The organism is Salinicola lusitanus (assembly GCF_038648475.1).
GTDB lineage: Bacteria > Pseudomonadota > Gammaproteobacteria > Pseudomonadales > Halomonadaceae > Salinicola > Salinicola lusitanus.
The window spans coordinates 2,505,058-2,619,107 of the sequence record NZ_CP151919.1; the positions used below are offsets into that span (position 1 = coordinate 2,505,058).

Here is a 114,050-nt window from a genome sequence, read left to right on the forward strand (position 1 = left end):
TGAACCATCCCCGAGCCGAGGATTCCCGTCGATGTTCACCCGAGAGATGCAGATTGCCGGATTCGATGATGCCCTTTGGGACGCGATGCAGCAGGAAGTCGCGCGCCAGGAAGCCCATATCGAGCTGATCGCTTCCGAAAACTATGCCAGCCCGCGCGTGATGCAGGCGCAGGGCACGCAACTGACCAACAAGTACGCGGAAGGTTATCCCGGCAAGCGCTACTACGGCGGTTGCGAGCATGTCGACGTGGTCGAGCAGATGGCCATCGACTACGCCAAGGAGCTGTTCGGCGCGAGCTACGCCAATGTCCAGCCGCACTCCGGCTCGCAAGCCAACGGTGCGGTTTTCCAGGCGCTGGTCAAGCCGGGCGACACCGTGCTGGGCATGAGCCTGGATGCCGGTGGCCACCTGACCCACGGCGCCAAGCCGAGCTTTTCGGGCAAGCACTACAACGCGGTCCAGTACGGCATCGACGCCAGCGGTCGGATCGATTACGAGGAAGTCGCCAAGCTGGCCAAGGAACATCAGCCCAAGATGATCATCGCTGGCTTCTCGGCCTACTCCCAGATCATCGACTGGGCCAAGTTCCGCGAGATCGCCGACAGCGTGGGTGCCTTCCTGCTGGTCGACATGGCCCATGTCGCCGGCCTGGTCGCGGCAGGCGTCTATCCTAGCCCGCTGCCTCATGCCCACGTGGTCACCACCACCACGCACAAGACGCTGCGGGGCCCGCGCGGGGGCCTGATCCTGTCGGCCGAGAACGACGCCGAGATCGAGAAGAAGCTGCAGTCCGCCGTCTTCCCCGGCGGGCAGGGCGGGCCGCTGATGCACGTGATCGCGGCCAAGGCGATCTGCTTCAAGGAGGCGATGGACCCCGAGTTCAAGACCTACCAGCAGCAGGTGGTCAAGAACGCCCAGGCGATGGCCGGCGTCTTCATTGAGCGTGGCTACGAAGTGGTGTCCGGTGGTACCGAGGATCATCTCTTCCTGCTGTCGCTGGTCAAGCAGGGGCTGACCGGGAAGGATGCCGATGCGGCGCTGGGTCGTGCTCATATCACCGTCAACAAGAATGCGGTGCCGGACGACCCGCAGAGCCCGTTCGTGACGTCCGGCCTGCGTATCGGCACCCCCGCGGTGACCACACGCGGTTTCGGTGAGGCCGAGTGCCGCGATCTGGCCGGCTGGATCTGCGATATTCTCGATGCCATGCAGCAGGGCGACTCCAGCCAGGTCGAAGGCGAGGTCAAGACCAGGGTCGAGGCCGTCTGCTCCCGGCTCCCGGTCTATCGCTGATCGGCCCCGGCTTGCGGTTTACGATGCCCCTCCTCGGAGGGGCATTTTCGTTATGGCCATGGCCGCCCGACGGCGCGCGAAGACCCCAGATCTTGACCGCAGCGGTGGCGGGCCCGGGCAAAAGATGAGAAAAGGAGGGGTGAATGCGCTGCCGCAAAACGGGGGAGTGAGAGGGGAGTTCTTACAACTTTAGTCTTGTCTGTGACCATGGTCTAACAGCCACGCACATCCACTTGCTTGAAGCTATGTCGGACATAAGCGGCTGTGAGTTGAACATCGCAATGGCAGCAGACCCTCCAGCAACCTGCCCTTCCAGCGGGCCGAAGCCCGATATCGCCGAAGCGCTGGCCGAGGCCGTGTTTGGCGGGCGCTACGCGATCGGCGCCATGATCCCGCGGGAAGTCGATCTCTGCGAGCGCTTCGGTGTCAGCCGCAGCACCGTTCGCAGTGCGCTGCAGAAACTGGTCAACGCCGGCTTGCTGGTGCGTATTTCCGGACAGGGGACGCGGGTCTGCGAGCTGGCCTCCTGGCATCTTCTCGATCCCCAGGTCAGCGCCTGGATGGCACGCTACGCCCGGCCCAACCCACATCTCCAGCGGGAAGTCTTCGCCTTTCGCGTGGCGGTGGAGCCGTTCGTTGCCGGCCTGGCTGCCACCCATGCCACCGCCTCGGATCTGCTGGCCATCGAAACCGCCTACGAAGGCATGGCCCGCACGCTCGAGCGCGAGGACCTGCACTGGCAGGGAGAGAGCTACAACGCTTACGACGTGGCATTCCACGAGGCGATCTTCGCCGCTTCCCACAACCTGATCTGGGCGCAGATCAGTCATGTGCTCAAACCGGCCATCGCGCTGATCGTCGAGCGCTCCAACCAGAGCGCCACGCTGCACAGTGCCAAGGATCTCGCTGACAGCATGACGCGCCACCGGCGGGTGATGGAGGCGATCCGCCTGCGTCAGCCCCAGCAGGCAGCCGAAGCGGCGCTGTCGGTGCTCAAGCGTACCGGCCGTGACCTCGGCATGGAGGATCTGGTCGAGAATCCGCCGGCGATCGTGATGCCGTCATCGACCGGAGAGCGGTGACGGCGGTGCTCGAGCTACCGACCGCCCTGGCTGCGTCGCCCCGGCTGGCGTCGGCGGGGGCTGAATTGAACGAATCGCATTGCAGAAAAAGGTGAACCATGAAGATTACCCGCTTGAAGACCTGGCAGGTGCCGCCGCGCTGGTTGTTTCTCAAGATCGAGACCGACGAAGGCTGCTACGGCTGGGGCGAACCGGTGGTGGAGGGGCGCGCCGCCACGGTGGAGGCCGCCGTACACGAGCTCTCCGACTATCTGATCGGCCAGGACCCGCGCCGTATCGAGCACTTGTGGAACATCCTCTATCGCGCGGGGTTCTATCGTGGCGGGCCGATCCTGATGAGTGCCATCGCCGGTATCGACCAGGCGCTATGGGATCTCAAGGGCCGCGATCTCGGCGTGCCGGTGCACCAACTGCTGGGCGGAGCCTGTCGCGACAGGATGCGGATGTACGCCTGGACCGGGGGCGACAGGCCCAGCGATGTGGGCGCGGGCGCCAAGGCGCTGGTCGATAAAGGCTTTACCGCGTTCAAGATGAACGGCACCGCCGAGATGGCGATCGTCGACTCTCATGCCAAGGTGGACGAGGCGGTCGCCCGTGTCGCCGAGGCCCGCGACGCCGTGGGGCCGGATGTCGGTATCGGCATCGACTTCCACGGTCGCGTCCATCGCCCCATGGCCAAGGCGCTGCTGCGGGAGCTGGAACCGTATCATCCGATGTTCGTCGAGGAGCCGGTGCTGCCGGAACACCTGCCCAGCCTCAAGCATATCGCCGGCGGCCTCGGCTACCCCATCGCCACCGGGGAGCGGTTGCACACCCGCTACCAGTTTCGCGATCTGCTGGTCGAAGGCATGGTCGACATCGTCCAGCCCGATCTGTCCCACTGCGGCGGTATCAGCGAGGGCATGAAGATCGCCACGCTGGCCTCCTGCTTCGATGTGGCGCTGGCCCCTCACTGCCCGCTGGGACCGTTGACGTTGGCGGCTTCTCTACACGTCGATGCCGTCAGCCACAACGCCTTCATCCAGGAGCAGAGCATGGGCATCCACTACAATCGGGACAACGACGTGCTCGATTACCTGGTGGACAAGAACGCCCTGGCCATCGAGGACGGCTACTGTGCGATCCCTCAGGGCCCGGGGTTGGGGGTCGAGATCGACGAAGCGTTCGTCGAGGAGCGTTCCAAGGTCGGTCACCGCTGGCGTAACCCCGTCTGGACCCATGAAGATGGTTCCGTCGCGGAATGGTAACGGCACACTCGATAGCCGCCTGCGCGAGTGAATCGCCGTGTTGCCCGGTGCGCGAACTCCTCACATATACCCCATATGCTCCGGGTTCTGTGCGCCGGGCGCCTTGCGCTTCAGCTCGCTCGGCTGGCTCTCGAGCGCACCGTACTGGGCGCTCAGCCGTCTTTGTTCGCCGACGCAGAGCCTCCAGGAAAATGTGGTCCGGCTGGCTCTCGAGCGCTACATGCTGATGCTCTGCTGGCTGCGCTCCAACGCGCGGCCCTAGACTGGCCGAAACGAGGAGAGAGAAATGAACGAGACACGCAAATTCGCCCTGGAGGCGGCGCTGCGCGAACGGCCGTTGGTGGCGATCCTGCGCGGGATCACGCCGGAAGAGATCGACGCCGTGTTCGACGCGCTGGTGGCGGCGGGGTTCAAGCTGATCGAGATCCCGCTCAACTCCCCGCGGGCGTGGGACAGCATCGCCGCGATCGCCAGGCGCTGTCCGGACGATGTCGTGATCGGGGCGGGCACGGTGCTGGACCCGATGCACGCCGAGCGGCTGGCCGATCTCGATGCGCCGCTGTTGATCACACCCAATACCGACCCGGAGGTGATTCGGGCCGGTGTCGAGCACGGCCTGGCACCGATGATCGGCTGCATGACGCCAAGCGAGGCGCTGGCCGCGGCCAAGGCCGGGGCGACGGCGCTCAAGCTGTTCCCGGCGGCACGCCTGGGCACGGGCTACTTCAAGGATATCAGTGCGATCCTGCCCAAGGGCCTGCCGGTGCTGGCGGTCGGCGGCATCGACAAGAGCAACATGAGCGAGTGGCACGCCTTCGGGGTGGCCGGCTTCGGCTTCGGCAGCAACCTCTACAAGCCGGGACGCAAGGCGGCGGAAGTCGGCGAGATCGCGGCCGAGCTGGTCGCGGAGTGGCGTCGGCTGCTCGAAGTCGCGCACCACGCGGAGCAGATGGAACGCGAGGCGGACGCATGAGTGGCGAGGCACCGGCGCGCCTGATCGTCATCGACTGGGGAACCAGCAACTTCCGCGCCTTTCTGGTCGACACCGCCAGCGGCGAGGTGCTGGACAGCCGGCGGTCGGCCTCCGGCCTGCGCGCGCTGACTCAAAGCGAATTCCCCCACTACTGCGCGTCGCAGACCGACGACTGGCGGGAGGGCGGCGGCGCGGCTTCAGGCGCTAAGGGCGCGGCTTCGGGCGTTGAAGGCGCGGCTTTGGGTGCTGAAGGCGCGGCTTCGGGCGCTAAAAAAATCCCGGTCTACCTGGCCGGCATGGTCGGTTCCGCGCGGGGCTGGCACGAGGCGCCGCAGCTGGAACTCCCGGTCTCCGCCGCCGATCTGGCCCAGAACGTGGTCGCCGCGCCGGGCCTCGACAACGTCTGGATCGTGCCGGGGGTCAAGCAGGTGACCCCGGCCCACGTCGACGTGATGCGGGGGGAGGAGGTTCAGGCCTTTGGCGCCCTGGCGCTTGCTGGCGCGGACGGTGGCGACTGCTGCCTGCCGGGCACCCACAGCAAGTGGGCGCGCCTCGATGCCGGCCGCATGACGGCGTTTACCACCATGATGACCGGCGAGCTCTACCACGCGGTGCGTTTCCACACCCTGCCGGGAGAGCCGGCCCGTGAAGACGCGCCGTTCGACGAGGGCGCGTTTCGCCTCGGCGTTTCCCGCGCCGGCTGCCCCGGGGGCGTGATGCATGCTCTGTTCGAAGCCCGCAGCCGCCATCTCTACGCCGGGCTCGAATCGCCGCAGATCGGCAGCTTTCTTTCCGGCGTCTTGATCGGCGAGGAGGTAAGGGCCATGCAAGCGGCTCGTCGCGAACTCGACAAGGTGTATCTCGTCGGTGCCGACTCGCTGCGGCAGAGTTATACCCTGGCGCTGGAGGCCGCCGGGATCGCGGTCGAGGCGATCGATAGCGACCGTGCGACCCTGGCCGGCGTCATCGCGATCGCGGCAAGACACGCCCGCTACTGACACCCCCGTGTCGCGAGCCGCCAGTGCGCCAAAATGGTGCGCTGGCCCCCGCGCCCGTGGGCCGGCAGCACCGCCGAGGAGCCGTATCCGGCTCCCATGGCGCGAGCCGTCGTGTTTGGCATGATACGTGCTACCTTCACCTATACGACTGCCGACAAGCAGCCGATCGCGTACGACATGACGAGGTGATGCGATGCGGGTGAAGCCATGACACAGCCGACCTTGAACAAGCCACCGTTGCTGGTGTTCACCGATCTCGACGGGTCGTTGCTGGACCACGATACCTACGACTGGCAGCCTGCCGCTTCGTGGCTGCAGCGTCTCGAGCAGCGGGCGATCCCGGTCATCCCCACCACCAGCAAGACCCGTGCCGAACTGCTGGCACTCCGCCAGGAGCTGGGGCTGGAGCAGACACCCTTCATCGCCGAGAACGGCGCCGTAATCGGCCTGCCGCCAGCCTGGCAGCATGCGCGACTGGATCGTGACCCGGCCTCGCCGGACGGCCTGGTGGTCAAGACCCCGAGCATGGATGTCGACTTCATCCGACGCCGTCTGGATGTGGTGCGCGAGCGCCATGGCCTGCGCTTCCGCCGAATGGGGGAGATGGAGCTGGCCGAGGTTCGGGAGCTCACGGGGCTCAGTGCTGTCGCTGCCGAGCAGGCGATGAGTCGGGAAGGGAGCGAACCGCTGGTGTGGGAGGACGACGACACTAAACTGCAAGCTTTGCATGAGACCCTGCGCGTCGATGGCCTGCGCCTGACCCGAGGCGGCCGGTTCTGGCATGTCATGGGCGCGGTCGACAAGGGGCAGGCCGCCGAATGGCTGCTGGCCCGGTTCGAGTCGTTACGTGGCTATCGGCCGAGGACGCTGGGTCTCGGTGATGGGCCCAACGATCTGGCGCTGCTGTCGACGACGGACATGGCCGTCATCATTGCCGCCCATCATGGCCAGCCGATGACCCTGGAGAGTGCCCGGGTCTATCGAACGCAAGCGCGAGGACCGGCCGGTTGGTCGGAGGGTGTCGCGCATTGGCTGGCCCAGGAGCCGGGATGGGAGAGTGGCGAGCCGCAGTAGTCGAAGATATCGACCTGATGACAGGCGTCACGGATCGACGCCAAAACGACAATACGAAGAGGGTACTTCATGAGTGATTTTTATCAGAACGGTATCATTACCAATTTCCACAACCTGACGCGGCGCTCGGTGGAAGCCCTGGAGAACGATCTCAAACGGTTCTCCCGCACTCGGCCGATGGGGCTGATTCTGCCATCGCTCTACTCCGAGCTGGAGGGTCCGGCGCTCTCGCACATCGTCGACGAACTGTGCAAGGTGCCTTATCTCAGCGAAATCGTCATCGGTCTCGATCGCGCCGATCGCGAGCAGTTTCTCAAGGCACGGGAGTTTTTCTCGCGCCTGCCTCAGCACCACCGCATCCTGTGGAACGACGGCCCACGACTCCAGGCCCTCCAGCAGGAGCTGGCGCAGGAGAATCTGGCGCCCCTGGAGCCGGGCAAGGGCTGCAACGTCTGGTACTGCTCCGGTTACGTCCGCGCATCCGGCAAGGCCGAGGCGGTCGCGCTCCACGACTGCGATATCGTCACCTACGACCGCGGCCTCCTGGCGCGGTTGATCTACCCGGTGGCCAACCCGCGCTTCCACTACGAGTTCTGCAAGGGCTACTACTCCCGAATCGCCTCCGGCAAGCTCAACGGCCGGGTGGCGCGGTTGATGGTCACGCCGCTGATCCGGGCCTTCAAGATGATCTACGGGCCGCTGCCTTATCTCGACTATCTCGACAGCTACCGCTACCCGCTATCCGGCGAATTCTCCATGCGCGCCGACGTGCTCGACGGCATTCGCATTCCCAGCGACTGGGGCCTGGAGATCGGCGTGCTCTCCGAGGTTCACCGGAACTTCTCGACCAAGCGCCTGTGCCAGGTGGATATCGCCGACGCCTACGACCACAAGCATCAGCCGGTCTCCGAGGAGGACCCCAGCGGCGGGCTCAACCGGATGAGCATGGACATCGCCAAGGCGATGTATCGCAAACTGGCGACGCTCGGTGTGGAGATGAGCGTCGAGAGCTTCCGTACGGTCAAGGCCACCTACTATCGCGTGGCGCTGGACCTGATCGAGGCCTACGACCACGATGCCGCCATGAACGGGCTCAAACTGGACCGCCACAGTGAAGAGGCCGCCGTGGAGCTGTTCGCCGACAATATCATGCAGGCTGGCGCCGCCTTCTTCGAATCCCCGCGGGACAAGCCTTTCATTCCCAGCTGGAACCGGGTCCAGGCGGCGATTCCCGACCTCCAGGACCGGCTGTTCGAAGCGGTGGAGCTGGATAACGCAGGAGAGGTGTAGGCGGGATGCGTGCGCTTGCCGGGAGTTGGGCCACGGCCGGCGAGAGTCGAACCGACTCTCACCGGCCATCGCGGGAACCGCTCAGGGCTGGACCAGCCACAGGCTGCGGTAGGGCCGCAGGATGTCGCGCTCGTCGGGATGCGGGCTCCAGCGCTTGCCATCCTTGAGCACGTCGTACCACTCGCCACCGTTCAGCTCGTCGATCTCCAGCGGCTGGCGCGTGTCACTGATATTGTAGATCGCCAGCAGGCGGCGCCCGTTGGCGAGCGGTCCGCGTTCGATGGCGAAGATGCCGGGCGGCGTGTCGAGCACTCGCTGACCGGCTTCGGGATGAAAGCAGGGCTCGTTGGCGCGAATGTTGAGTCGTCGCTTCAGCGAGGTGAACGCCTCGCGGGTCGGCGTGCTGCGGCTGTCGATGAGTTCGTCGAGCTCCTCCTTGGGCCAGCGTCGACGGTTGATCGAGCGCAGTTTGCCACTGCGTTCCACGCCGCCGTGGTCGTTGAGGGTCGCGGTCAGGCTATGAAAATAGACGCCGGGTATCCCCTGCAGTGCCAGCATCAGGTTCTGGCTGCAGAGGAAGCGCTCGACCTGCCACGCATCGGCGCCGCGACGCGTCCCCTTCATTGCGTCGTAGTAGGTGATGTTGATCTCGTAGGGCGAGTCGCTACCGTCGGCGTTGGTCTTCATGCTGACGTAGCCGCCGAAGCGGTGCATCAGTTCGAGCATGATCTCCAGTTCGTGGGATGGCAGCAGACCCTCGAGGGCCCTGACGCCGATACCGTCGTGGCTGGCGGTGAAGTTGAAGTAGGTGCAGCCCGGTGGCAGCGTCGGCAGGCTGCGCGCCCAGTCGGCCAGCGTGGTGGCGTCTCCGCTGGTCAGCGTGTGTACCAGCAGAGGCGGCAGCGTGAACTGGTAGATCATGTGCGCTTCGTCGGGCATCGACGGCGATTCGTCGTCGTGGCCCTCGGCCTGAGGCTCCGGAGCCAGGCGTTCCAGACCGAAGTAGCTCATGTTCTCTTGATGTGGCACGTTGGTCTCGGTGATCAGCAGCGTTCCCGGTGCCATGAAGTCGAGAATCGCCCGCAGCAGGCGGACGATGGCGTGCGTCTGGGGCAGATGCACACAGGGGGTGCCAACCTCCTTCCACAGGTAGGTGATGGCGTCGAGGCGAATGATGCGCGCGCCCTGCTGGACGTAATAGAGCAGGATGCCGATGAATTCGAGCAGTACGTCCGGATTGGCGAAATTGAGGTCGATCTGGTCTTCGGAGAAGGTCGCCCACAGGTGGCGTGTTCCGCGACGTGTCGATACCGGCACCAGGAGAGGCGAATTGCGTGGCCGCGTGACCATGGAGAGATCCGTCTCCGGGTCCATCTCGATGAAGTAGTCGCGCCCCGGCTGCGTGCCCGAGAGGTAGTCGATGAACCAGAGTGAATCGCGCGAGACATGATTGATGACGAGATCGACCATCAAGTCCACTCGCGAGGCGAGCCGGCGGATATCCTGCCAGTCTCCGAGCTTGGGGTTCACCTCGCGATAATGGATCACCGAAAAGCCGTCGTCGCTGCTCCAGGGGAAGAACGGCAGGATATGCAGGCCACTGAACGTCCCGTTCAGACGAGTGGCGAGAAAGTCATCCATTACCTCGAGTGGCGGCCGTTCTCCATCGATGATGGTGTCGCCATAAGTGATCAGAATCTGATCGCGCTCACTCCAGGTGGGGCGTGGCAAGGTATCCAGTGCACTGCGTTGGTGCATCAGCAACGTCATCAGGCGTCGCATGATCTCGTCGCGGCGGGATCCATATACCTCTTCCAGGCGCGCGCTGGCGCGGGCCATGAAGGCTTCCTCGGAAAGGGCGGGATAATTCGCGGCACGACTGGGCATGGGCGATTCCTTGGTATCGGCGGTTGACGTACGCGGCCTGGGATTCAAGGCTTCGTTGTTAAGGATTGTCACAACATCCTTGCAGAAGATGGGCCAACATCAAAATCGCCAAGGTTTTTCCGCGTGTTTCCGCTATGTTGCCCAAACCGGTACACTCTGCTCTCTCATACGGCACCGTTACCGCATTCATCAACAAGAGGGGCGGTTACGCTCATCGCCCACGCTGACAGGTAGACCCCGACGATGCATTGCCCTTTCTGTGGTACGCACGATACCAAGGTGACCGACTCCCGGCTGGTGGCCGAGGGGGATCAGGTGCGGCGTCGTCGTCAGTGCGCGGAGTGTGGAGAGCGCTTCACGACCTATGAAACCGCCGAGCTGGTGATGCCGCGGGTGGTCAAGTCCGATGGCTCCCGCGAGAGCTTCGACGAGCAGAAGATGCGGGCGGGCATGGCGCGTGCGCTGGAGAAACGCCCCGTCAGCGTGGAGTCGTTCGAGGCAGCGGTGGAACGGATTCGCCAGCGGTTGCGCGCCAGAGGCGACCGGGAAGTGGAAGCGCGAGACGTGGGTGAAGAAGTCATGGAGACGCTGCAGCGTCTCGATCACGTGGCCTACATTCGTTTCGCTTCCGTCTACCGCCGTTTCCAGGATCTCGACGAATTTCGAGCCGAGATCGATCGGTTGTCCCAGGAGCCGAGTCTCTCGTCGGGTGACGAGGGCGGCCAGGGCTGAATCGGCGCCTGTTTTGTCGCTACCGTCCCCTCGCTTTCCCTCCTCCATCGAGCGAGCCCTCATGTCCTCATCTATTCTCGAACCCCTCTCCCAGGAATCCTGCATGGACCGGGCGATCCAGCTTGCCTGGCAGGGCCGCTACAGCTGTGATCCCAACCCACGGGTCGGCTGCGTGCTGGTCAAGGACGGCCGGATTGTCGGGGAGGGCTTTCACGTCCGGGCCGGCGAGCCTCACGCCGAGATCAACGCGCTGCGGACGGCCGGCGAGGCAGCTCGAGGAGCGACCGCCTTCGTCACCCTCGAGCCCTGTTCGCATACTGGCCGTACCGGACCTTGCAGCCTGGCCTTGATCGAGGCGGGCGTGACTCGGGTCGTCGCGGCAATGGAAGATCCCAACCCGCAGGTATCGGGTCGGGGCTTCGCGATGCTGCGCGATGCGGGCGTCGAAGTCGCCGTGGGGCTGCGGGAAGAGGCTGCCAGCCAGCTCAATCCCGGTTTCATCCGCCGCATGCGCGAAGGGTTGCCGAGGATCACGTTGAAGATGGCGATGAGTCTGGACGGCCGTACGGCGATGGCGGACGGGGAGTCCCAGTGGATCACCGGTCCGGCCGCGCGGCGCCAGGTTCAGCGACTGCGGGCCGAGTCCAGCGCGGTTCTGACCGGCGTCGAATCGATCATCTTCGACGACTCCCGGCTGACGGTGCGGGCCGAGCAACTCGGCCTGGACGACGCCGAATCCATCGCCCGTCGCCAGCCGTTGCGGGTGGTTTTGGACAGTCATCTGCGTATGCCGCTGGCCGCGGCATGCCTGAGCGAGCCCGGGCGAACGCTGGTGTTCACGGTTCAAACGGAGGCGAGCGAGCGGCGCCGCAGGCTCGAAGCCGCTGGCGCCGAGGTCGTGGTGATGCCCGCCAATGCCGAGGGGCGCGTGGAGTTCACCGCGCTGCTGCGTTATCTCGCCACCCAGGAAGCCTGCAACGAGGTGCTGGTCGAGACCGGTGCCACGCTGGCCGGCGCGCTGCTCGAGGCCGATTGTGTCGACCGGCTGGAACTGTTCATGGCGGCCACGCTGCTGGGCAGCGAGGCGCGGCCGCTATTCGCGCTGCCGGGGCTGGCGACGATGAGCCAGCAGCGGCGGCTGAAGATCGACGATATCCGGGCGCTGGGTGACGACTGGCGCATCTCGGCACACCCGCTCAGGGAGGGCTGAGTCTGGCGGAACGGGGGCGTCGGCAGTCGCGCGCTGTGTCACCAGCACCCGACAGTAGCGTCCGCGTCCCGCGACAGGTAGGCTGTGCCGCATCGACCCCTGGTGGTTTCAGTAGACGGCGGTTTCATTGGACGAATCATCAATGACGACAGCGCAATCGAATCAGTTGGCCGGCATCGATGTCCTGTTGGAAGAGATCCGGCAGGGCAGGATGGTCATCCTGATGGATGACGAGGATCGCGAGAACGAGGGCGACATCATCATGGCGGCCGAGTGTGTCGAGGCCAGCCACATCAATTTCATGGCCCGCCATGCTCGCGGCCTGATCTGCCAGCCGATGTCGAGATCACGCTGTCAGCAGTTGAAGCTGCCGCTGATGGTCAGCGACAACGGCTCCGGTTACGGCACCAAGTTCACCGTCTCCATCGAGGCCGCAAGGGGGGTCTCCACCGGCATCTCGGCGGCGGACCGCGCCCTGACGGTCCGGGCTGCGGCGGCCCGTGGCGCCAAGCCGGAAGACATCGTCCAGCCGGGGCATATCTTCCCGCTGATGGCGGAGCCGGGGGGCGTGCTTCGCCGTGCCGGCCACACCGAGGCGGCCTGCGATCTGGCCGCCATGGCCGGCTTCGAAGCGACGGGCGTGATCTGCGAGATCATGAACGACGACGGCACCATGGCTCGGCGGCCGGAACTGGAGCGGTTCGCGGCGGAGCACGACATCAAGATCGGTACCATTGCCGATCTGATCCACTATCGCATGCTCAACGAGCGCACCGTCGATGCCATCGAGCAGATGCCGGTGCAAACGGCCTTCGGCGACATGACCATGCATGTCTTCCACGACAACGTTCAGGACAGACACCACCTGGCGCTGGTCAAAGGGCAGCCCTCCCGGCACACGCCGACGACGGTGCGGGTGCATGGCGGCGATACCCTTCGCGATCTGCTGGCGCTGTGCCGGGCGGACAGCCACTGGACAGCCCACACGGCACTGGCCGAGATCGGCCGGGCGGAGTCGGGCGTGTTCGTGCTGCTGGATGATGCGCGCCCGCCAGGCGACTTCAAGCAGCAGCTCGACGACGTCCTGGGGCGGGGAGCGTCGCCGCGCAACAGTGCTACCGACGGGGCGGGGAATTTCCTCTCCATCGGCACCGGGGCGCAGATTCTGCGTCAGCTCGGTGTCGGCAAGATGCGACTGTTGAGTTCGCCGTGGCGCTTCTCGGCGCTCTCCGGCTTCGATCTGGAGGTGGTCGAGCTGGTCAGCGGCGACGCCTGACCGAGATTCGAGTCACCGTTAGTGTGAGCGTGGTATGACCGCGCGGCCATGGTAAGATGGCCGGCTTCGCGCGCCGAGCGCTAGGTTCTGGCGCCGGCCAATCAGTCTGTTTTTCGCGTTCAGGTTCAAGTGAATGACGAACCTGACGCAGTGTATCCGGAACCCGACAATGCAACCGATCGCGCAACTGGAAGGTCAGTTCACCGATGTCGATGGCCGTTACGCCATCGTCGTGGGCCGCTTCAATCACCATGTCGTCGACAGCCTCGTCGAGGGCGCCGTCGACAGCCTGACGCGGCACGGCATCAGTGAAGAGAACATCGAGCTGATCCACGTCCCCGGCGCCTGGGAGCTGCCGTTGGCGGTCAAGCGCGTGCTCCAGGTTTCCCGGCCCGACGCCGTCATCGCGCTGGGCGCGGTGATCCGTGGCGGCACGCCGCACTTCGAGTATGTCGCGGGCAACTGCAACTCATCGTTGAGCAGCCTGCAGCTCGAGTTCGCGACGCCCATCGCCAATGGCGTGCTGACGGTCAACTCGATCGACCAGGCCGTCGAGCGTGCTGGCACCAAGGCCGGCAACAAAGGCACCGAGGCGGCCATGGCAGCGATGGAAATGGTATCGCTGTTCAAGCGACTGGGAGGCGAGGCATGAGTTCACCGTCACGCCAGCCGACGCCGGCCCAGGAGTCCCGCCGCGCAGCCCGGGAGCTTGCCGTCCAGGGGCTCTATCAGTGGCAGATGACCGGCAAGTCGATCACGGCCGTCGAGGCCGAGTTCCGTTCCCAGATCGCCGACGAGGATCTCGAGGATCACGAGAACTGGCACAAGGTCATGGAAATTGCCGACAAGGCGCTGTTCCATGACCTGCTCCACAACACGGCCAACAACCGCGCGGAGCTCGACGCGGCGATCGCGCCGCTGCTCGATCGGCGTCTGGAGGATCTGGACCGCATCGAGCTGGCGATTCTGCGCCTCGGCACGTACGAGTTGTCCCGCCGTCCCGAGGTTCCCTACCGGGCCGTGATCAACGAAGGGGTGGAGCTGGCCAAGATATTCGGCGCCACCGACGGCCACAAATACGTCAACGGCATACTCGACAAGCTCGCCTCGCGGCTGCGGGGCGCCGAGGTCGCTGCACGCCGTCGTTGACATGAGTCGCACCTCCTTGAGCGAATTCGACCTGATCGCTCGCTACCTGTCGCGGCCCGCGGCAGCCGGGCGTAGCGATGTCGTCGTCGGCAACGGCGACGACTGCGCCGTGCTGGCGCTCTCCCCGGGGCAGCAGCTGGCGGTCAGCGTCGATACCTCGGTGGTCGATATCCATTTCCCCCATGACGCACCACCCGCCGCCATTGGCCATCGCGCCCTGGCCGTGGCCTTGAGCGATCTTGCCGCGATGGGCGCGAGAGCCCGCTGGTGCTGCCTGGCGCTGACGCTTCCCGCGGCCGATCCGGCGTGGCTCGAGGCCTTCGCCGACGGCTTCCGCGAACTGGCCGAACGCAGCGGCTGCGAACTGGTCGGCGGCGATGTCACTCGTGGTGCGCTGACGATCGGTGTGACGGTCCATGGCGAAGTCCCGGCCGGACAGGCGCTGCGGCGTCGCGGAGCCCGCGAGGGCGATCTGGTCGCGGTGACCGGCTATCCCGGGCGCGCGGCCGCAGGGCTTGCCCGCTGGCAGCAGGGTGAGCGCGACCCGAGGCATCCTCTGCTCGAGGCGTATCTGCGTCCCGAGCCTCGGCTGGCGGCGGGGGAGGCGATGAGAGGGCTGGCCACCAGCGCCATCGATATCTCCGACGGCTTGCTGGCGGATCTCCAGCATCTGCTCTCGGCCTCCGGGGTAGGCGCGCGGCTCGACCTCGAGGCGTTGCCGCTGGCGACGCCGCTACGCGCGACGCTGGAGCTGGACGACGTGCGGCAGCGGGTGCTCAATGGTGGCGATGACTACGAGCTGCTGGTGACGGTGGCTGCCGCTGATCTTGCCGAGGCGCAGCGCCGCCTGGCGCCGCTCCATCTGCCGTTGACGCCGATCGGGCGAATCGTCGATGCCGAGGGCATTCACGGCATCGATCCCTGCTATCTCGAGCGTCAGGGCTGGAATCACTTTCCGGAGGTTCTCTCATGAACCGGGCTCCCGCGAGTGTCTGGCGTCGACCGACCCATTTCCTGGCTTTCGGGCTGGGCAGTGGCGCCGTACCGTTCGCGCCCGGGACCTTCGGGACGCTGGCGGCGATACCATTCTACTGGTTGATGTCGGGCCTGCCGCTGGCGATCTACATGGGGCTGATGGGTGTGGCCACGCTGGTCGGGATCTGGCTCTGCGAGACGACCTCCCGCGATCTCGGGGTGCACGACCATTCGGGTATCGTCTGGGACGAGTTCGTGGGCTACTGGCTCACGATGGCGGCGGTACCGTTTTCCTGGGAGGCCGCGCTGTGGGGATTCGTGGTGTTCCGGGTCTTCGATATTCTCAAGCCCTGGCCGATTCGCTGGGTGGATCGCCGCGTCGCCGGGGGGATCGGCATCATGTTCGACGATATCCTGGCCGGCGTGTATGCCTGGAGCACGATGCATCTCTGGTTCTGGCTGCATTGAGCCACGAGCCACGAGCCACGAGCCACGAGCCACGAGCCACGAGCCACGAGCCACGAGCCACGGGCGAAACAAGGCGACGCCCCATGCGGGCCGAGTCAGTGTGGATCTAAGGAAACGCTGAATAAATTGCCGAAGGCGATGAAGCGCAAGGCGCACGGCACGCAGAGAACGGGACATGACATGGGGTTAGGCGAGTTCCGATCGGACCGGCGCACCGGTACCGCGCAACACAGCCATTCGCGCCTGTAGGCATTTAGGCAGTGGTTCCCTAACAGCGTTTCTCACGTCAACGTCTGGAGCAGTGCATGCGTAAATGGATGATCGCAGGAGCGGTCGTGATCGTGTTGGCTGGCGGCGGTTACCTGGGGGCTCAGGCCTATTCCAGCCAGCGCTTCGATAGCGAGATGGACAAGCTGGTCGCGCGGCTCGACGCCCGCCCCGACTGGAACGTCTCGCGCGAGGATGTCGACAGCGGCTGGTTTCACTCCTCGGGTCGCATCGAGGCCCGTTACGTGGCGGTAGCGCGGGACGCGGACGCCGTCTCCATCGAGGTTCCGTATCGGGCGAATCATGGCCTGCTCGAGACGACGCTGGATGGCGAAGCGCAGGTGACGGACGGCGGCGGTCAGACGCTGTTCGGCGACGTGCTCGAGAGCCAGGGGCCGATGACCTGGAGTGGGCGCTTCCTGACCCGCGAACAGAAGCTGGAGGGCCACTTCACCCTGCCGAGTTTCTCGCAGACGGTCACCGTGCCGGCGCGAGAGATCGCGGGGGAGGTGACCCCGGCCCGCGACATGCAGCTCGAGTCTGCCGAGGCGACGCTCGATATCGAGCAGGTCGACGATCATGTCACGTTGAAAGGCGCGTTACCGCGGCTGCGACTGACCGACGACCAGGCCGATGTCCTGATCGAGGGAGCGACGGTTTCCGGAACGTTCGAGGGCGATGACCAGGCTTTCCGTCAGCAGATGGCGCTGACGTTCCCGACCACGACGGTCACGCCCAGCGGCAGCCCCAGCGTGATCACCCGGGATATCGGCTACACGGTGAAGGCGGCGCTCGACGCCGATCAATTGACGATGCAGTTGAAGGCCGACCTGGGCGATACCCGGATTCAGGATCAATCGGTTTTCAGCGGCGGCTTCACGCTGGCGCTGGATCGGGTCGATGGTGACGCCTATCGGGCATTGACCAAGGCGCTGGAAGAGAATCTGACCGAGATACAGACTGCGGCCGACGCTGAGGACGACCGGGCCCTGGAGTCCGCGTTGGCGCCGCTGCAGCCGTCGATTCAGGCGCTGCTCGCGGGATCGCCACGCCTGTCGCTGGAGAGCCTGAACGCTGACAGCCCGATGCTGGGCATGAAGCTGCGCGGTGAAGGGGAGCTCAGTATCGATGGCGCCGGGATCGAGGAGTGGAATCCCGAGACCATGAGCGATGCGGCGCTCGAGCGCGAGTTCGTTCGCCGCCTGCAGGGCAGTCTGACCCTCGAGGGCGCACCGGCCGTGCTGCTGATGTCGCTTGGCCTGCCGCTGGGCAGCGATCCGCTGCAGGTCGAGCTGGCGGATGGCGTCCTCGATATCGATGGTCAGCGGATACCGCTGTTGCCGCTGGCGAACGATTCGAACTGACGTTTTTCGGACGCCTGGAGGGCCGCGCTTGCGGGCGCGGCCCGATGATTTCCACGCCGATCTCCCATCGCTGACTTGAACTCCCGCCCCGGTGCCCACATCCCTTGGTCATTCGGCCAGCTTTGGCCTCGAACTCAGGGTGAATGATGAGCGAACACAACCGCGACGCCACGGACTACTTCGAAGCCAGCCAGACCGCGCCTGAAGACGACCCCCAGTCGCAGCACGCCGCCGGTGCCGTCGTCCCCTCCGGTGATTATCTGCCGGAACGAATCTACCTCCTTCCCATCCACAACCGGCCTTTCTTCCCCGCCCAGGTGCAACCGCTGATCATCCAGCGCCAGCGCTGGGAGGAGACCATGAAGCGCGTCGCCAATACCCCCCATCACATGGTGGGGGTGGCGTTCGTGGGCGACGTGGGCATGGATGAGTTGAATCCCGGCAGCTTCCCGGAGATCGGTACCGCGGTGAAGGTGCATCGCAACCAGACCGAGGAGCAGCAGATCCAGTTCATCGCCCAGGGGATGAGGCGCTTTCGCATTCACCGCTGGCTGTCGAAGACGCCGCCCTACCTGGTGGAGGTCTCCTATCCTCGCGAGCCGGTCGATGCCGAAGCGGAGGAAGCGCGCGCCTACGCGATGTCGCTGATCAACGGGATCAAGGAACTGCTTCCCATCAATCCGCTCTATGGCGAGGAACTGAAGAGCTATCTCAACCGCTTCAGTCCCCACGAGCCGGGCCCGCTGACCGACTTCGCCGCAGCCATCACCTCCGCCAAGGGCAAGGAGCTGCAGAACGTACTCGAGACCCTGCCGATCATGGATCGGATGCAGAAGGTGCTGCCGCTGCTGCGCAAGGAGATCGAGGTCGCCCAGCTGCAGAACCAGATCAGCGAGCAGGTCAACTCGCAGATGCAGGAGCGCCAGCGCGAGTTCTTCCTGCGCGAGCAGCTCAAGGTGATCCAGAAAGAGCTCGGTATCTCCAAGGACGATCGCGAGAGCGATGTCGATACCTTTCGCGGCCGTCTCGAGGCGCTGCGGGTGCCGGAGCGGGTCCAGGAGCGCATCGACGACGAACTGAACAAACTGTCGGTGCTGGAGACCGGCTCGCCGGAATATGGCACCACCCGCAACTATCTCGACTGGCTGACGTCGCTTCCCTGGGGGATCACGTCGGAGGACCAGCTCGATCTCAAGCGGGCCCGCGGCGTACTCGATCGCGATCACGACGGCTTGAACGACGTCAAGGAACGCATCATCGAGTTCCTGGCGGAAGGTTCGTTCAAGGGTGACGTGGGCGGCTCCATCGTGCTGCTGGTCGGCCCCCCCGGGGTGGGCAAGACCTCCGTCGGCCGGTCGATCGCCGATGCCCTGGGACGCAAGTTCTATCGTTTCTCGGTTGGCGGCATGCGCGACGAGGCGGAGATCAAGGGCCATCGCCGGACCTATATCGGTGCCATGCCGGGCAAGCTGGTGCAGGCGCTCAAGGAGGTGGAGGTCGAGAACCCGGTGATCATGCTCGACGAGATCGACAAGATGGGGCAGTCGTTCCAGGGCGATCCGGCCTCGGCGCTGCTGGAGGTGCTCGACCCCGAGCAGAACGTCGACTTCCTCGATCACTACCTCGACGTGCGCCTGGATCTCTCCAAGGTGCTGTTTGTCTGTACCGCCAACCAGCTCGACACCATTCCGGGGCCGCTGCTCGACCGCATGGAGCAGATCCGGCTGTCGGGGTACATCGCCGAAGAGAAGGTGGCGATCGCCAAGCATCATCTTTGGCCGAAACTGTTGAAGCGGGACCGCATCCCCAAGAAGCGCATCAACCTGACCGATGCCGCGCTCAAGCAGGTGATCGAGGGCTACGCCCGCGAGGCCGGCGTTCGCCAGCTCGAGAAGCAGTTGCACCGGATCGTGCGCAAGGCGGCGGTCAAGATGCTCGAGCAGAACCAGGAGACGGTCAAGGTCTCGGTCAACAACCTGGAGGAGTTCCTGGGCGCGCCGCTGTTCCGCAAGGAGAAGGTGCTCAAGGGCGTCGGCGTGGTCACCGGACTGGCCTGGACCGCCATGGGTGGCGCCACATTGCCGATCGAGGCGACCAAGGTGCATGCGCTGACGCGTGGCTTCAAGCTCACCGGCAAGCTGGGCGAAGTGATGCAGGAGTCGGCCAATATCGCCTACAGCTATACCCTGGGTCACCTGGGCGAGTACGGCGCCGACGCCGACTTCTTCAACGACGCCTTCGTCCACCTCCATGTGCCCGAGGGTGCCACGCCCAAGGATGGTCCTTCGGCGGGCGTGACCATGACCACGGCGCTGATGTCGCTGGCCCGGAACCAGAGCATCGACCGGCCGCTGGCGATGACCGGCGAGCTGACGCTGACCGGCCAGGTGCTACCGGTCGGCGGCATCCGCGAGAAGGTGATCGCCGCCCGGCGCAGCGAAATCTTCGAGCTGATCCTGCCGGAGGCCAACAAGCGCGATTACGACGAGTTGCCGGACTATCTCAAGGCGGGAATGACCGTGCATTTCGCCAAGGTCTACCAGGATGTCGCCAAGGTCGTGTTCGGGCGTTGAGATTGGCCGCTGGCATGCCGCACAAGGGCGTCATGGTACGCTGAAGGCGACGCCGGCGTGACGATCGGCGAAGGAACGAGGAGCATGACGTGGTAAACGACAAGGCAATACAACGATCGCGCTGGTTGATCATGGCGACTTGGGCGGTGTTGGCGATGGTGATGCTGAGTGCCTGCAGTTACCATCCAGCACGCATCGAGTCCGAGCCCGCGGTAATCATTGGTGACGGTGATCATCGTCACGGCGACGGTGACTTCTGTCCGCCGGGGCAGGCGAAAAAAGGGAACTGCTGAGACATTCGCTGTCTCGACCGGTCACAAGCGGCGGCGCATCATGCGCCGCCGCTTGCGTTGACGGGTTGCGCCGCAGGGGCGTCAGACCGACAATCGCGCTTCATCGCCTCCATTGTGGGTCCACGCCATGTCTCTCGAAAGTGCCGTCACCTACCTGCTGGCCATTTTCCTGTTCGCCATCACGCCGGGTCCGGGTGTGTTCGCGCTGATCGCCACGGGCATGAACGCAGGCTTTCGTCGATGCCTGCCGATGGCGGCGGGCATGATACTCAGCGACGTGCTCTATCTGCTGCTCGCGACCTTCGGCTTGGCCACCATCGCCGAGCACTGGGGGGAAGTCTTCGGCGTGATCCGGATCCTGGGAGCGCTATATCTTTTCTATCTCGGTTGGAAGTTGTGGAAAGCGCCGGTGCAAAGCGCCGAGGTGGCGTCGCCCGGTCAGTCGGGGGGTAATCTGGCCGGGGTCGCGCAGGGATTTCTTATCTCTGCCTCGAATCCCAAGGTGATCCTGTTCTATATCGCTTTCCTGCCCACGTTCGTCGACCTCGAGCGGCTCGGCGGCTCCGCCCTGGCGCTGTTGGTCGTGCTGACGGTCGCTGGCTTGATGGCAGGGCTCTGCCTGATCGCTGCCAGTGCGGCCAGAGCGCGGCGAGCCTTGCGTTCGCCCCGCGCGCAGCGCCGATTGAACCGGGGCGCCGGATCGCTGATGATCGGCGCTGGCGCGCTGCTGATAGCGAAAAGTTGACGGCGAGGGCCACCTGGCCCTGTCACTCGTCGTCGCCGTAGTACTGTACGCCGAGCTTGATCAGGTCGCGGCCCTGGGCCTTGCGGTGGAGGTTGGAGTCGCGCAGCGAGTAGACGCAGCCGCAATACTCCTGCTGGTAGAAACGCTCGCGCTTGCTGATCTCGATCATGCGTTTCGAGCCGCCTTTCTTGCGCCAGTTGTAATCCCAGTACTCCATCCCCTCGTAAGGCGCGGCGGCGCGGTGACCGCAGTCGTTGATCTGGTTCATGTCCTTCCAGCGCGAGATGCCGAGCGAGCTGGAAATCAGCGTATAGCCGTGCTCCTTGGCGTAGAGCGCCGTGCGTTCGAAACGCATGTCGAAGCACATGGTGCAACGAATGCCGCGCTCCGGCTCGTACTCCATTCCTTTGGCGCGGGCGAACCAGTTGTCGGTATCGTAGTCGGCATCGATGAACTCGATGTCGTGCTGCTCGGCGAAGCGGATGTTCTCCTCCTTGCGCTGCAGGTACTCCTTCTCCGGATGGATATTCGGGTTGTAGAAGAAGATCGCGTAGTCGATACCGGAGGCGTGCAGCGCTTCCATGACCTCCCCCGAGCAGGGGGCGCAGCAGGAGTGAAGCAGCAGCTTGGCGTGCCCTTGGGGCAGGTGGAGCGCCTGGCGCTCGTCGGCGGTGGACATGGTGGGATTGGCCTGATCGTGAAGCGATTGCTGAATCCCGCTCATGTTGCGTCGCGAGCCTGGTGGCGTCAACGTCGAGTCCCTTCAGCGGTGTTGGCGCCGGCCACTGACCAGGGCCACCCCGGTGGCGGCGATGGCCATGCCCAGCCAGGCAATGGGGGGCATGGCTTCGTCGATCAGCCACCATGAAAACAGTGCCGCGCAGGGCGGTACCAGGTAGAACAGCGCAGATACCCGGGAGGCCTCGCCGCGGCGGATCATCGCCAGCAGCAGCGAGATGGCGATCAATGAGTTGCCGATGACCAGATAGGCCAGCGATCCGACCAGCGCACCGTTCAGCTCGAGCGTGAAGTGGCCGAAGAGCGCGATCAGCGGCAGGGTCGTGATCAAACCGGTCAGATACTGGATGAGATTGGCGCTGATCGGATGGAGCGGCTCGCCATAGCGCTTCTCGTAGAGTGTCGCACCGCTCATGCCCAGCAGGGCGGCCAAGGCCAGCAACAAGCCGCCGACCGTCGTGCCTTCCACGGTGGAGCGACCCACGATGACCACCACGGCGCCCACGAAGCCCAGCACAAAGCCGATCCAGCGCCGCCTGCCGATGGTTTCACCCACCATGGCCGGGGCCGCGAGGGCGACCAGTATCGGTTGCAACGACACGATCAGCGCCACTACGCCGGCGGAGCTGCCGAGGGCAAAGGCGCTGTAGCAGCAGCCGAAGTAGATGGTCTGGATCAGGAAGCCGACCATCGCCTGATGACCCCACGCGGCGAGCCTGGTAGGCATCGGTGGGCGCAGCCATAGCCAGATCGGCAACATGATCAGCAGCACCAGCGTGAAGCGAAGCCCCAGGAACAGCAGCGGGTCGACATGCTGCGTGCCGATCTTGGCGACCGGGAATCCCAGTGACCACAGCAGCAGGAAGAGCCCCGGCGCCGTCGCGAGCCAGAGCGGCTGATGCCCGCGAGCGGACGCCGCTGCCGTGGAGCGTTCAGTCATGTCGATCCCGTTTGGAAGTGTTGGTGGCGTCGCCCGCAGGCCCGCACTATCGGCCCTCCAAGGAAGAGGGCTGAAGGCCGTGCCGGGGTGTCTCAGTCTCGATCCACCGATAGACCGGCCCAGGACTGGCACACCGGCATCAGCTCGAGACGATTGATGTTGAGATGCGGTGGCAGCGTTGCGGCCAGGAACACCTGCTCGGCGACATCTTCCGGCTGGATCGGCTCGACGCCGCCATAGAGCTTGTCGTGAGCGCTCTGATCGCCCTTCATCCGGACCAGCGTGAATTCGGTTTCCGACATGCCGGGGGCAATATCGGTGACGCGAACGCCGGTGCCATTGAGATCGCAGCGCAGGTTGTAGGAGAACTGATTGACGAACGCCTTGGAGGCGCCGTAGACATGGCTGCCGGGGTAGGGCCATAGCGCCGCGGTGGAGCTGATATTGATGATGGCTGCGCCGCGGCCGACATCGATCAGCGTCGGCAGCAGCGTGCGCGTCACGTTGACCAGACCGGTGATGTTGGTGTCGATGACCGTCTGCCAGTCGTCCAGGTTGGCCTCCTGGGCCGGGCCGGCACCCAAGGCCAGTCCGGCGTTGTTGACCAGCACCTTCACCGCCTTGAAATCCGATGGCAGCTCTTCGACGACCCGGGCGACCGCATCCCGGTCGCGCACGTCCAGGGTGGCGACGTGAACCGGGACCTGGCTCTCCAACTCCTTCTTGACCGCTTCCAGGCGCTCCTGGCGGCGACCGCTGAGTACCAGTGCCCAGCCCGCTTTGGCAAAGCGGTGGGCACAGGCACGCCCGAACCCCGAGGTGGCACCGGTGATGAACGCGACGGGGGATTGCTGATCCATGGTGACTCCTGATCGAAATGAGTATGGGGCGTGGAAAGAGAACCCCGGGGCAAGACGCCGAAGCGTCAGGCATGGCGTGGGTGAGCCGACGACCCGTCAAGACGGTGGCCAAGCGTCGCTTCATGGCGACAGCATCAGGGCGTTTGTGTAAAAACGAGTGATTCCTGGGGCCGTGGCACGGTTTTCGTTGCGATGTTGTTACACTTTGACGACGATCATGACACGATCCGCGCTTACCGTCGCGGCGTGCCCCCACCCTTCGATAATAACCCTATAGCAACCCCGCGCAATCGCTTCGCTGAGCATGGGCCGTCTTTTACGGCGCCGTTTCGGGCATCGCGCTCACAGGCGTCAGATGCGTCTCGAAGCCTCGTTCGTCGATCACGTCGTCAGGTACTGTCCGGCGGTAAGAAAGGAGGTGGCAGGATGTCCACTAGCAAACGACAGCGATATTACGGCCTCGAATGGCTGCGCTTTCTGATGGCGTTGTGGATGGTCGCCTATCACTTCGGCGGCATCTACAGCGACATGCCGGCGATGCTGAGAAGCTTCATCGGCATGGGCTTCTTCGCGACCAGCACGTTTTTCATGCTGTCCGGATTCCTGCTCGCCCACGTGGCGCTGGATCATGCCGGAGAGATGAAGATGCACGGCCCGGCGTTCGTCGCCAAACGCTTGTGCAATCTCTATCCGATTCATGTAATGACAATGCTACTGTCGGTCGGATTGCTGTTGATTCAGTACCCCATCCGCCCCGAAGGGGTCCATGTCTACTTCAATACGCACCCCTATTACCCGCTGAGCGATGCCGTGAGAGCCGACTTCGCCGAGCGGCTGTCGTGGCCCAGCGCCATTGGCCATATCGCGCTGCAACTGACGCTCCTTCAGGCCTGGGAGCCGCGCTTCCTGTGGCTCAACGGGGCCTCGTGGTCGATCTCCGCGCTGCTCTTCTTCTACGCCTGCTTCCCGTGGCTGGCGCCGCGACTGATGCGGGTCCAGCGTTGGGGCCTGGTACTGCTGGGTCTCTGGGGGCTCTACGCGCTGGGACCGCTCGTCGCCACGCTGGCGGGGTCGTTCGATTACGTAACGGTTGGCGTGCTTCATCGCAACCCGTTGTTTCGCCTGCCAGAGTTCCTGACCGGTATCGTGCTCTATCGCGCCTGGCAGTCCCCACGCGTGGGCGATCTGGTACGCCGGTTTCGCTATCCACTGCTGGCGCTGGGCTTGTGCGGCGTGCCGGTCGGGGTCCTGCTACTGAAAATGGATGGACTGCACCTTTACTACCTGACTCACAATGGCCTGCTGCTGCCGTTCCAGGCGCTGGTGCTACTCAGCGTGTGTGCCTTCTCGGCGCCGCAAAGTGCAACGATCCGGGCCTGGGCTCAGCGACTGGGGGAGTCCGCGCTGTGCATTTTCGCTCTGCACACGCCGCTGATCGGGCCGACCGCGAGAGCGACCCGCTGGCTTCTGCAGCGATGGCACGAGAGCTGGGTCGTGGACAGCAGCAACGTGGCGCTCAAGTTCGCGATCCCGCTGTGGACCATGGCTTTCCATCTCGCGATGATCGTTGTCCTGGCGCTCCTGATGCAGCGCTTTGTGGTCGCACCGGTTCGTCGATGGCTGGAAGCGCGATTGCCGTCGGCTTGGCAGCGGCGATCGGCATCGAGAGCGGTCCGGGCGTGAGTTCGCCAGCGAAGCATGGGGTCGGAGACCACGCCCCGGTCTCGCAGGGCAGGGGGAGACCGTCGGTCATCGCGACGAGGACCATGCCGAAACGTGCGCCACGGCGAACCGTATCTCCCAGTCGTTCAGGGCTAATATTATCGACTCTCCCTCGCCATGGAACCTTGCCGTTCGAGATGCGATACCCTAATAAGTGAGGGTGCCTCGCCGGCTTGCCCGCGAAGCGAAGCGAATTCATCTCTAAGGGACGCAGCATGAAGGGATCCATCCGTGTGGGGCTGGTCGGCTACGGCATGGCCAGCAAACGGTTCCACGCGCCGCTGATCGACGCTCAGGACGGCCTCTCTCTGGTTGCCGTGGCAAGCCGGGACGCCGGCAAGGTGAACGCCGACTGGCCGAGCGTGCCGGTGGAGGCGACACCGCAGGCGCTGTTCCAGCGCGCCGATATCGATCTGGTCGTCATACCCACGCCCAACGCAACGCACTATTCGCTGGTCAGTGAGGCACTGGCAGCAGGCAAGCATGTCGTTGTCGACAAGCCCTTCACGGTGACGGCGGACGAAGCCCGCAAGCTGTGCGATCAGGCTGACAGGGCCGGACGCCTGCTGTCGGTCTTCCACAACCGACGCTGGGACTCGGATTTCCTGACGGTGCGCAATCTCATCGACAGCCAGTCGCTGGGCAGGATCGTCCATTTCGAGTCCCATTTCGATCGCTTCCGGCCCGAGGTCGCCCAGCGCTGGCGTGAGGATCCCGCTCCCGGTGCCGGTGCCTGGTTCGACCTCGGCTCACACCTGCTCGACCAGAGCCTGGTGCTGTTCGGTGTGCCGGAGTCGATCTCGCTCGATCTGGCCCGCCAGCGAGAGGGTGCCAAGGTCGACGACTATTTTCACGCCGTGCTGCACTATCGGGAGTGCCGCGTGATCCTCCACGGCGGTACCCTGGTTGCCGCGCCCGGCGCCCGCTTCACCGTTCACGGTACCCGCGCCAGCTATGTCAAGCATGGTCTCGATCCGCAGGAGGACATGCTCAAGCGCGGTGATCGGCAGCCGTCGCCCCACTGGGGGGAGGATTGGCGCCACGGCATGCTGACGATCGGCCAGGTACGCGAAGGCATTCAGCCGGAACTGCACGAGGTGCCGACCCTGCCCGGCGACTATCTCGCCTACTACGCGGGTGTTCGCGACGCCATTCGGGGTGACGCGCCGCTGCCCGTGACGGCCGAAGCCGCATTGGACGTGATGCGCTTGCTGGAAGCGGGAATTCGCAGCGCCGAGTCGGGGCAGGTCGTCACGCTGTCGTGAGATCGTGCTGATATCTCGACCTGGGGGCAATGACATCGAGCCAGCGAATTCGCTGGCTCGATGTGTCGTGATACCGGGGGCGGCCTCCGGCGTGGCTCATTTCGGGATAAGATCGCCCGCCAGATGGGCAGAAGACTTGTCATGGGCGCTCGCTGTGACAGGCATTTCCTCCGGCGATCGCAGTTCGCCATTGCGCTTGAGCAGCCACGAGGCGATCGCCGGCGCCATCAGCGCCGAGACCAGCACGCAGGCCGCGACCTGGGTCGTGGCGACACCGACATAGGCTTGCAGCGAAGGGTCGGCCGCGGCGGCGATTGCCGGTGTGGCGATGGAGTTGCCCGCGGTGGTGCCGGCGGCAAAGCCGATTCCGCTGCGTCTGCCGCGTTTCAGCAGATATCGATAGCCGAGATAGACCAGTCCACCGGTGAACGGAGCGACGAGCAGGCCCAGCGCCAGCCCGGTCAGTCCGCCGTGGAGCACGTCGGCCAGATTGATGCCGGTGCCGAGGCCGAACGAGAAGAAGGGAATCACCATCTCCGGCACCGGGCGCATGACCTCTGTCCATTTGGGGTCGAGATTGCCGGCCAGAATCCCCAGCAGCAGCGGGATGATCGCCGCCATGAACACTTCCAGCGGGATATCGGCCAGGCCCGACGCACCGATCAGAATCAGGGTGAAGAAGGGGCCGTCGTTGATGGCGCTGGCGATATAGGCGCCGCGATCGCGCTGGTCGCCGTAGCGGCCGGTGAAGGCGAGCCAGATACCGCCGTTGCTGTTGTCCATCGCGGCCAGCATGGCCAGGATCGAGATCCCGAACAGGCCCTGCATACCGGTAGTCAGACCCAGGATCGCGATCAGCACACCGGGGATCAGGCTCTTGGCCAGGAGTATGACACTGGCGGTGCCGACGATAGGACCGGCGTTGCGCGGCGTTATCTGCATGCCGGTGGCGAAGATCACCAGTGCCATGAACGCCATGGCGCCGTCCTTGAACAGCGCAGTGGTGAAACTGCCGATCTCCAGCGCGGCGGGCGCGAGCGTGCCGACGATCGATCCGAGAATCAGCGGAATGATCATCAGACCGCCGGGGATGCGGTTGAGCGTGTCGTAGATGGGAACGCGCGATACCGGAATCGACATGTGATTTTCTCCATGCCAGAGCGAAAGGGGGGTGCCGTCGGCGACGGCGCCGGTGGAGATGGCCTGCGGCTTGGGGCTATCTGGGAGCTCGAGGGCCTTGCGAACTCAGGTGATGACGCCGATCTGCCAGGGCACGAACTCCTGCTGGCCATAGCCGTGGCGTTCGCTGCGGCTGCGCTCCCCGGAAGCCAGGGTCAGGAAGCGCTGGAATATCTGCTCACCGAGCTGCTCCATGTCGATGTCGCCATCGATCAGGGCGCCACAGTTGATATCCATGTCGTCCGACTGGTGGCGCCACAGCGCGCTGTTGGTGGATAGCTTCATGGACGGCACCGGTGCGCAGCCGAAGGCACTGCCGCGACCGGTGGTGAACGCGATCAGGTTGCAGCCGCTGGCAACCTGGCCGGTGACCGAGACCGGGTCGAAGCCGGGAGAGTCCATGAACGCCAGACCGCGCTCGCGCATCGGTTCGGCGTACTCGAGCACTTCAACCAGCGGTGTGGTGCCGGCCTTGGCCACCGCGCCCAGCGATTTCTCGAGGATCGTGGTCAGGCCGCCCGCCTTGTTGCCGGCGGAGGGGTTGTTGTCGAGCGATGCGCCGCGAACCCGGCAGAACGCTTCCCACCAGTGGATGCGCTCGATCAATTTGTGGGCGACCGCCGGGCTCACCGCCCGTCGTGTCAGCAAGTGCTCGGCGCCGTAGACTTCCGGCGTCTCGGCGAGCACCGCACTGCCGCCATGGGCAATGAGGCGGTCGACGGCGGCACCCAGCGCCGGATTGGCGGTGATCCCGGAATAGCCGTCGGAGCCGCCACACTGTAGGGCGACCCGAAGATGCTCGGCGGAACACGGTGTGCGTTCGACCTGATTGGCTTCCGCCAGCAACTGCTTGATATGGCGTATTCCCTCGGCAATGGCCTTGGTGGTGCCGCCGACCTGCTGAATCGTGAACGGATGAAGCCTGGGTCCGGGCTTGAGGCCCTGGGATTCGATCAGGGTGTCGATCTGATTGGTCTCGCAGCCCAGGCCGATGACCAGTACGGCAGCGAAATTGACGTGACGCGCGTAGCCGGCGAGGGTGCGCTGGAGCATCTCCAGGGCCTCGCCATCCGCGGCCACCGCGCATCCCACGCCGTGGGTCAGTGCCACCACGCCATCCACGTTGGGGTAGGGGGCCATCGCTTCGGGATGGACGTCCCGGCGGAAATGATCGGCGATAGCGTGAGCGACCGTGGCCGAGCAGTTGACCGAGGTGAGAATGCCGATGTAGTTGCGCGTCGCGACCCGGCCATCCGCACGCTGGATACCCATGAACGTGGCGGCAGGGGAGACCCGCTCGACAGGCGTGACCTCGCTGCCGATGGCATACTCCTTGACGTAGCCCTTGGCGTCGCCCTGTTCGTGGCCGTCACCCTCGAGATCGCCGATGCCGAGATTGTGGACATGAACATGATCGCCGGGTGCGATGATGCGGGTGGCGCGGCCGATGATCTGCCCGTAGCGTCGGATCATGTCTCCCGGTTGGAGCGCTCGGATCGCGACCTTGTGCGCGGCCGGCACGGCGCTGGTCAGGACGATGCCTGGCAGGATCTCGCTACCCTTCGGCAACGGGACGCGGGCGATGACCACGTCATCGCGTTCGTGCAGCCGGATGATCGAGGCGGGGGCCTCGGTGGTGTGTTCGATCAATGCCATCAATCGGCTCCTCGGTCGGGTCGTGCCACTTTGGTCTATGAGACTTTATCTTTAAGTCTTTTTGAATCAGTCGGTTATTATGATTTTCGTGTGGATTACACCCTATCCGGTCAGCCTGTATCGCACTACTGAGAGTTGCTGATCGAATGATAACGGCCGCGCATTCGCCCAAAGTCTTAGGGTCCGTACGGAACGCCTGCGAGCGCGGGCAGAGCGAGGCAAGAATTGGCGAAGAACGGACCAGGCCGGCGCTCTTTACGGGGTGTCAATGAGCATGTGACTCGCGGCGCCCGCCGGGCCTTCCTGCGGACGTTCTGAATGTCGTTCAGTGCGCCGATCGATAACCCCGTCATGGCGAGCGTGGGCAGTTTTCATACCAGGCCCGATTCCGGTCACGTCGTAAGCGAAAGGAGTCGTCGATGCCACCGACGTTGGAGACACTGATGTCGAGGCTGCGCTTGCGCCAGTTGCGGTTGCTGATGGCGCTGGATGAGTGCGGCTCGATTCACAAGGCTGCCGAGCAGGTGTCGATCTCCCAACCGGGGGCGACGCGGGCGCTCAACGAGATCGAGTCGACGCTGGGCGCGCCGCTGTTCCTGCGTAGCGCGAGAGGGCTCGAGGCCAATGATCTGGGGCGCTGCGTGGTGCGCTACGCGAGGCTGATCCAGACCGACGTGGCGCATCTGCGCGAGGAGATGATCGGCATTCAGCAGGGGCATGGGGGGCACTTGGCCGTCGGCGGTACCATGGGCGCCATCGCTGCGATCGTCGAGGCGATCGTCAAGGTGCGTGCCGAGCAGCCCTCGTTGTCATTGCAGGTGATCGAGGATACCAGCGAAGGGCTGCTGCGCCTGCTCGACCAGGGGCGAATCGACGTCGCCTTGTGTCGCTCCAGCTTCGGCAGGCGTCCCGCCGACTACCACTGTCACGGACATTTCCCCGAGCCGCTCTGGGTCGTTGCCAATCCCGGACATCCGTTGGTCGACGTCGAGGCGCCCGATTTCACCACGTTGGCCAGACAGGCCTGGATCGTCTACCCCGTCAGCATGCCGCGAATGCTGGAGCAGGAGTTCGTTGCCGCGGGGCTTTCGCAGCCGGTGCAGTCGATCGAGATTTCATCGACCTACGCGATCCTGGCCATGCTGGAGCAGGATGCGGGCGTCCTGGCGCTGCTGCCGGAGCGCATTGCTCGGGAGCAGGTGAGGCGGGGGCAGGTGGCGCGGATCCGCTATCGGCTCAGAACGCAAAATCCCGCGTTCGAGTTGCTCTGGCGCCGGGACAGGGAGTTGTCTCCCGCCGCGAGGAGATTCCTCGAATGCTATGACGGTGGCGTCGAGGGTGATGCCGATATTTGCTAACCGACGATTTTTTGTCTAGGTTTTGTATAGATTGTTGAGGCAAGCCTGGTGACGCAAACGGAAAAGAGAGATTCCGTTGGATCGGCGTCACACGTAAAGATGAATTAAGGAGGATTCACATGAAGACATTGAATGCAGCCATTTTCGCCGCGCTCATCGCACTTCCCACTGCCGGCGCGTTCGCCCAGGACGGGGCACCCAGCGTGAGCCCCGAGACCGGCTCCGCCAATACCCAGTCCGGCGGTGCGTCGCCGACGATGGCCGAGGGGGCGACCGCATCGGACAGCGCCGATAAGAAACTGCCGACCGAGAACAACCTGCCCGATGAAAACAACGGGCAGACCGGTTCCGCCAACACCCAGCCTGGCAGCATGAAAGTCGAAGGCGCCACCGCTCAGGACACGTCGGCAGCGCAGGGGCCGATGGCCGATGACATGGAAGGCAACCACGGCGTCGATTCCGCCCAGGACGTCAATCCCAACTGATCGGGTCGCAGCTCGCGATAGACGTTTCGCAAGACCGGCCCCGCCGTTCGATCGCCCCGCCTCGCGGGGCGATCGTCGTTTGCCACTCGCGTTTCTCAGGTGCCCGCCGATGTGGTCCTCACCACCAGCTCCCGGAAGTTTGCTCGCTGCGCAGTTTTTCACGTGCGATGAACAGCGCGGCAATGGCGCGCCCTTCGTGAAAATCATCCCGCGCCAGCAGTCCAGAGATATCGTCGATGGCATAGGTCTCCACGATCAGCGGCTCGGGCTCATCGCCCTCCAGGCGTTTTTCGTAGAGATCGCTGGCCAGCATTACCTGAATACGGTGGTTCATGTAGTTGGGTGCCAGCGACAGCTCTACCAGAGGCTCGATGCGATTGGCGCCATAGCCGCACTCTTCCATGAGCTCTCGATTGGCCGCGGTGATGATGTCTTCGCCGGGATCGACCAGCCCCTTGGGTAGCGTCAACGTGTACTCATCGAAGCCCGCCGCGTATTCCCGAATCAGCAACACATGATCGGGGTCGGGCATGGCGACCAGCATCACCGCGCCGCGACCCTTGCCCTTCAAGCGTTCGAAAGTCCGTTCGGCGCCGTTGGCGAAGCGCAGGTCGAGCGATTCGATGGCAAACAGTTCGCTCTGGGCAACGTTGCGCCGCGCGAGAAGCGTCGGCCTGGTCAAGACGGGCGGGGGGGAATCAGTCGGCGCCATGCGGCCTCCGTGCATCGGGCGGGTTGCACTGGGTACAATAATCGACGCTCGTCTCCGTGGGAAATGCCCCGATACCTCCTTGCGCTGGGAGGGGCGTGACATGAGACGATTTCCTTTACTGACGGCCGGGGTTTTTTCGATGATCGACTGGAGCGCCATCGACACCGTTTTTCTGGACATGGACGGTACGCTGCTCGATCTCCATTTCGACAGCCACTTCTGGCTCGAGCATCTGCCGCGCCGCTATGTCGAGCTGCATCGGCTCGACGACACTCATCGCACGGCACTGGAGTCGCGTATCCGCGATGCCAGAGGAACGCTGGATTGGTACAGCCTGGCCTACTGGAGTCGCGAGCTGTCGCTGGATATCGTCGCGCTCAAGCGCGAGGTCGCACATCTGATCGGATGGCGGGCCGATGCCCTGGCCTTCATGGAGTGGCTGAAGGCGTCGCCGCTGGATGTGGTCCTGGCGACCAATGCCGACCGTGAGAGCCTCGGTCTCAAGTTGCCGTTGACCGGGCTGGATCGCTATGTCGATCGGATCGTGTCATCAGCGGATGTGGGGGTTCCCAAGGAGCAACTGGCGTTCTGGTCGGCCATGCAGACGCTGCACCCCTTCGAGCCGGCACGCAGCCTGTTCATCGACGACAACGCCGACGTGCTCGAGAGTGCCCGGCGATACGGCATTCGCCATCTGCTGGGTATCCATCAACCGGACAGTCGCAAGGTCGGTAGCGCCCATCCGTCGTTCACCGTCGTCGAGCAATTTGCATCGCTGATGCCCGCGCGGCCGGGTTGAAGCGGGCACTGCCCACCCCCATCTAGCTCGGTCGAGGTAATTGATCCATGAGTGAAACGGTACGTATCGACAAGTGGCTATGGGCGGCGCGCTTCTTCAAGACGCGTCAACTGGCCAAGAAAGCGATCGAGGGCGGCAAGGTCCGTTACAACGGCAGCCGCGTCAAGACCAGCAGGAACGTCGAGGTCGGCGCGCTGATCGAGCTGCCGCAAGGCTGGGACAACGTGACCGTCGAGGTCGTGGCGCTCTCGGCCCAACGCCGCGGCGCCCCGGAGGCTCGAGAGCTCTACGCCGAGACGGCCGAGAGCCTCGATCGGCGGGAGCGGGAAGCGCATCAGCGCAAACTCGCCAATCAAGTGATGCAACCGCCGATCAAGCGGCCCGACAAACGCCAGCGTCGCGATATCCATCGATTCCAGCGCCAGCACACCGATGACTGACGCCCCACGCTCTTGACGTCGCCCACTACCTGCCCTCACCGGGCGATCCTGTGATTCGTCCGGTGCCCGACGAGATCCGATCCATGAACGATGAAATCCAACGCTTCCTGTTTGACGACACCAATGTGCGCGGCGAGATCGTGCAACTGGAAACCGCCTACGGGGAGGTGCTCGCCCGCCAGGACTATCCCGCGCCGATTCGCCACCAACTGGGCGAACTGCTGAGCGCCGTCGCCTTGCTGACCGAAACCGTCAAGCTCGATGGCACCGTCAGCCTGGAGGTGCGCGGCAAGCAGGGAGTCGACGTGCTGATGGCCGAATCCAATCCCGGCGGTCAACTGCGGGCCATCGCGCGGTACGACGAGAACCAGATCTTCGCCGACGATGCCTCGCTGCGGCAGCTGGTGGGCGACGGGCAGATCGTGATCACCCTCGATCCCGCCGAAGGCAATCGCTACCAGGGGATCGTGGCGCTGGAGCATGACCAGCTCGCCGGCTGCCTGGAAGCCTATTTCGCCCAGTCGGAACAGCTGGCGACGCGACTGTGGCTGAGCGCCGACGGGCAGCGCAGCGCTGGACTACTGCTTCAGCAACTGCCGGACGATGCGTCCAACCAGGATCCCGATGCCTGGGATCGGGTGGTTCATCTGGCGGCGACGATCACTGCCGACGAAATGCTGACGCTACCGGCGCAGGACGTGCTGTATCGCCTCTTCCACGAAGAGACCACGCGCGTCTTCGACCCCAAGGCGCTGGCGTTCGGCTGCACCTGCTCGCGGGAGCGCATTGCCAACGCGCTGCACACCTTCGGTGCCGACGAGCTGCGAAGCATTCTGAACGAGCAGAAAGCGGTCGATACGCAGTGCCATTTTTGTCATACGCAGTACCATTTTAGTGCGGCAGACATCGAGGCGATCATCGACTCCCCCGAGGCGCCATCGCCGACGCTTCACTAGGGAAGCCGCCACGCGCCGAGTGGAGCGGGTTGCTGGGGGATAAGCAGAGCTTTGATCAAAGCCGCATTGACACCGAGCGTCCAGCGTTTGCGCGCTGGGCGCTTTTTGCCATAATGGCGATCCTTTTTCGCCTGCCATGGCGCCGAGGTCGCCGGTCCCATCGAGAACGGTGTCGTCGGGGCGGCGGGTTCCCAACGCTGTGAAACGACACGAAAACAGAGGCCTTCGAGCCCAGGATTGGATAATGACCACCTCTCAAGCCATCTCCCAGGCTGCTGGCGCGAAAGCGCACACTCATTTGACCGCGGCCGAGCTGGTCGAATATGCCCTGGCGAGGGGCGAGGGCGTGCTGGCCGACAATGGCGCGCTGGTGGTGGAAACGGGCGAGCGCACCGGCCGGTCCACGCTGGACCGTTTCATCGTCGAGGAGCCCTCGACCTCGGATCTGATCGACTGGGGCCAGGTCAACCGAGCGATCGGGCCGGACGTGTTCGATGCGCTGTGGGAGCGGGTCGAGGATTATCTGGCGGGGGGAGAGACCTTCGTTTCCGAACTCCACGTCGGTGCCGATCCTGAATACTATCTGCCGATTCGCGTCATCACCCAGAAGGCGTGGCACAACCTTTATGCGCGCAATCTGTTCGTGCGTCCCGAAAACTGGAACACCAAGGACAAGAGCGAGTGGACGGTGCTGAGCGCACCTGACTTCGTCTGCGAGCCACAGCGCGATGGCACTCGCTCCGAAAGCACGGTGATGATCAACTTCGCCCGTCGCCGGGTACTGCTGGCCGGCATGCGCTATGCGGGCGAAATGAAGAAAGCGATGTTCTCGGTTCAGAACTTTCTGCTGCCGGAGAAGGACGTATTGCCGATGCACTGCAGTGCCAACGTCGGAGAGGATGGCGAAACCACGCTGTTCTTCGGCCTGTCAGGCACCGGCAAGACCACCCTGTCGGCGGACCCCGAGCGCTATCTGATCGGCGATGACGAGCATGGTTGGGGGGAGGGCACCGTCTTCAACTTCGAAGGGGGGTGCTACGCCAAGACCATCGACCTGTCGCGCAAGAACGAGCCGATCATCTGGGATGCCATCCGGTTCGGCACCGTGCTGGAAAACGTGGTTCTGACGGAAGGCCGTGTTCCCGATTACACCGATGACAGCCTGACCCAGAACGGCCGGGCGGGGTATCCGCTCGAGTTCGTCGCCAAACGGGTGGAAGAGAATCGCGCCGGCGAACCCAGCGCGATCATCTTCCTGACCTGCGACATGAGCGGGGTACTGCCACCGGTCTCTCTGCTCTCCAAGGAAGCGGCTGCCTATCACTTCCTCTCCGGCTACACGGCCAAGGTCGGGTCGACGGAGATGGGGTCCACCAGCGGCCTGGAGGCGACTTTCTCGACCTGTTTCGGGGCGCCTTTCTTTCCACGCCCGGCCCACGAATATGCCGAGCTGCTGATCAAGCGTATCGAAGCGTTCGAATCCCGGGTCTATCTGGTCAACACGGGTTGGAGCGGCGGCGCCTACGGTCAGGGTGGCAGCCGCTTCAGCATTCCCACCACCCGGGCGATCATCCGCGCCATTCAGGAGGGTGACCTGAAGGATGTCGAGACGCGCCATATCGAAGGGCTGAATCTGGATGTGCCGGTGGCGGTGGAGGGCGTCGATGCCAAGCTGCTCGACCCGCGCGATGCGTGGGAGGACCGGGAAGCCTATCGAGAGCAGATGAACGCGCTGATCGCCAAGTTCACCGACAACTTCACCAAGTTCGACGATATCGATTCGGCGATTCTGGCCGCTGGCCCGCAGCGGCTCTGACCGGCCCGTCGAAAGACGGTTTCCAGCCGCCAGTGTGGTCCCGGCCCACTCGGCATCGCATCAGGGGGATGGCCATCGGCCATCCCCTCTTCGTGTCCGGCGCCGCAACGCCCCGGAGAGTGAGCCCTGCGCGTCGCTGTGCTAACGTGGCGCGATCTTGTCCATCGTGATGATTTTCATGTCCAACACCCAATCCGCAATCATTGCGCTGATCGCCGACGAGCTCGGTGTTCGGCCCCCTCAGGTCCATGCCGCCGTCGAACTGCTGGATGGCGGCGCCACCGTCCCGTTCATCGCCCGCTACCGCAAGGAAGTCACCGGCGGGCTCGACGATGGCCAGCTCCGCACGCTGGAAGAGCGCCTGCGCTACCTGCGTGAAATGGAAGAGCGCCGCGAAGCGATTCTGCAGGCGGTCGAGGAGCAGGGGCAGATGAGCGAGGCGCTCCGGGCCGAGCTGCTGGCGGCGACCACCAAGCAGCGGCTGGAAGATCTCTATCTGCCTTATCGGAAGAAACGCCGGACCAAGGCCCAGATCGCCCGGGAAGCCGGGCTGGAGCCCTTGGCCGATCGGCTGCTGGCCGAGCCGCATCTGGATCCGGAGCGCGAGGCGGCGGCGTTCGTCGATAGTGCGACCGGCGCCAGCCATGGTATCGAGGACACCAAGGGCGCGCTGGACGGTGCCAAGCAGATCCTGATGGAGCGCTTCAGCGAAGAGGCCGAGCTGGTCGGACGGTTACGCGAGCGGCTATGGGAGGATGGCCAGCTTCGCGCCCGTCTGGTCAAGGGCAAGGAGGCGGAAGGTAGCAAGTTCTCGGATTATTTCGAGCACGACGAGGCGCTGGCCAAGACGCCTTCGCATCGGGCGCTGGCGATGTTCCGGGGTCGCAAGGAAGGGGTGCTGGCCCTTTCGCTGGTCATGGCCGGCGAGGACGATGCGCCCATTCACCCTGCCGAAGTGGCGATCGCCCGGCACGTCGGTATCGACCTGGGGGCCGAGCAGGCCGCTTCCCGATGGCTGAAGGAGGTGGTGCGCTGGACCTGGAAGGTGAAACTCTACACCCATCTGGAAACCGAGCTGATGGGTCGTCTGCGCGAGCGGGCCGAGCAGGAGGCGATCGATGTCTTTGCCGCCAACCTCAAGGACCTGCTGCTGGCGGCGCCGGCCGGCCCCCGCACCACGCTGGGACTCGACCCCGGCCAGCGCACCGGCTGCAAGGTCGCCGTCGTCGATGCCACCGGGCGTTTCCTGGAGCAGGCCGTCATCTATCCGCACGCGCCGCAGAAGCGCTGGGACGAGGCGCTGGCGACGCTGGCCGGGCTGGTCGAACGCCATGACGTGTCGCTGGTGGCGATCGGCAACGGTACCGCCAGCCGTGAAACCGACAAGCTGGCTGCCGAACTGGTCAAGCGCGTGGCGCCACGCCAGCTGACCAAGGTGATGGTGAGTGAAGCCGGCGCCTCGGTCTACTCGGCTTCGGAACTGGCGGCCAGGGAGTTTCCCGATCTCGATGTCTCGATTCGCGGGGCGGTGTCGATCGCCCGGCGCCTGCAGGACCCGCAGGCCGAGCTGGTCAAGATCGATCCCAAGTCGATCGGCGTCGGCCAGTATCAGCACGACGTCTCCCAGGTGAACCTGTCCCGGAGCCTCGAGACGGTGATCGAGGACTGCGTCAACGCGGTGGGGGTGGATCTCAACACCGCCTCCAGCGCGCTGCTCTCCCGGGTATCCGGCCTCAGCACCATGCTCGCCGACAACATCGTCGCGCGGCGTGACCGTGAGGGGCCGTTCCGTACCCGCCAGGAACTCCTCGGCGTCGACAGGCTCGGCCCCAAGACGTTCGAACAGTGTGCGGGGTTCCTGCGCATCATGGGCGGTACCAATCCGCTCGATGCCAGCGCGGTGCACCCGGAGGCCTATCCGCTGGTGGCGCGTATCGCCGAACGCAACGGGCGTGAACTGGCCGGGCTGATCGGAGACAGCCGCTATCTCAAGACGCTCAAGCCCTCTGACTACGTCGACGAGGCGTTCGGGGTGCCGACGGTCATCGATATCCTGGCTGAGCTCGACAAGCCCGGCCGCGACCCGCGTCCCGAGTTCAAGGCAGCGACCTTTCGTGAGGGCGTGGAGAAGATCGGCGACCTCGAGCCGGGCATGCTGCTGGAGGGCGTGGTCACCAACGTGACCCATTTCGGCGCCTTCATCGATATCGGCGTGCATCAGGATGGGCTGGTGCATATCTCCGCACTGGCCGACAAGTTCGTCGACGACCCGCGGCAAGTGGTCAAGGCCGGCGATATCGTCAAGGTCAAGGTGCTGGAGGTCGACGTGACGCGAAAGCGGATCGGTTTGACGATGCGACTCGGTGACGCACCCGGCGAGAGAACGGCTCCCGGCCAGCGTCGGTCGAGCGGCGGCAAGCCTGATGGCGCGGCACGGGGCCGTCAACCGCGGCAGGGCAGCGGTGACCGCCAATCCGCGCAGCCGGGGGGCGCGATGGCCGAGGCCTTGCTCAAGGCACAGCGACGACGCTAGGGGCTATTGACGTTTCACGCACGAGCGCGGATCTCGGGCCACGAAGTCGTTAGCCTTGAAAGCGCTATCGTCGGCTCCATAATGAGGTTTGGCTCGCGGCGGCTCCGGCGACAGCAATGGCGTCCGGAGCCGTCGACGCACGGACAAACGGGGGAGCAGAGCTCTTCCCACGAAATAAGGTGTTGAGCGTGTCTGATCAACTCGCCACGAACGTCGGCCAACTGATGGCGCCGGCCCAGAAGGGATTGCTTGGTCGTCTACGGCGGGGCGTCGAAAAGGAGGGGCTGCGTGTCGACTCGAAGGCCGCCATTGCGCAGACCCTCCATCCGCACTCGCTCGGCTCGAAGTTGACCCACCCCCACATCACGACCGACTACTCGGAAGCGCTGCTCGAGTACATCACTCCGGTCTACTGCCGTCCCGCCGATGCTCTCTCCTTCCTGGGCGACCTGGTCCGCTTCACCTACCGCCAGCTCGACGACGAGTGGCTGTGGCCGGCCAGCATGCCGGCGCGGCTCTCCGGCAACGACAGCGTGCCGATCGCCGACTACGGCACGTCCAACGTCGGTACCATGAAGCATGTCTATCGCAAGGGTCTGGATGTGCGTTACGGCCGCATCATGCAGTCGATCGCCGGCATCCACTACAACGTCTCGCTGCCGGACGACATCTGGCCGCTGCTGCAGGCACAGGAAGGCCGGCAGGGCGAATCGCTGCAGGGGTATCGCTCGGCGCGCTACTTCGACCTGATCCGTAATTTCCGCCGCAACAGCTGGCTGCTGCTCTATCTCTTCGGTGCGTCACCGGCGCTGGACCGCAGTTTCCTCGGCGAGGAGGACGGCGATAATCGCTGCGACAAGCTCGAGGCGATGGGCCGTGAGACGCGCTACGCGCGCTACGCGACCAGCCTGCGGATGTCCGATCTCGGCTACCAGAACAAGGTCCAGGAGCAGTTGAAGATCTGCTTCAATTCGCTCTCCAACTATGTCGGCACGCTTCGCCACGCGATCTCTGCCGAGTGGCCGGATTACCGTCGCATCGGGGTGGAGGTCGACGGCGAGTGGCGACAGCTCAGCGCCAACATCCTGCAGATCGAGAACGAGTATTACAGCGACATCCGCCCGAAACGGGTGGCGCGACACGACGAGACGCCCACGCAGGCGCTGGAGGCCCGCGGTGTCGAATACATCGAGGTGCGCTGTCTGGATTTGAATCCGTTCCTGCCGCTGGGAATCGACGAGCCGCAGATGCGGTTCATGGATACGTTCCTGCTCTGGTGCCTGCTCTCGGAAAGCCCCTGGATTCCGGACGAGGAGTGCGATCGGCTGGACGACAACCGCCGGCTGGTGGTCGAACGGGGACGCGATCCGGATCTGAAACTGCGAATCGGCGATCGTCACGTGCCGTTGCGGACTCGGGGGCACGAAATCGTCGAGGGGCTGCGCGAGGTTGCCGGGCTGCTCGACGCCATCGAAGGTGACAATCTTCACGCGGCCGCCATCGAGACGATCGCCCGGCGGCTGGACGACCCGGAACTCACCCCCTCGGCACAGATGCTGCGGGCGCTGGAGGCGCATGGTGGGGAGTGGGCCGACTTCATCGCCGACCTGGCCAAGGAGCAGGGGCATCACTGGCGGTCGACACCAATGGACGAGTCGCGCGCCGAACTCTTTTCCCAACTGGTCGAGACCTCGCATCAGCAGCAGCACGATATCGAGGCCGAGGACCGGGTATCGTTCGCTCGGTTCATCACCGATTATTTCCAGCGGGCGAGGGAACCTCGTTCGGCGGCGTGAGTCAGTGAATCGTTAACGTTCGGCGAGAGTCCTGCGGTCGGCTGTCGTGAAATGGAAGCAAGGCCAGTGCTGGACCGAATTGGCCCTCAGTGGAAATGAGATATGCAAATCAAGCGTTGGGTGGCCACAACCAGTATGCGTCAATGGTGCCTGCTGGGACTATTGATGTCCTGTTTCATGATGGCGGTCGCGCTCTACCTGCAGTACGGCGTTGGCCTCGAACCCTGCCCCTTGTGCATCTTCCAGCGCGTTGCGGTGATCTCGGCGGGTGTCATCTTCCTGATCGGGGCGATTCACAATCCCGCGAAATCCGGAGGCCTTGTCTATGCCCTGCTCGCGCTGGTTGCCGTGCTGGCCGGCATCGGCGTGGCGGGGCGGCATGTCTGGCTGCAGACCCTGCCACCGGATAGCGTGCCCAGCTGTGGGCCGGGCCTGGACTACATGATGGACATGCTGCCCTTGTGGGATGTCATGGCTCGTGTGCTCCACGGCTCCGGCGAGTGCGCGGCCGTCGAGGGGGCGCTGTGGGGCGTCACGCTGCCGCAGTGGACGCTGCTGGGTTTCGTCGTCATGGGCACGATTCCGGTGATGATGTTGATATCCCGATTGCGCTACAGTGGCAGGACGGGTCGCGAACCGGCAGCGCAGACCTCTTGAGAGAGCACCTCCCGGTTCGCACGGCAATACCGCCTGACGACGCTGCGGGATCTGACGACGGCGCCGCCGGCGTCGGCATCCGGGGCCTTGTCCGGTAACAGGTGATGCAGTAGCGCGGGTCGTGCTGAAACGTCAGCAGCCCCAGGAGGAGAGTGATCATGCTGGAAGACTGCAAGACGGCTCGGGAGCGGTGGGGCGGTGTGCACACGCTGATCGATCGATGGCTGGAGCAGCGCTACGACATGCTCGTGACACTGGTCGATCTCCGTGAGTTCTGCGATGCCGATCTCTCGGCGGTGCCCAAGGCGAGAATCGATACTTTCAGTGAAGCACTGATGGACTACATCAGTGCCGGCCACTTCGAGATCTATCCGCAGTTGCGGGAAGAAGCCAAGGCCTTCGATGACCGGGAAGCCTTGACGGTGGCCGACAAGCTCCTGGCCCGCGTCGATGCCTCGACCCAGCTGGTGCTCGATTTCGACAACGAGTACGCGACTCCATCGCGCTGTCAGCACTATATCGATCGGCTTCCCGGCTGGCTGGAAAAACTGGGCGCAACCATGACCGAACGTTTCGATCTCGAGGATCAGTTGATCGGCCGGCTGCACGCGGTGCACGCCCCCTCGTCGGAAGTGGCAACGCCCCCCGATGGTCAATCGCTGCGAACGGAGTGAGTGCCCTCTTCCTGCGCCGCCATCCGCTCGTCTCGTTTCCCTGACGCCCTGGCTCTCGCCAGAGCGTCGCAATCTGCTCTGCCCTCGGACAGCTATGCCGATGGCGTTCGCAAGGAGAGCACGCGCCAGCCGCGCTCGCGAGCCAATTTCTCGAGTTCTTCGTCGGGGTCGACGGCCACCGGCGTGGCGACCTCCTCGAGCAGGTAGCGATCATTGATCGAATCGCTGTAGAACCAGGCATCGTCCAGCGTCAGGGTGGGGTTCTGCTCCAGCCATTGCCTGACTCGCGTGACCTTGCCCTCGCGATAGCTGGGGACACCTTCCACGCGCCCGGTGTAGCGCCCGTTCTCCCGCTCCGCCTCGATCGCGATGAGATCGTCGACACCGAGCCGTGAAGCGATGGGGCCGGTGATGAAGCGGTTGGTGGCGGTCACGATCAGCAGGAAATCGCCGCGCTGGCGGTGCCACGCCAGCAGCTCCTCGCCCCGGGGCAGAACGTGAGGCTCGATCTTGCAGGCCATGAACTGCTGGTGCCAGGCATTGAGCTGCTCTTCGCTGTGCTCGGCCAGCGGCTTCAGCGCCATCGAGAGGTAGGCCATGATGTCCAGCTCGCCCGCCCGATAGTCGCGGAGATACTGGTCGTTGGCACGCCGGTAGGCTTCGCCATCCACCGCGCCCTGTTCCACCAGGAATTCGCCCCAGGCGTGGTCGCTGTCACAGCTCAGCAGGGTGTTGTCGAGATCGAAGATGGCCAGACTCAAGGTTGGCTCCTGTCTTTGCGGGTGTCGTTGGGGCAACAGCGTTGCCGTTCGGATCGTGAGCGCGAGCGGTCGGCAGTATCGCAAACTCCCGCCGTTTTGCCCACGATGACGCCCTTGGCGGTTGCCGGGCAATGATTTCCTGTCGCCAAGGACGTGGCTGCAAGCGCTGGTGTCGTGGCACGCTGATGTCGAGGTTTTATCGCTGGTTGGCCTAAGGCGTATTGATGCCCTTTCTCGCTTTGTGGAAGAATGATCCCAACGACGATTGAGCTAAGGTGAACGCTGTGATAGACGCCGATGGCTTTCGGCCGAACGTTGGCATCATCATCGCCAACTGTGAGGGCCAACTGCTTTGGGCGCGTCGGGCGGGTCAGGAGGCGTGGCAGTTCCCGCAGGGAGGGATCAAGGCATGCGAGACGCCAGATCAGGCGCTCTTCCGGGAACTCGAGGAGGAAATCGGGCTGACGTCCAACGATGTCGATGTGGTCGCCTGTACGCGAGGCTGGCTGCGCTACCGTCTCCCCCGACGCATGGTCCGAACGCATTCGAAACCGCTCTGCATCGGCCAGAAGCAGAAGTGGTTTCTACTGAAAATTCGCTGTCACGACAGTCAGGTCTGCGTCGACAGCACGCCCAAGCCTGAATTCGATGGCTGGCGCTGGGTGAGTTACTGGTATCCTCTGGGACAGGTCGTCTCCTTCAAGCGCGAAGTCTACCGGCGCGCGCTGCGGGAGTTGGCGCCCGAATTCCATCGGTTGTCCCTGGAGGAAATGGCCAGGCTCTAAGGTAGGCAGCACGATTCATGACGGAATGACTCCATCGCTGATGGCGACGCTCGCTGCAAGCGCGTCCGGGGATGGCGTCATACCGGCCCACCGATGCCAAGACGAGGATCTCCTCGCCCACAAGAAAAGGCCCATGCTCGATACCCTTCGCCGCATCGTTCAGGAAGTCAATGGCGCTCGTAGCCTGGATGCCGCGCTGGCAACCATGGTGCGCCGAATCCGCAAGGCGATGCGCACCGACGTCTGCTCCATCTATCTGTTCGATCGCGAGCGCGATCGCCTGGTGCTGATGGATACGATCGGCCTGCGGACGCAGGCCGTGGGGGTCGTGACACTGCGTCTGGGGGAGGGGCTGGTCGGGCTCGTCGGGCAGCGTGAAGAGGCGCTGAATCTGGAAGACGCGCCATCCCATCCGCAATTCCGCTATTTTGCGGAGACGGGGGAGGAGCGCTTCTCGAGCTTTCTCGGCGTGCCGATCATTCACCAGCGTCGAATGCTTGGGGTTCTGGTCGTCCAGCAGCAGGAGAAGCGCCGTTTCGACGAGGGTGACGAGGCGTTTCTGGTCACGATGGCGGCGCAACTGGCGGGTGTTCTGGCCCATGCGCTGGTGTCGGGCACGCTCAGTCGTCCCACGGGCCCGGACGGGCAGGCGATGTTCTCGGGCGTGGCGGCTTCGCCGGGGATGGCGATCGGCGAGATCGTGGTGGTCGCCCCGCCTGCCGATCTGGATAGCGTGCCGGACCTGATCCCGACCGACCCGGATGCCGAAGTGGTCCGTCTCCATGCCGCGCTGGCCCATGTCCGCGAGGATATCCGTAAGGCGGGCGCCCGCCTGGCCAGCCGTATCTCCACCCAGGAACTCGCACTCTTCGACGTCTATCAGCAGATGCTGGGAGACGCGGCGCTGGGCAACGAGGTGGAGAAGCGGATCCGGGAGGGCCAGTGGGCGCCGGGTGCGCTGGCCGATGTGGTGCGTCGGCACACGCAGTATCTGGAACGAGTCGACGACGGTTATCTGCGCGAACGGGCAGCGGATATCCGGGACCTGGGCCGTCGGGTGCTGGCCCACCTGCAGGAGGGCAACGAGCGCACGCCCTCGACCTATCCCGACAACGCCATTCTGGTCGGCGACGAGATCAGCGCGGCAACGCTGGGCGAACTACCCAGGAAACGTCTGGCGGCGCTGGTCTCGATTCGGGGGTCCAGCAATTCCCATGTCGCCATCCTGGCCAGAGCCATGGGCATCCCCACGGTGCTGGGGATGGTCGACCTGCCGCTGCCCAGGATCAACGGAGCCAAGGCGATCCTCGATGGCCACCGGGGACGGCTCTTCGTGCGACCCGAGCCCCAGCTGGCCAAGCGCTACGAACGCCTGATCAAGGAAGAGCGAGCCTTGGCGGAGGTGCTCGAGCACGAGCAGCATCTGCCCAGCGAGACCTCCGACGGACACCCCATGCCGCTGCTGGTCAATACCGGGCTGGCGGTGGATGCCGTTGCCCAGCTCAAGCCACGTGTCAGCGGGGTGGGGCTCTATCGAACGGAAGTTCCGTTCATGATGAACGAGCGCTTCCCCAGCGAGCAGGAGCAGACCCGGCTCTATCACGAGCAACTGGCCAGCTTCGCCCCTCTGCCGGTGGTCATGCGCACGCTCGACATCGGCGGCGACAAGGATCTGCCCTATTTCCCGATCAACGAGGCCAATCCGTTTCTCGGCTGGCGCGGCATTCGCGTCACGTTGGATCATCCGGAAGTGCTGATGGTGCAGATGCGAGCGATGTTGATGGCGTCGCGAGAGCTGGACAATCTGCGCATCCTGCTGCCGATGATTACCAGCGTGGACGAGGTCGATACCGCGCTACGCCTGCTGGCGCGCGCGCGTGAAGAGCTTGCCGAGGAGGGGATCGAGGTCGCGTCGCCCAAGGTTGGCGTCATGATCGAGGTGCCCGCGACACTCTACCAACTGCCAGCCCTGGCGGAGCGGGTCGACTTCTTCTCGGTGGGAAGCAACGACCTGACCCAGTACCTGCTCGCGGTGGATCGCAACAACGCCCGCGTGTCCGGGCTCTACGATGCCTGCCATCCGGCGGTGCTCAACGCCCTCTCGCGCCTTGCCCAGGAGAGCCGGCAACTCGCCGTGCCCGCTTCCGTCTGCGGTGAGCTTGCCGGTGATCCCGCCGGTGCATTGCTGCTGATGGGCATGGGGTTCGATGCGTTGTCGATGAATGCGCCCAGCCTGCCACGGGTGCGAGCCGCGATCCGGCGGGTCGGCATCGGCGACGCTCGCGCGCTGGTGGCGGAAACGCTGTCGTTGCCGACCACGGCAGTGGTGAGGGCACACCTGCGTCAGCGGCTGACGGACTGGCAGATCGGCCATCTGCTGCCACCCCAGGACTAGCCCGTCGGCGGTGTCGTCAGCCGTGTCAGGTCGCCGGCCGGGATGCCGTTCGCCGCGAATCGCTGCTCCTCCAGCGTCGTTGCCGTCGCCGAGACCGCGACCAGGGTCGTGGCTCGTGTCCCGTAATCCTGCCCCACGATGAAAGCAGCCGAGAGCACGCGCTCCAGGTCCCGGCCAACCCCGGTGTGGGGGAGTTCGGCGGGCGGAGCCTGGCGCGTGTCGGCCATGGCCGAGCGCATGCCGACCCGCCAATCCGGCGTCGTCAGCGCCCGTCGCAGCGCGTCTCGTGCCTGAACGACCTTGGGCCAGGGCGTATCGAGGCTGGCATTGGACAAGCCGTGCAGGCCGGGGGGTACGAGCTGGAGACGAGTGTCCTGACGACTGTGATGCAGCGTCCACAGCTGCATCTCCGACATCACCAGCAGGTTGAACCCCGCGTAGGCCTTGGCGCCACCCGCTGCCAGCGTGTCCAGCCAGGTGGCCAGATCGTCGACCTCGAGAGCTCGACGCACGAGCTCGCCGCGACTGGGGCCGGCGGCTGGCGGGGAACTCCGCCCCTCCCTGACGTTGGTCAGGGCGGCTACCCTCGTGGGTGTCGCCGCCAGCCAGGTTCCCCCTCCCACCAGGTCACGACCGCCGGTCAGGTCGCTGTCGGGCCAGCGATGCAGCGCGTCGGCCGGGCGGGCGTGAAATTCGTCGCGATTGGCGGCGAGACGCAATCTCGTCGCGGCCTGGGGCTGCCAATCGAACACGATCAAGCACATGCGGCGACCTCCAGCGGGGGGTGGGCGTAGGAGTGAGCGGTCGGGGTCCGCCATGACACGGCCCCGTCGGCAGCGTACCATAAGCGCGCTAGCGACCCGGGCGAGCTTTCCGCCGTTGCCTCGCGCTCTACAGGACCGTCACATGCTCATTGTCCCACTCTCCACCACCGCCACACCGGCGGCAGGGCCTGCTTTCCTTCCCTTTCCTCCATTCGTCAGGTGGGGAGGCACCCGATGCTGACGGCTATTGCGATCTATCTGCTGGTTGGCGCCGCGGCGGGCTTGATGGCGGGCGTGTTCGGGATCGGCGGGGGTATCGTCATCGTTCCTGCGCTGGTATTCACCTTTCTCGCCCAGGGTTTCGATCCGGCGGTGGTCGCCCATCTCGCCGTCGGAACCTCGCTGGCGACCATCGTGGTCACCGGCGCCTCCTCGGCCTGGGGACACTGGCGCCGGGGTGGCGTGCGTCAGGACTGGCTGCGGTTGATGATGCCGGGGTTGCTGGTTGGCGGGATTCTCGGCGTACTGCTGGCCTCGGTACTGCCCGGTCATGCGCTGACGCGCCTGTTCGGGATCTTCGCGGTCGTGATGGCGCTGAAAATGCTGTTGACTCGCCCGCCCGCGACCCTGGGGCGGGAACCGCGGCGCTGGCCGATGGCCGTGGCCGGGGCCACGATCGGCGGCGTCTCGACGCTGTTCGGCGTTGGCGGCGGGGTAATGTCGGTGCCGTGGCTGTCGCGTTTCACCAGCCGCATGACGGAGGCGGTGGGTACCTCCTCGGCCATCGGCCTGCCAATCGCACTGATCGGTACCGCGACCAATGTCGTCGTGGGCTGGGGCGAGATGACCCTGCCGGCGGGGGCGACCGGCTATGTGATGTGGCCAGCGTTCCTTGGCTTGATGGTGACCAGCGTTCCGATGGCTCGAGTCGGCGTCAAGGTGGCCCATGCATTGCCTGCCAGGACGCTGCGACGTATCTTTGCCCTCCTGCTGATCGTGGTAGGGATTAAGCTGATGATCGGCTAAGGAAACACGGTACGACTGTCTGCCCGGGTGAAGTGGCTCATTGACGCGATGCTGGCGCGCGCCCGGTCAGAGACCCTGATATGTCGATCCTGCGCTCCGTGCGCCTTGCGACGGAGTGCCGCCCACTTCATCCTGCTCGTCAATGGATTCGGCGTTTCCCCTAACTCTTTCCTGGCCAAGGAGAATGCATGCTGGCTTATCCCGAGATCGACCCGATCGCCGTTTCGTTGGGCCCGCTCAAGGTACACTGGTACGGGCTGATGTATGTCGTCGGCTTCGTAGGGGCCTGGTGGCTGGGGCGTCTGCGTGCCGATCGCCTGGGGCTCAAGCGCGACGACATCGGTGACATGCTGTTCTACGGGGCGCTGGGAGTCGTGCTCGGCGGCCGTATCGGCTACGCGCTGTTCTATGGTCTCGACCGATTCGTGGATAACCCGTTGTGGATATTCCAGGTCTGGGACGGCGGCATGAGTTTCCATGGCGGGCTGCTGGGGGTGCTGCTGGCGGCATTGCTGTTCGCGCGCAAGCACGGTCTGGCGTTCTTCCAGCTCACGGACTTCATCGCACCGCTGGTGCCGATTGGCCTGGGGGCCGGTCGTATCGGGAATTTCATCAATCACGAATTGCCGGGGCGCGTGACGGATGTCCCCTGGGCACTGGTCTTCCCCGGCATGGGCGGCCAGGGACGCCATCCCTCGTCGCTCTACCAGTTCTTCCTCGAGGGTGTCGTCATGTTCGTCGTGCTGTGGATGGCCTCCCTGACCCCGCGACGGCGCGGCTTCATCTCGGGGCTATTTCTGGTCTGCTATGGCGCGTTTCGGTTTCTCTCGGAGTTCTTCCGTCGGCCCGATCCGCAATTGGGATTCATCGCCTTCGACTGGCTGACCATGGGGCAACTGCTGTCTCTGCCGATGGTCGTTGCGGGTATCGCGTTGATTGCCTGGTCGCGTCACAATGCGGTGGATGACGCTCGTCAGGGGCAGCCCGCGGCCTGAACGGGCGACGTCGAGTGACTGGCCGCTCGGACTCCGGCGGCCTCGAAATGGAAAGTGTTTCGACGGGTTCGTCGCACGCGATGAGCCCGTCACTGGAAAGGAGCGTGCCCATGCGGCCTTATCTCGACTTGATGCAGCGCGTGCTGGATAGCGGCGTCGAAAAAGCCGATCGGACCGGCGTCGGTACGCTTAGTGTCTTCGGTCATCAGATGCGCTTCGACCTGGCCGAGGGTTTTCCTCTGGTCACCACCAAGAAGCTGCATCTGCGTTCGATCATTCATGAGCTGCTGTGGTTTCTCCGTGGCGATACCAATGTTGCCTATCTCCACGAACACAACGTCTCGATCTGGGACGAGTGGGCGGATGCCAATGGCGATCTCGGTCCCGTCTACGGCTACCAGTGGCGAAGCTGGCCGACGCCCGACGGCGGTCATATCGACCAGATCGCCAGACTGGTCGAGCAGATACGCCGCAACCCGGACTCCCGCCGGCATATCGTCTCGGCATGGAACCCCGCCCTGGTCGACGAGATGGCGCTGCCGCCTTGCCATGCGCTGTTCCAGTTCTACGTCGCCAATGGCAAGTTGTCCTGCCAGCTCTATCAACGCAGTGCCGATATCTTTCTGGGTGTGCCGTTCAACATCGCCAGCTATGCGCTGCTGACTCATATGGTTGCTCAGGTCTGCGGGCTCGCGCCCGGCGAGTTCGTGCATACCCTGGGCGACGCCCACCTCTATCTCAATCATCTCGATCAGGCCCGGCTGCAGCTTTCGCGTGAACCGCTGGCGTTGCCGACCCTGAAGCTCAACCCGGCGATCGACGACCTGTTCGCTTTCCGCTTCGAGGATATCGCCATCGAGGGATACGAGTCCCACGCTTCCATCAAGGCGCCCATTGCCGTATGAGTGACGTGACATCGACCGTGAAGCCGGAAACGCCGATCACCCTGATTGCGGCACTGTCCCGCAATCGCGTCATCGGCGTGAACAATCGGTTGCCCTGGTACCTGCCGGAGGACCTCAAGCGATTCAAGGCGCTGACGCTGGGCAAGCCCCTGGTCATGGGGCGCAAGACGTTCGAGTCGATTGGTCGGCCGCTGCCCGGGCGTTTGAATATCGTGATCACGCGCGACCGCCATTATCGTCGGGAGGGGACAAGAGTGTGTCACTCTCTGGACGAGGCGCTGCAACTTGCCGATCATCAAGCGGTGATCGACGACGCGGCCGAAATCGTGGTGATGGGTGGCGGGGAGATCTACCGGCAGGCGCTGCCCTTCGCCGACAGCCTCCAGCTTACCGAGGTGGATGTCGAGATCGAGGGGGATGCATTCTTCCCCGACTTCCGGAGTGACGAGTGGCAGGAGGTCGAGCGTTCGGTGATGTCGCCGCAGCCAGGTCAGCCGGATTATGCTTTCGTCCAATACCACCGGGTGGCCAGTTCTGGCTGAGTCTCGGCAGGGCGTTGCAGCCAAGAGGGATCGCGTGCCAGTCGTCAGGATGAGCGACGGCATGTCCCGACGTTGATTGAGAGGACTTGAGAGGAGTTGTGCCGTGTTGACGGATCGAACACAGGCGCTCCTGGCTGCCATCGAGCACCAGGTCGAAGCGGGTCAGGCCGCTTTGGAAGCCGAGAAAGAGCGGTGCAAGGCCTTGGAGGCCGAGAATCGAGCCCTCAAGGAGCGTCTACTCGCATTGGCCGAACTGGACCCGATGGTGGTCAAGGGCCAGGATCACAGCGAGGACCCCGATGGCGGCACGCGTGCACGCGGCCTGGGCAATCTGGCATTTCGACGACCTCGGCCAAAACCGGATGGCGACGCCGGTACCGGAACGGCCCGTCACGGCCAGGTCTCTCCGCTGCAGCGCCTGACCTCTTCCCCCGCTCATGACAAGGGGGGCTCCGAGATCGCTCGGCCGCTGGCAGTCGAGCGCACCGAGCCGGAGCGCTCCGCGCCCCCGGAGGGGGAGGCCGACTCTTCATCCACTCGAACCCGTCCCGAGGTCCCTACCGACACCTCCACGCCCGTAGCGCCGTCCACCGCTGGCGAGTCGCCTCCCCAGAGTTCACTGGCGTTCGGCGCCGAGCATGAAGTGCCGTCGCCGCAGGCGTTGCTCGCCCAGTGGTACAAGCGCTATCCCAGGACCTTCTTCAAGGGGCATACGCGGCCGCTGAAGACTGGTATTCATCTCGATCTGTGCGAGCTAGAACCCTGGCCCGAGAAGCTGGTTCGTCGGGCGTTGGCCTGCTACGTGCATCTGCCGCGCTACCTGAAATCGGTTCGTGAAGGCGCGAAACGCGTGGATCTGGTGGGAGAGGATAGCGAGGTGGTGACCGCCGAGGAGGCCAAGCACGCCAAGCGTCAGTTGGAAGCGTTACAGAAGAAGCAGAAAGCTCGCGAGACACAGGAGCGATCGGCAAAGCTGGATCGCAAGATCGGGGCGTTGCTGGCCAAGCATGGCCAGTCCCCGCAGGATTGACGAGTCGGGGCGAGCCCAGTTCGTGCCGCCTTGAACTTTGGTATCGAAAGACAGGTAAGAGGGGCCGGGGGAAGAATATTCGTGCCCGATTCCTTGCCTGGAGGGGCGTGTCATGAGAGTGTCATGCCCCGTGGCTAGGCTGCCGGCAGCCGGTTTGTGCCGTCGACGCCATGAATCCCGGTTGCGACGAGAAGCGCAACCGGTGAGAAAAGCAGGGAACGAAAACAGTGTTTTTTTCTTGTTGCGTTCCTCCAACGTCCGGTATAAGGTTTCCGGGCGAGCATTGGACAATAACAAGGCTTCTAAGTTCCGCAGCCGTCATTCGTTCGCGTGACGAAGCTGGTTGAAGGTGCTGAAGCCGACTGCATCTGCAGACACGATCGAACAGTAAGCTAGTTAAGGAACCTATCGCGATGAAAAAGACGCTCTTAGCGACTGCTATTGCTGGTGCCCTGGGCGCCTCCGCCGCTGCCCAGGCAGCGACTGTCTACAACCAGGACGGCACGCAGCTCGACATCTACGGCAACATCCAGATCGCCTACAAGTCCATCGAGACTGGTAGCTATGAAGGTGGTCGCATCACTGGCGCCGACTCCGAAGACGAGCTGTTCGACAACGGCTCGACCGTCGGTTTCTCCGGTCAGCACATCATCAACCCGGGCCTGACCGGTTACTTCAAGGCCGAGTTCGAGCACAATGCCGACGAAGAGAAGATCGGCAACGGTCTTGGCAACGGCGACCAGGCCTACCTGGGTCTGAAAGGCAACTTCGGTGACGCACGCCTGGGTTCCTGGGATCCGCTGATCGACGACTGGGTCCAGGATCCGATCTCCAACAACGAATACTTCGACAACACCGACTCCACTCGTGATCTGGGCGGCCTCTACGGTTACAACACCGCAGAGAATGTCGATCGTGAAGGCGACAAGTTCCAGTACATGTCTCCGGTCTGGGCTGGCCTGCAGTTCGCCATCGGTACGCAGTACAAAGGCGATGCTGAAGATGACTTCGACGTTGCTGGTTACACCAACAACAACGGCTCGAACGCCTCCTTCTTCGGTGGTCTGAAGTACGCCGTTGGCGCGTTCTCCGTCGCGGCTGTCTACGATGACCTGAACAACTACAAGCTGCAGAACGACGCTACTGGCGAGTATTCCGAAGCCAAGGCGTACGGCTTGACTGCTCAGTACACCATCGACACCCTGCGTCTGGCAGCCAAGGTCGAAAACACCGACATGAAGGTCGACGGCGAAGACGGCGACATCATGCGTTACGCTATCGGCGCTCGCTACGGCTACGCGCTGTCCGACAACTTCGCTGGTGACCTCTACGGTTCTTACCAGTACGTCGATGCCGACAAAGAAGTTGCTCTGGCCACCAACCGCGGTGCGATCAACTCCAGCGGCGACTACGCTGGCGATGATCACTTCAACGAGTTCATCCTCGGCGCGACTTACAACATCTCTCCGGCGATGTACACCTTCGTCGAAGGCGCGATGTACGGTCGTAGCCACGATGTCGGCGACGGTGTTGCCGTCGGTGCTGTCTACAGCTTCTAAGCTGACCCCGATGTGTGCGGTGACCGTCTGACGTCGCTGCGCTATCGAACGAAGCCGGCCCCTCCTGGGGGCCGGCTTTTTTTATGCTCGATCGCGACGGGCCGCGAGCGCCGCCTATCCGGTCGGCGAGCGCCATTCACCGCTTTCCGCTACCGGTTCTCCTTCGTCTAGATGTCATTAGGATGACAGGCTGGTAATCTCTTGTTGAGTGGACGTTCAAAAACCATCGAGCGTCACGCCGTCGTAACAGGTCTGTCGTATAACAACGTTTTCCACGCCTCTTCATGACGAAGCCGGGAAGTGGATCGACAAACAACAGGAGACCTTCGATGACCCTTTCCCGTCGTCGTTTCTTGCAGGGTGCCGCGGCTGTCGGCGCCGCCGCTTCGGTACCGTTCTACATCAATCGTGCCGTGGCCCAGGATCAGGTTCTGCGCATCTACGCCTGGGCCGGTTACTTCACCGACGAGATGCTGTCGGATTTCACCGCCAAGACCGGTATCAAGGCGACCTTCACGCCTTATGGCACTAACGATGAACTGATGAACTCGCTGCGGGCCACCGACGGCTCTGGCTTCGACGTCATCATGCCGACGGTGGATCGGGTGCCCGGTTATCTGGATTATCAGTTGATCCAGCCGCTGGATACGTCGCGTATTCACTGGGACGGCTGCCTGGATACCGCCATGAAGGGGTCGGAAGTCGGTGGCGTGATCGATGACAAGCGCTACTTCGCGCCTTCCGACTGGGGCACCGAGGCGATCGCCTATAACACCCGCTATACCGACATCGACCGTTCCAAGCTCAGCTACGGAGATCTCTGGAATCCCGACATCGGCGAGGGGGTCACGGTCCGTGCGCACTCGGCGCTGATCGGCATCGGCCTGTGGCTCGAATCCCAGGGCAAGCTGCCGCGCCCGTTGCTGGATTCGTTCAAGACCGAAGAGGCGATGCGCGCCAACTTCGACGTCATCCTGGCCGAAGCCGTCAAGCACAAGGACATGGTGATCCAGTTCTGGTCCACCGAGAACGAGGCCCAGGGCGCGTTCCGCACCAATGGCGCCCTGATTGGCCAGACCTGGGACAGCACCGCGTTTCGACTCCAGGGCGAGGGCGAGCCCATCGCCTATGGGGCGCCCAAGGAAGGGGCGCTTGCCTGGATGGAAGGTTTCGTCATTCCCCAGAACGCGCAAAATGTCGACGCAGTCTACGAACTGATCAACTGGTATTACACTCCGGAAGCGGGGGCGATGTTCGTCAAGTCCACGGGCTACAACTCGACCGCCGTCGGCGCCGAGGAGCTGTTGCCGGAAGCGACGCGTCAATTCTTCAAGGATTCCTACACGCAACAGGATCTGGACAACCTGTGGTGGTGGCCGGTGCAGGACCCCTGGTACGTCGCGTTGCGTAACGAGTATCAGGATCGATACCTGTCGGCGTGAGCGTCGTTTTTGGCAAGCCCCGTGCTGGCGGGCACGGGGCTTGCCGCAATTCGGCGGTTTCCCGGCTCGGTTATTACGCCAAGCTCTGTCTGAAAAGTCGACGAGCAAAGGCCAGACAAGGCAAAAATCGATGAAAGAGCGCAGTTTACGCGGTGTAAATGAGCATCTTGAGCCGATTTTTAACGCCGTATGGGCGAGCGCAGGCAGTTTTCAGACAGTGCCTAGGCCCGTTCCCGACGTGCCAACGCACTACCCACATCCCTGTGGGTCGCACGGTAAAAATCGGCGAAAAACGGACCGCGCCGACGTCCCGGTCTACACGGGATGAATGGGCATTTTGACGGGATTGCCGAGCTCGGGCTTGCGCACCAGCCGATTTTCAACGCCGTGTGGTTGAGCGCAGGCATTTTTCAGGCAATGGGTAAGAGGACGTCATGGACGGTCGCGTAAACTTGAGCCAAGTCGCGATGCGATTCGGCGATTTCACGGCGATTCAGCCGACCTCCCTGGAGATAGCGTCGGGCGAATTCTTCAGTTTTCTTGGCCCTTCCGGCTGTGGCAAGACCACACTTCTGAACATGATCAGCGGATTCCTCACGCCCAGTGAAGGTTCGGTCGCCATTGGCGGTGTGGACATGACCCGAGTGCCGGTCAATCGCCGGCCCACCGCAATGATCTTTCAGAATCTGGCGCTTTTTCCGCTGATGAGCGTCTATCGGAACATCGAATTCGGGCTGGAAGTCCGTGGCGTCGATCGCAAGAAGCGCCGGGAAAAAGCTGACGAATTGCTGGATCTGGTAGCACTGGGCGGTAGTGGTGACAAGCCGGTCGCGGAGCTGTCCGGCGGCCAGAAGCAGCGGATCGCGATCGCCCGTGCGCTGGCCGTGGAGCCCCGAGTGCTGCTGCTGGACGAACCGCTCTCCGCCCTGGATCTCAAGTTGCGCCAGCATATGCGCACCGAGCTCAAGGCGATTCAGCGCAAGACGGGCATCACCTTCATCTATATTACCCACGATCAGGGCGAGGCACTGACCATGTCCGATCGGGTTGCGGTGATGTGTGATGGCCGTATCCAGCAGGTCGCCGATCCAATGACACTGTACCGACAACCCCGGACCGATTTCGTGGCCGGCTTCGTGGGCGAGAACAATCGTTTTCCGGGGCGTGTCACGGCCGTGGACGGCGGGATGGTGACGTTGGATGCGGGGCTGCCCGCTCCGTTGCGCGGAGCCGCCGCCTCGCCGCTCGAGCCCGGCGACGAGGCCACGCTCTATGTGCGGCCGGAGCAGTGGCGAGTCGGTAGCGCCAGCGATTCTTCGCTACCGTTCGGCGGCGTGATCCAGGCGGAGCACTTCGAAGGCGCCTGGTTGACGCTCGAGATCGCGCTGGAGCAGGGGAGGACGGTACGGGCGCACGTGCCGCAGGCGCTGGAGAGCGACGGCGTCGAATCTTCGTTCAAGGTGGGCAGCGCCTGCCGCCTGGATTACCCGCCGCGTGGGGCCCTGGTCCTGCCGGGCGTCGAGCGCGGGCAGTCGGATGAGGAGGGCGCCGATGTGGCGGCAACTGCATAACCGCTTCGGACTGCCATTGACCATGGCGATCGTCTCGCTGATGGGGATCTGGCTGATCGTGATGGTGCTGCTGCCCCAGTGGCAGATGATCGATTACTCGTTTCATCCGGCGCTGCTGCCGGCCGAACGCGGCGGGGCGAAGGATGTCTGGTCGCTGACCAACTACGCCACCTTCTTCCGCAACGAGATCCATCTCGCGATCTTCTTCAAGACGATATGGTCCAGCGTCCTGGTGACCACACTGACCCTGCTCGTCAGCTACCCGCTGGCCTACTATCTGGCCAAGGTGGCGACACCGGGTCAGGCGGCCCTCTGCCTGCTGCTGTTGATCATTCCGTTCTGGATCAACGAGATTCTGCGCACCTTTGCCTGGTACATCATCTTCGCGTTTCGGGGGCCGCTCAACGAACTGTTGCTGGCGGTGGGGCTGATCGATCGCCCGATCCGTTTTCTCAATGGCGACACTGGCGTCCTGGTCGGCATGGTCTATGCCTACATTCTGTTCATGGTCTTCCCGCTCTATAACGCCATCGAGAGCCTCGATACCAACCAGATTCGAGCCGCACGGGATCTCGGTGCCGGCTGGGGGCGCACTCACCGGCGTATCGTGATCCCTCACGCCAAGCCGGGGATCGCCACCGGATGCATCATGACGTTCATGCTGGCCGCGGGCAGTTACGCGGTACCGGCGCTGCTGGGGTCACCGGGGAGCCGCTGGTTCACGCAGATCATCTACAACTGGTTCTTCGAGGGTGGCGACTGGAACCAGGGGGCGGCCTATGCGTTCCTGCTGCTGGTGCTGTGCATCGTCTTCGTCACCGTCATCATGCGGATCTTCAAGGTCGGTCTCGGCGATATCGCCAAATAGGAACGGTACTGAATGAGCTCTTCGCGATTCTTCTCCTGGGCGCTCAAGGCCTATCTGGCGATCTTCTTCGCCTACCTCTTCCTGCCGCTGTTGATCATGGCGGCTGCGACGTTCAACGAGAGCCGCTTCCCCACCGTCACACCCTGGACCGGAACGACCCTGCGCTGGTTCTCGGCCCTGTGGGCCGACGGGGGCATGTGGGATTCGTTGGCCAACAGCCTGCTGGTCGCCGTGGGGGTGCTGTGTCTGGCCCTGCCCATCGGCGTGGCCAGCGCACTGTTCCTGACCACGGTGGAGGGTCGTGGCAAGTCCTTCATCTATGCGCTTATCCTGTCGCCACTGCTGACGCCGGGCGTGATCATCGGTATCTCGACGCTGATCTTCTGGCGTGACTGGGGGGTGAATGGGGGCATCGCATTGACCATCATTGCCCAGAGCGCCTTCATCGCGGCTTATGTCATGCTGATGGTGGCGGCCAGGCTGCAGCGCTTCGATCGCACGCTCGAGCGCGCGGCGATGGATCTCGGGGCCAGCCAGTGGCAGGTGTTCCGCCGCATCCTGCTGCCGTACCTCAGGCCGGCCATCCTGTCGGCGGCGGTCCTGGCATTTCTCCAGTCGCTGGAGAACTACAACACCACGCTCTTCGTGGCCGGCTACGACACCACGCTGACCGTCTACATCGCCTCCAAGGTGCGTACCGGCCTGACCCCGGCGGTCAATGCGCTGGCGCTGGTGATGATCCTGTTCACGGTGGGGCTGGCGGTAATCTACGAACTCAAGCGACGTCGCGAGGCCGCCAGGCGAATTGCCTGAGGCGGCTCGCGCGGTGCAAGCCGCTTACTGTCGGGTCAATCTGACCAGTCGATGGCGCAGCTCCGGGTCGAACAGGGCCCGACTGCGCATCTGCGTTAGTCGCAACGACTCGTCGTAGAACAGTCTTTCGTTCTCGACGCGCAGCCAACCCTGCTGTTCGAGCGTCTCCAGCATGCCGCTGAAAAGTCGCTTATCGAAGAACTCCGGTGCGTTGAGCCCCGACAGCAGTGTCAGGCGCTCGGCCAACTGACGGCTGTGCTCCTCGAGCGCCTGGCGGGTCAATTCGCCGCTGGGGTAGCGCAACAGCGACGCCAGCAACAGGTAGGCGCGCTCCAGGGTGGGTTGCACCGGCTGCCCCAGCAGCCTCAGGTGCTCGCTGGATTCGAGGTGACCGGGCTGTCGGCGCCAGCCGTTGTCGGTGACCTGCAACAGGCCCTCCTCGGTCAGTACGGCGAGCGTGGCCTTCAGACGCTCGCGGGGATCGACGGGGGGAGCGAAATAGAGCTCATTGGCCAGCAGCGGCCAGGCCGGCGACAGTAGCGCATCGAGATCGTCCAGCGTGAAGGCCGCGTTATTGCGAAAGGCGAACGCCACCAGCCCCAGGTGCATGAACAGGTGCAAGACGTTGTTGCGATACCAGGTCAAAAGCGTCGCTTGTTCCGGGCGGGCGGTGACCAGTTCGCCCAGGGCCTGTGGCTGTCGTGTCACGAAACCCAGACTCGCCACGTGCTCGATCCAGTCGGCCGGTTCGCCTGCCGGCAGTTGGCAGTGCCGGCTACCCGGCAGGCTGCGCTGCAGCCTGACCAGCAGGCCGATGTGATGGGCCAGAAGATCGGACTCGATGGTGTGATGGGGCGTCGCCAGCAGGGTCATGGCGACCAGCGAGACGGCATTCAGGCTGGCAGCGTCGTTGATTCGCCGGGCCAGCGTTTTCCCCAGTAGCGGTACCGCGCGATTCAACCAAGCCGGACGCGCCGAAACCGAATCGTCCTGCCAGTCCGGAACGGTCTCGTTCAGGAAGTCCGTCAGCGACAGCGGTTCGCCAACGCTGACGGTGACCCGGCCGTGGGGCTCGCGCAGATGCTTCAGCACGCGGAGCAGGTCGAGGGGCGACTCCTTCTTTTTCTGGCCGCCACGCAGCTCGCGGAGATAGCTGTTGCTCTCCAGGACCCGCTCGTAACCGACGTGGACCGGCACGAAGGCGACGTCCCGGATGGCGTCGCGAGCGAACGAGCGCAGCGTCATGGCCAGCATGCCGGGGCGGGGCGACAGCATTCTCCCGGTGCGCGAGCGGCCGCCTTCGATGAAGTACTCCACCGGGTGACCGCGTGCGATCAGGCGGTGCAGGTATTCGTTGAAGACCGCGGCGTAGAGCCGGTTGTCCTTGAAACTCCGGCGCAGAAAGAAGGCGCCGCCACGGCGCAGCAGCGCGCCGATCACCGGCATGTCCAGATTGCGACCGGCGGCGATATGGGGCGGCATCAGCCCTTCCCGATAGAGCACGTAGGAGAGCAGCAGGTAATCGATATGACTGCGGTGGCAGGGGACGTAGATCAGTGTCCGCTCGCCGGCTATCGCCTTGACCGCGTCCAGTCCGTACACGTCGACGCCCTCGTAGAGCCGGTTCCACAGTCGCTTGAGCAACTCGTAGAGGAAGCGCATGACCGGATAGGACATGTTGGAAGCGATCTCGCGGGCGTAGCGCTCGGCCCGCCGCCGCTCTCGGGCCGGGGTGCTGCCGTCGGCCGTGACGGCTTCCTGAATGGCCTCCCGCACCGGACGACTGTCGACCACCCCGCGCATCAGCGTCCGGTGGTGGGAGATATCCGGGCCCAGCACGCGTGCGCGAATGCGCCTGAAGTGGACCCGCAGCACGCGGGCCACCTTGCGTTGGGTCAAGCTGACCTCGGGGTCGTCGATCAGCGGTCGCAGTCGGATCGGCTCGCCGAAGTGCGCTTCCAGATGGCGGCCGTTGACGATCACCGACAGCAGGCGCCGAAGTCGCCCGCTCCAGGCCCAGTCGTCGGCGGCCAGCATCTTCCAGAAGCCGAAATCCTTGCCCGGTGCGCGACTCCAGAAGACGCTCACCGGCACCAGTTGCGCGTCCAGTGTGGTGTCGGCCTCGAGCGCATCCAGCAGATGCTGCAGGTGAGTCGAGTGCTGGCCCTGGATCGCGCCTCGGCTGCTTCGCAGACGGGGCAGCGCAAAGCAGCCGGGGAGCGAGACGTGGCCGAATTGATGCCTCTGGCTGGCATCGGGGAGATCGAGGTCGCGGCACAGCCGGTCGATGGCGATCTCGTCGGTCAAGGCGGGGCGGGCAATCACGTAGAGCGTGGGGCACGTGGCGTCGAGCCGGAATGACTCCGGCTCGACCAGGCGAAAGGCGAGCCAGCGATCGAGCAGACGGCTGGCCAGACGGTGCCACAGCCGTTGAAGTCCCATGGATGCCTGCATCGACGCCATTTCCCCCGCAAATCCCCGAGTATAGCGATATCGCCGCGGCGCAGCGACGACAGGATCGGCAGGCTTTCCCTGAAACGCCAAACGTGCGTCAATCGGCAGCGACCAGGGAGGCGCGGTTCATGCAAGCGACATGGAAGGATGGCAATCGATTCGAACTGCTGCCGGAAGGCAAGCGCTTCTGGCCGGCCATGCGGGAAGCCATCGAGGGCGCCCGCCACCGCTTGTGGGTCGAGCTCTACTTGATGGAATCGGGAACGCTGGCAGACCGCTTCATCGAGCTGCTGGTCGCGGCAGTGGCCCGCGGTGTCGAGGTCAAGCTGATGCTCGACGGCGTGGGAAGCATGGGGCTGTCGCGCAGCGATCGGCAGCGGTTGCGCGAAGGCGGCGTCGAGCTGCGGTTCTTCAACCCGCTGTCGGTGACGCGGCTGGGCGGCAATCTGATGCGCGATCATCGCAAGCTGGTGATCGTCGACGGCGGCACCGCCTTCACCGGCGGGTTCGGGATCGTCGACGAGTTCATCGACGCCTGGTACGAGGTCGCGATGCGCATCCAGGGGCCGGTCGTCGAAGACTGGATGCGGCTGTTCGTCCACGTCTGGGACTCGCCGTTGACCCGGGGGGAGGGGGCCAGAACGCGCCTGGCATCGTCTCTGCAGGCCCTGCCGCCGCCTGCGCCGTCGGCCGACGGCATGCGCGGCCGAGCCATCTGGGGCCGGGGGCATCGCTACCAGGCCATTCGTGTCTCGCTGCAGAGCCGGATCGGCACCTCCCGCCGCCGGCTATGGCTGTGCACCCCCTACTTCGTGCCGACGCTCAGTCTTCGCCGCGCGCTGGCACGCGCGGCGCGGCGCGGTATCGATGTGCGCCTGCTGCTGGCCGGTGGCCATCACGACCATCCCGGTGTTCGTTACGCCGGTCAGCGATTCTACGGCCGGCTGCTCAAGGCGGGGGTCAAGATTTACGAGTTTCAGCCCAATTTCATTCATGCCAAGTTCAGCGTGATCGACGATTGGGTTTCGCTGGGCTCGTGCAATTTCGACCACTGGAGCCTCCAGTGGAATCTCGAAGCCAATCAGGAGATCGACGACGCGGCGTTTGCCACCGAAGTGGCTCGGCTCTTCGAGCGCAACTTCGCTACCAGCCGGCGCATCGATGCCGCGAGCTGGGCGCAGCGCCCATGGTGGCAGCGGGCGAAAGAGTGGCTGTTCGGAACGCTCAACGCCTGGGTGACGCGTCTCAAGTAGGTCTCGACGAATTCAGCGCTTGCCGCCGCGCTTGCCGCTTCCGGCCCGCTTCTTCGTGGCACTGCCCTTGCCTTTCGGCGGCTCCGGCGGGACCCGGAAATGCAGGTAGAGATCGAGCGTCAGCTCGGCCAGTTGCCCGGCAAGGGCGGAAAACTGCGCTTCGTCGGCCACCAGCTCCGCCATTTCGGGCTCGTCGTCGAACAGCCCGGACAGCGCCATGAACGGCAGCAGCAGGGCGGCGACATGGGCTTCGTCCTGGGAGAACCATGCCGCCTCGTCCACGAACACGCCTTGCATGAAGCCCGCGCACCAGTCCTCGATGGCGGCGACCATCTCTCCGTCCTCGTCCAGTTCCGAATCGAAAGGCAGTTCGATCCGGTGGCCACGCTCCATGATGCTGCCGGCGTTGGTCTTGAGCGCTTCGAGCAGGCCCCGGATCTCGTCGCGCTCGGTGGCATCCGCGAATGGCGGTTCGCCCTCGAACAGCTCGGCGAGCCAGACGTCCGGGGGGATCTGGCCGGGAGAGACCGCCAGCGCGACCAGATAGCCGTGCGCGCCGATCAGGTCGGGCGCTTCCTCGCCGAGGTGTTCGGAGGCCAGGTAATCGTCGAGCCTGGCCAGGGCGTCATCGTCCAAGGGGGACTGGCTGTCGATGGCGTCATCCTGGGCTTCGGGCATGTCACTCTCCGGGACGTGATGGCGTTGGCGGGCTGGACGCCCGTGACTGTCGTCGGCATTCTATCACCCCATGACGAATCTGCGTTCCTCCTCTCCCGCCCCGGCACTCGGGGAAAGCGATGCCCAGGCGCTGGATGCGCTCGACCCGGCCGCGCTCGAAAGACGGCTCTTGTGCCAAGCGGATGCGGCCTGGCAACTGGCGCGGGAGGTACACCCGGCGCTGCCCCGGCCGCGGATCTGGTTCGATCTGCGCGGACGCAGCGCGGGGCAGGCCCACTACCAGCGTGGCGGGCTGCGCTTCAACCGGACACTGCTGCAGGAGAATCGGCAGGCTTTCATCGACGAGATCGTGCCTCATGAGATGGCCCACTGGCTGGTGTTCCATCTCGAGGAGGGGAGGCAGGCCCGCCCCCACGGACACGAGTGGAAGACGGTGATGCGAAACCTCTATGGTCTGGCGCCAGTCGTCACCCATCGCTTCGACGTGGCGCGTGCCAGTCCCGCGCCCTATCTCTATCGCTGCCGTTGCGAGACAGTGCACCGCTTTACCGGTCGTCGCCATTCTCAGGTACTGAAGGGCAGCCGCTATCGCTGCCGTCACTGCCGGGCGCCGCTGCGCTTTGCCCATCGGGAAACCCCCGAGTAGCGCGTCCGCTGTCCGGGCTGACGCGAACCCCTCCGCCAATCTCTCCTCCATCGCCGCGCCGACGGGATGGCGCGATAGTGCAAGTTGATCGAAACTCGGTGCTACGAAGGTCTAATAGGGGGTGGCCGGTGCCGCCGTTATATGCTGACTGACCGCGCAGGCGAGGGTCTATCACATTGAGTCGACTAGGCTTTCATCGTCGAATGGGTTCGAACGAAGGGGGATTGGAGCATGAGCGAACAGCAGCGCATATATCCTGTCGATGAGCGCTTGGCAGCCGATGCCTGGATCGATCGCGATCGTTACCAGAAGCTCTATCGCCAGTCGGTGGAAGACCCCGAGGGGTTCTGGCGGGAACAGGCCGACAGCCTGAGCTGGAGCAAGAAGCCTGCCACCATCAAGAATACGTCGTTCGCCTCCGATAACGTCGATATCCGCTGGTTCGAGGATGGCGAGCTCAATGTCGCCCATAACTGCCTCGATCGACATCTGGACTCCCGCGGCGATCAGCCGGCGATCATCTGGGAAGGCGACGACCCCGAAGATCACAAGACCATCTCCTATCGTGAGCTGCATCAGCGCGTGTCGCAGCTCGCCAATGGCCTCAAGTCCCTGGGCATCAACAAGGGCGACACGGTCACGCTGTACATGCCGATGGTACCGGAAGCGGCCATGGCGATGCTGGCGTGTGCCCGGATCGGTGCGGTGCATTCGGTGGTGTTCGGCGGGTTCTCCCCGGATGCCTTGGCGGGACGCATCGTCGACTCCCAGTCTCGCGTCGTGATCACCGCCGACGAGTCGGTACGCGGTGGCAAGCAGGTGCCGCTCAAGGACAACGTCGACGCGGCGTTGACCCGGGAAGGCACCGATGTGGTCGAGTCGGTGCTGGTCGTCCGGCGCACCGGCGGTGACATCCAGTGGCACGAGGGCCGCGACCGTTGGTTCGACGATGTCGTCGATCAGCAACCCACCGATTGCCCCGCCGAGACGATGAACGCCGAGGACCCGCTGTTCATCCTCTACACCTCGGGCTCGACGGGAACGCCAAAAGGGTTGAAGCACACCTCAGGCGGTTATCTTCTCTATGCCGCACTGACCCATCGCACGGTCTTCGATTACCACGAGGGCGAGGTCTACTGGTGCGCCGCCGATGTCGGCTGGATCACGGGGCACAGCTATATCGTCTATGGACCGCTGGCCAACGGTGCCACCACGCTGATGTTCGAGGGCGTGCCGACGTATCCGTCCCATGGGCGAATCGGCCAGATCGTGGACAAGCACAATGTCTCGATCCTCTACACGTCGCCGACGGCGATTCGTTCGCTGATGGCGCATGGCGAGCACATCATGGACGACAGTCGGCGCGACTCGCTGCGGATCCTCGGCTCGGTCGGGGAGCCGATCAATCCGGAGGCCTGGGACTGGTTCTATCGTGTCGTCGGCAACTCTCGTTGCCCGATCATGGACACCTGGTGGCAGACCGAGACCGGCGGCCACATGATCACGCCGATGCCGGGCGCGACCGACCTCAAGCCGGGGTGCGCGACCAAGCCGTTCTTCGGCGTTCAGCCGGCACTGGTCGACAACGATGGCAAGCGTCTGGAAGGCGCCACCGATGGCAACCTGGTGATTCTCGACTCCTGGCCCGGACAGGCCCGCTCGATCTGGAACAACCACGACCGCTTCGTGCAGACCTACTTCTCTACCTACGAAGGCGTCTACTTCACCGGTGATGGCTGCCGTCGCGACGAGGATGGCGACTACTGGATCACCGGGCGCATCGACGACGTCCTGAATGTGTCCGGCCACCGCATGGGTACGGCGGAGATCGAGTCTTCCCTGGTCGCGCACCAGGATGTGGCGGAGGCGGCCGTGGTCGGTTACCCGCACGACATCAAGGGCCAGGGCATCTACGTCTACGTCACGCTCAATGACGACGTCGAGCCCAGCGACGAATTGAAGCAGGAGCTCAAGCAGTGGGTGCGCAAGGATATTGGCCCCATTGCCACCCCTGACGTGATCCAGTGGGCACCGGGGCTACCGAAGACCCGTTCCGGCAAGATCATGCGTCGCATCCTGCGCAAGATCGCCGCGAACGAGTGCGACGGCCTGGGCGACACCTCGACACTGGCCGATCCGGGGGTCGTGGAAGATCTGATCGAACATCGTCATGTTCGCACCTGAAACGATCTGCCCGGGATTAGAGGCGCGTGGCTTTTTCGATCGGCAAGGTAACAACTATATGACTAGTTGATATGAGCCATGATAGCTTATTTTGACTGATGATTATCGTTCGGTCGTCTTGAAAGAGGCTTTCCTCACGGTGCTTTTGCTGCCACTCCTGAGGGAGGGAAGCGCGCCAGCTTTCCGAGACGACCGAACTTTTTTTAGCCGCTCGGCACGTTCCCACCTACGGATTATCGCGGGATTTTTTCCGCGTTGATTTGAGGCTTGGGATTCCACGATCGCATGGGGTAACATGCCGTTAATCGATAGTTGGATTATTTTGTCCAGATGGCGATAGTGAACCGGCTATCTCGCCACATATCTCGACAGCGCCGGAGGAGAATCAATGGCTTTTGCCCAGAAATTCATCGTTGCCGATGACCACCCACTCTTCCGGGCGGCGCTCAATCAGGCATTGCGTCAGGTGTCGCCGCAAGCGGAAATCGTCGAGGCGGATACCATGGAAGCGACGACGGAGGTCGTCACCCGCCACCCCGATGCCGATCTGATCCTGCTTGACCTGCACATGCCCGGCGCTCACGGGTTTTCAGGGCTGATCCAGCTTCGCGGGCAGATGCCGGATATTCCGGTGACCGTGGTATCGGGCAGTGAAGAGGTGGATGTCGTTCGTCGCGCCATCGACTACGGTGCCTCGGGTTTCATTCCCAAGTCCGCTTCGCTGGACACCATTGCCGAAGCCATTGGCGAAGTGCTCAAGGGGGAAGTCTGGTTGCCCCCGGAACTGGCCGATGCCATGGGGGAGGGGAGCGAGGAAGATGCCCGCTTCGCCGAGGCGATCGCCTCGCTGACGCCGCAGCAGTTCCGGGTGCTCAACATGTTGACGGAAGGTCTGCTCAACAAGCAGATCGCCTACGAGCTCAACGTGTCGGAGGCGACCATCAAGGCACACGTGACCGCGATATTGCGCAAGTTGGGGGTGCACTCTCGAACTCAGGCCGTCATCGCCGCTCAGAAGTTGGAGATCGAACCACCCAAGGTGACCGACAACTGAGACCCTTGTCTTCTGGGGTTTTTCGAGGCCGTCGCATCCCCCGGGATCGGCGGCTTTATTGTTTCAGAGCGAGTTCCCCGTGCCTGGGCTAGCGGGCGTGGGATGCATTGAATGGCAAGTCGCTATCGCCGCGAGTCCCGTGTCGCCATCTTCGATCGAGGCTCGTGATCGTTCGGCGGGGACCGCCCTGGCCCGATGGAGTGCCTGTCCCATCAGCAGCAGTTCGATGCTCGCGAACAGCAGCAGGCTGTAGCCGGTCAGCTCCGTTATCTCTTCCGCCGCATCCTTGACGATCCGTAGATAGTGCTCGCCCATCAAGGCGTGCCACAGTTCGCTACGCCCGTAGAGACGCGAAAATACGTAGGTGGTCAGGAAACCACCCGCGAACAGCCCAAAGCCCAGACTGTTGCTGACTTGCGCGAACTCCTCGAGAAAGTCGCGGCGAGCCCGGATCGTGGCGAAGATCGCCGGCAGCCCGACCAGTGCAACCAGACACTCCCATGCCCCATCGAAAACGTAGGTATCCAGCCACAGGTCGTTTTCGCGAATCAGCGACACCGTGAAGAAAGCCCCCATCAGCAGGCTGATCGAGCGCAGGACCCGGTAGCGATAACGTAGAAATCCCATCACGATGGCGCAGATCAGCAGCAGCAGCGCCTGGGTCAGTTCGGTCAGTGACGTCTCGCTGAAGTCGGGGGCTCCAGCATGCCTGGCATCGATCATCAGCACCGCTTGCATGAGCCCCGCGAGAAGGATGATGTAAGCGCCCGCTCTTGCAGAAACGGCGCCAAAGGAGAACTTGGTCATATTCCATGCCTGCCAGAAATTGATAGCCGGCTAAGAATATCAGGCTTAAGTTTCTTAAGGAACGGGCTGACCTTCTTTTTTTAAGCTTTTCTTAATCTTTTGGGGCGAGTCCCACCCCCAGATCGGCCGCTTCGATGCCTGTGATGGCGGCCTTCTCGTCATTCTCGGAGCTGTCCCCGCTGACGCCGACCGCGCCGATGACGCGCTCCTGCGGATCGAGAATCAGCACGCCCCCGGCAACGGGAATGAATTCCCCCTGGGAGGCCGCCGCAACGGCCGAGAGGAACGCCGGGCGCGACTCGTTGCGCTGGCCGATGGTTCCGCTGGAAACACCGTAGCCCAGCGCCGCCCTGGCTTTGCCATGCGCTACCGCCAGGCGCAGCGTGGCGCAGCCGTCGGCTCTGTCGCAGCTCAGCGGGTGTCCGCTGGTATCCATCACCGTTACGGTGATGGGGTTCATCGCCTCTGCCGCGGCATAGGCCAGAGCGGCGTCAATGATGCGACGAGCCTGGGCCAGCGAGAGGGTCTGGTGAGTCGGGTAGACGTTACGCATTCCATCGTTCTCCTTTTTCTGTTTTGTATTCATAATTCATTTCGGGTGGCGCTATCCATGCGCCATTGGGAGAATAGGGAAAACGAACCCGTCATGAGCGCCCCATGATCAAGATTCAGCAGAGTACGCTATACGGCGAGGCGGCAGCCCGCATCCGGGACATGATCAATGAAGGTCAACTGCTTCCCGGCACCCGCATTCCCGAGAAAAAATTGTGCGAGCAGTTCGGCATTTCCCGAACGCCACTCCGGGAAGCGCTGAAGGTCCTGGCGTCCGAGGGCATGGTCGAACTCCTGCCCAACCGTGGCGCGCGAGTGGTGCGGCTGACCCGGCAGATGCTGGAAGAGACCTACAGCGTGATGGGGGCCCTGGAGGGATTGTCCGGGGAGCTGGCCTGCCGTTACATCTCCGAAGCGGAGGTCGCCGATATTCAGGCGCTGCATTACCAGATGATGGCGCACTACAAGCGCAGGGAGATTCGTCCCTATTTCGAATTCAACCAGCGGATTCACGACGCGATCATGCTGGCATCTCGAAACGAGGTGCTGCGGGAGACTCACGCCAGCTTGAACTATCGAATTCAGCGTGTGCGATATGCCACCAACATGACCGATGAGTACTGGAAACAGGCCGTTGCCGACCACGAGGCCATGATCGACTGCTTGCTGGCCCGTGATGGCGAGCGCCTGGGCAGCATTCTCAGGGAACACCTGCGCCACAAGCTCGTGGTGGCGGCGGCTAGCGGCGTGATCGACGACGATCGCGTCGATTCCTACTGAGTAGCAGCTCCACCGGGGCGCGCGAAGGCTGCCGGTACCCGGCCGGGCGGCACTGAAAGCCGGCCTCATCCGTTCGCTCCGGCGGTTCGCCGAGATCGCGTGAACCGCCATCCACGCCGGCCCGCTCCCACCGTCGGTCGGCCTTCACCTCTCACTGTCGCCGCCGCCCATCGAGGTCTCACCCGAGCCTAGGGTGGGGTGCGTCAGATTCTGCTGCCGGTCTCCTTTTCTTTCTCTGTTGGCTCTCTCCCGACCCTGATTCCGATCCCGACCCCGGTCGCGGCTCGATGAGTCGAATGGGATCGCCGCGAGGTCGACGCCGTTCACGACGAGCACTCGAATTGAATTCATTGCCTCTTTGACTTCGCGTCAGGTCGGCGCCTCCCGGCGGCCAGGCCCATGGCGGTGGTGAGACTTTACGCCAATAGACAAATGTTGGATTGGTTACAATTGAATTATGAATTCATAATTCGATGGCGGGATCCCAAGGTGCTCGCGTTGCGGGGTATCGGCCGAGCGTTGCCAGGAGTCGGACGGCGCTTTCTCGGTCCATCGTTCAGGCGAGCCAATATAAAAAACAGAAGGACGCCAGTGATGAAAAGTCTCAAGGTTGGACTGGTAGCGCTCGCGCTGTTGGCCGGGGTCGGCCACGCCAGCGCTCAGGAAATCCAGGTCAAGTTTGCCCATGTCGGCGAGCCGGATTCGCTCTTCGCCGATGTCGCTCAGGAATATGCCAAGCGCGCCAACGAGAAGCTGGCGGGCGAGGCCAAGGTGGTCGTCTACGGTTCGAGCCAGCTCGGAGGCGACTCCGAACTGTTGAAGAAACTCAAGCTGGGCACCGTCGATCTGGCGCTTCCCTCGACCGTGATGAGCAGTGTGGCACCGCAGTTCGCGCTATTCGAGATGCCGTATCTCATCGCCGATCGCGACCATATGGCCAAGGTCCGCGACGAGGTGGTGAGACCTCAGCTTTACCCGGTCGCCGAGAGCCGTGGCTACCACATCATCGGCGTCTGGGAGAACGGCTTCCGCCAGATCACCAACAACGTCCGTCCGATCAACACGCCGGCCGATCTTTCCGGTATCAAACTGCGCGTGCCGCAGGGCGTGTGGCGGGTCGAGATGTTCAAGAGCTACGGTGCCAACCCGTCACCCATGGCGCTCTCCGAGGTGTTCGTCGCCCTGCAGACCGGGGCGATGGATGGCCAGGAAAACCCGCTGGTCCAGACCTACGCCTCGCGCCTGCAGGAAGTCCAGAAGTACCTCTCGCTGTCCGACCACATCTACACCCCTGCCTTCGTGACCGCCGGCATGAGCTGGAACCGGTTGCCCCAGCATGTCCGTGACGTACTCAAGGAGACGGCCGTGGAGATGGAACCCTATGCGCTGGAGCAGGGGGCGAAGCTCGACGAGGAGACGCTCGCCAAGATGCGTGATGCCGGCCTGCAGATCAACGAGGTCGATCGCCAGGCCTTCATCGACGCCTCCAAGCCGGTCTACGACAAGTTCGTCAAGGACGTCGACGGCGGTCAGGAGATGCTCGACAAGGTGCGTGAACTGCAACCCGCCAGTTAACTCGCGCGTCCGGTCGCGCCCGCCAAACCGGGCGTGGCCGGGCGGCGGACGAAGGAGCCGCCTGTGAAAACCCTGAATACGCTGCGCGATGGTTTCAGCCGCCTGCTCGAGGTCATCGTCGTCATCAACATGCTGATGCTGGCGGGCATCGTCATCGTCGGCTTCCTCTCGCGGCTGGTGGGGTCGCCCTTCACCTGGTACGACGAGGCCGCCTCGATCAGCCTGGCCTGGTTGACCTACTACGGGGCGGCGCTGGCTGCGGCCAAGGGTGCGCACATCGCCTGCCCCAGTATCGTCAATGCCTTTCCGCCGAAGGTGCGGCTACCGGTCGCGCTGATGGGAGAAGCGGTGACCATCGCCTTCTTCGTGCTGCTGGCGGTGACCGGCTGGCAGGTCGTCCACATTCTGGCGGGCTCCACCATGATCAGCCTGACCAGCGTCTCGTTGCAGTTCACCCAGTCGGCGCTGCCGATCGCCTCGGTCCTGTTCATCGTCGCCGAGCTGCTGCGGCTGCCGGAAGTCATCCGTCAGGCGCGTGGCGAAGGCTTCGTCGATCACGAGCTGGAGGAGGTGGGCCTGAGCCCGAACATGGCAAGTCAGTCCGATGCGGGGAGTGCGACACGATGATTCTGGCTCTGATGTTTGCAGGATTGCTGCTGTTGATCGTGCTCAACGTGCCGATCGCCATCGCGCTCGGGCTGGTGGGCGCCGTTGCGGTGTACTCCAGCTACGGCGTCTATGCGCTGCCCAACATCGGGCTGACCATGTTCGAGGGGGCGACCAACTTTCCGCTGATTGCCATTCCCCTGTTCATCCTGGCCGGGGCGATCATGAATGCGTCGAGCATCTCGCGTCGCCTGATCGATTTCGCCGCTTCGCTGGTCGGCTTCGTCAAGGGCGGCCTGGCCATGGTCACCATCGGCTCCTCGATCTTCTTCGCCGAGATCTCCGGCTCCGCAGTCGCTGGCGTTTCTGCCCTGGGCAGCCTGCTGATCCCGGCAATGAAGAACCGGGGATACTCCAAGGAGTTCGCCGCGGCGATCTCCTCGTCCGCCGCGAGTCTGGCGATCATCCTGCCGCCTTCGATCCCGATGATCCTCTACGCGGTGATGTCGGGAGAGTCGGTGGTCAAGATGTTCGTCGCCGGCATCTTCCCGGGGCTGCTGGGGGCGCTGGGCCTGGCTGTCGTCTGCTACTTCCTGGCACGCAAGCACAACTTCCCTTCCGAAGGGCGCTTCCAGGCCAGCCGGGTGTGGAAGTCGTTCAAGGAGGCGATCTGGGCGTTGCTGATCCCGGTGATCATCCTCGGCGGGATCTTCGGTGGCATCGTCACCGCCACCGAGGGTGCGGCGCTGGCGGTGGTGGTCGCCATCTTCATCAGCGCGGTGATCTATCGCGAGTTCTCGTTGAAGACGCTGTGGAAGTCCTGCCTGGATGCGGGCGTCCAGACCGCCGTGGTGATGCTGCTGGTCGCCAGCTCCGCGCTGGTGGGACTCTACCTCACCGAGTCCCAGCTGCCGCAACAGCTGGCTCACTCGATTGCCGGGCTGACCGACAACAAGTACGTGATCCTGGCGCTGCTCAACATCATCTTCCTGATCCTGGGGATCTTCCTGCACTCGGCAGCGGCGATCATCCTGGTGGTGCCGATCGTGCTGCCGTTGATCATCCAGGTGGGTATCGATCCGCTCCACTTCGGCCTGATCGTCACCCTCAACCTGGCCATCGGCCAGCAGACCCCGCCGGTGGCGAGCGTACTGATCGCGTCGTGCTCCATCGCCAAGGCCGACATCTGGCGCACCACGCGAACCAATCTCTGGTTCCTGGGTGTGCTGTTCATCGTGCTGATATTCAACACCTATGTCCCGGACTTCGCGCTGCTGCTGGTGCACCTGATCTACGGCAGCTGAGACCGGAACCCGACCAAGCTGGAGACCCGTCACCATGACCCGAGAGGATTCGATTCGCTGTCACAAGCGCGGCGCGATCGGCTGGATCCGCTTCAACCGGCCCGAGGCTCGCAACGCGATGACCTGGCACATGTACGAGACCATGCATCAAGCCTGCCGGCAGTTCGACGAGGATGAAGAGGTCAGGCTGATCGCCTTCCGCGGCGAGGGTGGCGAAGCCTTCGTGGCGGGTACCGATATCAAGCAGTTCGCCGACTTCAAGGGGCCCGAGGATGGCATCGACTACGAGCGCCGGATCGACCGCATGATCGGCGGCCTCGAGCAGCTCGCCACGCCGACGGTGGCGCTGCTCGATGGTTACTGTATCGGCGGCGGCGCGGCCATCGCCCTGGCCTGCGATTTCCGTTACGCCAACGACAATCTCAAGTTCGGGATTCCCATCGCCAGGACCCTGGGCAACTGCATGTCGATCACCAACGTGTCGAGGCTGGTCGACCTGATCGGGATCCCGCGCACCAAGCGGGTGCTGATGCTGGCGCAGACGATCGAGGCCGAGGAGGCATCGTCCATCGGCCTGATCGACGCCGTCGTCGGGAGTGAAGCCCTGGACGAGGCGGCGGAGAAACTCGCCGAGAAGCTCTCCGGCCATGCGCCGTTGACGATGCGAGCCGCCAAGACCTGCATCAACCGAATCCTGGAGGCGCGTCGACCCGCGCATGATGCCGCCGATGACCTGATCGCGCTCTGCTATACCAGCGACGACTTTCGCGGTGCCGTCAGGCGTTTCGTCGACAAGACACCGTACACCTGGCAGGGCCGCTAGGCGCCACAGCGACGCCACCCCGTTCCCACTCGCCGGAAAACGCGGACGCCGAACCCGCCCGCGGTGGGAACGTGCGCGCCCGACCTGCCACGCCACTCGCAGCCGTGCTGCTCGCCATTCGAAGGCCGTTAGGGGGAATCGCCATGTTACCGTTGGAAGGCATGAAAGTACTCGACATCTCGCAGATCATGGCCGGCCCGTACTGCACCATGGTGCTGGGGGACATGGGCGCGGACGTGATCAAGGTGGAGAAGACCAATGGCGGCGACGACAGCCGTCAGATGGGTCCTTACGTCAATGACGAATCCACCTGTTTCGCGCAGATCAATCGCAACAAGCGCAGTATCTCGCTCAATCTCAAGGAGCCCGACGGGCTGGCGCTGTTCTACCAGTTGGCGAAGGAAGTGGACGTCGTGGTCGAGAACTATCGGCCCGGAGTGACCCAGTCGCTGAAGATCGACTACGACACGCTCAAGGAGATCAATCCCGGCCTGGTCTACTGCTCGATATCCGGCTACGGCCAGACCGGGCCGTATCGGCGCAAGGGCGGCTTCGACCTGGTCGCCCAGGGGATGACGGGGCTGATGTCGATGACCGGCGAGCCGGGGCGACGGCCGTTGAAGACCGGGGTCGCGGTCTATGACATCGGGGCCGGGATCACCGCGATCTACTCGATACTGGCGGCCTACATCCACAAGCAGAAGACCGGCGAAGGGCAACTGGTCGATGTCGCGATCGCCGAGTGCGGCCTGCCGTGGTTCACCTGGGAAGCGGCCGCTTACTTCGCGGAGGGGCGGGTCCCGCAGCCGACCGGGTGGCGACACCGTGTTTCCGCGCCTTATCAGGCGGTCAAGGTCCAGGACGGCTACATGATGCTGGGGTGCGCCAACCAGCGTACCTGGGAGCGGTTCTGTCACGACGTGCTGGCACGTCCCGACTTGACCGAGGATCCTCGCTTCCTCACCAACAGCGATCGCGGTCGCAACGTCGACGTCCTGGAGTCGTTGCTGGAGGAGTTGATGTGCACGGCCGACACCCAGCACTGGCTGAGCCGGTGCGACGAAGCCGGGGTCCCGGCGGGGCCGATCAACGACTTCGCCCAGGCGATGGACGACCCGCACTACCGGGAGCGGGGAATGGTCCAGGAGCTCGATCATCCCGTGATCGGGCGCATGCAGACCATCGGCTTCGCCAGCAAGCTGTCGGCGACGCCTCCCCAGATCCGACGCCCGGCGCCGGTGTTCGCGCAGCATACCGAAGAGGTCCTGGCCACGCTGGGCGTGGGAGGGGAGCGTCTCGCCGCCCTGCGCGAGCGTGGCGTCGTCCGCTGACGCCGGGCTCGCGCCACGTTCAGTCGACAGCGCCGGAGAGTGAGGCGGTCTCCTGGGATCGCCTCGCTTCCTCCTCCAGCCAATCGTGAACCGCCTGCACCCGGCGGTCGTCCAGGGCGCCTTGCTGGTAGACCAGCCCGTAGCGCTTGCCGGTGGCGACCGAGCCGGCGAACGGCGCGATCAGGCGGCCGCTGGCCAGTTCATCGCCGATCAGCGTGCGCCGGGCGATCGCCACCCCCATGCCGGCGATCGCCGCTTCCACGGTCAACTGATTGCGGTTGAAGGTGTAACCCCGCCGGACATTGACCCGCTCGCCGCCGATCGCCCCCAGATAGTGCTCCCACTCGGCATAATCGTGGCTGCCGCGCCAGGCCGTCACGTCGTGCAGCAGGGGGTAGTAGCCCAGCGCCTCGGGATGCGTGAGCGGGGGCCTTCTCCTGAGCAGCTGCGGCGAGCAGACGGCAAAGATCTTCTCGTCGATCAAGGCGGTTGTCTGGAGGCCGGGGTAGTGGCCGTCGTTGAGATCGATGGCCAGATCGTAGCCGCCGTCGAGCAGCGAGAGGTTGCTGTCCTCGGCGGTGATGTGCAGATCGATATCGGGAAAGCGGGCCTGCAGGCGCGGTAGCCTCGGCATCAGCCACTTGGCCAGGAACGAGGGCAGACAGCGCAGCCGCAGCACGCCGCTCATGACCCCGCCGCGCAGGCGGTCGACCTCCAGGCCGACGGCTTCGTAGGCCTGCGACACGACCCCGGCCAGCCGCTCACCCTCCTCGGTGAGCGCCAACTGCCGTGGCAGGCGTCGAAACAGCCGGAACCCCAGGCGCTCCTCCAGCTGCTTGATCTGCTGGCTGACCGCGCCGGTGGTCACGTGCAGTTCCTCCGCCGCACGGGTGAAGGAGAGATGCCTGGCGCTGACGGCGAAGACCTTTAGCCAGGCGTGGGTCTGAGCGTTGAGAGACTGGGTCATGATTTAGCCTGGCTAAAACCCTGGGCAGATATATTCGATTGAGACCGGTGTAACTGGCGAGCACACTGAAGTCAAACTACACCAAGCATCGGTTCTCGTAACGACGCTTTCTGACTCCAGTGCGACGCCTCCAGGGGGGACGACCATGACCTTCAGCGTGTTTGACCTGTTCAAGATCGGCATCGGGCCCTCCAGCTCGCACACCGTGGGGCCGATGCAGGCCGCCCACACCTTCGTCACCACGCTGCGCGAGCAGGCGCTGCTGCAGCCGGTCAAGCGGGTCACGGTCACCCTCTATGGCTCGCTCAGTGCCACCGGCAAGGGCCACAACACCGACAGCGCGGTACTTGGCGGGTTGATGGGCGAGCAGCCGGTGAGCGTCGATCCCGACGAGCTGGCGCTCAAGCTCGCCGCCGTCGACCGCGATCACCAGCTATCGCTGGCCGGCTTGCACACTATCGACTTCGATCCCGCCCGCGACGTCGAGTGGTGCGACGAGATCCTCGAGTACCACACCAATGCGCTGCGGCTGGTGGCCAGCGATCGCCGCGGCGCGACGGTCTACGCCAACACCTACTACTCGGTCGGCGGCGGCTTCGTGGTCGACGAGGAGCAGGCCGAGCACGGCGAGAGCGCCACCCGCGGCGTGCGCCTGCCGTTTCCGTTCCGCAATGCGGTGGAGCTGCTGGAGATCTGTCGCCGCGAGGGGCTGTCGATCAGCGAGGTAATGCTCGCCAATGAGGGCGCCTGGCGTGGCGAGGCCGAGACCCGTGCCGGCCTGTGGCGCATCTGGGAGGCGATGAAGGCCTGCGTCGACAGCGGCCTGGATCAACAGGGCGTGCTGCCGGGCGGTCTCAACGTGCGTCGGCGGGCACCGAATCTGCACCGGCGACTGATGGCGCTCGACGACGACAAGGGGCTGATCGCCAGCACCTTCTCGGCGATGGATTGGGTCAACCTCTTCGCGCTGGCGGTCAACGAGGAGAACGCCGCCGGACGACGCATGGTCACCGCCCCCACCAACGGCGCCGCGGGGATCGTGCCGGCGGTGCTGCACTACTACATGAAGTTCCAGCCCGGAGCGTGCGAGAAGGATGTGGTGCGCTTTCTGCTGGCGGCCGCCGCGATCGGCATTCTGTGCAAGACCAACGCCTCGATCTCCGGCGCCGAGGTCGGCTGTCAGGGGGAGGTGGGGTCGGCCTGCGCGATGGCTGCGGCGGGGCTGGCCGAGCTGCTCGGGGGTAGCCCGGCGCAGGTCGAGAACGCCGCCGAGATCGGCCTCGAGCACAATCTGGGGCTGACCTGCGATCCGATCGCGGGGCTGGTCCAGGTGCCCTGTATCGAACGTAACGCCATCGCCTCGGTGAAGGCGATCAATGCCGCCCAGATGGCGCTGCGTGGCGACGGCGAGCATTTCGTCTCCCTCGACAAGGTGATTCGCACCATGCGGGATACCGGGCGTGACATGCAGGACAAGTACAAGGAAACGTCCCGTGGCGGTTTGGCTGTCAATACGATCGAGTGTTGAACGGCCGGGGTGAGACGGACCGATATCCCGGCCCTGTACCAGGCCGTTCACCCTAATGCGTGATAACGACAATCGCCTCTGGCTGTGCCAATATCGACGTCCTGAATCAGGGCCTGACACGGTGGCCCAGGAAGCACGTAACAAGGGCAAGGGTCATGAGCCAAGACAGTTGCATTATCTGTCATTTCAAGCACTACGGTGAGCTTTCCGATAATGACGAGGCCCTGCTGGCCGAACTCGAGCAGAGCCCAACGGAAATCAAGGGCGACCAGATACTGTGGCAGGAAGGTGATGTTGCCCGTGAGTTCTGTACCCTGAGCAAAGGCTGGGCCTACTCCTTCCGTCACATGGAAGATGGCTCCCGTCAGATTCTCGAGATCTACCTCCCCGGCGATATCATCGGGCTGAGGGAGTTCGCCTTCAAGGAGCGGCTGACCGGCGTCGCCATGCTCGAGGATGGTGTTGTCTGTCATTTCCCGCATCGCCGGTTGATCAATGTCTTCCGGGAATCGCTGACCCTGTCAGCCATCTTCTTCGCCATCTCCTCGCACCAGCAGGCGCTGCTGACCGAGCGGCTGGTCAACCTGGCCCGGCGCAGCGCGCGCCAGCGCCTGGCCCATCTGATCTACGAGATGTATGTGAGACTGGAGCGCACCAAGGCGCGGGACGGCAACAGCATTCGCCTGCCGCTCTCCCAGCAGCACCTCGGCGACGCCCTGGGATTGTCGTCGGTGCACGTCAGCCGCACGCTGACCGCATTCCGGGAAGAGGGGCTGCTGCTGCGCTCGCGCCAGCGTGTGGAGCTGCCCGATCCCGAGGCGCTGGCGCGGGAAGCGGAATTCGGCGATGCCTACCTCAACGACGGTATCGATCACTTCTTCCATCACTGAGTCGACGGTTCACGAGGTACCGGGTCGGGACGTTGCCGGCCCGGCTGGCAGTCACGGCGCGAACGGCTAGCCGGCGGCAATCGCCTCCGGCAGCCGTGCGGCCAGGAAATCGACCAGCAGACGTATCTTCGAGGAGAGCTGGCGGTGACGGGGATACACCGCCCACACCGCGGTGTCGGTGAACTGGTAGCGGTCCAGCACGGCCGTCAGCAGGCCCTGACGGATTGCCGTTTCCACATAGTAGTCCGGCAACTGGGCCAGGCCGATGCCCTTGCACGCGGCGTCCAGCAGCGCCGGCCCCGAATTGCCCCGCCAGTTCCCCTCCACGCGAACCTCCCGCTGTCGGCCATCGACGCTGAACAGCCAGCTGTCCCGCGATCCGACCAGGCAGTTGTGGTGCGGCAGCTCGGAAAGACTGTGCGGCGTCGGATAGCGCTGGAAATAGGCGGGGGCGCCGACGACGTATTCGCGACGCTGGCACAGCCGCCGCGACAACAGGCTCGAATCCTTGAGCACGCCCATGCGAATCGCCACGTCGAAACCCTCGTCGATCAGTTCGACCGTACGATTGGTGAAGTGAAGACGCACGTCGAGCTGCGGATAGCGAGAGTGGAAGTCGTTGACCAGTGGCGCGATGAAGCGCTCCCCGAACGTGGTGGCGCAACTGATGGCGAGCCGCCCCTGGGGCTGGGACTGAAGTTCGTTGAGTGCGGCCTCGGCTTCCTTGAAGCCGTCCAGCAGCGAGCGGCAGTGTTCGTAATACACGGCGCCGCCATCGGTCAGCCGAATCTGGCGCGTGGTCCGGTAAAGCAGCGGCGTTCCCAGCTCCTGCTCGAGTTGGCTCACCAGTCGGCTCACATGGGAGTTGGAGACCTTCAGCGACTGGGCGGCGCGCGAGAACGTGCCCAGCCGGACCACGGCAACGAATGCCTCGATACCATCCCAGCGTGACATGCCGACTCCTCCCTTCGCGCTGCAGACCCATTATTGTTGCATGGCAACAATCATCTGCGAAATGCCTGGTTTATTGCCTGGCGGCGTGCGCCTAGACTGAGACCATGAGAGTCGCCATGGCGCCGGCTGGCTGTCGAGCGACCCATCGAAGTTCCTCAAGCTCATAGTGGAGACCTGATATGAAATCGCGTGCCGCAGTCGCCTGGGAAGCAGGCAAGCCGCTCTCGCTGGAAGAGATCGATGTACAGGGCCCCAAGGCGGGCGAAGTGATGGTGCGCATGGTCGCCACCAGCGTCTGCCATACCGACGCTTATACGCTCTCCGGCAAGGACCCCGAGGGCCTGTTCCCGTCGGTGCTGGGCCATGAGGGCGCCGGGGTCGTCGAGGAAGTGGGCGAGGGGGTCACCAGCCTGAAGCCGGGCGATCATGTCATCCCGCTCTATACCGCCGAGTGCGGCAAGTGCAAGTTCTGCCTCTCGGGCAAGACCAACCTGTGTGGCGCGGTGCGTGCGACCCAGGGCAAGGGGCTGATGCCTGATGGCACGACCCGCTTCTCGAAGGATGGCACCTCGCTGCATCACTACATGGGCTGCTCGACCTTTTCCGAATACACCGTGCTGCCGGAGGTGTCGCTGGCCAAGGTTTCCAAGGAGGCCCCGCTGGACAAGATCTGCCTGCTCGGCTGCGGCGTCACCACCGGGATCGGCGCGGTGCTCAATACCGCCAAGGTCGAGCCGGGCTCCACCGTTGCCGTGTTCGGCCTGGGGGCGATCGGGCTGGCGGTGATCCAGGGCGCGCAGATGGCCAAGGCGTCGCGGATCATCGCGATCGATGTCAATCCTGACAAGTTCGAGCTGGCGCGGCAGTTCGGCGCCACCGAGTTCGTCAATCCCAAGGATTACAGCGATCCGATCCAGCAGGTGATCGTCGATCTGACCGATGGCGGCGTCGATTACTCCTTCGAGTGCATCGGTAATGTCAACGTGATGCGTTCGGCGCTGGAGTGCTGCCACAAGGGTTGGGGCGAATCGATCATCATCGGTGTCGCCGGTGCCGGCGAGGAGATATCGACCCGCCCGTTCCAGCTGGTCACCGGTCGGGTCTGGAAGGGCTCCGCCTTCGGTGGCGTCAAGGGCCGCAGCGAGCTGCCGGGCTACGTCCAGCGCTACATGGATGGCGAGATCAAGATCGACGAGTTCGTCACCCACGACATGCCTTTCGATCAGATCAACGAGGCGTTCGAACTGCTGCACGCGGGCAAGAGCATTCGCACCGTGCTGCACTTTTGATACGGGCCCGAAGCTGCCCGAAAAACAGTCAACACGCGCCCGAAGCCGCGCGAAAAACAGTCAACACGCCGCGCGAAGTGCATTCGACACGCGCTTGAGGCCGCGCGAACCGCGTCCGATACGCGTCCCATCCACCGGCGGTGATACCGCCGGTGCTGCAAGGAGAAAACCATGTCGATGAGCGAGCAGTTGGAGCTGGTCTCGGCCACCAAGAGTTTCGGTGGCTGGGTCAAGCGCTACAAGCATTACTCCCGGGCGCTGGATTGCGACATGATCTTCGCGATCTACCTGCCGCCGCAGGCCGAGGAAGGGCGCGTGCCGCTGATGTGGTGGCTCTCCGGCCTGACCTGCAACGACGAGAACTTCATGCAGAAGGCGGGGGCGCAGAAGACCGCCGCCGAGCTGGGCATCGCGATCGTCTGTCCGGACACCAGCCCCCGCGGGCTGGACCTGCCCGGCGAGCACGAGAGCTACGATTTCGGCTCCGGCGCGGGCTTCTACCTCAACGCCAAGCGCGAGCCGTGGTCGAAGCACTACCGGATGTACGACTACGTGACCGAGGAGCTGCCCTCGGTGGTGCGGCTGCACTTTCCGGTCAACGGGCGCGAGTCGATCAGCGGCCACTCCATGGGCGGCCATGGCGCGCTGGTGCTGGCCCTGCGCCAGCCTGGACGCTATTCGGCAGTGTCGGCGTTTGCGCCGATCGTCAACCCGACCCAGGTGCCGTGGGGGCAGAAGGCGTTCGAGAACTACCTGGGCGACGATGTCGGTCTGCGCACCCAGTACGACGCCTGCGAACTGGTCGCCAAGGGCTCGTCGCGCCAGCCGCTGTTCATCGACCAGGGTGAAGCGGACAACTTCCTCGAAGAGCAGCTCAAGCCCGAGCGGCTGGAAGCGGTGTGCGAGGAGCACGACCACCCGCTCACGCTGCGTCGCCACCCCGGTTACGATCACAGCTACTTCTTCATCGCCAGCTTCATCGACGAGCACCTGCGCTATCACGCCGAGAGGCTCTACGCCAAGCGCTGAGTGGGATCGCGGTTCCGTTGATTCGTCGGGACCGAGAGTCGATCGTTTCGCGGCACGCCCCAGGCGTGCCGCTTTTTCGTTGGCCGGCCTGGGACGGCGGCCCGACTGGAGGCGTCGCGGTGGACTCCCGTCAAGCGGGTGCCGGTATGTCGATCGGCTGCTGCGGGGTGGCGGCTCCATGAAACCAGTGAACGTGATGAATCCTGAGGCCGACTCGATGCCCTACGTCGAGTGCCAGCGCCTTGAAAGCCTGTCGCGTCAGTTCAATCGTGATCCTGCCACTCTCGGTCTCGGGGCCAGGTCCGCCACTGGCATCGGCGACGGGGACGGCTTCGAGATGATAGCGGCTGCCCATGGGTTGGACGTGACGAATGCTCACCTGCCAGTCAGCCGCCGGACCCCGGAGAATCTCGATATCGTGGGGCCGAATGTAGGCGTTCTGTTCGGCCAGATGGAGCGTATCCAGCGTCCGGGGTAGTGGCAGACGCCAGCTACCACTGTGGAAAGCGCCATTGCGAACGCAGCCCCTGAACACATTGACGTTGCCAATGAAGGTGGAGACGAACGGGGTGCGGGGGGTGTCGTAGATTTCCGCGGGCGTGCCCAGCTGTTCGATTCGGCCATGATTCATGACCACAATGCGACTCGCGACCTCCATGGCCTCCTCCTGGTCGTGGGTGACGAACAGGCTGGTCACGTGGAGCTCCTCGTGCAGGCGACGCAGCCAGCCTCGCAACTCCTTGCGAACGTTGGCGTCCAGCGCGCCGAAAGGCTCATCGAGGAGCAGGTATCGAGGTTCCACCGCCAGCGCTCTGGCCAGCGCGATGCGCTGACGCTGGCCGCCGGAGAGCTGGGGCGGAAAGCGCCTGGCCAGCCAGTCGAGCTGTACCAGGTCCAGCAGTTCGTGGACCCGACGACGAATCTCGGCTTCCGGCGGGCGTTGAGCGCGCGGCTTGACCCGCAGCCCATAGGCGACGTTCTCGAACACGCTCATGTGATTGAACAGGGCGTAGTGCTGGAAGACGAATCCGACCTGGCGGTGGCGGATGGGCTCGAATGTCATGTCCCGTCCCTCGAGCAGGATGCTGCCGCTGTCGGCGAACTCCATGCCGGCGATGCTGCGCAGCAGGGTGGTCTTGCCGCAGCCGGAGGGGCCGAGCAGCGCCACCAGCTCGCCATCGTCGATGGACAGCGAAATGTCGTCCAGTGCCGTGAAGTTGCCGTAGCGTTTGGTCAACTGGTTAACGTGGATGCTCATGACGATGCACTCTCCCATTGGCGCTGCTGGCGCCACTCGACGATCGACTTGGCGATCAGGGTCACGATGGCGAGGCCGGCCAACAGCGTGGCGACGGCGAAGGCCGCGCTGAACTGATACTCGTTGTAGAGAATCTCGACGTGCAGCGGCAGGGTGTTGGTCGACCCCCGGATATGACCGGAAACGACCGACACCGCGCCGAACTCGCCCATGGCGCGCGCGTTGCAGAGAATCACGCCATACAGCAGTCCCCACTTGATGCGTGGCAGCGTGATCGTCCACAACATCCGCCACGGGCTGGCCCCGAGCATGATCGCCGCCTCTTCCTGTTCCGCGCCCTGCTGCTGCATCAGCGGTATCAGCTCTCGGGCGACGAACGGCAAGGTGACGAACATCGTGGCCAGGACGATACCCGGCAGGGCGAAGAGGATGGGAAAACCGTTGGCGGCGAACCAACCGTCGAACCAGCCCTGCGCGCCGAAGATCAGAATGAAGACGAGGCCGGCGATGACTGGCGATACCGAAAAGGGCAGGTCGATCAGCGTGGTCAAAAGGCTTCTGCCCGGGAACTCGAACCGTGCGATACACCAGGCGGCGGCAACGCCGAAAAGCGTATTCAGCGGCACGCAGACGAGCGCCGCGAATAGTGTCAGCCCAATCGCGTGGCGCGTGTAGCGATCGGTGATGGCGGTCATGTAGGTCTGCCAGCCATCCCGGAAGGCTTCGACCAGCACGGCGACCAGGGGCAGGATCAGGAACAATCCGATGATCGCCATTGCCAGCGAGCTCAGCAGGTAGCGGACGAGAGGCGTTTCATCTGCCTGCGGTCGAGCCACGATTTGGCGGTGGGGGGTGCTATTCACGAGGCTCTCCTCAATCCTGTCCAGTGCGCTGGCGTGTCCAGTGCTGCAGGCCGTTGACGACCAGCAGCATGATGAAGGCCACGACCAGTGACGCCAGCGCAATGACGGTGGCGCCGGCGTAGTCGTACTGCTCCAGCTTGGTGACGATCAGCAGGGGCACGATCTCGGACTTCATCGGCATGTTGCCGGCGATGAAGATGACCGACCCGTACTCCCCCAGTCCTCGCGCGAAGGCGAGCGAGAACCCGGTCAGAATGGCCGGCACCAAGGGCGGTAGCAGTACGCGGTAGAAGGTCTGCCAGCGTGATGCGCCCAGACTGGTCGAGGCTTCCTCCTGCTGTCGGTCCAGCTCCTGAAGTACGGGTTCGACCGTGCGCACGACGAACGGCAGTCCGATGAAGATCAAGGCCACGACGATGCCCAGTGGCGTGAAAGCGATGCGAATCCCCCAGTCCGTGAAGAACTGCCCCAGCCAACCGTTGGGGGCGTACAGCGTCGTCAGCACGATCCCGGCGACAGCCGTGGGGAGTGCGAACGGCAGATCGATCAGGGCATCGAAGCTGCGCTTGAAAGGCAGCGGATAGCGCACCAGCACCCAGGCGACGACCAATCCCAGCAGCACATTGGTGAAGGCCGCGGCAAAGGCGGTCGAGAAGCTGACGCGAAATGCCGCCAGCACCCTGCGATCCGCCAGCGCGTGCCACATGCCGCCGAGACTGAGCTCGGCGGATTGGGTCACGAGAGCCGACAGCGGGATCAGCACCAGCAGCGAGAGCGTGAATACCGTGATGCCCAGGCTCAGCCCGAACCCCGGTAAGCGTGTCTTTCGATGGCTCATGAGCGGTCGGCTTCCACGCGGTCAGGGCTGATAGATCTTGTCGAAAACACCGCCATCGTCGAAGTAGGTCGCCTGCGCTTCGCGCCAGCTACCGAAGACTTCATCGACCGTGTGCAGCTCCAGCTCGGGGAAGCGCGCGAGATCCTCTTTCGAGGCAGCCTCTGGATCGATCGGACGATAGTAGTTGGCGGCGACCAGGGCCTGGGCTTCCGGAGAGTAGAGGTGTTCGAGATAGGCGCGAGCGGCTCTCTCGGCGGCCTCGCCCTTGTTCTCGACGTTGCCCTCGACGACCGCCACCGGCGGCTCGGCAACGACGCTGACCGAGGGCACCACGATATCGAACTGACCGTCGCCCAGCTCTTCGGTGGTCAGGAACGCTTCGTTCTCCCACGCCAGCAGCACGTCGCCGATACCCCGCTGGACGAAGGTGTTGGTGGCACCACGGGCGCCGGAGTCGAGTACCGGCACATGGCGGTAAAGATCGCCGACGAATTGCCGCGCTGCCGCTTGTGCGGCGCTGACCTCATTGGTGTACCGGGGATCGTCGAGCTTGCCCAGGTCGCCCAGCTGTTCCTTCAGGACGTAGATCCAGGCGGCCAGGAAGTTCCAGCGCGCGCCGCCGGAGGTCTTGGGGTTGGGCGTGATCACCTCGATGCCATCCTTCGTCAGGTCATCCCAATCCCGAATGTGCTTGGGGTTACCCTTGCGAACCAGAAACACGATCGTCGACGTGTAGGGAGCGCTGTTGTGCGGCAGCGCGCTCTGCCACGCCTCGGGTATCTTGCCGGTGCGATCGGCGATGGCATCGATGTCGTAACCCAGCGCCAGCGTCACCACATCCGCCGGTAGGCCGTCGATGACGGAACGCGCCTGCTTGCCGGATCCCCCATGGCTCTGCTCGATGGTGACGTTGTCGCCGGTCTGCTCGCGGTACCAGTGGCTGAACAGTGGGTTGTAGGCCTGGTACAGCTCTCGCGTCGGATCGTAGGAGGCGTTGAGCAGCTCGATCTCTTCCCCCTGGGCGAAGGTCGTCGCGGCCAGCGCGGAAAGTCCCAGCGCGCCGGCAAAGGCCCACGAAGTCAGTTGGCTCATTGGTCTCGTTCCCTGGAGTCGATCGGTAGGCGGTGTGGAGCGATGACTCTAGGTGAGGGACTGTTCGTTGAAAAAGTAATAAAAAACGAATTGGTTATCGCATTTTCAACTTAGTGGGTCAGCGCCCCGCGAGCGCCTGCTGCACGGTCTCCTCGTTCAACGCGGCGCTGCACAGCCGAAGAAATTCATAGGCGAAGGCGTGGAGAAAGTGGCCACGTCTGAGGGCGAGATAAGCGGTATTGCGAGGGAACAACGACTCGCCCGACAGCAGCGTCAATCCCCGGTCGCGATCGGGGTGATAGGCCAGTGACGCGATGATTCCGATCCCCAGGCCGAGCTCCACGTAGGTCTTGATCACGTCGGCATCCAGCGCGGTCAAGACGACATCGGCCGCCAGCGCGGCCTTCTCGAACGCCTGATCGATGCTGGCGCGGCCGGTGAAACCTTCGTGGTAGGTCACGACGGGATAGTCGGCTACGGCCTCCAGGGTCAGGGGGGCGATCCTGGTGAGCGGATGGTCGTCGGGCACGACGATGCTGTGGTGCCAGTGATGGAACGGGAAGCGTACGAACGATGCGCCATCCTCGTTGACGGCTTCGGTGGCGATGCCGATATCCACCGTCCCCGCTCTCAACAGGGAGACGATCTCCCCGGGGCTGCACTGGTGGAGCTCCAGATGGACCTTGGGAAAGCTCTCCTTGAATCGAGCGATGACCGGCGGCAGGGAGTAGCGCGCCTGGGTGTGCGTCGTGGCGATCGCCAGCCGGCCCTGGTCCCGGTTCGCCAACTGGTGCGCCGAGCGCTTGAGGTTTTCGGCGTCGAGCAGGATGCGCTCGATCGTCTCCAGCAGCGTGCCGCCGGCGGTCGTCAGCCCGAGCAGCCGCTTGCCGCGACGTTCGAACAGCTCGACGCCGAGCTCGTCCTCGAGGTCGCGAATATGTTTGCTGGCACCGGATTGGGAGGTGAAGAGCGCGTTCGACGCCTCGGTGAGGTTGAAGCGTTGGCGCACGGTCTCGCGGACGATGCGTAGCTGCTGGAAGTTCATGGCGGTACCGTTGAAGATCGTCATCGTGGAATATAAATCAGGTTTTTTATTCCCTTTAATACATATTGCTCATATCCATATCGACCATTCGCCGCCGCTATTGCCGCATCACGTCTAATTTGTGTCGCTTTATGTCAATCTCTGGTCCGCGGGAGGGGCACAGTAGAAGGGTTCATTCGATAACAACTCAAGGGAGAGGACTCATGACCAGAGCAACACGCTCGAGGGCGAAGCGTCGTCTGGTGGCCGCGGTGCTGCCGTTGGCACTGCTGACGGCAGGATCGGCGCAGGCCGATCTCGACCAGGTGCGTCTAGGTGTCTCGCCGTGGCCCGGAGTCACGGTCAAGACCGAGATTGCCGCTCAACTGCTCGACGCCATGGGCTACCGTACCGAACAGAAGGAGCTGGCGGTGGGGGTCATCCTCAACGGACTGGCCAACGGCCAGTTGGATGCCTATCTGGGCAACTGGTATCCGGTGCAGCAGGAGATGACCGAGCCGCTGCTCGACTCGGGGCGTCTGGCCCACGCCGCGGCCAACATCAGCAACGCCAATTCCGGGCTGGTGGTGCCGTCCTACGTCCATGAGGCGGGGGTCGACAGCGTGGCCGATCTCGATCGCTTCAAGGATCGATTCGACGGCAAGATCCAGGGCATCGAAGCGGGCACCGGCATCAACGACGCCATCCTGGAGGCGATCGCCGAGGACAAGGCCGGGCTCGGCGACTGGCAGCTGCAGGAGAGCTCCACCGCGGCGATGCTGGCCTTTGCCGGGCAGAAGATCGCCGATCACGAGTGGGTGACGTTCGTCGGCTGGGAGCCGCACTGGATGAACGTCAACTACGACCTCTACTACCTGAAGGATGCCGACGACAGTGGCGTCGCCGATATCGTCAGCACGGTATGGACTCTGGTGCCGGGCGATCTCGAGCAGCAGGATGCCAATCTCTACCGCTTCTTTTCCCAGTACCAGGTCGATATCGCCGACCAGAACGACTGGGTCTACCAGTACAGCCACGAAGAGCGCCCCGCCGACGAGGTGGCCAGCGAGTGGATTCGTGCTCACTACGATACCGTGAGCCAGTGGCTGGAGGGCGTGATGGCCAAGGATGGCGAACCCGCCATCGACGCCGTCAAGGCGCAGCTGGATAGCTGAATGCGGACCGTCGTTCGACGACCGGCCGTGCACTGAAGGCGAAGACAGCCAGGCGGAATGGCTACGCGTCTTCGAGCCGTCGCGCGATCGCCTGGCAGAAGTCCTGCCAGGCGATCTGCATTGGCGCCAACTCCGCGTGGCCATGCAGCGCCGAGTGGACCATGCCGGGCGCGCAGCGATAGCCCACCAAGGCGCCGGCGTGGCGCCACGCTTCGACCGCCGCCTCCAGCGGGCGAGTGAGCGGGTCGCGCTCGACTGCCAGCGCCTCGATCGCTGGCCTGGGTGGGTGCCCACCGGGGATCGCCGGCACGTGCGGCGCCGCCATCCGCCACAGCGACAGCACGTCGGCTCGCGACAGCAACGGGGCATCCTCGCCCAGCGTTTCCGCGGTGGGCGTTCCCACCACCGGATAGATCAGGCCGAGCAAGCCTTGCCATTCACCGCCATGGGCGACATCGATCGCCAGCCGGCCACCCGCGCTGTCGCCAATGACGGCGACAGGGGCGGTGGTCTCGACCACGGCCCGGCAATCCGCCAGCGCCTCCGCGTAGCTCGCTTCCGGTAGCAACCGATAGTCGACGCTGACGACCTCGCGCTGCAGGCGCTCGGCCAGATCGGCTGTGATGCCGTGATGACTGTCGACCGAGCCCAGGTACCAGCCGCCGCCGTGGAGGTAGACGACAACGCCGGAGCGGCAGCGAGCCGGCTGAAAGCGGCGGACCTTGACGGCGGCGAGACGCTCGTCGCTAACCCGCATCCCAGCCGGGTCGGCGGGGCGCCTGAGGGCGTGCAGGGCTTCATACTCCCGACGTTTCGTCGTCACCGGCGCCTCGGGATCGGCCTCGCTGAGGCTGAACTGGTGGATGAAATCCTCGATCCGCATCGGGTATCCTCTCTCGGTGGCTGCGGCCAACACGGTAGTCGGCCCACTGGCGTCACGCCAGCGGCTGCGTTGCGTCGAGACGATCGCGACCAACCCCTGCCAGCAAGCCCTTGTTATACTGGGTGTCCACTTCCTCGAACACGAGCTCCCGTTCATGCCGTCAGGTTGGCCGCGCACGCTTCTTCGCTATCTGGTGATCGCCATCGCGGCCTTCGTAGGTTTATCGGTGCTGTTCGTGCTGGTGTTTCGCTTCGTGCCGGTATTCGGCTCGATGGTGATGGTGGAGCGCAAGGTGAGTTCATGGTTCCACGGTGACAACCTGACCATCGAACAGCAGTGGGAGCCGTGGTCGCGACTCTCGGACAACGCCAAGCTGGCGGTGATGGCGGGGGAGGATCAGCGCTTCCCCGATCACTGGGGCTTCGATACCGACCAGATTCGCCGCGCGCTCACCTCGTGGTCGGACGGCGGCGATCTGCGCGGCGCCAGCACGCTGAGCCAGCAGACCGCCCGCAACCTGTTCCTGTGGACCGGCCGCAGCTGGATCCGCAAGGGCTTGGAAGCCTGGTTCACGCTGCTGCTGGAGGCGCTGTGGCCCAAGCAGCGCATCCTCGAGGTCTACCTCAACATTGCCGAGTGGGATACCGGCGTGTTCGGGCTGGAAGCCGCGGCGCAGCACTATTTCGGCACCTCCGCCGCCAATCTCAGCGTGTCGCAGGCGAGTCGGCTCGCCGCGATTCTGCCCAACCCGCGCGGCTGGAGCGCGTCTCGGCCCTCCGCGTACGTCCAGCAGCGGGCGGCCTGGATCCAGCGCCAGATGCGCAATCTCGGCGGCACCGCCTTCCTTCAGCGGCTCGACTGACGCCCTCCGGCCGGCTCAGCCGTCGGCCCAGTCGGCCAGCACCGCGTCGCGCTTCTCCAGCAGGTGGCGCTCCATCAAGGCGCCCAAGGCGGGCCCGTCACGCGCTTCCAGCGCACGCATCATGTCGCGGTGCTCCTCCACCGCCTTGCGCCACTTGGCTTCAGAGCGATTGGAAGAGAGCCGCAGCGGATGGAGGCGCCGGTTGAGCGACAGGTAGGTCTGGCGCAGGGCGTCGTTGCGGGCGGCCCGGTTGATCAGGTCGTGAATGCGCTGGTTGGCGTGGTAATAGGCGGGCAGGTCATGGCGCTGCCAGTGGCCCAGCATCGCCTCATGGGCCTCGCGCACGTCCGCCAGCTCTTCCGCGGTGATCCTGAGCGATGCCAGTTCGCCGGAGAAACGCTCCAGCGCGCTCATCAGCTCGAAGGTGTCGTGAATCTCCTGGCGGGTCATGCGGGTCACGAAAGTGCCGTAGTTGGGCGAGATCGTCACCAGCTTCTCGGCGGCCAGCACGCGCAGCGCCTCGCGTAGCGGGGTGCGCGACACCGCCAGCCGCTCGGCCAGTTCGCGTTCGTTGATCCGTTCGCCGGGTTCCAGGCCGCCTTCGGTGATCAGGTCGTGTAGCCGCTCCACGATCTTGTCGTGCAGCGCGGCGCGCTCGATGCGCAGTGGTCGGGCGGTGAGATCGAGCGCGGTATCGTCGGATGTCTGCATGCATTGAACCCTGTCGGTTTCCTTCTTTCTATCGCAAGCGCTCGATCGTGGCTACTGCCCATGGCGGGATGATCGGCTCCTTCTTCGAGCCCGTGAGCGGCTGCCACACGCCTTTTTTCGTACTTGATCGTGGCCTGCGACTTATGTCGTGGTTTGTCGGCGCACGATTATTCGGCATATTGCGTAATGAATGCAAAAAACAATGTGGAGCAGGTCCTCTGCTTCACTTCCCAGGCTCCACCCCTGGCCTCACCTCTGGAGATGCCGTCATGCTCGAGCTGGACCAACACCCCTCCGGTCGCCATTTTCTGCAGATTCCGGGACCGTCGCCCGTGCCGGATCGCATCCTGCGGGCGATGAGCCTGCCGACCATCGATCATCGAGGTCCGGAGTTCGGCGAACTGGGCCTGAAGGTACTGGGAGGCATTCGCAAGATATTCCAGACCCAGCACCCGGTGATCATCTACCCGGCATCGGGAACGGGGGCATGGGAGGCGGCACTCTCCAATACCCTCAGTCCCGGCGATTCGGTGCTGATGTTCGAGACCGGGCATTTCGCCACGCTGTGGAAGCAGATGGCTCTGCGACTCGGGCTCCAACCGGAGTTCCTCTCCCTGCCGGAATCGCAGAGCTGGCGTCATGGCGTACAGCCGAAGCTGATCGAGGCGCGCCTGCAGGAAGACCGCGAGCATCGAATCAAGGCGGTGTGCGTGGTGCACAACGAGACCTCCACCGGGGTGACCAGCGATATCGCCGCGGTGCGCCGGGCCATCGATGCCGCCGACCATCCGGCGCTGCTGCTGGTCGATACCATCTCGGGCCTGGCGAGCGCCGACTACCGTCACGACGAGTGGGGCGTCGACGTCAGCGTCTCCGGCTCCCAGAAGGGGTTGATGCTGCCACCCGGAGTCAGTTTCAACGCGCTGTCGCCCAAGGCGATCGAAGCCAGTCAGCGCTCGACCCTGCCCCGGGGCTTCTGGGCCTGGGACGAGATTCTCAGCGCCAACGCCAACGGCTACTGGCCCTACACGCCGAACACCAATCTGCTCTACGGCCTCGCCGAGGCGCTGGACATGCTGCTGGGGGAGGGGCTGGAGCAGGTCTTCGCCCGTCACGAGCGCTGGGGGGAGGGCGTCCGGCGCGCGGTCAACGCCTGGGGACTGGAGATCCAGTGCCAGGAGCCAGCGCTCTATTCGCCGGTGCTGACGGGCGTGGTGACGCCGGAGGGTATCGATGCCGACGAGGTTCGTCGGACCATCTACGACCGTTTCGATCTGTCGCTGGGGACGGGACTCGGCAAGGCCAAGGGGCGCATGTTCCGCATCGGCCATCTCGGCGACTGCAACGACCTGACCCTGATCGCCACCCTCGGTGGCTGCGAGGCCGGGCTCAAGCTCTGTGGGATCGAACTGTTCGGCAGCGGTATGCAGGCCGCGCTCGACTTCTTCGCCGACAACCCGGCGCCCGGCACGCCGGCGGCCCGCAAGCTGGCGGCTGATGCGCCGACGGGGCAGCCACAGGCGGATGCCGTCCGCGCCTGACAGGAGATCGCCATGAGCGTGATGCCGAAAAGCCCGGTGGCGCGGCAGCCAAGACGTGCCGCCATGAGCGAATTCGAACAGCGGCTGCGGCGCGAGCTGAAGGGGGAGGTGGCGTTCGACGCCGGGTCGCGGGGGCGTTACGCCACCGACGCCTCGATCTATCAGATCATGCCGCTGGGCGTGGTGGTGCCGAGGGATCCCCAGGACCTGTCGCTGGCACTGGAGGTCGCGCGCGACTTCGGGGCGCCGGTGCTGCCGCGCGGCGGCGGCACCAGCCAGTGCGGGCAGACCGTCAACGAGGCGCTGGTGATCGATACCAGTCGCTGGTTGACCGGCATCGGCGAGCTGGATGTCGAGGCGCGCACCGTCTCGGTGGAGCCGGGCGTGGTGCTCGATCATCTCAACGCCTGGCTCAAGCCCCACGGACTCTGGTTTCCAGTGGACGTCTCCACCTCGGCGCAGTGCACGCTGGGCGGCATGGCCGGCAACAACTCCTGCGGCTCACGCTCGATCCGCTACGGCAACATGGTTCACAACGTGCTGGGGCTCGAAGCGACGCTGGCGGATGGCCGCGAGGCGGTTTTCGGCCGGTTCAACGAGATCGCACCCGGCTCGGCCCTGGCGGGGCTGGCCGACTCGGTGGCGGCGATCATGCAGCGCGAGGCGGCGGCGATCCGCGAACACTATCCGCAGGTGTTGCGGCGGGTGGGGGGCTACAACCTGGACCTGCTCGACTGCCGCAATCCGATCCCCTACGACGCCGAAGGCCGGGCCAATTTCGCCCACCTGCTGATCGGTTCGGAGGGGACGCTGGCGTTCACGCGCCGGCTGACCCTGAAGCTGTCGCCGCTGCCGGTGCACAAGGTACTCGGCGTGGTCAATTTCCCGACCTTCTACCAGGCGATGGACATGACCCAGCATATCGTCGAGCTGGGTCCCGCCGCGGTGGAGCTGGTCGATCGCACCATGATCGAGCTGGCGCTGGAGAATCCAGCGTTCCGACCGACGGTGGAAAAGTCATTGATCGGGCGTCCGGACGCGCTGCTGCTGGTGGAGTTTGCTGGCGAGAGTCTCGACTCGCAGCTGCGCCAGCTGAAAGCGCTGGAGACGCTGATGGGCGACCTGGGACTGCCGGGCAGCGTCGTCGGGCTGGAGTCGGGAGCCGAGCAGGCGGCGCTGTGGAACGTGCGCAAGGCCGGGCTCAATATCATGATGAGCATGAAGGGCGACGGCAAGCCGGTCTCGTTCATCGAGGATTGCGCCGTGCCGCTCGAGCACCTTGCCGAATATACCGAGCAGTTGACCGACGTCTTCCATCGCCACGGTACCGAGGGCACCTGGTACGCCCACGCCAGCGTCGGCACGCTGCACGTGCGGCCGATTCTCGACATGCGCCGCGGCGGCGCCGCCAAGATGCGCGCGATTGCGGAGGAAGCCTCCGAACTGGTTCGCCGCTACAAGGGGGCCTACTCGGGAGAACACGGCGACGGCATCTGCCGCGGCGAATGGGTGGCGTGGCAGTTCGGCGCGGAGCTCGATGCCGCCTTCGGCGAGATCAAGCGGTTGTTCGATCCGGACAACCGGTTCAACCCCAACAAGATCGTCGACACGCCGAGAATGGACGACGCCCGGCTGTTCCGCTTCCCCGCCGATCACCAGATCCTTGCGGTGGCCACCGAACTCGACTGGTCGGCCTGGAACGTGACCCGCGATCCGCTGAGCGGCGAGCTGGGCGAACCCGGCAGTGGCGGCGATCCGGCGCACGGCCTCGCCAAGGCGGTGGAGATGTGCAACAACAATGGCCATTGCCGCAAGTTCGATGCGGGCACCATGTGCCCCAGCTATCGGATCAGTCGCGATGAACGCCACCTGACCCGGGGCCGCGCCAATACGCTGCGGCTGGTACTGTCGGGCAAGATCGGCGATCGCGGCCTGGCCAGCGACGAAGTCGCCGAGACCCTGGACCTGTGTGTCTCCTGCAAGGGGTGCAAGCGCGACTGCCCGACCGGCGTCGACATGGCCAAGTTCAAGATCGAGGCCCGCGCGGCACGGATCAGGGAGCGAGGCCTGGGGTGGCGCGACAGGCTGATCTCCGAGCTGCCGCGATACGCGCCCTGGATGCGTCATGTCGGTCCTGTCGCCGCGCGTGTCGAGAACGTCTCCTGGCTGGGGGGACGTGCCAAGCGCTGGCTCGGTTTCGCCGAGGCGAGATCGCTGCCGATCTTTGCCGGCGACTATCTCCGAACGACATGGCGAGCGGCGAGGGACGACGCGCCCCGCCTGGGGTCGTCTCCGGTCGCAGAAGTGGTGCTGTTCGTCGATACCTTCAACAACTATTTCGAGGGTGACAACGCGGCGGCGGCACGCCGCGTGCTGGAAGCCGCGGGCTATCGGGTCCATTTCAACGTTCTCGAGGGTGAACGGCCGCTGTGCTGCGGCAGGACCTATCTGGCGGCGGGGCGCGTGGATCGCGCCAGGCAGGAAGCGCGGCGCACGCTGGAGGCGTTGATGCCCTACGTCGAGCGGGGCGTGAAGATCGTCGGGCTCGAGCCCTCGTGCCTGCTCACGCTACGCGACGAGTTTCTGCACTTTGGTTTTGGTGAGGAGGGCTTGGGTGATGAGGCCACACGGCTGGCGGATGCCGCCATGCTGTTCGAAGAGTTTCTGGTGGCGGAGAAGCAGGCGGGACGGCTGAAGCTGGAGCTCGCGCCGCTGGCGGTCGGCCGGGCCAAGGTCCACGGCCACTGCCATCAGAAGGCCTTCGACGCCTTCACCCCAGTGATGACGGTGCTGGGCTGGATCCCGGAACTCGAGATCGAGGCGATCGTCTCTTCGTGCTGCGGCATGGCGGGCAGTTTCGGCTACGAGGCGGAACACCTCGATGCCTCGCGTCAGATGGCGGAGCTCTCGTTGCTGCCGGCGGTACGCGAGGCGGGAGACGACACCTGGATCGTGGCCGACGGCACCAGCTGCCGGCACCAGATTCTCGACGGCGCCGGGCGCGAGGCGCTGCACGTTGCCCGGGTGCTGGCGGCGGCATTGCCGGCTTAGCCCGATTAGACATTGGTCGTATTTGGCTGCCGGGCGCGCCTGGCCTGGCAGGCTCTGCCATCGGCGATATCAAGGCGCTCGTCGGGTTCCGGCGGGCGCCCTGTGCGTCTTTGCAGGGTGCAACTCGCTGTCATGAAATGGAATTCTGCCGAGTCGCTGACTACTCTGAAGCCTTGGCGGGCCGCTCGTGCCCGCCAACGGCGCGGAGCGCCCACGCTCGCCGCCGCCGTTATCGCTTATGACAATAGCCAGTGACAAAAAGCGAACGCTCTCATGGAAGATCTTCAATTCTGGGATTTCGCGGTCATCGTCGCCTACTTCGTGATCGTCACCTTCATCGGCTACAAGACGGCCCGGGGCAAGACGACGCCGGAAGAGCTGTTTCTGGCCGGGAGAAGCCTCGGCCCCCTGGCAATCGGCTTTTCGCTGTTCGCCTCCAATATCTCCTCGGACACGCTGATCGGCCTGCCCGGGGCCGCCTACCAGCACGGTATCTCCGCCGCCAATTACGAATGGATGGCGGGCGTGGTGCTGATGTTCACCGCGATCTTCGTGCTGCCGGTACTGATGCGGGCCCGTGTCACCACCATGCCGGAATTGATGGAGCGGCGCTTCGATTCCAGGCTGCGCAAGTATCTCTCGGTCATCACGCTGTTTCTGTCGATCATTCTCGATACCGCCGGCACCCTCTATGCCGGCGGCCTGATCGTGACCACCTTCATCCCCGGCACCAACCTGTGGGAGGTGTGTGCGCTGCTGGCGCTGTTTACCAGCATCTACACCGCCTTTGGCGGGCTGCGCGCGGTGGTCTATACCGACGTGATGCAGGCCTGCGTGCTGATCGGCGGGTCGGCGGCGATGACCTGGATCATCTTCGGCCACTTCGACTACAGCTGGTCGACGGTCAAGGAGGCGGTGAGTCCGGAGAAACTGTCGCTGATTCGGCCGCTGGACGACCCCAGCGTGCCATGGCTCGGCCTGATCACCGGGGTGCCGATCGTCGGCTTCTACTACTGGAGCATGAACCAGTATGTCGTGCAGCGCTTGCTGGGCGCGCGGGACATCCAGGCGGCGGGGCGGGCTTCGATCTTCGCCGCGGCGCTGAAACTGTTGCCGATCTTCATCATGACCATCCCCGGTGCCATGGTGATCCCGCTGCTGCCGGGGCTCGAACACCCCGATCAGGTCTATCCGAAGATGGTCCAGGAGTTCACGCCGACCGGCCTTACCGGGCTGATCCTGGCCGGCCTGATCGCGGCGCTGATGTCGACGCTCTCCTCGACGCTCAACTCCTCGGCGACCCTGTTGACACTGGATTTCATCAAGCCGGCCAGGCCCAACCTCAGTGATGCCCAACTGGCCAGATGGGGGCGCATCTGTACCTTTATCCTGGCCGCCATCGCCGCCCTCTGGGGGCCGATGATCCAGTACTTTTCGGGGCTGTGGGCGTATCTGCAGCAGGTGTTCGCCTTCGTCGCGTCGCCGCTGGTGGCGACCTTCCTGATGGGGTTGTGGATCAAGTCGCTGGGGTCGTCGGCGGCACTGCGCGGGCTGGCCAGTGGTCACGCGCTCAGTGCGGTGCTGTTCGTGCTGGTGGAGACCGGCGTGCTGCCGATTCACTTCACCATCATCGGCGGCATTCTGTTCGCGGCCACGGCGCTGTTCACCTGGTTCTGGATGAGACGACTCGGTGCCAGCGATCGGCCAGGCAGCGACGATGCGCATATCGCGGTCATCGCCAAAGAGGGATTGGAGCGGGTACCTCGCGATGTCATGATCGGCATCGCCATCGTCTCGGTGCTCACCGCCACCATCGTCTATCTGCTGCGCTGAGGGCGCCGCCGGGGCCGCTTCTCTTTCCAGGGTCGCTCGGCATGCCAATGCCGAGCGGCTTTTGATTTCCAGGCTGCTATTCACAAGGACCTGTCATGGACATCCTTCGCCTCGCGATCGTGGGCTACGGCAAGATCGCCCGCGACCAGCACCATCCGGCCATCGCCAATGACCCCCGCCATCGACTGACGGCCGTTGCCAGTCGCAACGCCTCCGTACCCGAGGTGGCGAATTTCGAAAGCCTCGAGGCGCTGCTGGAGCAGGGCCCCGAGATCGACGCGGTCGCGCTGTGCACGCCGGCCGGGGTTCGTACCCAGCAGGCGCGACTGGCGATGGCCCACGGCAAGCACGTGATGCTGGAGAAACCGCCCGGCGCCACGCTGGCCGAGATCGAGACGCTGCGTGAGGAGGCCGAGCGCCACGGCGTCACGCTGTTCGCTTCCTGGCACTCCCGGCATGCCCACGGGGTGGCGGGAGCGAAGCGCTGGTTGGTGGAGCGCCAGATTCGCGGTGTCGAGATCGAATGGAAGGAAGACGTGCGGGTCTGGCATCCGGGCCAGGCCTGGATCTGGCAGCCGGGCGGCATGGGCGTGTTCGATCCAGGCATCAACGCCCTGTCGATCGCCACCGAGATCCTGCCGCGTCCGTTCCACCTGGTCGACGCCCAGTTGCAGGTGCCCGGCAACTGCCAGACGCCGATCGCGGCGTCGCTGGATTTCATCGACGGCGACGACGTGCCGATCCACGCCGAGTTCGACTTCCGCCAGCAGGGCACCCCGCCGATCTGGGAGATTCATGTCGAGACCGACGCCGGGCGGCTGACGCTGGAAGCGGGCGGCAGGCGGCTGCTGATCGACGGCGAACTGCAGGAGGAAGGGCCCGATGCGGAGTACGCCGGACTCTATGCGCGTTTCGCCGAACTGATTGCCGAGGGCCGTTCCGATGTCGACGTCAGCCCGTTCCGGCATGTCGCCGACTCGCTGATGCTGGGATACCGCCACACGGTAGAGGATTTCGTCGAATAGGCTGCGGGCCACGAGCTACGAGCTACGAGCTACGAGCTACGAGCTACGAGCTTCGGGCTATGGGCTACGGGCTACGAGCTACGGGCTACGGGCTACGAGCGACGGGCTACGAGCGACGGGCTACGAGCGACGGGCTACGAGCGACGGGCTACGAGCGACGGGCTGCGGGCTACGAAAAGGGCCAGCGACTGATGTCGCTGGCCCTTTTCTTCTCTATGAGCACATGCTGATTTTCGCGGCTCGCGGCTCGCGGCTCGCGGCTCGCGGCTCGCGGCGTCAGCGGTTCATCGCCTGCGGCAGGTAGAGCACGATCTCCGGGAAGGCCCGCATCAGCACGATGGCGAACAGCATCAGCAGGAAGAACGGCAGGGTCGCTTTGGCGATGGTGAAGATGTTCTTGCCGGTGAGCCCCTGAATCACGAACAGGTTGAAGCCGACCGGTGGGGTGATCTGCGAGATTTCCACCACGATCACCAGATAGATGCCGAACCAGATCGGGTCGATGCCGGCGGCATTGATCAACGGCATGATGATCGAGGTCACCAGCAGGATCAGCGAGATGCCGTCGAGGAAGCAGCCCAGCACCAGCAGGAACAGTGTCAGCATCACCAGCAGCACGTTGGGCGACAGTCCCATCGCGGCGATGGCGCTGGCCAGCTGCGTGGGCAACTGGGTGAAGCTCATGGCCGACGACAAGAACGAGGCACCGGCGATGATGAACGCGATCATGCAGGAGGTGCGCAGTCCGGCGAACATCGACTCCAGGAAGATCGACTTGTCGAAGTGGCCGTTGAAGCGCGCGATGATCATCGACAGTACCACGCCCACCGCGGCCGCCTCGGTGGGGGAGGCGACGCCACCGTAGATGCTGCCGAGGATGCCGCCGATCAATACCAGCAGCGGGATCAGCCGCCAGCTGTTCCTGACCTTGTCGAGAAACGGCATCGGCGCTTCGGCGTGCCCCGCACCGCCGCGCCTGCCGACGGTCAGCGACCAGATGACCAGGTAGACCATGAACAGTGCCAGCAGCAGCAGACCGGGCCCGACTCCCGCCATGAACAGGCGCGAGATCGACTGCTCGGTGACCACGCCATAGACGATCATCATGATCGACGGCGGGATCAGCAGGCCCAGGGTGGAGGCGCTGGCCAGGGTGCCGATCGCCAGTGTCTCGCTGTAGCCGCGACGCTCGAGTTCGGGCAGCGTCATCTTGCCGACGGTGGCACAGGTCGCGGCGGAGGAGCCGCAGACTGCCGCGAACAGCCCGCTGCCGATGATATTGGAGTGCAGCAGCCGGCCCGGGAGGCGATTGAGCCAGGGTGACAGCGCGCGGAACATGTTGTCGGCAAGCCCGGATCGGAACAGGATCTCGCCCATCCACACGAACATCGGCAGGGCGGTCAGGTCCCAGCCGTAGCTGGCGCCCCAGAAGTCGGAGGCGAGGATGGGACCGACCTCGAAGCTCGAGAAGCCGGTCAGCGCGATCCAGCCGGTGCCGAGCAGGGCGAATGCGATCCATACGCCGCCACCGAGCAGGATCGCGAGGGTAAAGAGCGTTGCAAGACTGAGCGTGAGCACGAGTCGATACCTCGGTTCGGATTCTTGTTGGAGGCGTCATCAGCCGGCGACGGCGTCACTCGCCGCCGAAGTCGTCGTTGTCGCCGGGGGCCACATAGCGCGAGGGCGCGGTCACGGCTTGCTGCAGCGTCGTCAGCAGCGCTTCCAGCAGGGCCAGGCAGAGCAGCGCCAGGCCGACGACGAGGACGGTCTGGGGGATCCACAGCGGAATCGCCATCAGCCCCGCGGAGACGTCGCCGTAGTCGAGGCTCTCCCGGATCAGGCCGATCACTTCCCAGCTGAGCAGGGCGCTGAGTGCCAGCGCGATCGCCAGGCACGCCACTTCGCACCAGACCCGGGTCGCTGCCGGCAGACGGGCGATGACCAGCGTGACGCGGATATGGGCGTGATGGGTGAAGGTGTAGGCGAGGCTCAGGAAGGTGGCGCCGACCAGCAGGTAGGAGGCGATCTCCGAGACGCCGCTGATCTCGTAGCCGAGGCGGCTGGCACCGACCAGCACCAGCACGGCGTCGAGACAGCGCAGCAGTACCTGTAGCGTGACCATGGCGCAGATCGCCAGCATGCAGGCCGCGGCGCCCCAGGCGCCAAGCCGGTATAGCGGATTCAGTCTGAAGGTCATGACGGAGACTCACCGGGTGTGAGTGGAAACAGCCCAAGCAATCGGGAGGCCCGCGCCAAGGCGGGCCTCGTGATGGACGTTACTGGCTCTGCTTGGCCTGGCGTTCACGGTAGCGATCGACCAGCTGCTGGGCCTGATCGCCGGCGCGAGCCTGCCAGTCTTCGAACAGCTTCTGGCCGGCGGCCTTCAACTGCTGCTGGAGCGTCTCGTTGGGCTCGCTCACGGTGACGCCATGGGACTCGAGGGTCTTGGCGCTCTCGGCGCTGTCTTCCTTGCTCATCTGCCAGCCGCGCTGCTCGGCCTTGGCGGCGGCGTCGAGAACGGCCTTCTGGGCGGCGTCGTCGAGACGATCGAAGGCGCGCTTGTTGACGAAGACGATGTTCTTCGGCAGCCACAGGTTGGCATCGCTGTAGTTCGACACGTAATCCCACGCCGACATGGACTTGCCGGTGGAGACCGAGGTGATCATGGCGTCGACGCGGCCGGTGCTGAAGGCGGTGGGAATATCCGCTTCCTCGGTCTGGGTCGGGATGCCGCCCAGATTCTCGACGAAGCGCTGGGTGTTGATGTTCGGCGCGCGGACCCGCAGGCCCTCGAACTGGGAGGCATCGGTCAGCTCGAAATCGGTGTAGATGCCCTGGGCCGGCCACGGCACCGCGTACAGCGGCATCAGCCCCTCCTTGGCGAAGAGCTCGGTGATGATCGGCTTGGAGGCCTGCCACAGGTCGTAGGCATCGGCGTAGCTGCCGGCCAGGCCGGGCAACGTGTCGACTTCGTAGATCGGCGATTCGTTGGAGAGTGTGGAGAGGAATATCTCGCCGGCCTGGACCGTGCCGCGGCGCACGGAAGGCTTGATCTCGGCGTGGCTGATCAGCGAGCCGCCGCTGTGCACGTTGATCGTCAATTCGCCATCCGTCGCGTCGGCGACATCCTCGGCGAACTGCTTGGTGTTCTGGGTATGGAAGCTGGCGTCGCCGTAGGGGGTGGCGAGGTTCCACTGGTCGGCGAGGGCCGGTGTCGCGACGGCGAGCGATCCCGCCACGGCGATCGTCAATAGCTGGACATTGGGTATGCGCATCGTTGGATTCCGTTTGTTATTGAAAGGTCTTCCTGCACGCCGCTTGTTATTGAAAGGGGTCGTGCCCGGGACATGGGACCTCTGCATTCTTCAAGTCGGCCGGCGATGGCGTCAAATCGTTAATTCTTATCCAAACTATCGGGCCAGACTTTCACCTCCTCCCACTGCCCGTCGCCGACGTGATCCGGGGAATGCTCCGCGGCGTAGCGGGCGGCGCACTCCTGGGCGAGTCGGGTGACCCCCCGGCAGAAGCTGGGGTAGCTGCTGGTGCGCCAGATCGCGTCGTAGAACATCGCCGGCAGCGGCGTGGGCAGCGCCAGACGCAACAGCTCGCCGCGCTCGCAGGCGTCCGACACCGTGGAGACCGGGAGCGATCCGATGCCGACGCCGTCGATGCTCATGCGGACGATGGTCATCAGCGTGGTGGCGCAGTGGATCTTGGGCTCGTCGATGCCGAGTTCGGCCAGATAGGCCACGAGCTCGCCATAGGGGCGTGCCAGCTTGCTGAACGAGACGAACGGCAGGCGGGACAGCGCCGACACGCCGCCTTGGCGCAGGCGCTCGGCATGCTGTGGTGCCACGAACAGGCCCATCTCGTAGGTGGCCAGTGGCAGTTGGGTCACCGATAGCCCGGGGGCGACACCATCCATGGCGAAGATCATGTCGAGATCGTTGTCTGCCAGGCGCTGCTGCAGCACCGGCGAGATATCCACGGTGAGTTCGATGGTGAGCTGGGGATGGCGTTCGGCCAGTTGGGTCAGGAAGGTGCTGAACCAGCTGTGGGCGATGGTCTCGATGACCCCGAGCCGCAGCGTGCCGGAAAAGTCCTCCTGATTCTGGAACAGTTGCAGCGCCTCCTCGCGGCTGTCCAGCAGGCGTTCTGCGTGGGCGTAGAACTCCCGACCGCGCAGCGTCGGCTGCACCGGTCGGGCGCTGCGATCGAGCAGCGACTCTCCGACTGCCGCCTCCAGCCGGGTGATGCGGTCGGAGATCGACGGCTGGGTCAGGTGCAGACGCGCTGCCACCTTGCGAAACGAGCCCAGCCTGACGATCCAGACGAAGGCTTCGAGCTCCTTGAAGTCGAACATGAGGGGTCTCGTACTCGAAAGCGGGATGGTCGATTCTTCGGCGCGGCGCCGTGAACGTCAACTCTCCCCCCGCGTATGGGCCGGCATCGCGTGATGGGGATGAAAGATTGCGCCGATACTGCGCATCGCGAAAAACGATTGGACCCTGCGGCTGGCGTTTTCCTAAAGTGCAGAGATGCCACTTCGGGGTGCCCATCGCCCACGGCTCTCTTTTGAAAGTCCTGCCCGGCAGGCTTTTCTGAAGCGGGTCGTGGCGATGGATTCCGAGGCTGGACTTCCTACAACAACGATACGAGGTAATGCGATGCGCGCGCCCCTGCTCAACTGCGACATGGGTGAAAGTTTCGGCAACTGGGCGTTAGGGCTCGATGAACAGGCGATGCCGTTCGTCGATTGTGCCAATATCGCCTGCGGTTTTCATGCCTCCGACCCCGACGTCATGCGCAAGACCGTGGCGCTGGCCGTGGCCCACGGGGCGAAAATCGGTGCGCATCCAGGCTATCCCGATCTGATGGGGTTCGGTCGCCGCTCGATGGCCTGTTCGCCACAGGAGGTCGAGAACCTGATGCTCTACCAGATCGGTGCCCTGGAGGCGTTCTGTCGCGCCGAGGGTACCCGTATCCAGTACGTCAAGCCGCACGGCGCGCTCTACAACGACATGGCCGGCGACTTCGATCTGCTGCGGGCGGCAATGCAGGCGGTGGTTCGTTACGATCGGGACCTGCCGCTGCTGGTGATGTCCACCGCCAACCCCGGACCGGTGCGCGAACTGGCCGCGGAGATGGGCGTGACGCTGTGGTTCGAAACCTTCGCCGACCGCGCCTACGACGCCAGGGGGCACCTGGTCTCGCGGCGTCTCCCGGGGGCGGTGCACCACGATCGCGACGCCATCGTCGAGCAGGCCGTGGCCCTGGCCAAGGGCGAGCCGCTGATCGCGGATGACGGCAGCGAGCTGCGACTGCCCGCCGATACGCTGTGTGTCCACGGCGACAATGCCGAGTCCGTGGCGGCGGTGAAAGCCATTCGAGAAGCCTTCCAGCGGTTGGCGGACGCATGAGTCGGTCACCTTCCCCCGTCCTCTCGCTCTCTTTCGGTATGGAAACGGTCGGCATGGACGCTCTGATCGTCAGGCTGTTCGATGCCATCGACGAGGCGCACATGCCCTGGATCCTGGCCGCCGACAATGCCCTGCGGGAACGCTTCGGCGAGGTGCTGATCGACCTGGTGCCGTCCTATACCACGCTACTGGTGCACTACGATGTGACCCGACTCTCCCTGGGCGAGGCCAGGCAGTGGGTCGGCGAGGCTCTGCAAGGGCTGGAACCGGCCTCCACTGCAGCGGGGCGAGAGCACCGCATTCCGGTGTGGTACGACGACAGTGTCGGCCCCGAACTCACCCGGATCGCCGAGCGTCTCGGCGTCGATATCGACGAGGTCGTGCGTCGTCACACCGGTCGTGATTATTGCGCCTTCGCCCTCGGATTCTCCCCCGGCTACGCCTTCATGGGCATGATCGAGGAGAGCCTGGCCACCCCGCGACTGAAGACGCCGAGGCAGAAGGTGGCGGCGGGCAGCGTGGGGATCGCCGAACGCCAGACCGCCATCTATTCGATGCGTTCGCCGGGTGGCTGGAACATCCTGGGCCGCACCGCCGTCGAGCTGTTCGATCGCGACCGGGATGAGATCAGCCTGTTCCGCCCGGGCGATCGGGTGCGATTCGAATCGATCAGCCGCGAGGCTTTCATCGAACAGGGCGGCGACACCACGCCGCTGGAGGAGCGCTGATGGCAATGCCGGAAATTTCCCGGGCGACGAGTGCCGCTCTCGTCGTCGAGGCCACCGGGCCGCTGGCGCTGGTAGAGGACGCCGGCCGCTTCGGCGCCCGCCATCTCGGGGTGACCCAGGGCGGGGCGCTGGACTGGATCTCGCTGGGCTGGGCCAACTGGTTGCTCGGCAACGCGCCGGATGCCGCCGGCATCGAGATCGCCATGGGCGGGTTGAAGCTGCAGGCCGCGAGCCGGATGACGGTGGCCATCGCAGGCGCCGATCTCGGCGCCACGCGGGATGGCGAGGCGCTGCCCGCCAACGGCAGCTTCGTTCTCGAACCGGGGCAGGTGCTGGCGTTCGACCAGCCCAGGGCGGGGCTGCGCGCCTACCTGGCGTTGCCGGGTGGAATCGATGCCGAACCTTTCATGGGAAGCCTCTCGACCGTCGCCCGCGAGCAACTGGGCGGCCTCGACGGCCGGGGGAGTGCACTTCGGGTCGGCGATCGGTTGATCGCGGCCTCGGACTCCGCCGAAACCCGCGAGATGCCGTTCGCGCCGGCCATGCCGCAGGGGGAGGCCACGCTCGAGCTGGTCACCGGCGCACAGATCGCGCACTTCGATGGTGCCAGCCTGTTCGCGGCCTTCAATCAGGCCTGGCAGGTGGACAGCCGGGCCGACCGCATGGGCGTTCGCCTGACGGGGCCGGCGTTACGCTGTCAGTTGGGGGGCATGATTTCGGAGGGCATCCCGCTGGGCGCGGTCCAGGTCCCGCCGGATGGCCAGCCGATCATCCTGCTCAACGATCGCCAGACCATTGGCGGCTACCCGCGTCTGGGGGCGCTGTCCCCCATTGCCTGTGCGCGTCTCGGGCAGTGCGCGCCAGGCACCTCGATACGGCTCTCTCCGGTCTCTCCCCAGCAGGCGCGGCGAGCCTACCTGCATCAACTCGCGCTATGGCGCTGATCGCGGGCGGGGTCGCTGGCGGACGCTGGCTGGTACGCAAGCGCGTCAGTCGGCGCGCCGTGTTGGCCCCTCAGTCTTCGCCCGACTGGCGCATCGGCATCCTGTCGATGGTGGCGTAGATCTCCTGGAGGTCGACCTCTCCCTGGAGCTGCACTTTCTTGCCGCCATCCTTGCCGACCAGGATCGTCGTCACGCCCTGTGTGGGGCTGACGCCCACGGCATCCAGCAGCGCCCGGGTCTCGTAAGCGGTCATCGGGCGACCATGGCGGGTGCCGCTATCTCCCTCGACCGTATAGAGCACCATGTCCCGATCGTCGAACTGCTCCTGGGTGCGGTCGAGCTGCTGGCGCAGATGCCGGTAAGCGGGTTGTCCCGCATCCGGCGTCACCACGATGAGCGGGCGGAAGTTCCACTTGTCGGTAATCAGCGGGTTGGCCGGATCGTTGCCGTTCGCCTGAGCCGAAGCCCCCGTCGCGAACGAGACTCCGGCCATCAGTACTCCGGTCATCAACCAGTTTTTCATGGGGTCTCCTCCGAGTGTCGTTTACGAGTTCAGTGGCATTGTGACTTCACAGGATGCAGGGGGTTCAAGCGGGCCGGACTTTCAATAAGCCTATCTTAAGAAAAAATATTTCTAATAAGGCAAAAATATTTGCGGGCAGTGGGATGTCAGGATAATCTCTCAAAACGAAAAAGAGGATGAGCCATGGCCGATTGCGATGGTTTCGCTACGCCGCCAACATCGATAGCCGCCTTGCAGGCACTCTCGATCGCCGCGCGTCGAGGAGAGCCCCAGGCGCCGAAGCTGACGCCGGGAGCGCTCAAGTTGCTCGAGCAGCTGCTTGCCGCCCCGGAGCTGGCGGCCACGCTCAGCATCTCGGCACTGGCGCAGCAGCATGGCGTCAATGCTTCCAGTCTGACCCGGCTTTCGCACGCGTTGGATCTACCGGGGTTCAAGGCCTTTCAGGCCCTGTTTCGCGCCGATGCGACCACCGGCGCCTTCTACTCCACCCGTGCGGAACGCCTGCTCGATCTCGGCCAGATTCCGAGGGACGGCGACTATCCCGTCCAGCGCCAGACACTGTGGCAGGAGGAGATGGGCAACCTCTCCCGAACGGCCAAGGAGCTCGATGAGGCGATGCTGGGGCGCGCCGTCAGGGCGCTGATCGATGCCCGCCGGGTCCACGTCGTCGGCCAGCGCGCCTGCTTCGCGGGGGCACACTACCTGGCCTACTACCTGGCCTACCTGCGCAGCGACGTCCGGCTGGTCGACTCTCTCGGTGGTGTCAACCTCGAGATGGGGCGCGAGTTGGGGGAGGGCGATCTGGTGGTGGGCATCAGCTATCGCCCGGAGACCCGGGTCAGTGTCGATTACTGTCGCCAGGCGCTGGACCAGGGGGCGCGATTGCTCGCGCTGACCAACCAGGCGACCGCGCGTTTGGCCACGATGACCGACATGACGCTACTGGCAGCCGCCGAAGGTCCGTTCTTCTTCAATCCCATGAGCAGCCTGTTCGTGACCATCGAGATGCTGCTCTCGCACATGGCCCATGAGATGGGGGGCGACGCCGTGGCGTCGATCCGCCGACGTGAAGCCTTGATCGCCCGTTGGCAGATCGAATGACTCTCCCATCTCCGACGACCCCACCCGAACCAGGAGATCCGTTGTCATGACCGCCCGCCCGGGGCTTGCCTCCGCCCTGTTGAATCATGCCTATGCCGATGACGCCGATGCCACGCCGGCATCCGATACTCTGTTGATCAACGAGCAGTCGCGATGGCTGGAGTCTCGCGGCGAGCGCGTCATCAAGTTCGGCTTTGGCCAGTCGCCGTTTCCGGTCTACGGGCCGGCGGTGGAGGCGCTGGCCCGATACGCGGATCAGAAGGCGTATCTTCCCGTTCAGGGACTGCCGACGCTGCGGGATAGGGTCGCCAGTTTTCACAGCGAGCTCGATGGCACGCCCTGGCAGTCATCGCGAGTTCTCGTGGGGCCGGGCAGTAAACTGTTGCTGTTCGCCTTGATCAAGGCGTTACCCGAGGCGGAAATCCTGATCCCGGCGCCAGCCTGGGTCTCCTATGCGCCGCAGGCGCGTCTGGCCGGACAGACGGCGACCAAGCTGGCGGCCAGCTTCGACACGCGCTGGCAGATCACGCCGGAGCAGCTCGAGGCGCATTGCCGAGAGGGCGGGAGCCGCACGCGACTGCTGATTCTCAATGCCCCCGGCAACCCGACCGGGCTGTCGCCCGATAGCGAGACGCAGCGCGCGCTGGCCGAGGTGGCCCGACGCCATGGCGTAATCGTGCTGGCGGACGAGATCTACGGCCCGCTCGACCATCACGGATCGCACCGCGCCTTCGCCCGCGACTACCCCGAGGGCACGGTGACCACCAGCGGGCTCTCGAAGTGGTGCGGCGCAGGCGGCTGGCGGCTGGGTGTCATGCACGTTCCCGACGCGCTGGGCGGCGAGCTGTTCGCGCGCCTGCTCGGCATCGCCTCGGAGACGTGGTCGAGTGTCGCCAGTCCCATTCAGGAGGCAGCCTGCGTCGCGTATCGGATGAGTCCCGAACTGACGAACTACCTCGAGCGTCAGCGGGCCTGGCTGGGCCTGATAGGCCACTGGTGCGCTGGCCGACTGCAGGCGGCCGGCGTGCGCACGCCGCTCCCGGATGGCGGCTTCTACCTGTTTCCCGATTTCGACGCTCACCGGGCGGCGCTGGCCGGAATCGGCATCACCACCAGCGCCGAGCTGACCGCCCGACTGCTGAAGGAGACCGGCGTGGCCCTGCTACCGGGGAGCGCATTCGGCTGCGACCCCTCTCAGCTCACGGTGCGCCTGGCCTATGTCGACTTCGATGGCGAGGCGCTGCTGGAGCACTGCCCGCAACGCTACGACGATCCCATGGGACTGCCCGCCCTGGACAAGGTCCGGGGCGGTATCCAGGCCATCGAGGAATGGTTACCATGACCGGCGGTGAGTGGCGGTGGGATGCTCGTCGGCAGTGAAGCGTGCCGATGTTTCCTGGCGATACATTAAATTGCCGGCAGAAACATTTCCGGGGGAACTCTCCCTCCGAAGCGGCATCCCACTATGGCACACGCTTAAAATCGATATCTGGAGGTATTCATGCAAAGGATCACTGCATTTCTCGCGGCGGCAATGATGACGACCGGTCTCGCCAGCGCGCCTGTGATGGCTCAGGAGTCCGCCGACAGCGGTGCCCAGGCGCAGGCTCCTGCGCAAAACTTCTCCGATGACCAGCTCCAGCAGTTCGCTGATGCATCGCAGGACATCGCGATGATCTCTCAGGATTACACCGAGCAGCTGCAGAACGCCTCAGACGAGGGAGAGCAGCAGAAGATTCGTCAGCAAGCCAACGACGAGATGGTTCAGGCGGTCCAGGATAGCGGCATGAGCGTCGAGCAGTTCAACTCGATCGGCCAGGCCATCCAGCAGGACCCGCAACTGATGCAGCGTGTGAAGGGGATGGTGCAGCAGCCCCAGCAGTAAGCACCGAGTGGGCGATCCCAGGGATCGCCGCCCCAACGAAAAACCGCCGACCCAGGGTCGGCGGTTTTTTTGCGACTGTCGATCCGAGTCGGGATCAGTTGTTGTCGATCGCGTTGCTGGCGTCGTTCAGCAGGTTCGACGTGGCGGCCTTGGTGTCTTTCCAGGCGCTGGAGGCGCCTTGCTTGGTGTTTTCCCATGCCTCAGCCGCCTGGGACTTGGCATTCTGCCACCAATCGTTGGTGTACTCCGGCTGCTGTTTCAGCGCATTCTCGTCCATGTCGAGAACGACACGATATTCGATGTTGTCGAGATTTTCGTCGTGATCGGTTTCGACGGTGAAGTTACCTTTCTCGACCACGAAATTCTTGTCGCCCATATCCAGCACGCCGCCGGCTTCCACGACCAGCGCCTGAACACTCATGTCGTCGCCCAGCAGGATGTCCTCGACATCGCCGATGTCGTCGTTCGGCTTGCTGGACAGAAAGACATCGGCGTCCATCAACTCGTCGGCAGAGTAGAGACCCTGCGCGCCCTGCGTTTCCTGGGCCGTCGCGGCCTGGGTCATCATCATGCTGCCGGCTGCCAGTGTGGCCACGCCGAGTGTCTGCTTCCATGACAGAGTTTGCATCTACGTCTCCTTGCCTTGCGGCTTCGTTGGCATGCAACTACCTGTAATCCATTAACTTTTGAAGATTACACTTTGTAATGTAGCTGTTCGTTGCGCATTTGCAAGCGAGCGGCCGACGCCGCTACAGCATGAAGGCCAGTTCCAGCGGCAGGTAGACGAAGGCCAGTAGCGTCGAGCAGAACACCAGGCTGGCGACATACTCGGGTTCACGGCGTGAACGTTGGGCAAACAGGTAATTGTAGACAGCGACCGGCATGCTCATCTGCAGCGCCACGGCGCTGGCGGCGATCGGTGGCAGGCCGAGCCAGGCGGCGATGGCGAAGGAGAGCGCCAGCGCAATGGGCACACGGCAGAGCGTGAACAGGAAGCCGGAGGAGAGGCTGCGGGCCTGGATGCTGGCCAACGAGACGCCGAGCGTGATCAGCATCAACGGGATCGTCAATCCGGAGAGCAGGTGCACGGTGTTGCCGAGCCACGCCGGCAGAGACATGCCGGTCAGCATCAGCGTCAGAGAGATCGCGATGCTGTAGAGCGTGGGGTTGCGCAGCAGCGTCTTCCAGGGGTTGCCACGGGTCGCCATCATCATGCCGACGGTGAACTGGATCAGCGCATTGGCGACCCAGGCCGTCATGGCGAACGTGAAGCCCTCCTTGCCGAAGGCGTAGAGCGCGACGGGCAGGCCCATGTTGCCGGCGTTCGGGTACATCATCGGCGAGATGATGACCTGCCAGGGTTTGCGCAACAGCCTGGCGACCCCCAGACTCGCCAGCGCCATGCCGGCGAGCACCAGGAAGGTGGTCGCGAGCGTACGCCAGAAGGTATCCGGATCGACCTCGGCATTGGCCAGGGAGGCCAGGACCAGCGCTGGCGTGCCGATGTTGAAGACCAGCTTGGTGACGAACTCGGTGGGATAGCCGTAGCCCAACCGGATCCAGCCGAACCCGATGCTCGCGCCAACCAGGACGGGGGCCATGACGGCGAACAGTTGAGCGAGCATCGAAGGTCCTTGAGCGTGATTGCGACGAAAGTGGAAGCGGTATTGTCGTCAATCCGTCACGGGGCTGGCAATGCACGATTGCCAGCCGATCGCGTGCCTGGCCGGGCGATCACTCCATCTCGACCACGATCCGGCCATGGTGATTGGCACAGGTTTCCAGGTAGCGATGCGCTTCGGCGATCTCCGCGAGCGGGAAACGGTGGTCGATCTGCGGCTTGAGCTCACCCGTGCGGGTCATGCGGTCGACATCGGCGATGGCTCGCTCCAGCGCTTCGCGATTCTGGGGAATCCCCAATTCGGGCTTGCCGCTGAAATTGGAGAGGCAGTGCACGTGGAACTGGATGTTCTTGCGGAACGCCGCCTGGGCCGGGAACGTGGTCTGGTTGCCGCCCAGCATGCCGTAGAGGAGCAGCCGGCCGCGAGGTGCCAGGACATCGCCCAGCAGGTTCATCTGGGGGCCGCCCAGCGCATCCAGCACGATGTCGACGCCGTGGTGATCGGTCAGCTTGTCGATCCGGGTGGCGAGATCCTGCGTCTCCGTATGCACCACCGCCGAGGCGCCGAGGGATTTCAGGTAATCGACAGCCGCCTCGTGGGGGGTGGCGGCGATCACCCGGGCGCCCAGCGCCCGCGCGACCTGCACCGCGTAAGGACCGCCGATATGGCAGGCGCCAGTGATCAGTACCGTCTCGCCGGGCTCGAGATTGGCGACCTCGCGAAATCCCAGCCAGGCGACCAGCGACGGCACGTAATGGACGCTGGCCTCGCTCGGCGACAAGCAGTCGGGGTAGGCGATGAGCGCCTCCGCCGGTAGCAGCGCGCGCTCGGCGTGTGCCGTATACTGGTTGGGGTCGAATGCGGGGATCGAGGCGACACGATCGCCTGGCGAGAAAGCGCTGACGCCTGGGCCGACGGCGATGACCTTGCCGGCCATCTCGGTGCCCGAGCCGGCCGGCAGATGGGCCAGTGTCGGTGCCATGTTGCGCCGCCACATGACATCCTGCCAATTGATGCCGAGCGCTTCCGTCTCGATCAGGACCTCCCCGTTGGCGGGGTGCGGATCGTCGCGTTCAATGATTTCCAGAACGTCGGCGTCGCCGAAGCGTTGAAACTGTATTGCACGTGACATTGTGCACCTCAATGTATCCAGGGCTTGTCCTCGACTCTATCGACGATGGAGGACAAACACTATGCTCAAGGATCGATAGTGGCTATAACGCCTATCGATACGGCATCCGCGACGAGGGTCGATGCCGCCCGCAGAGGGGAGACATGAATGAATCGTAGTGACCTGCGTGGGGTGGACTTCAAGCTGCTGGTGGTATTCGAGACCCTGATGCAGGAGCGCAGTGTGTCGCGCGCCGCCGAGCGGCTGTTTCTGGGGCAGCCTGCCACCAGCGCCGCGCTCTCCCGGCTGCGGGACGTTTTCGGTGATCCGCTGCTGGTGCGCACCGGGCGCCAGATGGTGCCGACCGCTCGCGCGGAGCAGATCTACGAACAGCTGCAGCCGGCTCTCGACGCAATCTCCAACGTCCTCAGCAGCACCAGCGAATTCGATCCGGCGACCAGCGAAGCGGTGTTTCGGGTCGGGTTCAGCGATGACATCGAGTTCGCCCTGCTTCCTGCGCTGCTCAAACGGCTGCGGACCGAGGCGCCGGGGATCGTGCTGGTGGTGAGGCGCGCCGACTTCCACCTGATGCCGCAACTGCTCAATACCGGCGAGGTGACGGTGGCTGCCGGCTATGCGCGAGATCTGCCGGCCAACGCCAAGCAGAAGATCCTGCGCCACAGCCGCGCCAGGGTACTGCGGGCGGACAGTCGCCCCGGTGCGTTGACCCTCGACGCCTATTGCGAGCGGCCCCACGCCCTGGTTTCGTTCGATGGCGATCTCAACGGCTATGTCGATGACCTGCTCGCCGAGCAAGGGCGCAAGCGTCGCATCGTGCTGGCGGTGCCGCAGTTCAACAGTCTGGCCTCGCTACTGCGGGATACCGACATGGTTGCCACCGTGCCCGACTACGCCGCCGAGGTACTGGCGGCACAGGGCGGGCTGCGTGTGGACGAGCTGCCGCTAGAGCGCCCGCCATCGCCGTTGAGCATGGTGTGGCAGAGCGTCTACGACAACGATCCCGCGGAACGCTGGTTGCGCTCACGCATTCAGATGATGTTCTCCGACGAAGAGGCGTGAGCACCGCCCGCGCCCGGGGCGGGGCCGACATGGCTTGACTTCGTTAGTGAAGATCAGAATCATTCGCGCCTGCGGTCAGCCGATCATCTCGGCGCCGAATGCCACGCTCGATGCCCTGGCCGGCGCACCGACCACGCCTCTCGCCGACCCACGGCGATCGGGACGTCGTGCCAGGCAGTCCACTCGAGCCCCATTGCCGGCCAGGGAGCCCGAATGGAACTACTGCGCGTCGTCTTTCGTCACTATCGCTGGCCGTTCATCGGCGTCATGCTGCTCAGTCTGCTGAGCGCGGCGCTGGGGATCGGCGTCATCGCCTTCATCAACCACTACCTGATCGTCACCGAACCGGGGGGCGGTGACATCAGCGCGGTCACGGCCCTGCTGCCGTTCATCGGGCTGGTGGCACTGCTGCTGGCGGTGACGCTGGGGTCGCAGCTGGCGTTGACGACGCTGGGGCACCACTTCGTCTATCGCCTGCGCGGTCGCCTGATCAAGCGCATTCTCGATACCGATATCGAACGGCTCGAGCAGCTCGGCAGCGCCCATCTGCTGTCGTGCCTCTCCAGCGACATCCGCAACGTGACCATCGCCTTCGTTCGCCTGCCGGAGCTCGTCCAGGGGATCGTCATCACGCTGGCCTCCGTCGGCTATCTGTTCTGGCTCTCGCCGCCGCTGCTGCTGGTCACCGCCATCTGGATCGCCGTGACCATGCTGGTGGGATGGTGGCTGGTATCGAAGGTCTATCACCATATTCGGATCACCCGCGCCACCGACAGCCGGCTCTATCAGGACTACGAGACGATCATCCATGGCCGCAAGGAGCTGGCGCTCAATCGCGATCGCGCGCGTCATCTGCTGGAGGAGGTCTACGGCGCCGACGCCCGGACCTATCGCGATCACATCATCCGCGCCGATACCTATCACCTGAGCGCCGGCAACTGGACCAACATCATGATGCTGGGTGCCATCGGCGTGGTGTTCTTCCTCGCCAATGGCCTGGGCTGGTCCAACACGGCCGTCGCCGCGACGTTCTCGCTGACGCTGCTGTTCCTGCGCTCGCCGCTGATCCAGGCCGTCGGTGCCACGCCGACGCTGATCACCGCGCAGGTATCGTTCGACAAGCTGCGCGAACTGGCGCTGGCGGAGTACCGCGAGGCGTTCGACCTGGTGGAGACGCACAGCGAGTGGCAGGTGCTCGAGATGCGCGACATCCGCTATCGCTACCCGGCCAGGGCGGGGCGGGACGGCTTTGCCGTCGGGCCGATCAACCTGCGCCTGGAACGGGGCGAACAGGTCTACCTGATCGGTGGCAACGGCAGCGGCAAGTCGACGCTGGCCAAGCTGCTGACCGGACTCTATCGACCTCACTCCGGAGAGATCCGTATCGACGACGAGATCATCGGCGAATCGGACTGGCACCGTTACCGCCAGCGTTTCTCGGCGGTCTACACCGACTTCCACCAGTTCGACCGGCTGATGGGGCCGCGTGGCGGCAGTGCCGATCCCGCGCTACTGGAGAACTGGCTGCAGACCCTGCAACTGGCGAAGAAGCTGCAGCTCGACGACGGCAAGGTGCTCGACACCGAACTCTCCCAGGGGCAGCGCAAGCGCCTGGCGCTGCTGATGGCGCTGGTCGAACAGCGACAGATCCTGCTGCTCGACGAGTGGGCCGCGGATCAGGATCCGCAGTTCCGGCGCGCCTTCTATCGTGAACTGATGCCGCGCTTCCGTGAACTGGGCATCACCGTCTTCGCCATCAGCCACGATGATCACTATTTCGCCCACGCCGACCGGCTGCTGGAGATGCGCGAGGGTCATCTGCGCGAATTGACGGGCGACGAGCGCGAACTGGCCAGCCGGGATGCGGTGGCGCGGATCGGTACATCCTGACAGCCCGGACGGCGTCGCTCGTCGTCTAGTCGTCGTCGCCCGAGGGTGAGCGGGGAAGGGTGGGCCTGCCGCCCGGGAGCGCCTTGCCCTTGCGCCGGCCCACGCTGCTCTCCTGGGCCAGGCGCTGCCCGCCATGGCGGGCCTTGGCCTCCATCACCGGAATCAGATCGCCCTCGCTGAGGTGACGCCAGAACCGCTGCGGCATGTGCTGGGTCATGACCCTGTGGTTGAGGCGCGCGGGGTTGAAGGTGCTGACGAAGTAGGTCCGCCACAGGGCGTGCTCCTCGTCGGCGTTGGCGCGTTCGGCGGCCGTTCTGGCTTCGTCGGTCCACTCCCTCGGGCAGGGCGTGCGATAGTCCAGCGCCGAGCCGTCCCAGCCTACGCCGCCACGGGGAGTGGCGATGATCCAGCGTGAACCGCCCATGCGGTCGGCGAAGTGCTCCGCGCCCAGGTCGAGCACGTCATGGGCGGGCTCGAACCAGGCGAGATAGCGCTCACCTCGTCCATCGTCGCAGCGGTGGAAGCGCAGGAAGGCATGCATGTGATGCGCTTCCCGCTTGACCGCGTGCCAGCGCTGATGCAGCACGCGGCCATCGACGTCGGCGGGATGCATGGCCGCGGCGTCGCCCCGGGCCCATCGCCACAACACCCGGTAGAGCAGTGGCCAGCGCGGTTGGTCGTGGCCCTCCGCACGATAGCGCGCAGCGTTGCGCAGCAGCGTCAACTGATCGCGACCGATCCGGATCGGCGCCGGCGGCGGGCCTGGCGGCATGGACGGCGGCTCCTGCCAGGAGAACAGGTCGTCATGACTGGCGTTGCCATCGTGCCAGGTCACGCTGGCCGGTGGCACGCCGAGGTGAAGCAGCCGACGCGCCTGGGTGCGCCACTCGTCGAAGTCGTTGGCCCAGGCAGCGGACGAGGTCGGGCTCATCGAGGCGTTGGCCATGGCGGGATCTCCTGCGGAACGCGGCGCTACCACAACGCCATCTGCGCCGGCTGGGGCTGGGTCAGGCTCTGGCGCAGGCGAGCGCTGTCACCCTGGGCATCGGTGGGGCGGTAGTCCTGGGTCACCACGAAGGGCCGCAGGGTCTCCAGGCGACACCGCAGCGCCACCAGGTCCTGATAGCGGATGCGCCGCAGTCGCCGCAGATCGACCAGTCGTTGCACGCTGCGCAGTCCGATGCCCGGAATGCGGGCGATCATCGCCGGCTCGGCGCGGTTGAGGTCGACCGGGAAGTCGTCGCGGTGGGCCAGCGCCCAGGCCAGCTTGGGATCGATCTCCAGGTCCAGGTTGCCCGGTGCGTTCAGCAACTCCTCGGCCTGGAAGCCGTAGCCGCGAATCAGGAAGTCGGCCTGGTAGAGCCGATGCTCGCGCAGTAGCGGCGGTGCGGCCTGGGGTAGCCCGGCGGGGCGCTCCGGGATCGGGCTGAACGCCGAGTAGTAGACCCGCTTGAGGCGGAAGTCGCGATAGAGATGCTGGGCGGACTGGAGGATGGTGCGGTCATCGGTGGCATCGGCACCGACGATCATCTGCGTGCTCTGGCCGCCGGGTGCGTAGATTGGCGCCATGCGCTTGGGGTTGGCGCTGCGCGGCAGGCGTTTCGAGTCCCGCTGAGCGTCGTCGTTGGCGGCATCGATACGCTGGCGCATGTGCCCCATGGCCGAGTGGATGGTGCCGAGCTCCTTTTCCGGGGCCAGGGTCTTGAGGCTGGTCAGGGTCGGCAGTTCGATGTTCGCGCTCAACCGGTCGGCGTAGCGGCCGGCTTCCTCCAGCAGCCTGGGGTCCGCTTCGGGGATCGCCTTGAGATGGATATAGCCGCGAAACTGATGGGTCTCGCGTAGCAGCTTCGCCACCTGGATCAGCTGCTCCATGGTGTAGTCGCTGGAGCGGATGATCCCGGAGCTCAGGAATAGCCCGCTGATGGTGTTGCGACGGTAGAACGACAG

The 114,050-nt window shown here is 64.4% G+C and carries 102 protein-coding genes (1 of these 102 running past the window's edge); 70 read left to right on the forward strand and 32 right to left on the reverse strand.

Features of this window, described 5'->3' with window-relative positions; all coding sequences use genetic code 11:
* Positions 1-31: 31 nt before the first annotated feature.
* The 7 genes from glyA to AAGT95_RS11385 all read left to right on the forward strand — a co-directional run bounded on the left by glyA (position 32) and on the right by AAGT95_RS11385 (position 7,958).
* Entirely contained in the window at positions 32-1,294 is a 1,263-nt protein-coding gene (gene glyA / locus AAGT95_RS11355; RefSeq protein ID WP_110602980.1) for a serine hydroxymethyltransferase, read from the forward strand.
* A 281-nt stretch (positions 1,295-1,575) separates the two neighbouring features.
* On the forward strand, positions 1,576-2,376 hold the full coding sequence (locus AAGT95_RS11360; RefSeq protein ID WP_110602982.1) for a FadR/GntR family transcriptional regulator: 801 nt from the start codon (positions 1,576-1,578) through the stop codon (positions 2,374-2,376).
* Positions 2,377-2,474: 98 nt separating this feature from the next.
* On the forward strand, positions 2,475-3,623 hold the full coding sequence (gene dgoD, locus AAGT95_RS11365; RefSeq protein WP_110602984.1) for a galactonate dehydratase: 1,149 nt from the start codon (positions 2,475-2,477) through the stop codon (positions 3,621-3,623).
* A 286-nt stretch (positions 3,624-3,909) separates the two neighbouring features.
* Entirely contained in the window at positions 3,910-4,596 is a 687-nt protein-coding gene (locus AAGT95_RS11370; protein ID WP_110602985.1) for a 2-dehydro-3-deoxy-6-phosphogalactonate aldolase, read from the forward strand.
* A complete protein-coding gene (locus AAGT95_RS11375; RefSeq protein WP_342593848.1) occupies positions 4,593-5,594 on the forward strand; it encodes a 2-dehydro-3-deoxygalactonokinase in 1,002 nt (333 codons plus the stop codon). Before AAGT95_RS11370 ends, AAGT95_RS11375 begins: the two co-directional genes overlap by 4 nt.
* A 207-nt stretch (positions 5,595-5,801) precedes the next feature.
* Positions 5,802-6,668: an HAD-IIB family hydrolase gene (locus tag AAGT95_RS11380; protein ID WP_342593849.1), complete on the forward strand. Its 867-nt coding sequence runs from the start codon at positions 5,802-5,804 to the stop codon at positions 6,666-6,668.
* A 69-nt stretch (positions 6,669-6,737) separates the two neighbouring features.
* A complete protein-coding gene (locus AAGT95_RS11385) occupies positions 6,738-7,958 on the forward strand; it encodes a glycosyl transferase (protein ID WP_342593850.1) in 1,221 nt (406 codons plus the stop codon).
* A gap of 81 nt (positions 7,959-8,039) precedes the next feature.
* Here AAGT95_RS11385 and AAGT95_RS11390 read toward each other — a convergent pair whose 3' ends face one another.
* Positions 8,040-9,845 (reverse strand): sugar phosphorylase, encoded by a 1,806-nt coding sequence (locus AAGT95_RS11390; RefSeq protein ID WP_342593851.1) that lies wholly within the window; start codon positions 9,843-9,845, stop codon positions 8,040-8,042.
* Between the two features lie 243 nt (positions 9,846-10,088).
* Here AAGT95_RS11390 and nrdR point away from each other — a divergent pair, with 243 nt between their 5' ends.
* The 11 genes from nrdR to AAGT95_RS11445 all read left to right on the forward strand — a co-directional run bounded on the left by nrdR (position 10,089) and on the right by AAGT95_RS11445 (position 20,897).
* Entirely contained in the window at positions 10,089-10,577 is a 489-nt protein-coding gene (gene nrdR, locus AAGT95_RS11395; protein ID WP_110602993.1) for a transcriptional regulator NrdR, read from the forward strand.
* Between the two features lie 61 nt (positions 10,578-10,638).
* Positions 10,639-11,787 carry a bifunctional diaminohydroxyphosphoribosylaminopyrimidine deaminase/5-amino-6-(5-phosphoribosylamino)uracil reductase RibD gene (gene ribD, locus AAGT95_RS11400; protein WP_342593852.1) on the forward strand — a complete coding sequence of 383 codons (1,149 nt, stop codon included), beginning with the start codon at positions 10,639-10,641 and terminating at the stop codon, positions 11,785-11,787.
* A gap of 142 nt (positions 11,788-11,929) precedes the next feature.
* Positions 11,930-13,063, forward strand: a complete 1,134-nt coding sequence (gene ribBA, locus AAGT95_RS11405) for a bifunctional 3,4-dihydroxy-2-butanone-4-phosphate synthase/GTP cyclohydrolase II (protein ID WP_342593853.1) — start codon at positions 11,930-11,932, stop codon at positions 13,061-13,063.
* Between the two features lie 169 nt (positions 13,064-13,232).
* A complete protein-coding gene (gene ribH, locus AAGT95_RS11410) occupies positions 13,233-13,715 on the forward strand; it encodes a 6,7-dimethyl-8-ribityllumazine synthase (RefSeq protein ID WP_110602999.1) in 483 nt (160 codons plus the stop codon).
* Positions 13,712-14,212: a transcription antitermination factor NusB gene (gene nusB, locus AAGT95_RS11415; RefSeq protein ID WP_110603001.1), complete on the forward strand. Its 501-nt coding sequence runs from the start codon at positions 13,712-13,714 to the stop codon at positions 14,210-14,212. Before ribH ends, nusB begins: the two co-directional genes overlap by 4 nt.
* A gap of 1 nt (position 14,213) precedes the next feature.
* Complete coding sequence (gene thiL, locus AAGT95_RS11420) at positions 14,214-15,185, forward strand: thiamine-phosphate kinase (RefSeq protein ID WP_425356017.1); 972 nt, start codon at positions 14,214-14,216, stop codon at positions 15,183-15,185.
* Entirely contained in the window at positions 15,182-15,655 is a 474-nt protein-coding gene (locus tag AAGT95_RS11425) for a phosphatidylglycerophosphatase A family protein (protein WP_110603005.1), read from the forward strand. The genes thiL and AAGT95_RS11425 overlap by 4 nt, the downstream gene beginning before the upstream one ends.
* 305 nt (positions 15,656-15,960) lie before the next feature.
* Positions 15,961-17,286, forward strand: coding sequence for a DUF945 family protein (locus AAGT95_RS11430; protein WP_342593855.1), 1,326 nt, complete (start codon positions 15,961-15,963; stop codon positions 17,284-17,286).
* A 146-nt stretch (positions 17,287-17,432) separates the two neighbouring features.
* Positions 17,433-19,859: an endopeptidase La gene (gene lon / locus AAGT95_RS11435; protein WP_342593856.1), complete on the forward strand. Its 2,427-nt coding sequence runs from the start codon at positions 17,433-17,435 to the stop codon at positions 19,857-19,859.
* Positions 19,860-19,948: 89 nt separating this feature from the next.
* Positions 19,949-20,152 carry a hypothetical protein gene (locus tag AAGT95_RS11440; RefSeq protein WP_110603008.1) on the forward strand — a complete coding sequence of 68 codons (204 nt, stop codon included), beginning with the start codon at positions 19,949-19,951 and terminating at the stop codon, positions 20,150-20,152.
* A gap of 127 nt (positions 20,153-20,279) precedes the next feature.
* Entirely contained in the window at positions 20,280-20,897 is a 618-nt protein-coding gene (locus AAGT95_RS11445) for a LysE family translocator (protein ID WP_110603009.1), read from the forward strand.
* A gap of 22 nt (positions 20,898-20,919) precedes the next feature.
* Here the strand turns inward: AAGT95_RS11445 and AAGT95_RS11450 are convergent, their stop codons facing one another.
* From AAGT95_RS11450 to AAGT95_RS11460, 3 genes are all read right to left on the reverse strand, one after another.
* On the reverse strand, positions 20,920-21,621 hold the full coding sequence (locus AAGT95_RS11450; RefSeq protein WP_425356018.1) for an epoxyqueuosine reductase QueH: 702 nt from the start codon (positions 21,619-21,621) through the stop codon (positions 20,920-20,922).
* A 39-nt stretch (positions 21,622-21,660) separates the two neighbouring features.
* Positions 21,661-22,575 carry a DMT family transporter gene (locus AAGT95_RS11455; protein ID WP_342593857.1) on the reverse strand — a complete coding sequence of 305 codons (915 nt, stop codon included), beginning with the start codon at positions 22,573-22,575 and terminating at the stop codon, positions 21,661-21,663.
* Positions 22,576-22,667: 92 nt separating this feature from the next.
* Positions 22,668-23,435 carry an SDR family NAD(P)-dependent oxidoreductase gene (locus tag AAGT95_RS11460; RefSeq protein WP_342593858.1) on the reverse strand — a complete coding sequence of 256 codons (768 nt, stop codon included), beginning with the start codon at positions 23,433-23,435 and terminating at the stop codon, positions 22,668-22,670.
* A 426-nt stretch (positions 23,436-23,861) separates the two neighbouring features.
* On the opposite strand from AAGT95_RS11460, the gene AAGT95_RS11465 reads away from it, so the two are divergent.
* Positions 23,862-25,118 (forward strand): acyltransferase family protein, encoded by a 1,257-nt coding sequence (locus AAGT95_RS11465; protein WP_110603013.1) that lies wholly within the window; start codon positions 23,862-23,864, stop codon positions 25,116-25,118.
* 254 nt (positions 25,119-25,372) lie between these two features.
* Positions 25,373-26,422, forward strand: a complete 1,050-nt coding sequence (locus AAGT95_RS11470; protein ID WP_342593859.1) for an oxidoreductase — start codon at positions 25,373-25,375, stop codon at positions 26,420-26,422.
* Between the two features lie 96 nt (positions 26,423-26,518).
* Here the strand turns inward: AAGT95_RS11470 and AAGT95_RS11475 are convergent, their stop codons facing one another.
* Both AAGT95_RS11475 and AAGT95_RS11480 read right to left on the reverse strand, forming a co-directional pair.
* Positions 26,519-27,562, reverse strand: coding sequence for a 2-keto-3-deoxygluconate permease (locus tag AAGT95_RS11475; protein WP_342593860.1), 1,044 nt, complete (start codon positions 27,560-27,562; stop codon positions 26,519-26,521).
* 105 nt (positions 27,563-27,667) lie between these two features.
* Positions 27,668-29,257, reverse strand: coding sequence for an altronate dehydratase family protein (locus tag AAGT95_RS11480; RefSeq protein WP_342593861.1), 1,590 nt, complete (start codon positions 29,255-29,257; stop codon positions 27,668-27,670).
* 419 nt (positions 29,258-29,676) lie between these two features.
* Between AAGT95_RS11480 and AAGT95_RS11485 the strand changes: the two genes are divergently transcribed.
* Positions 29,677-30,615, forward strand: coding sequence for a LysR family transcriptional regulator (locus AAGT95_RS11485; protein WP_110603019.1), 939 nt, complete (start codon positions 29,677-29,679; stop codon positions 30,613-30,615).
* 119 nt (positions 30,616-30,734) lie between these two features.
* Positions 30,735-31,100, forward strand: coding sequence for a hypothetical protein (locus AAGT95_RS11490; RefSeq protein WP_110603020.1), 366 nt, complete (start codon positions 30,735-30,737; stop codon positions 31,098-31,100).
* A gap of 118 nt (positions 31,101-31,218) precedes the next feature.
* Here the strand turns inward: AAGT95_RS11490 and nudE are convergent, their stop codons facing one another.
* Positions 31,219-31,812: an ADP compounds hydrolase NudE gene (nudE, locus tag AAGT95_RS11495; RefSeq protein ID WP_110603021.1), complete on the reverse strand. Its 594-nt coding sequence runs from the start codon at positions 31,810-31,812 to the stop codon at positions 31,219-31,221.
* Between the two features lie 139 nt (positions 31,813-31,951).
* On the opposite strand from nudE, the gene AAGT95_RS11500 reads away from it, so the two are divergent.
* The 8 genes from AAGT95_RS11500 (at position 31,952) to rsd (ending at position 41,483) form a co-directional block, all read left to right on the forward strand.
* Entirely contained in the window at positions 31,952-32,611 is a 660-nt protein-coding gene (locus AAGT95_RS11500; protein ID WP_342596529.1) for an HAD-IA family hydrolase, read from the forward strand.
* A gap of 47 nt (positions 32,612-32,658) precedes the next feature.
* Complete coding sequence (locus tag AAGT95_RS11505) at positions 32,659-33,051, forward strand: RNA-binding S4 domain-containing protein (protein WP_342593862.1); 393 nt, start codon at positions 32,659-32,661, stop codon at positions 33,049-33,051.
* A gap of 83 nt (positions 33,052-33,134) precedes the next feature.
* Positions 33,135-34,007: an Hsp33 family molecular chaperone HslO gene (gene hslO / locus AAGT95_RS11510; RefSeq protein ID WP_110709564.1), complete on the forward strand. Its 873-nt coding sequence runs from the start codon at positions 33,135-33,137 to the stop codon at positions 34,005-34,007.
* Positions 34,008-34,251: 244 nt separating this feature from the next.
* Positions 34,252-35,823, forward strand: coding sequence for a phosphoenolpyruvate carboxykinase (locus tag AAGT95_RS11515; protein WP_110603027.1), 1,572 nt, complete (start codon positions 34,252-34,254; stop codon positions 35,821-35,823).
* Positions 35,824-36,001: 178 nt separating this feature from the next.
* Complete coding sequence (locus tag AAGT95_RS11520; protein WP_342593863.1) at positions 36,002-38,356, forward strand: Tex family protein; 2,355 nt, start codon at positions 36,002-36,004, stop codon at positions 38,354-38,356.
* 224 nt (positions 38,357-38,580) lie between these two features.
* Positions 38,581-40,152 (forward strand): glutamate--cysteine ligase, encoded by a 1,572-nt coding sequence (gene gshA / locus AAGT95_RS11525; protein ID WP_240612472.1) that lies wholly within the window; start codon positions 38,581-38,583, stop codon positions 40,150-40,152.
* Between the two features lie 102 nt (positions 40,153-40,254).
* Positions 40,255-40,809, forward strand: coding sequence for a disulfide bond formation protein B (locus AAGT95_RS11530; protein WP_110603029.1), 555 nt, complete (start codon positions 40,255-40,257; stop codon positions 40,807-40,809).
* A 158-nt stretch (positions 40,810-40,967) separates the two neighbouring features.
* Entirely contained in the window at positions 40,968-41,483 is a 516-nt protein-coding gene (rsd, locus tag AAGT95_RS11535) for a sigma D regulator (RefSeq protein WP_342593864.1), read from the forward strand.
* A gap of 92 nt (positions 41,484-41,575) precedes the next feature.
* Here rsd and AAGT95_RS11540 read toward each other — a convergent pair whose 3' ends face one another.
* Entirely contained in the window at positions 41,576-42,244 is a 669-nt protein-coding gene (locus tag AAGT95_RS11540) for an HAD family hydrolase (protein ID WP_110603033.1), read from the reverse strand.
* A gap of 284 nt (positions 42,245-42,528) precedes the next feature.
* Between AAGT95_RS11540 and AAGT95_RS11545 the strand changes: the two genes are divergently transcribed.
* Both AAGT95_RS11545 and ptsP read left to right on the forward strand, forming a co-directional pair.
* Complete coding sequence (locus AAGT95_RS11545; RefSeq protein ID WP_110603111.1) at positions 42,529-43,029, forward strand: RNA pyrophosphohydrolase; 501 nt, start codon at positions 42,529-42,531, stop codon at positions 43,027-43,029.
* A gap of 133 nt (positions 43,030-43,162) precedes the next feature.
* A complete protein-coding gene (gene ptsP, locus AAGT95_RS11550; protein ID WP_110603034.1) occupies positions 43,163-45,424 on the forward strand; it encodes a phosphoenolpyruvate--protein phosphotransferase in 2,262 nt (753 codons plus the stop codon).
* Here ptsP and AAGT95_RS11555 read toward each other — a convergent pair.
* Complete coding sequence (locus AAGT95_RS11555; RefSeq protein ID WP_342593865.1) at positions 45,421-46,188, reverse strand: NRDE family protein; 768 nt, start codon at positions 46,186-46,188, stop codon at positions 45,421-45,423. The two genes, ptsP and AAGT95_RS11555, sit on opposite strands and share 4 nt — an antisense overlap.
* 234 nt (positions 46,189-46,422) lie before the next feature.
* Between AAGT95_RS11555 and AAGT95_RS11560 the strand changes: the two genes are divergently transcribed.
* From AAGT95_RS11560 to AAGT95_RS11605, 10 genes are all read left to right on the forward strand, one after another.
* On the forward strand, positions 46,423-47,214 hold the full coding sequence (locus AAGT95_RS11560) for a sulfite exporter TauE/SafE family protein (RefSeq protein WP_342588733.1): 792 nt from the start codon (positions 46,423-46,425) through the stop codon (positions 47,212-47,214).
* A 188-nt stretch (positions 47,215-47,402) separates the two neighbouring features.
* Positions 47,403-48,209, forward strand: coding sequence for a prolipoprotein diacylglyceryl transferase (lgt, locus tag AAGT95_RS11565; protein ID WP_110603038.1), 807 nt, complete (start codon positions 47,403-47,405; stop codon positions 48,207-48,209).
* A gap of 110 nt (positions 48,210-48,319) precedes the next feature.
* Positions 48,320-49,114, forward strand: a complete 795-nt coding sequence (locus tag AAGT95_RS11570) for a thymidylate synthase (protein WP_110603039.1) — start codon at positions 48,320-48,322, stop codon at positions 49,112-49,114.
* Positions 49,111-49,656: a dihydrofolate reductase gene (locus AAGT95_RS11575; RefSeq protein WP_342593866.1), complete on the forward strand. Its 546-nt coding sequence runs from the start codon at positions 49,111-49,113 to the stop codon at positions 49,654-49,656. The genes AAGT95_RS11570 and AAGT95_RS11575 overlap by 4 nt, the downstream gene beginning before the upstream one ends.
* A gap of 103 nt (positions 49,657-49,759) precedes the next feature.
* Positions 49,760-50,686, forward strand: coding sequence for a ProQ/FINO family protein (locus AAGT95_RS11580; RefSeq protein ID WP_342593867.1), 927 nt, complete (start codon positions 49,760-49,762; stop codon positions 50,684-50,686).
* A gap of 413 nt (positions 50,687-51,099) precedes the next feature.
* Complete coding sequence (locus AAGT95_RS11585; RefSeq protein ID WP_110603043.1) at positions 51,100-52,245, forward strand: porin; 1,146 nt, start codon at positions 51,100-51,102, stop codon at positions 52,243-52,245.
* Positions 52,246-52,574: 329 nt separating this feature from the next.
* A complete protein-coding gene (locus AAGT95_RS11590) occupies positions 52,575-53,687 on the forward strand; it encodes an extracellular solute-binding protein (protein ID WP_110603045.1) in 1,113 nt (370 codons plus the stop codon).
* 434 nt (positions 53,688-54,121) lie between these two features.
* Entirely contained in the window at positions 54,122-55,258 is a 1,137-nt protein-coding gene (locus AAGT95_RS11595) for an ABC transporter ATP-binding protein (protein WP_342593868.1), read from the forward strand.
* The gene (locus tag AAGT95_RS11600; protein ID WP_342593869.1) at positions 55,239-56,126 is read left to right on the forward strand and encodes an ABC transporter permease; all 888 of its coding nucleotides are present in this window, start codon (positions 55,239-55,241) and stop codon (positions 56,124-56,126) included. Before AAGT95_RS11595 ends, AAGT95_RS11600 begins: the two co-directional genes overlap by 20 nt.
* 12 nt (positions 56,127-56,138) lie before the next feature.
* Positions 56,139-56,939 (forward strand): ABC transporter permease, encoded by an 801-nt coding sequence (locus tag AAGT95_RS11605; RefSeq protein WP_110603050.1) that lies wholly within the window; start codon positions 56,139-56,141, stop codon positions 56,937-56,939.
* Positions 56,940-56,963: 24 nt separating this feature from the next.
* Here the strand turns inward: AAGT95_RS11605 and plsB are convergent, their stop codons facing one another.
* Positions 56,964-59,393: a glycerol-3-phosphate 1-O-acyltransferase PlsB gene (plsB, locus tag AAGT95_RS11610; protein ID WP_342593870.1), complete on the reverse strand. Its 2,430-nt coding sequence runs from the start codon at positions 59,391-59,393 to the stop codon at positions 56,964-56,966.
* Between the two features lie 128 nt (positions 59,394-59,521).
* On the opposite strand from plsB, the gene AAGT95_RS11615 reads away from it, so the two are divergent.
* On the forward strand, positions 59,522-60,646 hold the full coding sequence (locus AAGT95_RS11615; protein WP_342593871.1) for a phosphatidylserine/phosphatidylglycerophosphate/cardiolipin synthase family protein: 1,125 nt from the start codon (positions 59,522-59,524) through the stop codon (positions 60,644-60,646).
* Positions 60,647-60,658: 12 nt separating this feature from the next.
* Here the strand turns inward: AAGT95_RS11615 and AAGT95_RS11620 are convergent, their stop codons facing one another.
* On the reverse strand, positions 60,659-61,324 hold the full coding sequence (locus AAGT95_RS11620; RefSeq protein WP_342593872.1) for a YecA family protein: 666 nt from the start codon (positions 61,322-61,324) through the stop codon (positions 60,659-60,661).
* Positions 61,325-61,394: 70 nt separating this feature from the next.
* Between AAGT95_RS11620 and AAGT95_RS11625 the strand changes: the two genes are divergently transcribed.
* From AAGT95_RS11625 to AAGT95_RS11635, 3 genes are all read left to right on the forward strand, one after another.
* Entirely contained in the window at positions 61,395-61,970 is a 576-nt protein-coding gene (locus AAGT95_RS11625; protein ID WP_342593873.1) for a SprT-like domain-containing protein, read from the forward strand.
* 231 nt (positions 61,971-62,201) lie between these two features.
* Positions 62,202-64,154: an acetate--CoA ligase gene (gene acs / locus AAGT95_RS11630; RefSeq protein WP_342593874.1), complete on the forward strand. Its 1,953-nt coding sequence runs from the start codon at positions 62,202-62,204 to the stop codon at positions 64,152-64,154.
* A 388-nt stretch (positions 64,155-64,542) separates the two neighbouring features.
* Entirely contained in the window at positions 64,543-65,208 is a 666-nt protein-coding gene (locus AAGT95_RS11635) for a response regulator (protein WP_110603058.1), read from the forward strand.
* A gap of 63 nt (positions 65,209-65,271) precedes the next feature.
* Here the strand turns inward: AAGT95_RS11635 and AAGT95_RS11640 are convergent, their stop codons facing one another.
* Positions 65,272-66,015 (reverse strand): hypothetical protein, encoded by a 744-nt coding sequence (locus tag AAGT95_RS11640; RefSeq protein ID WP_342593875.1) that lies wholly within the window; start codon positions 66,013-66,015, stop codon positions 65,272-65,274.
* Positions 66,016-66,106: 91 nt separating this feature from the next.
* Complete coding sequence (locus AAGT95_RS11645; RefSeq protein ID WP_342593876.1) at positions 66,107-66,568, reverse strand: GlcG/HbpS family heme-binding protein; 462 nt, start codon at positions 66,566-66,568, stop codon at positions 66,107-66,109.
* Positions 66,569-66,672: 104 nt separating this feature from the next.
* On the opposite strand from AAGT95_RS11645, the gene AAGT95_RS11650 reads away from it, so the two are divergent.
* The 6 genes from AAGT95_RS11650 to AAGT95_RS11675 all read left to right on the forward strand — a co-directional run bounded on the left by AAGT95_RS11650 (position 66,673) and on the right by AAGT95_RS11675 (position 72,986).
* Complete coding sequence (locus AAGT95_RS11650; protein ID WP_110603061.1) at positions 66,673-67,347, forward strand: GntR family transcriptional regulator; 675 nt, start codon at positions 66,673-66,675, stop codon at positions 67,345-67,347.
* Positions 67,348-67,941: 594 nt separating this feature from the next.
* Positions 67,942-68,922: a TRAP transporter substrate-binding protein gene (locus AAGT95_RS11655; RefSeq protein ID WP_342593877.1), complete on the forward strand. Its 981-nt coding sequence runs from the start codon at positions 67,942-67,944 to the stop codon at positions 68,920-68,922.
* A 63-nt stretch (positions 68,923-68,985) separates the two neighbouring features.
* Positions 68,986-69,549 (forward strand): TRAP transporter small permease, encoded by a 564-nt coding sequence (locus tag AAGT95_RS11660; protein WP_232822295.1) that lies wholly within the window; start codon positions 68,986-68,988, stop codon positions 69,547-69,549.
* Complete coding sequence (locus AAGT95_RS11665) at positions 69,546-70,832, forward strand: TRAP transporter large permease (RefSeq protein ID WP_205909511.1); 1,287 nt, start codon at positions 69,546-69,548, stop codon at positions 70,830-70,832. Before AAGT95_RS11660 ends, AAGT95_RS11665 begins: the two co-directional genes overlap by 4 nt.
* 34 nt (positions 70,833-70,866) lie before the next feature.
* The gene (locus AAGT95_RS11670) at positions 70,867-71,655 is read left to right on the forward strand and encodes an enoyl-CoA hydratase/isomerase family protein (RefSeq protein ID WP_110603065.1); all 789 of its coding nucleotides are present in this window, start codon (positions 70,867-70,869) and stop codon (positions 71,653-71,655) included.
* A gap of 161 nt (positions 71,656-71,816) precedes the next feature.
* Complete coding sequence (locus AAGT95_RS11675) at positions 71,817-72,986, forward strand: CaiB/BaiF CoA transferase family protein (protein ID WP_240612471.1); 1,170 nt, start codon at positions 71,817-71,819, stop codon at positions 72,984-72,986.
* Between the two features lie 19 nt (positions 72,987-73,005).
* Here the strand turns inward: AAGT95_RS11675 and AAGT95_RS11680 are convergent, their stop codons facing one another.
* The gene (locus tag AAGT95_RS11680) at positions 73,006-73,953 is read right to left on the reverse strand and encodes a LysR substrate-binding domain-containing protein (protein WP_110603067.1); all 948 of its coding nucleotides are present in this window, start codon (positions 73,951-73,953) and stop codon (positions 73,006-73,008) included.
* Between the two features lie 145 nt (positions 73,954-74,098).
* Between AAGT95_RS11680 and AAGT95_RS11685 the strand changes: the two genes are divergently transcribed.
* Positions 74,099-75,481 (forward strand): L-serine ammonia-lyase, encoded by a 1,383-nt coding sequence (locus AAGT95_RS11685; protein ID WP_110603069.1) that lies wholly within the window; start codon positions 74,099-74,101, stop codon positions 75,479-75,481.
* 155 nt (positions 75,482-75,636) lie between these two features.
* The gene (locus AAGT95_RS11690; protein WP_110603070.1) at positions 75,637-76,371 is read left to right on the forward strand and encodes a Crp/Fnr family transcriptional regulator; all 735 of its coding nucleotides are present in this window, start codon (positions 75,637-75,639) and stop codon (positions 76,369-76,371) included.
* A gap of 66 nt (positions 76,372-76,437) precedes the next feature.
* Here the strand turns inward: AAGT95_RS11690 and AAGT95_RS11695 are convergent, their stop codons facing one another.
* Positions 76,438-77,325: a LysR family transcriptional regulator gene (locus AAGT95_RS11695; protein WP_342593878.1), complete on the reverse strand. Its 888-nt coding sequence runs from the start codon at positions 77,323-77,325 to the stop codon at positions 76,438-76,440.
* A 179-nt stretch (positions 77,326-77,504) separates the two neighbouring features.
* Between AAGT95_RS11695 and AAGT95_RS11700 the strand changes: the two genes are divergently transcribed.
* The gene (locus AAGT95_RS11700; protein ID WP_342593879.1) at positions 77,505-78,614 is read left to right on the forward strand and encodes an S-(hydroxymethyl)glutathione dehydrogenase/class III alcohol dehydrogenase; all 1,110 of its coding nucleotides are present in this window, start codon (positions 77,505-77,507) and stop codon (positions 78,612-78,614) included.
* Positions 78,615-78,785: 171 nt separating this feature from the next.
* Positions 78,786-79,643 carry an S-formylglutathione hydrolase gene (fghA, locus tag AAGT95_RS11705; protein ID WP_110603074.1) on the forward strand — a complete coding sequence of 286 codons (858 nt, stop codon included), beginning with the start codon at positions 78,786-78,788 and terminating at the stop codon, positions 79,641-79,643.
* 130 nt (positions 79,644-79,773) lie between these two features.
* Here fghA and AAGT95_RS11710 read toward each other — a convergent pair whose 3' ends face one another.
* The 5 genes from AAGT95_RS11710 to AAGT95_RS11730 all read right to left on the reverse strand — a co-directional run bounded on the left by AAGT95_RS11710 (position 79,774) and on the right by AAGT95_RS11730 (position 84,763).
* Positions 79,774-80,901 carry a sulfate/molybdate ABC transporter ATP-binding protein gene (locus tag AAGT95_RS11710; RefSeq protein ID WP_342593880.1) on the reverse strand — a complete coding sequence of 376 codons (1,128 nt, stop codon included), beginning with the start codon at positions 80,899-80,901 and terminating at the stop codon, positions 79,774-79,776.
* Positions 80,898-81,764: a sulfate ABC transporter permease subunit CysW gene (gene cysW, locus AAGT95_RS11715; protein WP_425356019.1), complete on the reverse strand. Its 867-nt coding sequence runs from the start codon at positions 81,762-81,764 to the stop codon at positions 80,898-80,900. Before cysW ends, AAGT95_RS11710 begins: the two co-directional genes overlap by 4 nt.
* Before the next feature lie 10 nt (positions 81,765-81,774).
* On the reverse strand, positions 81,775-82,602 hold the full coding sequence (gene cysT, locus AAGT95_RS11720) for a sulfate ABC transporter permease subunit CysT (RefSeq protein WP_342593881.1): 828 nt from the start codon (positions 82,600-82,602) through the stop codon (positions 81,775-81,777).
* Between the two features lie 21 nt (positions 82,603-82,623).
* Positions 82,624-83,694, reverse strand: a complete 1,071-nt coding sequence (locus AAGT95_RS11725) for a sulfate ABC transporter substrate-binding protein (protein WP_342593882.1) — start codon at positions 83,692-83,694, stop codon at positions 82,624-82,626.
* A 118-nt stretch (positions 83,695-83,812) separates the two neighbouring features.
* Positions 83,813-84,763 carry a CysB family HTH-type transcriptional regulator gene (locus AAGT95_RS11730; protein ID WP_342593883.1) on the reverse strand — a complete coding sequence of 317 codons (951 nt, stop codon included), beginning with the start codon at positions 84,761-84,763 and terminating at the stop codon, positions 83,813-83,815.
* A 179-nt stretch (positions 84,764-84,942) separates the two neighbouring features.
* On the opposite strand from AAGT95_RS11730, the gene AAGT95_RS11735 reads away from it, so the two are divergent.
* Positions 84,943-85,893, forward strand: a complete 951-nt coding sequence (locus AAGT95_RS11735; protein WP_342593884.1) for an ABC transporter substrate-binding protein — start codon at positions 84,943-84,945, stop codon at positions 85,891-85,893.
* Between the two features lie 61 nt (positions 85,894-85,954).
* On the opposite strand, the gene AAGT95_RS11740 is transcribed toward AAGT95_RS11735, so the two are convergent.
* On the reverse strand, positions 85,955-86,776 hold the full coding sequence (locus tag AAGT95_RS11740) for an alpha/beta hydrolase fold domain-containing protein (protein WP_342593885.1): 822 nt from the start codon (positions 86,774-86,776) through the stop codon (positions 85,955-85,957).
* 154 nt (positions 86,777-86,930) lie between these two features.
* On the opposite strand from AAGT95_RS11740, the gene mtgA reads away from it, so the two are divergent.
* Positions 86,931-87,638, forward strand: a complete 708-nt coding sequence (gene mtgA / locus AAGT95_RS11745) for a monofunctional biosynthetic peptidoglycan transglycosylase (protein ID WP_342596530.1) — start codon at positions 86,931-86,933, stop codon at positions 87,636-87,638.
* A gap of 15 nt (positions 87,639-87,653) precedes the next feature.
* Here the strand turns inward: mtgA and AAGT95_RS11750 are convergent, their stop codons facing one another.
* A complete protein-coding gene (locus AAGT95_RS11750; RefSeq protein ID WP_342593886.1) occupies positions 87,654-88,349 on the reverse strand; it encodes a GntR family transcriptional regulator in 696 nt (231 codons plus the stop codon).
* Positions 88,350-88,618: 269 nt separating this feature from the next.
* Here AAGT95_RS11750 and AAGT95_RS11755 point away from each other — a divergent pair, with 269 nt between their 5' ends.
* The 4 genes from AAGT95_RS11755 (at position 88,619) to AAGT95_RS11770 (ending at position 95,799) form a co-directional block, all read left to right on the forward strand.
* Positions 88,619-89,890, forward strand: a complete 1,272-nt coding sequence (locus AAGT95_RS11755; protein ID WP_342593887.1) for a pyridoxal-phosphate-dependent aminotransferase family protein — start codon at positions 88,619-88,621, stop codon at positions 89,888-89,890.
* 12 nt (positions 89,891-89,902) lie between these two features.
* The gene (locus tag AAGT95_RS11760) at positions 89,903-92,941 is read left to right on the forward strand and encodes an FAD-binding and (Fe-S)-binding domain-containing protein (RefSeq protein WP_342593888.1); all 3,039 of its coding nucleotides are present in this window, start codon (positions 89,903-89,905) and stop codon (positions 92,939-92,941) included.
* Positions 92,942-93,214: 273 nt separating this feature from the next.
* Positions 93,215-94,774 carry a sodium:solute symporter family transporter gene (locus AAGT95_RS11765; RefSeq protein WP_342593889.1) on the forward strand — a complete coding sequence of 520 codons (1,560 nt, stop codon included), beginning with the start codon at positions 93,215-93,217 and terminating at the stop codon, positions 94,772-94,774.
* Between the two features lie 95 nt (positions 94,775-94,869).
* Entirely contained in the window at positions 94,870-95,799 is a 930-nt protein-coding gene (locus AAGT95_RS11770; RefSeq protein ID WP_342593890.1) for a Gfo/Idh/MocA family oxidoreductase, read from the forward strand.
* Between the two features lie 276 nt (positions 95,800-96,075).
* Here the strand turns inward: AAGT95_RS11770 and AAGT95_RS11775 are convergent, their stop codons facing one another.
* From AAGT95_RS11775 to AAGT95_RS11790, 4 genes are all read right to left on the reverse strand, one after another.
* Positions 96,076-97,377 (reverse strand): TRAP transporter large permease subunit, encoded by a 1,302-nt coding sequence (locus AAGT95_RS11775; RefSeq protein ID WP_342593891.1) that lies wholly within the window; start codon positions 97,375-97,377, stop codon positions 96,076-96,078.
* Positions 97,378-97,432: 55 nt separating this feature from the next.
* Positions 97,433-97,996, reverse strand: a complete 564-nt coding sequence (locus tag AAGT95_RS11780; RefSeq protein WP_110603127.1) for a TRAP transporter small permease — start codon at positions 97,994-97,996, stop codon at positions 97,433-97,435.
* 79 nt (positions 97,997-98,075) lie between these two features.
* Positions 98,076-99,074, reverse strand: a complete 999-nt coding sequence (locus tag AAGT95_RS11785; protein WP_342593892.1) for a TRAP transporter substrate-binding protein — start codon at positions 99,072-99,074, stop codon at positions 98,076-98,078.
* Between the two features lie 119 nt (positions 99,075-99,193).
* Positions 99,194-100,162: a LysR family transcriptional regulator gene (locus AAGT95_RS11790; RefSeq protein WP_110603131.1), complete on the reverse strand. Its 969-nt coding sequence runs from the start codon at positions 100,160-100,162 to the stop codon at positions 99,194-99,196.
* A 304-nt stretch (positions 100,163-100,466) separates the two neighbouring features.
* Here AAGT95_RS11790 and AAGT95_RS11795 point away from each other — a divergent pair, with 304 nt between their 5' ends.
* The 3 genes from AAGT95_RS11795 to AAGT95_RS11805 are packed head-to-tail and all read left to right on the forward strand — an operon-like array spanning position 100,467 to position 102,891.
* Complete coding sequence (locus AAGT95_RS11795; RefSeq protein ID WP_110709655.1) at positions 100,467-101,219, forward strand: 5-oxoprolinase subunit PxpA; 753 nt, start codon at positions 100,467-100,469, stop codon at positions 101,217-101,219.
* Positions 101,220-101,272: 53 nt separating this feature from the next.
* On the forward strand, positions 101,273-101,947 hold the full coding sequence (locus AAGT95_RS11800) for an allophanate hydrolase subunit 1 (protein ID WP_342593893.1): 675 nt from the start codon (positions 101,273-101,275) through the stop codon (positions 101,945-101,947).
* Positions 101,947-102,891: a biotin-dependent carboxyltransferase family protein gene (locus tag AAGT95_RS11805; RefSeq protein ID WP_342593894.1), complete on the forward strand. Its 945-nt coding sequence runs from the start codon at positions 101,947-101,949 to the stop codon at positions 102,889-102,891. Before AAGT95_RS11800 ends, AAGT95_RS11805 begins: the two co-directional genes overlap by 1 nt.
* Positions 102,892-102,961: 70 nt before the next feature.
* On the opposite strand, the gene AAGT95_RS11810 is transcribed toward AAGT95_RS11805, so the two are convergent.
* Positions 102,962-103,414, reverse strand: coding sequence for a DUF4174 domain-containing protein (locus AAGT95_RS11810; protein WP_342593895.1), 453 nt, complete (start codon positions 103,412-103,414; stop codon positions 102,962-102,964).
* A gap of 183 nt (positions 103,415-103,597) precedes the next feature.
* Here AAGT95_RS11810 and AAGT95_RS11815 point away from each other — a divergent pair, with 183 nt between their 5' ends.
* The 3 genes from AAGT95_RS11815 to AAGT95_RS11825 all read left to right on the forward strand — a co-directional run bounded on the left by AAGT95_RS11815 (position 103,598) and on the right by AAGT95_RS11825 (position 106,400).
* Positions 103,598-104,515 (forward strand): MurR/RpiR family transcriptional regulator, encoded by a 918-nt coding sequence (locus AAGT95_RS11815; protein WP_110603137.1) that lies wholly within the window; start codon positions 103,598-103,600, stop codon positions 104,513-104,515.
* 46 nt (positions 104,516-104,561) lie between these two features.
* Complete coding sequence (locus tag AAGT95_RS11820) at positions 104,562-105,857, forward strand: pyridoxal phosphate-dependent aminotransferase (protein ID WP_342593896.1); 1,296 nt, start codon at positions 104,562-104,564, stop codon at positions 105,855-105,857.
* A 159-nt stretch (positions 105,858-106,016) separates the two neighbouring features.
* Positions 106,017-106,400 carry a DUF4168 domain-containing protein gene (locus AAGT95_RS11825; protein WP_110603142.1) on the forward strand — a complete coding sequence of 128 codons (384 nt, stop codon included), beginning with the start codon at positions 106,017-106,019 and terminating at the stop codon, positions 106,398-106,400.
* A 94-nt stretch (positions 106,401-106,494) separates the two neighbouring features.
* Here the strand turns inward: AAGT95_RS11825 and AAGT95_RS11830 are convergent, their stop codons facing one another.
* The 3 genes from AAGT95_RS11830 to AAGT95_RS11840 all read right to left on the reverse strand — a co-directional run bounded on the left by AAGT95_RS11830 (position 106,495) and on the right by AAGT95_RS11840 (position 109,154).
* The gene (locus tag AAGT95_RS11830; protein ID WP_110603144.1) at positions 106,495-107,028 is read right to left on the reverse strand and encodes a PRC-barrel domain containing protein; all 534 of its coding nucleotides are present in this window, start codon (positions 107,026-107,028) and stop codon (positions 106,495-106,497) included.
* Positions 107,029-107,149: 121 nt separating this feature from the next.
* Complete coding sequence (locus AAGT95_RS11835) at positions 107,150-108,025, reverse strand: AEC family transporter (RefSeq protein WP_110603146.1); 876 nt, start codon at positions 108,023-108,025, stop codon at positions 107,150-107,152.
* Between the two features lie 109 nt (positions 108,026-108,134).
* Entirely contained in the window at positions 108,135-109,154 is a 1,020-nt protein-coding gene (locus AAGT95_RS11840; protein ID WP_110603148.1) for a zinc-dependent alcohol dehydrogenase family protein, read from the reverse strand.
* Between the two features lie 147 nt (positions 109,155-109,301).
* Here AAGT95_RS11840 and AAGT95_RS11845 point away from each other — a divergent pair, with 147 nt between their 5' ends.
* A complete protein-coding gene (locus AAGT95_RS11845) occupies positions 109,302-110,213 on the forward strand; it encodes a LysR family transcriptional regulator (protein WP_110709665.1) in 912 nt (303 codons plus the stop codon).
* 213 nt (positions 110,214-110,426) lie between these two features.
* On the forward strand, positions 110,427-112,103 hold the full coding sequence (locus tag AAGT95_RS11850; RefSeq protein WP_342593897.1) for a multidrug ABC transporter permease/ATP-binding protein: 1,677 nt from the start codon (positions 110,427-110,429) through the stop codon (positions 112,101-112,103).
* A gap of 25 nt (positions 112,104-112,128) precedes the next feature.
* Here the strand turns inward: AAGT95_RS11850 and AAGT95_RS11855 are convergent, their stop codons facing one another.
* Both AAGT95_RS11855 and AAGT95_RS11860 read right to left on the reverse strand, forming a co-directional pair.
* A complete protein-coding gene (locus tag AAGT95_RS11855; RefSeq protein WP_110709669.1) occupies positions 112,129-113,049 on the reverse strand; it encodes a TIGR03915 family putative DNA repair protein in 921 nt (306 codons plus the stop codon).
* Between the two features lie 26 nt (positions 113,050-113,075).
* Positions 113,076-114,050, reverse strand: the 3' portion of a protein-coding gene (locus tag AAGT95_RS11860) for a putative DNA modification/repair radical SAM protein (protein ID WP_342593898.1). The gene runs 285 nt beyond the window's last position; the window shows 975 of its 1,260 coding nt (coding positions 286-1,260); its start codon lies beyond the right edge, outside the window — the gene reads right to left on this strand; it ends in the stop codon at positions 113,076-113,078.

Bases quoted from the DNA above. Each gene is read 5' to 3' on its own strand.
- glyA (WP_110602980.1), top strand. From the start codon at position 32: ATGTTCACCCGAGAGATGCAGATTGCCGGATTCGATGATGCCCTTTGG.
- AAGT95_RS11360 (WP_110602982.1), top strand. From the start codon at position 1,576: ATGGCAGCAGACCCTCCAGCAACCTGCCCTTCCAGCGGGCCGAAGCCC.
- dgoD (WP_110602984.1), top strand. From the start codon at position 2,475: ATGAAGATTACCCGCTTGAAGACCTGGCAGGTGCCGCCGCGCTGGTTG.
- AAGT95_RS11370 (WP_110602985.1), top strand. From the start codon at position 3,910: ATGAACGAGACACGCAAATTCGCCCTGGAGGCGGCGCTGCGCGAACGG.
- AAGT95_RS11375 (WP_342593848.1), top strand. From the start codon at position 4,593: ATGAGTGGCGAGGCACCGGCGCGCCTGATCGTCATCGACTGGGGAACC.
- AAGT95_RS11380 (WP_342593849.1), top strand. From the start codon at position 5,802: ATGACACAGCCGACCTTGAACAAGCCACCGTTGCTGGTGTTCACCGAT.
- AAGT95_RS11385 (WP_342593850.1), top strand. From the start codon at position 6,738: ATGAGTGATTTTTATCAGAACGGTATCATTACCAATTTCCACAACCTG.
- AAGT95_RS11390 (WP_342593851.1), bottom strand. From the start codon at position 9,845: ATGCCCAGTCGTGCCGCGAATTATCCCGCCCTTTCCGAGGAAGCCTTC.
- nrdR (WP_110602993.1), top strand. From the start codon at position 10,089: ATGCATTGCCCTTTCTGTGGTACGCACGATACCAAGGTGACCGACTCC.
- ribD (WP_342593852.1), top strand. From the start codon at position 10,639: ATGTCCTCATCTATTCTCGAACCCCTCTCCCAGGAATCCTGCATGGAC.
- ribBA (WP_342593853.1), top strand. From the start codon at position 11,930: ATGACGACAGCGCAATCGAATCAGTTGGCCGGCATCGATGTCCTGTTG.
- ribH (WP_110602999.1), top strand. From the start codon at position 13,233: ATGCAACCGATCGCGCAACTGGAAGGTCAGTTCACCGATGTCGATGGC.
- nusB (WP_110603001.1), top strand. From the start codon at position 13,712: ATGAGTTCACCGTCACGCCAGCCGACGCCGGCCCAGGAGTCCCGCCGC.
- thiL (WP_425356017.1), top strand. From the start codon at position 14,214: ATGAGTCGCACCTCCTTGAGCGAATTCGACCTGATCGCTCGCTACCTG.
- AAGT95_RS11425 (WP_110603005.1), top strand. From the start codon at position 15,182: ATGAACCGGGCTCCCGCGAGTGTCTGGCGTCGACCGACCCATTTCCTG.
- AAGT95_RS11430 (WP_342593855.1), top strand. From the start codon at position 15,961: ATGCGTAAATGGATGATCGCAGGAGCGGTCGTGATCGTGTTGGCTGGC.
- lon (WP_342593856.1), top strand. From the start codon at position 17,433: ATGAGCGAACACAACCGCGACGCCACGGACTACTTCGAAGCCAGCCAG.
- AAGT95_RS11445 (WP_110603009.1), top strand. From the start codon at position 20,280: ATGTCTCTCGAAAGTGCCGTCACCTACCTGCTGGCCATTTTCCTGTTC.
- AAGT95_RS11450 (WP_425356018.1), bottom strand. From the start codon at position 21,621: ATGAGCGGGATTCAGCAATCGCTTCACGATCAGGCCAATCCCACCATG.
- AAGT95_RS11455 (WP_342593857.1), bottom strand. From the start codon at position 22,575: ATGACTGAACGCTCCACGGCAGCGGCGTCCGCTCGCGGGCATCAGCCG.
- AAGT95_RS11460 (WP_342593858.1), bottom strand. From the start codon at position 23,435: ATGGATCAGCAATCCCCCGTCGCGTTCATCACCGGTGCCACCTCGGGG.
- AAGT95_RS11465 (WP_110603013.1), top strand. From the start codon at position 23,862: ATGTCCACTAGCAAACGACAGCGATATTACGGCCTCGAATGGCTGCGC.
- AAGT95_RS11470 (WP_342593859.1), top strand. From the start codon at position 25,373: ATGAAGGGATCCATCCGTGTGGGGCTGGTCGGCTACGGCATGGCCAGC.
- AAGT95_RS11475 (WP_342593860.1), bottom strand. From the start codon at position 27,562: ATGTCGATTCCGGTATCGCGCGTTCCCATCTACGACACGCTCAACCGC.
- AAGT95_RS11480 (WP_342593861.1), bottom strand. From the start codon at position 29,257: ATGGCATTGATCGAACACACCACCGAGGCCCCCGCCTCGATCATCCGG.
- AAGT95_RS11485 (WP_110603019.1), top strand. From the start codon at position 29,677: ATGCCACCGACGTTGGAGACACTGATGTCGAGGCTGCGCTTGCGCCAG.
- AAGT95_RS11490 (WP_110603020.1), top strand. From the start codon at position 30,735: ATGAAGACATTGAATGCAGCCATTTTCGCCGCGCTCATCGCACTTCCC.
- nudE (WP_110603021.1), bottom strand. From the start codon at position 31,812: ATGGCGCCGACTGATTCCCCCCCGCCCGTCTTGACCAGGCCGACGCTT.
- AAGT95_RS11500 (WP_342596529.1), top strand. From the start codon at position 31,952: ATGATCGACTGGAGCGCCATCGACACCGTTTTTCTGGACATGGACGGT.
- AAGT95_RS11505 (WP_342593862.1), top strand. From the start codon at position 32,659: ATGAGTGAAACGGTACGTATCGACAAGTGGCTATGGGCGGCGCGCTTC.
- hslO (WP_110709564.1), top strand. From the start codon at position 33,135: ATGAACGATGAAATCCAACGCTTCCTGTTTGACGACACCAATGTGCGC.
- AAGT95_RS11515 (WP_110603027.1), top strand. From the start codon at position 34,252: ATGACCACCTCTCAAGCCATCTCCCAGGCTGCTGGCGCGAAAGCGCAC.
- AAGT95_RS11520 (WP_342593863.1), top strand. From the start codon at position 36,002: ATGTCCAACACCCAATCCGCAATCATTGCGCTGATCGCCGACGAGCTC.
- gshA (WP_240612472.1), top strand. From the start codon at position 38,581: ATGGCGCCGGCCCAGAAGGGATTGCTTGGTCGTCTACGGCGGGGCGTC.
- AAGT95_RS11530 (WP_110603029.1), top strand. From the start codon at position 40,255: ATGCAAATCAAGCGTTGGGTGGCCACAACCAGTATGCGTCAATGGTGC.
- rsd (WP_342593864.1), top strand. From the start codon at position 40,968: ATGCTGGAAGACTGCAAGACGGCTCGGGAGCGGTGGGGCGGTGTGCAC.
- ptsP (WP_110603034.1), top strand. From the start codon at position 43,163: ATGCTCGATACCCTTCGCCGCATCGTTCAGGAAGTCAATGGCGCTCGT.
- AAGT95_RS11555 (WP_342593865.1), bottom strand. From the start codon at position 46,188: ATGTGCTTGATCGTGTTCGATTGGCAGCCCCAGGCCGCGACGAGATTG.
- AAGT95_RS11560 (WP_342588733.1), top strand. From the start codon at position 46,423: ATGCTGACGGCTATTGCGATCTATCTGCTGGTTGGCGCCGCGGCGGGC.
- lgt (WP_110603038.1), top strand. From the start codon at position 47,403: ATGCTGGCTTATCCCGAGATCGACCCGATCGCCGTTTCGTTGGGCCCG.
- AAGT95_RS11570 (WP_110603039.1), top strand. From the start codon at position 48,320: ATGCGGCCTTATCTCGACTTGATGCAGCGCGTGCTGGATAGCGGCGTC.
- AAGT95_RS11575 (WP_342593866.1), top strand. From the start codon at position 49,111: ATGAGTGACGTGACATCGACCGTGAAGCCGGAAACGCCGATCACCCTG.
- AAGT95_RS11585 (WP_110603043.1), top strand. From the start codon at position 51,100: ATGAAAAAGACGCTCTTAGCGACTGCTATTGCTGGTGCCCTGGGCGCC.
- AAGT95_RS11590 (WP_110603045.1), top strand. From the start codon at position 52,575: ATGACCCTTTCCCGTCGTCGTTTCTTGCAGGGTGCCGCGGCTGTCGGC.
- AAGT95_RS11595 (WP_342593868.1), top strand. From the start codon at position 54,122: ATGGACGGTCGCGTAAACTTGAGCCAAGTCGCGATGCGATTCGGCGAT.
- AAGT95_RS11600 (WP_342593869.1), top strand. From the start codon at position 55,239: ATGTGGCGGCAACTGCATAACCGCTTCGGACTGCCATTGACCATGGCG.
- AAGT95_RS11605 (WP_110603050.1), top strand. From the start codon at position 56,139: ATGAGCTCTTCGCGATTCTTCTCCTGGGCGCTCAAGGCCTATCTGGCG.
- plsB (WP_342593870.1), bottom strand. From the start codon at position 59,393: ATGCAGGCATCCATGGGACTTCAACGGCTGTGGCACCGTCTGGCCAGC.
- AAGT95_RS11615 (WP_342593871.1), top strand. From the start codon at position 59,522: ATGCAAGCGACATGGAAGGATGGCAATCGATTCGAACTGCTGCCGGAA.
- AAGT95_RS11620 (WP_342593872.1), bottom strand. From the start codon at position 61,324: ATGCCCGAAGCCCAGGATGACGCCATCGACAGCCAGTCCCCCTTGGAC.
- AAGT95_RS11625 (WP_342593873.1), top strand. From the start codon at position 61,395: ATGACGAATCTGCGTTCCTCCTCTCCCGCCCCGGCACTCGGGGAAAGC.
- acs (WP_342593874.1), top strand. From the start codon at position 62,202: ATGAGCGAACAGCAGCGCATATATCCTGTCGATGAGCGCTTGGCAGCC.
- AAGT95_RS11635 (WP_110603058.1), top strand. From the start codon at position 64,543: ATGGCTTTTGCCCAGAAATTCATCGTTGCCGATGACCACCCACTCTTC.
- AAGT95_RS11640 (WP_342593875.1), bottom strand. From the start codon at position 66,015: ATGACCAAGTTCTCCTTTGGCGCCGTTTCTGCAAGAGCGGGCGCTTAC.
- AAGT95_RS11645 (WP_342593876.1), bottom strand. From the start codon at position 66,568: ATGCGTAACGTCTACCCGACTCACCAGACCCTCTCGCTGGCCCAGGCT.
- AAGT95_RS11650 (WP_110603061.1), top strand. From the start codon at position 66,673: ATGATCAAGATTCAGCAGAGTACGCTATACGGCGAGGCGGCAGCCCGC.
- AAGT95_RS11655 (WP_342593877.1), top strand. From the start codon at position 67,942: ATGAAAAGTCTCAAGGTTGGACTGGTAGCGCTCGCGCTGTTGGCCGGG.
- AAGT95_RS11665 (WP_205909511.1), top strand. From the start codon at position 69,546: ATGATTCTGGCTCTGATGTTTGCAGGATTGCTGCTGTTGATCGTGCTC.
- AAGT95_RS11670 (WP_110603065.1), top strand. From the start codon at position 70,867: ATGACCCGAGAGGATTCGATTCGCTGTCACAAGCGCGGCGCGATCGGC.
- AAGT95_RS11675 (WP_240612471.1), top strand. From the start codon at position 71,817: ATGAAAGTACTCGACATCTCGCAGATCATGGCCGGCCCGTACTGCACC.
- AAGT95_RS11680 (WP_110603067.1), bottom strand. From the start codon at position 73,953: ATGACCCAGTCTCTCAACGCTCAGACCCACGCCTGGCTAAAGGTCTTC.
- AAGT95_RS11685 (WP_110603069.1), top strand. From the start codon at position 74,099: ATGACCTTCAGCGTGTTTGACCTGTTCAAGATCGGCATCGGGCCCTCC.
- AAGT95_RS11690 (WP_110603070.1), top strand. From the start codon at position 75,637: ATGAGCCAAGACAGTTGCATTATCTGTCATTTCAAGCACTACGGTGAG.
- AAGT95_RS11695 (WP_342593878.1), bottom strand. From the start codon at position 77,325: ATGTCACGCTGGGATGGTATCGAGGCATTCGTTGCCGTGGTCCGGCTG.
- AAGT95_RS11700 (WP_342593879.1), top strand. From the start codon at position 77,505: ATGAAATCGCGTGCCGCAGTCGCCTGGGAAGCAGGCAAGCCGCTCTCG.
- fghA (WP_110603074.1), top strand. From the start codon at position 78,786: ATGTCGATGAGCGAGCAGTTGGAGCTGGTCTCGGCCACCAAGAGTTTC.
- AAGT95_RS11710 (WP_342593880.1), bottom strand. From the start codon at position 80,901: ATGAGCATCCACGTTAACCAGTTGACCAAACGCTACGGCAACTTCACG.
- cysT (WP_342593881.1), bottom strand. From the start codon at position 82,602: ATGAGCCATCGAAAGACACGCTTACCGGGGTTCGGGCTGAGCCTGGGC.
- AAGT95_RS11725 (WP_342593882.1), bottom strand. From the start codon at position 83,694: ATGAGCCAACTGACTTCGTGGGCCTTTGCCGGCGCGCTGGGACTTTCC.
- AAGT95_RS11730 (WP_342593883.1), bottom strand. From the start codon at position 84,763: ATGACGATCTTCAACGGTACCGCCATGAACTTCCAGCAGCTACGCATC.
- AAGT95_RS11735 (WP_342593884.1), top strand. From the start codon at position 84,943: ATGACCAGAGCAACACGCTCGAGGGCGAAGCGTCGTCTGGTGGCCGCG.
- AAGT95_RS11740 (WP_342593885.1), bottom strand. From the start codon at position 86,776: ATGCGGATCGAGGATTTCATCCACCAGTTCAGCCTCAGCGAGGCCGAT.
- mtgA (WP_342596530.1), top strand. From the start codon at position 86,931: ATGCCGTCAGGTTGGCCGCGCACGCTTCTTCGCTATCTGGTGATCGCC.
- AAGT95_RS11750 (WP_342593886.1), bottom strand. From the start codon at position 88,349: ATGCAGACATCCGACGATACCGCGCTCGATCTCACCGCCCGACCACTG.
- AAGT95_RS11755 (WP_342593887.1), top strand. From the start codon at position 88,619: ATGCTCGAGCTGGACCAACACCCCTCCGGTCGCCATTTTCTGCAGATT.
- AAGT95_RS11760 (WP_342593888.1), top strand. From the start codon at position 89,903: ATGAGCGTGATGCCGAAAAGCCCGGTGGCGCGGCAGCCAAGACGTGCC.
- AAGT95_RS11765 (WP_342593889.1), top strand. From the start codon at position 93,215: ATGGAAGATCTTCAATTCTGGGATTTCGCGGTCATCGTCGCCTACTTC.
- AAGT95_RS11770 (WP_342593890.1), top strand. From the start codon at position 94,870: ATGGACATCCTTCGCCTCGCGATCGTGGGCTACGGCAAGATCGCCCGC.
- AAGT95_RS11780 (WP_110603127.1), bottom strand. From the start codon at position 97,996: ATGACCTTCAGACTGAATCCGCTATACCGGCTTGGCGCCTGGGGCGCC.
- AAGT95_RS11785 (WP_342593892.1), bottom strand. From the start codon at position 99,074: ATGCGCATACCCAATGTCCAGCTATTGACGATCGCCGTGGCGGGATCG.
- AAGT95_RS11790 (WP_110603131.1), bottom strand. From the start codon at position 100,162: ATGTTCGACTTCAAGGAGCTCGAAGCCTTCGTCTGGATCGTCAGGCTG.
- AAGT95_RS11795 (WP_110709655.1), top strand. From the start codon at position 100,467: ATGCGCGCGCCCCTGCTCAACTGCGACATGGGTGAAAGTTTCGGCAAC.
- AAGT95_RS11800 (WP_342593893.1), top strand. From the start codon at position 101,273: ATGGACGCTCTGATCGTCAGGCTGTTCGATGCCATCGACGAGGCGCAC.
- AAGT95_RS11805 (WP_342593894.1), top strand. From the start codon at position 101,947: ATGGCAATGCCGGAAATTTCCCGGGCGACGAGTGCCGCTCTCGTCGTC.
- AAGT95_RS11810 (WP_342593895.1), bottom strand. From the start codon at position 103,414: ATGAAAAACTGGTTGATGACCGGAGTACTGATGGCCGGAGTCTCGTTC.
- AAGT95_RS11815 (WP_110603137.1), top strand. From the start codon at position 103,598: ATGGCCGATTGCGATGGTTTCGCTACGCCGCCAACATCGATAGCCGCC.
- AAGT95_RS11820 (WP_342593896.1), top strand. From the start codon at position 104,562: ATGACCGCCCGCCCGGGGCTTGCCTCCGCCCTGTTGAATCATGCCTAT.
- AAGT95_RS11825 (WP_110603142.1), top strand. From the start codon at position 106,017: ATGCAAAGGATCACTGCATTTCTCGCGGCGGCAATGATGACGACCGGT.
- AAGT95_RS11830 (WP_110603144.1), bottom strand. From the start codon at position 107,028: ATGCAAACTCTGTCATGGAAGCAGACACTCGGCGTGGCCACACTGGCA.
- AAGT95_RS11835 (WP_110603146.1), bottom strand. From the start codon at position 108,025: ATGCTCGCTCAACTGTTCGCCGTCATGGCCCCCGTCCTGGTTGGCGCG.
- AAGT95_RS11840 (WP_110603148.1), bottom strand. From the start codon at position 109,154: ATGTCACGTGCAATACAGTTTCAACGCTTCGGCGACGCCGACGTTCTG.
- AAGT95_RS11845 (WP_110709665.1), top strand. From the start codon at position 109,302: ATGAATCGTAGTGACCTGCGTGGGGTGGACTTCAAGCTGCTGGTGGTA.
- AAGT95_RS11850 (WP_342593897.1), top strand. From the start codon at position 110,427: ATGGAACTACTGCGCGTCGTCTTTCGTCACTATCGCTGGCCGTTCATC.
- AAGT95_RS11855 (WP_110709669.1), bottom strand. From the start codon at position 113,049: ATGGCCAACGCCTCGATGAGCCCGACCTCGTCCGCTGCCTGGGCCAAC.